The organism is Halobacterium yunchengense, assembly GCF_037031165.1.
Taxonomy (GTDB): Archaea; Halobacteriota; Halobacteria; order Halobacteriales; family Halobacteriaceae; genus Halobacterium; species Halobacterium yunchengense.
Map to the genome: position 1 here is coordinate 1 of NZ_JAYEZL010000005.1, position 83,132 is coordinate 83,132.

At 67.3% G+C, this 83,132-nt stretch carries 68 protein-coding genes and 2 pseudogenes; 37 read left to right on the plus strand and 33 right to left on the minus strand.

Annotated features, from left to right (window positions below; translation table 11 throughout):
- Positions 1-176: 176 nt before the first annotated feature.
- From cheF1 to U5911_RS13850, 4 genes are all read right to left on the minus strand, one after another.
- A complete protein-coding gene (cheF1, locus tag U5911_RS13835) occupies positions 177-1,046 on the minus strand; it encodes a chemotaxis protein CheF1 (RefSeq protein ID WP_336037641.1) in 870 nt (289 codons plus the stop codon).
- A 174-nt stretch (positions 1,047-1,220) separates the two neighbouring features.
- Positions 1,221-2,441, minus strand: coding sequence for a HEAT repeat domain-containing protein (locus U5911_RS13840; RefSeq protein WP_336037643.1), 1,221 nt, complete (start codon positions 2,439-2,441; stop codon positions 1,221-1,223).
- A gap of 75 nt (positions 2,442-2,516) precedes the next feature.
- Positions 2,517-3,158, minus strand: coding sequence for an archaellin/type IV pilin N-terminal domain-containing protein (locus U5911_RS13845; RefSeq protein ID WP_336037645.1), 642 nt, complete (start codon positions 3,156-3,158; stop codon positions 2,517-2,519).
- 2 nt (positions 3,159-3,160) lie between these two features.
- On the minus strand, positions 3,161-3,742 hold the full coding sequence (locus U5911_RS13850) for an archaellin/type IV pilin N-terminal domain-containing protein (RefSeq protein WP_336037647.1): 582 nt from the start codon (positions 3,740-3,742) through the stop codon (positions 3,161-3,163).
- 151 nt (positions 3,743-3,893) lie between these two features.
- Between U5911_RS13850 and U5911_RS13855 the strand changes: the two genes are divergently transcribed.
- From U5911_RS13855 to U5911_RS13900, 10 genes are all read left to right on the plus strand, one after another.
- Complete coding sequence (locus tag U5911_RS13855) at positions 3,894-4,124, plus strand: DUF7385 family protein (protein ID WP_336037648.1); 231 nt, start codon at positions 3,894-3,896, stop codon at positions 4,122-4,124.
- Positions 4,125-4,262: 138 nt separating this feature from the next.
- On the plus strand, positions 4,263-6,161 hold the full coding sequence (locus tag U5911_RS13860) for a methyl-accepting chemotaxis protein (RefSeq protein ID WP_336037649.1): 1,899 nt from the start codon (positions 4,263-4,265) through the stop codon (positions 6,159-6,161).
- The gene (locus U5911_RS13865) at positions 6,158-6,628 is read left to right on the plus strand and encodes a FlaD/FlaE family flagellar protein (protein WP_336037650.1); all 471 of its coding nucleotides are present in this window, start codon (positions 6,158-6,160) and stop codon (positions 6,626-6,628) included. The genes U5911_RS13860 and U5911_RS13865 overlap by 4 nt, the downstream gene beginning before the upstream one ends.
- A gap of 194 nt (positions 6,629-6,822) precedes the next feature.
- Positions 6,823-8,175 (plus strand): FlaD/FlaE family flagellar protein, encoded by a 1,353-nt coding sequence (locus tag U5911_RS13870; RefSeq protein ID WP_336037651.1) that lies wholly within the window; start codon positions 6,823-6,825, stop codon positions 8,173-8,175.
- Positions 8,159-8,596, plus strand: a complete 438-nt coding sequence (arlF, locus tag U5911_RS13875; RefSeq protein WP_336037652.1) for an archaellum stator protein ArlF — start codon at positions 8,159-8,161, stop codon at positions 8,594-8,596. Before U5911_RS13870 ends, arlF begins: the two co-directional genes overlap by 17 nt.
- Positions 8,597-9,049 carry an archaellum stator protein ArlG gene (gene arlG, locus U5911_RS13880; protein ID WP_336037653.1) on the plus strand — a complete coding sequence of 151 codons (453 nt, stop codon included), beginning with the start codon at positions 8,597-8,599 and terminating at the stop codon, positions 9,047-9,049.
- A complete protein-coding gene (gene arlH / locus U5911_RS13885) occupies positions 9,046-9,810 on the plus strand; it encodes an archaellum protein ArlH (protein WP_336037654.1) in 765 nt (254 codons plus the stop codon). Before arlG ends, arlH begins: the two co-directional genes overlap by 4 nt.
- Before the next feature lie 12 nt (positions 9,811-9,822).
- On the plus strand, positions 9,823-11,712 hold the full coding sequence (locus U5911_RS13890) for a type II/IV secretion system ATPase subunit (RefSeq protein ID WP_336037655.1): 1,890 nt from the start codon (positions 9,823-9,825) through the stop codon (positions 11,710-11,712).
- Between the two features lies 1 nt (position 11,713).
- Positions 11,714-13,465: an archaellar assembly protein FlaJ gene (gene flaJ / locus U5911_RS13895; RefSeq protein ID WP_336037656.1), complete on the plus strand. Its 1,752-nt coding sequence runs from the start codon at positions 11,714-11,716 to the stop codon at positions 13,463-13,465.
- A gap of 77 nt (positions 13,466-13,542) precedes the next feature.
- On the plus strand, positions 13,543-14,481 hold the full coding sequence (locus tag U5911_RS13900) for a MinD/ParA family protein (RefSeq protein ID WP_336037657.1): 939 nt from the start codon (positions 13,543-13,545) through the stop codon (positions 14,479-14,481).
- A gap of 24 nt (positions 14,482-14,505) precedes the next feature.
- On the opposite strand, the gene U5911_RS13905 is transcribed toward U5911_RS13900, so the two are convergent.
- Both U5911_RS13905 and U5911_RS13910 read right to left on the minus strand, forming a co-directional pair.
- Positions 14,506-14,787, minus strand: a complete 282-nt coding sequence (locus tag U5911_RS13905; RefSeq protein WP_336037658.1) for a DUF7521 family protein — start codon at positions 14,785-14,787, stop codon at positions 14,506-14,508.
- Between the two features lie 103 nt (positions 14,788-14,890).
- Positions 14,891-15,232 (minus strand): ArsR/SmtB family transcription factor, encoded by a 342-nt coding sequence (locus U5911_RS13910; RefSeq protein ID WP_336037659.1) that lies wholly within the window; start codon positions 15,230-15,232, stop codon positions 14,891-14,893.
- 300 nt (positions 15,233-15,532) lie between these two features.
- Here U5911_RS13910 and U5911_RS13915 point away from each other — a divergent pair, with 300 nt between their 5' ends.
- Positions 15,533-15,928, plus strand: a complete 396-nt coding sequence (locus U5911_RS13915) for a chemotaxis protein CheW (protein WP_336037660.1) — start codon at positions 15,533-15,535, stop codon at positions 15,926-15,928.
- Between the two features lie 21 nt (positions 15,929-15,949).
- On the opposite strand, the gene U5911_RS13920 is transcribed toward U5911_RS13915, so the two are convergent.
- From U5911_RS13920 to U5911_RS13935, 4 genes are all read right to left on the minus strand, one after another.
- Positions 15,950-17,008 carry a phosphotransacetylase family protein gene (locus tag U5911_RS13920; RefSeq protein WP_336037661.1) on the minus strand — a complete coding sequence of 353 codons (1,059 nt, stop codon included), beginning with the start codon at positions 17,006-17,008 and terminating at the stop codon, positions 15,950-15,952.
- Positions 17,005-19,110, minus strand: coding sequence for an acetate--CoA ligase family protein (locus U5911_RS13925; RefSeq protein WP_336037662.1), 2,106 nt, complete (start codon positions 19,108-19,110; stop codon positions 17,005-17,007). Before U5911_RS13925 ends, U5911_RS13920 begins: the two co-directional genes overlap by 4 nt.
- Positions 19,111-19,306: 196 nt before the next feature.
- Positions 19,307-19,894, minus strand: a complete 588-nt coding sequence (locus U5911_RS13930; protein WP_336037663.1) for a DUF7978 family protein — start codon at positions 19,892-19,894, stop codon at positions 19,307-19,309.
- A gap of 47 nt (positions 19,895-19,941) precedes the next feature.
- On the minus strand, positions 19,942-20,244 hold the full coding sequence (locus tag U5911_RS13935) for a MazG-like family protein (protein ID WP_336037664.1): 303 nt from the start codon (positions 20,242-20,244) through the stop codon (positions 19,942-19,944).
- 104 nt (positions 20,245-20,348) lie between these two features.
- Between U5911_RS13935 and U5911_RS13940 the strand changes: the two genes are divergently transcribed.
- The 4 genes from U5911_RS13940 to U5911_RS13955 all read left to right on the plus strand — a co-directional run bounded on the left by U5911_RS13940 (position 20,349) and on the right by U5911_RS13955 (position 23,631).
- Positions 20,349-21,149, plus strand: coding sequence for a ZIP family metal transporter (locus U5911_RS13940; protein ID WP_336037665.1), 801 nt, complete (start codon positions 20,349-20,351; stop codon positions 21,147-21,149).
- Positions 21,150-21,181: 32 nt separating this feature from the next.
- A complete protein-coding gene (locus U5911_RS13945) occupies positions 21,182-22,501 on the plus strand; it encodes an MFS transporter (RefSeq protein WP_336037666.1) in 1,320 nt (439 codons plus the stop codon).
- 140 nt (positions 22,502-22,641) lie between these two features.
- Positions 22,642-22,782, plus strand: coding sequence for a hypothetical protein (locus U5911_RS13950; RefSeq protein ID WP_336037667.1), 141 nt, complete (start codon positions 22,642-22,644; stop codon positions 22,780-22,782).
- 174 nt (positions 22,783-22,956) lie between these two features.
- Positions 22,957-23,631: a helix-turn-helix domain-containing protein gene (locus U5911_RS13955; RefSeq protein WP_336037668.1), complete on the plus strand. Its 675-nt coding sequence runs from the start codon at positions 22,957-22,959 to the stop codon at positions 23,629-23,631.
- A 113-nt stretch (positions 23,632-23,744) separates the two neighbouring features.
- Here U5911_RS13955 and U5911_RS13960 read toward each other — a convergent pair whose 3' ends face one another.
- Positions 23,745-25,190: an aldehyde dehydrogenase family protein gene (locus tag U5911_RS13960; RefSeq protein ID WP_336037669.1), complete on the minus strand. Its 1,446-nt coding sequence runs from the start codon at positions 25,188-25,190 to the stop codon at positions 23,745-23,747.
- A 128-nt stretch (positions 25,191-25,318) separates the two neighbouring features.
- Here U5911_RS13960 and U5911_RS13965 point away from each other — a divergent pair, with 128 nt between their 5' ends.
- Positions 25,319-26,092 (plus strand): carbon-nitrogen hydrolase family protein, encoded by a 774-nt coding sequence (locus tag U5911_RS13965; protein WP_336037670.1) that lies wholly within the window; start codon positions 25,319-25,321, stop codon positions 26,090-26,092.
- Positions 26,093-26,116: 24 nt separating this feature from the next.
- On the opposite strand, the gene U5911_RS13970 is transcribed toward U5911_RS13965, so the two are convergent.
- Positions 26,117-26,986 (minus strand): transcription initiation factor IIB family protein, encoded by an 870-nt coding sequence (locus U5911_RS13970; protein WP_336037671.1) that lies wholly within the window; start codon positions 26,984-26,986, stop codon positions 26,117-26,119.
- A gap of 125 nt (positions 26,987-27,111) precedes the next feature.
- Positions 27,112-28,221, minus strand: a complete 1,110-nt coding sequence (locus U5911_RS13975; protein WP_336037672.1) for a hypothetical protein — start codon at positions 28,219-28,221, stop codon at positions 27,112-27,114.
- Positions 28,222-28,560: 339 nt separating this feature from the next.
- On the opposite strand from U5911_RS13975, the gene U5911_RS13980 reads away from it, so the two are divergent.
- Together U5911_RS13980 and U5911_RS16825 are read left to right on the plus strand one after the other, a co-directional pair.
- Entirely contained in the window at positions 28,561-29,508 is a 948-nt protein-coding gene (locus U5911_RS13980; RefSeq protein ID WP_336037673.1) for a DUF3179 domain-containing protein, read from the plus strand.
- Positions 29,509-29,565: 57 nt separating this feature from the next.
- A pseudogene (locus U5911_RS16825) lies at positions 29,566-29,772 on the plus strand (hypothetical protein); the annotation flags it as partial.
- A gap of 185 nt (positions 29,773-29,957) precedes the next feature.
- Here the strand turns inward: U5911_RS16825 and U5911_RS13990 are convergent.
- Positions 29,958-30,647, minus strand: coding sequence for a DUF7504 family protein (locus U5911_RS13990; RefSeq protein ID WP_336037675.1), 690 nt, complete (start codon positions 30,645-30,647; stop codon positions 29,958-29,960).
- 141 nt (positions 30,648-30,788) lie between these two features.
- Between U5911_RS13990 and U5911_RS13995 the strand changes: the two genes are divergently transcribed.
- Positions 30,789-31,883, plus strand: coding sequence for an NADH:flavin oxidoreductase/NADH oxidase (locus tag U5911_RS13995; RefSeq protein WP_336037676.1), 1,095 nt, complete (start codon positions 30,789-30,791; stop codon positions 31,881-31,883).
- Positions 31,884-31,952: 69 nt separating this feature from the next.
- Entirely contained in the window at positions 31,953-33,143 is a 1,191-nt protein-coding gene (locus U5911_RS14000; RefSeq protein ID WP_336037677.1) for a GNAT family N-acetyltransferase, read from the plus strand.
- A 198-nt stretch (positions 33,144-33,341) separates the two neighbouring features.
- On the opposite strand, the gene U5911_RS14005 is transcribed toward U5911_RS14000, so the two are convergent.
- The 3 genes from U5911_RS14005 to U5911_RS14015 are packed head-to-tail and all read right to left on the minus strand — an operon-like array spanning position 33,342 to position 36,260.
- Entirely contained in the window at positions 33,342-33,722 is a 381-nt protein-coding gene (locus U5911_RS14005) for a Zn-ribbon domain-containing OB-fold protein (RefSeq protein ID WP_336037678.1), read from the minus strand.
- Entirely contained in the window at positions 33,719-34,870 is a 1,152-nt protein-coding gene (locus U5911_RS14010; RefSeq protein ID WP_336037679.1) for a thiolase family protein, read from the minus strand. Before U5911_RS14010 ends, U5911_RS14005 begins: the two co-directional genes overlap by 4 nt.
- Before the next feature lie 58 nt (positions 34,871-34,928).
- On the minus strand, positions 34,929-36,260 hold the full coding sequence (locus tag U5911_RS14015; RefSeq protein ID WP_336037680.1) for a glycerate kinase type-2 family protein: 1,332 nt from the start codon (positions 36,258-36,260) through the stop codon (positions 34,929-34,931).
- Between the two features lie 121 nt (positions 36,261-36,381).
- Here U5911_RS14015 and U5911_RS14020 point away from each other — a divergent pair, with 121 nt between their 5' ends.
- The 7 genes from U5911_RS14020 to U5911_RS14050 all read left to right on the plus strand — a co-directional run bounded on the left by U5911_RS14020 (position 36,382) and on the right by U5911_RS14050 (position 46,090).
- The gene (locus U5911_RS14020) at positions 36,382-37,899 is read left to right on the plus strand and encodes a HEAT repeat domain-containing protein (protein ID WP_336037681.1); all 1,518 of its coding nucleotides are present in this window, start codon (positions 36,382-36,384) and stop codon (positions 37,897-37,899) included.
- Positions 37,896-38,606: a hypothetical protein gene (locus U5911_RS14025; protein ID WP_336037682.1), complete on the plus strand. Its 711-nt coding sequence runs from the start codon at positions 37,896-37,898 to the stop codon at positions 38,604-38,606. The genes U5911_RS14020 and U5911_RS14025 overlap by 4 nt, the downstream gene beginning before the upstream one ends.
- A gap of 112 nt (positions 38,607-38,718) precedes the next feature.
- The gene (locus U5911_RS14030) at positions 38,719-39,867 is read left to right on the plus strand and encodes an alpha-1 4-glucan-protein synthase (RefSeq protein WP_336037683.1); all 1,149 of its coding nucleotides are present in this window, start codon (positions 38,719-38,721) and stop codon (positions 39,865-39,867) included.
- A 160-nt stretch (positions 39,868-40,027) separates the two neighbouring features.
- Positions 40,028-41,206, plus strand: coding sequence for an extracellular solute-binding protein (locus tag U5911_RS14035; RefSeq protein ID WP_336037684.1), 1,179 nt, complete (start codon positions 40,028-40,030; stop codon positions 41,204-41,206).
- Positions 41,207-42,871 carry an ABC transporter permease gene (locus tag U5911_RS14040; RefSeq protein WP_336037685.1) on the plus strand — a complete coding sequence of 555 codons (1,665 nt, stop codon included), beginning with the start codon at positions 41,207-41,209 and terminating at the stop codon, positions 42,869-42,871.
- Positions 42,864-44,000 carry an ABC transporter ATP-binding protein gene (locus U5911_RS14045; protein ID WP_336037686.1) on the plus strand — a complete coding sequence of 379 codons (1,137 nt, stop codon included), beginning with the start codon at positions 42,864-42,866 and terminating at the stop codon, positions 43,998-44,000. The genes U5911_RS14040 and U5911_RS14045 overlap by 8 nt, the downstream gene beginning before the upstream one ends.
- Entirely contained in the window at positions 43,997-46,090 is a 2,094-nt protein-coding gene (locus U5911_RS14050) for a DUF7846 domain-containing protein (protein WP_336037687.1), read from the plus strand. Before U5911_RS14045 ends, U5911_RS14050 begins: the two co-directional genes overlap by 4 nt.
- Positions 46,091-46,236: 146 nt before the next feature.
- Here the strand turns inward: U5911_RS14050 and U5911_RS14055 are convergent, their stop codons facing one another.
- Positions 46,237-46,554: a hypothetical protein gene (locus U5911_RS14055; RefSeq protein ID WP_336037688.1), complete on the minus strand. Its 318-nt coding sequence runs from the start codon at positions 46,552-46,554 to the stop codon at positions 46,237-46,239.
- 343 nt (positions 46,555-46,897) lie between these two features.
- Complete coding sequence (locus U5911_RS14060) at positions 46,898-47,599, minus strand: dolichyl-phosphate hexose transferase (protein WP_336037689.1); 702 nt, start codon at positions 47,597-47,599, stop codon at positions 46,898-46,900.
- A 116-nt stretch (positions 47,600-47,715) separates the two neighbouring features.
- Here U5911_RS14060 and U5911_RS14065 point away from each other — a divergent pair, with 116 nt between their 5' ends.
- The 8 genes from U5911_RS14065 to U5911_RS14100 all read left to right on the plus strand — a co-directional run bounded on the left by U5911_RS14065 (position 47,716) and on the right by U5911_RS14100 (position 59,601).
- Entirely contained in the window at positions 47,716-48,327 is a 612-nt protein-coding gene (locus U5911_RS14065; protein ID WP_336037690.1) for a response regulator, read from the plus strand.
- On the plus strand, positions 48,311-50,656 hold the full coding sequence (locus U5911_RS14070) for a PAS domain S-box protein (RefSeq protein ID WP_336037691.1): 2,346 nt from the start codon (positions 48,311-48,313) through the stop codon (positions 50,654-50,656). Before U5911_RS14065 ends, U5911_RS14070 begins: the two co-directional genes overlap by 17 nt.
- Before the next feature lie 177 nt (positions 50,657-50,833).
- Positions 50,834-51,745: a DUF7983 family protein gene (locus U5911_RS14075; RefSeq protein WP_336037692.1), complete on the plus strand. Its 912-nt coding sequence runs from the start codon at positions 50,834-50,836 to the stop codon at positions 51,743-51,745.
- 134 nt (positions 51,746-51,879) lie between these two features.
- On the plus strand, positions 51,880-52,812 hold the full coding sequence (locus tag U5911_RS14080) for a DMT family transporter (RefSeq protein WP_336037693.1): 933 nt from the start codon (positions 51,880-51,882) through the stop codon (positions 52,810-52,812).
- Positions 52,813-53,074: 262 nt separating this feature from the next.
- Entirely contained in the window at positions 53,075-55,132 is a 2,058-nt protein-coding gene (locus tag U5911_RS14085; RefSeq protein WP_336037694.1) for a hydantoinase/oxoprolinase family protein, read from the plus strand.
- Complete coding sequence (locus tag U5911_RS14090; RefSeq protein WP_336037695.1) at positions 55,132-56,835, plus strand: hydantoinase B/oxoprolinase family protein; 1,704 nt, start codon at positions 55,132-55,134, stop codon at positions 56,833-56,835. Before U5911_RS14085 ends, U5911_RS14090 begins: the two co-directional genes overlap by 1 nt.
- A 1,327-nt stretch (positions 56,836-58,162) precedes the next feature.
- Positions 58,163-58,540: a DUF5805 domain-containing protein gene (locus tag U5911_RS14095; protein ID WP_336037696.1), complete on the plus strand. Its 378-nt coding sequence runs from the start codon at positions 58,163-58,165 to the stop codon at positions 58,538-58,540.
- Complete coding sequence (locus U5911_RS14100) at positions 58,537-59,601, plus strand: tyrosine-type recombinase/integrase (protein WP_336037697.1); 1,065 nt, start codon at positions 58,537-58,539, stop codon at positions 59,599-59,601. Before U5911_RS14095 ends, U5911_RS14100 begins: the two co-directional genes overlap by 4 nt.
- A gap of 249 nt (positions 59,602-59,850) precedes the next feature.
- On the opposite strand, the gene U5911_RS14105 is transcribed toward U5911_RS14100, so the two are convergent.
- The gene (locus U5911_RS14105; protein WP_336037698.1) at positions 59,851-61,998 is read right to left on the minus strand and encodes a hypothetical protein; all 2,148 of its coding nucleotides are present in this window, start codon (positions 61,996-61,998) and stop codon (positions 59,851-59,853) included.
- A gap of 329 nt (positions 61,999-62,327) precedes the next feature.
- Here U5911_RS14105 and U5911_RS14110 point away from each other — a divergent pair, with 329 nt between their 5' ends.
- Positions 62,328-62,930, plus strand: coding sequence for a hypothetical protein (locus U5911_RS14110; RefSeq protein ID WP_336037699.1), 603 nt, complete (start codon positions 62,328-62,330; stop codon positions 62,928-62,930).
- Between the two features lie 8 nt (positions 62,931-62,938).
- Here the strand turns inward: U5911_RS14110 and U5911_RS14115 are convergent, their stop codons facing one another.
- From U5911_RS14115 to U5911_RS14125, 3 genes are all read right to left on the minus strand, one after another.
- Positions 62,939-64,057, minus strand: a complete 1,119-nt coding sequence (locus tag U5911_RS14115) for a CRISPR-associated protein Cas4 (protein ID WP_336037700.1) — start codon at positions 64,055-64,057, stop codon at positions 62,939-62,941.
- Positions 64,058-64,151: 94 nt separating this feature from the next.
- Positions 64,152-65,156 carry a Cdc6/Cdc18 family protein gene (locus U5911_RS14120; protein WP_336037701.1) on the minus strand — a complete coding sequence of 335 codons (1,005 nt, stop codon included), beginning with the start codon at positions 65,154-65,156 and terminating at the stop codon, positions 64,152-64,154.
- Between the two features lie 120 nt (positions 65,157-65,276).
- Complete coding sequence (locus U5911_RS14125; protein ID WP_336037702.1) at positions 65,277-67,526, minus strand: DNA cytosine methyltransferase; 2,250 nt, start codon at positions 67,524-67,526, stop codon at positions 65,277-65,279.
- A gap of 171 nt (positions 67,527-67,697) precedes the next feature.
- Between U5911_RS14125 and U5911_RS14130 the strand changes: the two genes are divergently transcribed.
- The gene (locus U5911_RS14130) at positions 67,698-68,471 is read left to right on the plus strand and encodes a hypothetical protein (protein WP_336037703.1); all 774 of its coding nucleotides are present in this window, start codon (positions 67,698-67,700) and stop codon (positions 68,469-68,471) included.
- 17 nt (positions 68,472-68,488) lie between these two features.
- Here the strand turns inward: U5911_RS14130 and U5911_RS14135 are convergent, their stop codons facing one another.
- The 10 genes and pseudogenes from U5911_RS14135 to U5911_RS14180 all read right to left on the minus strand — a co-directional run.
- Positions 68,489-69,346, minus strand: a complete 858-nt coding sequence (locus U5911_RS14135; RefSeq protein WP_336037704.1) for a phospholipase D-like domain-containing protein — start codon at positions 69,344-69,346, stop codon at positions 68,489-68,491.
- A gap of 8 nt (positions 69,347-69,354) precedes the next feature.
- A complete protein-coding gene (locus U5911_RS14140; RefSeq protein WP_336037705.1) occupies positions 69,355-71,172 on the minus strand; it encodes a hypothetical protein in 1,818 nt (605 codons plus the stop codon).
- Positions 71,169-74,774, minus strand: coding sequence for a helicase-related protein (locus tag U5911_RS14145; protein ID WP_336037706.1), 3,606 nt, complete (start codon positions 74,772-74,774; stop codon positions 71,169-71,171). Before U5911_RS14145 ends, U5911_RS14140 begins: the two co-directional genes overlap by 4 nt.
- Positions 74,775-74,830: 56 nt before the next feature.
- The gene (locus U5911_RS14150; protein ID WP_336037707.1) at positions 74,831-78,814 is read right to left on the minus strand and encodes a hypothetical protein; all 3,984 of its coding nucleotides are present in this window, start codon (positions 78,812-78,814) and stop codon (positions 74,831-74,833) included.
- Between the two features lie 140 nt (positions 78,815-78,954).
- Positions 78,955-79,320 carry a hypothetical protein gene (locus tag U5911_RS14155; protein ID WP_336037708.1) on the minus strand — a complete coding sequence of 122 codons (366 nt, stop codon included), beginning with the start codon at positions 79,318-79,320 and terminating at the stop codon, positions 78,955-78,957.
- Positions 79,321-79,422: 102 nt separating this feature from the next.
- Entirely contained in the window at positions 79,423-80,133 is a 711-nt protein-coding gene (locus U5911_RS14160) for a hypothetical protein (RefSeq protein ID WP_336037709.1), read from the minus strand.
- 590 nt (positions 80,134-80,723) lie between these two features.
- Entirely contained in the window at positions 80,724-81,743 is a 1,020-nt protein-coding gene (locus U5911_RS14165) for an NAD(P)/FAD-dependent oxidoreductase (protein WP_336037710.1), read from the minus strand.
- On the minus strand, positions 81,744-82,103 hold the full coding sequence (trxA, locus tag U5911_RS14170) for a thioredoxin (RefSeq protein WP_336037711.1): 360 nt from the start codon (positions 82,101-82,103) through the stop codon (positions 81,744-81,746). It abuts the gene before it with no gap.
- A gap of 237 nt (positions 82,104-82,340) precedes the next feature.
- Positions 82,341-82,745, minus strand: a complete 405-nt coding sequence (locus U5911_RS14175; protein WP_336037712.1) for a helix-turn-helix domain-containing protein — start codon at positions 82,743-82,745, stop codon at positions 82,341-82,343.
- A gap of 103 nt (positions 82,746-82,848) precedes the next feature.
- Positions 82,849-83,132: pseudogene (locus tag U5911_RS14180) on the minus strand (sulfite exporter TauE/SafE family protein); the annotation flags it as partial.

Below are 83,132 nucleotides of genomic sequence, written 5' to 3' on the forward strand. Positions count from 1 at the left end.
TCGCACTTCCGGGTCGCTACTCCTCGCACTTCCGGGTCGCTACTCCTCGCACTTCCGGGTCGCTACTCCTCGCACTTCCGGGTCGCTACTCCTCGCACTTCCGGGTCGCTACTCCTCGCACTTCCGGGTCGCTACGCTTCCTGCTTCCGCGTCCCTACTCCTCGGTCCTCGCGCCCCTACTCTTCGTTGATGGCCTCGCTGGCGATGTTCCGGCCGCGGGTCTTCATCGTCACCTCGCGGCGCTTGCGCACCTCCTCGAGGACGTCCACCTCGATGAGGCGCTCGAAGATGGACTCGACCTCGTCGACGTCCATCCCCAGGAAGTCCGGGATCTCGAACGACGACACGCCCGAGTACAGCGCCATCAGCACGCGCTTTTCCGTCTCCGTGAGGTCGACGGACCCCTTGCTCTTGCGGGCCTCCTTGCTCAGCAGCGACTCCAGAATCGAGCAGGTGTGGGCGTCACTCGAGAAGTACGTCTGCACGCTCACGTCGTCGACGGTGTGCTCGACCTTCAGCACGGGGCGCTTCTCGCCTTGCACGTCCAGGGACGCCGCATCCGCTGACCCGACGTCGTCCAGTTCCACCGACACGAACGACCCGTTCTGCATCGCGACGCTCAACTGGTCGTCGTCGACCTTTATGCGCGCGCGCTCGAAGGACTCGTCGGTCACGACGCCGCCTTTCACCGCCGGGTGCTTCACGAGCAGTTCCGTCTGGTCGAGCAACGCCCCGTAGAGCTTCGTCTCGAAGCGCTCCGTGTTCTCCCCCATCGAGACCAGCACGACGCTCTCGTCTGCCAGCTGGATGCTCACGTAGTCGCTGACCTTCGCGACCGTCTGGTTCACGTCGTAGCGTCCGCTCAGACTCGAGACGTCCGACAGCGGGAGGTTTCGCTTCCCGTCGTTCCCGGCGAGGACGACCCGCTTGTTCGACAGCAGGATGCGGCCGTTCGTCCACTCCGCGTCCTTCAGCCGGCGGCCGTCCTTGACCGCCTGCAGGAACTTCCCCGCGCCGTCCGCGATCTTGTACTCGGACTCGCTCATTCCGCCCCCGCGAGCTCGCGAGCGCGCACCCCCACGCCGTTCGCGGGCCGACGCGACGACTCCGTGCTCATTGCTTGGCGTAGGTAGTCAGCTCCCGCTTATAACGTTTTGCGTCCGGTTCTCGAATTTGAAACCGGGGGACGGCACCGCTTTCGGCGGTCTGTCCACCGACGTTCAGGTACGACCGCCGAGCTTCGAGATCGCGGAGAACGCGCGCCGCCGCACCTCGGCGCTGTCCGTCTCGTCGACCAGCTTCTCGAGGCGCTGCTTCGACCGGTCGCCGCCCACCTTCCCGAGCGCGAACGCCGCCATCGCCACCGCGTCCTCGCCGTACTCGTCGGTCTCGACGACCTCCAGCAGCGCCGTCTCCACCATCCGCCCGCCGATCTCCGCGAGCCCGGTCGCCGCGAACTGGGAGATGAGGTCGTCGTCGCTCCCGAGCACGTCACAGAGCGCGTCCACGGCGTCCAGCTTCGTCGACCGCTCGCCCGCCACGCGCCCCAGCATCCACACCGCGTTCCGGCGCTGGTGGAGCTGGGAGCCCTCCTCGACGATCTCGACCAGCGACGCCACGATGCTCGGGTCGCTGCGCGCCGCCATCCGGTCGACGATGGTCTCCCTGAGCTCGTGGCTGCGGTCCGGCGGCACGTTCGAGAGGATCTCGATCAGCGAGAACACGGCCGCGCGCCGCACCAGGTCGCTCTCGTCGCCCAGCCGCTCGACGAGCGCGTCCACGGGCTTCGCGTTCTCGAACTGTCCGAGCGAGCTCACCGCCGTCCGCCGCATCGCCTCCGCGTCGTCGTCGACCACTGACAGCAGCCCGCGCAGCGCGGTCGCCCCGTTCAGCCGTCCCAGCGACTCCGCGGCCTCCCGGCGGACCTTCAGCGGCTGGCCCTCCAGGCACTCCACGAGCACGCCAGCGACGGCCGGGTCGCCGACCCGACCGAGCGCGCGCGCGATGCGCGCCCTGACCTCCGGGTGAGGTTCGGACTGCAGGTGTTCCGCCAGCGGCCGCGCGGACTCCTCGACGCCCAGCAGGCCGAGCACGTTCGCGGACGCCATCCGCAGCTCCGTCGTCTCCGAGTCGAGGTTCGCCACGAACGCCTCCGCCTGCGCCCACGACGCCCCCGACTCCTGCACCGGCGCCCCGAGCCCCTTCATCAGCGCGTCGACGGCCTCCTGCTGGGTCAGCGCGTCGATAGCGGCCGCCCGCACCGCCTCGGACTCGTCGCTCATCGCCTCCACGAGCGCGTCGATGCCCTCCGACTCCGGCTCGTCGAGGCCCCCCAGGATTTCGGCCGCGCGACGCCGCACCGTCTCCTTCTCGCTCTCCCGGAGCAGCTCCACCAGCTTCTCGACGTCCCCGGAGCGCTCCAGTCCGTACAGCGATGGCACACTACACCAGTAGGTACGCGCCTACAAAGTCGTGACGTTCAAAAAAGCGATGCAACAGGGGAGGGGGAGACGCCGCTACAGCTTGACGGCCTGCTTGCCCTCGAGGGACTCGGGGGCAGACAGCCAGTAGGGGGTCGTCGCACCGTACTGGGTCGTGATCTCCAGTTTGGCGCTCTCGCCCTCCGCGAGGCCCTGGAGGTCGTTGTCCCCATCCGGCGTGTAGTCGCCGTTACGGATCGCCGTCGTGTTGAAGACGAGCTTGATCCGCGTGTCCGAGCTCTCGAGGACCTCGGAGTCGTCGCCGTTGACGTTGATCGTCGCGAACTCGGACTCGTTCGTCCCGGCCACCTTATCCGGTCCGTTGACCAGCGTGGTCGCCGTGTCCGGGCCGATCCACTGGACGGTCGCCTCCGAGAGGTTGATGTTGTCCGCGCCGGCCGCACGCATCACCGTCACGTTCACGTAGTCGATCGTCCCGTTCTGCGTGGAGTCGTTCGCGTAGTTGACGTTCCCCGTCGCGGAGACGACAGAGATCCGGTTCGATACCTGCGCGGACGCTTCCTCGCCGGTGGCTTCGCTTTTGGTCTGGAGGAAGCCGGCCGTGTTGATGAGGACGCCCGCGGCGATGGCGGCGACCAGGACCATCGCGATGAACACGATGAGCGTCCCGATCCCCACCTGACCGCGCTCTTCCTCGTCGTTGATGAACTCGAACATCCTTACAGCTTCACCACGTTCTTGCCCTGCAGCGACTCGGGCACGGTCGCCCAGTACTCGGTCTGGGAGCCGAACTGGGTCGTGATCGTCAGCTGCGCCTGTTCACCTTCACCGAGGCCACTTGTACTGGACACCGCTGCGGAATCGATGACGATGTTGATGCGCGTGTCCTGGTTAGCCAGGACCTTCGACTCGTCGCCTTTCACCTTCTCCGTGGTGAAGTTTCCGCTGTCCTCGGTGTCAGCGTAAGTCAGCGTCTTGGCGGTGTCCGGGCCGATCCACTGGACGGTCGCCTCCGAGAGGTTGATGTTGTCCGCGCCGGCCGCACGCATCACCGTCACGTTCACGTAGTCGACGTTGTCGTTAGCCGTGACGTTCCCCGAAGCGGAGACGACTGTGACGCGATTCGATACCTGCGCGGACGCTTCCTCGCCGGTGGCTTCGCTTTTGGTCTGGAGGAAGCCGGCCGTGTTGATGAGGACGCCCGCGGCGATGGCGGCGACCAGGACCATCGCGATGAACACGATGAGCGTCCCGATCCCCACCTGACCGCGCTCTTCCTCGTCGTTGATGAACTCGAACATGGTTTCGTTGTCTGCCCCCACCCGGTTGGGTTGCTGGGGCTCACCCCGAACGAAACTGGAACTATACTAAAAGGTACGCCCCCGGTTATCAGACGTGAAAAACTCGTAGACGACTGCTAACAGCTAAAGTGCGGGCGTTCGCTCTGTCTGTATGGAGCGCCTGGACTTCGCGGATATCCGACACCGCGTGAAGCTGCGGCGGGACGCGGGCGACGAGCGACTGTTCGAGAACAGGGACGCGGTGGCGTGCCCGGTCTGCGGAGACCCGTTCGACGAAGCCCTCGCATCGACGAACCGTACCTGCCAGCTGTCCCCGGGCCCGGAGGTCGACGTCTGCCTGGTCCGCGAGGACGATAGATTGGTCGTCTTCACGCACGCGTGAGGCGCGCGCCGGCTGGCGGCCGCGATTTCCGCCGTGGGCTGGCGGACGACGCGGTGGGGTGGCGCACGACTGCGATTATCCGCGCTGGTAACGGTGGGGGAAACCTTTTATACCTCTCTCGTTCCTGTTCGGCCACGAATGCTGGGTACGCTTCGGAAACTGCTCGGGCGGGGGTCGGGGACGCCGGCGACGGACGGCGGCACCGACACCGGCCAGTTCTCCTTCGGCGGAGCGGACAGACACGCCGCTGCGGTCCGCGAGCGGTACGACGTGGACCCGACGCGGTTGTCCCCGGACCTCCCCGAGGACGCGCGCGACCACCTCGGCGGGCTGCTCGACGAGACCGGCCCGGAGACCGACGCCTACGTCCCGGCCTACGAGGCGGCGGGCGTCGACGCTTCCGAGTTCGTCGCGGCGCACGAGGCCGCCGCCGCTGGCGTCGTCGACGCGGTCTTCGACCGGCTCCGCGAGGAGGGCCTGGACGAGCAGTCCCTGGACCGCGCCGAGTCGGAGCTGCGCGCGGGCCTGGACGCTGTCGTGGCGGACGCCGCGGCCGGCGTGGCGGCCTACGACGGCGAGGCCGGCGACGAGCTGAACGTCGAGGACGACGAGCTGCTGGACGGCATCGGGATGCCGGTGTTCATGCTGGACGCCGACGGCGAGGTCGTCGCGTGGAACGAGGCGCTGTCGGAGCTCACTGGCTGCTCCCCGGCGGAGGCCGTCGGGTCGACGCACGCGAGCGAGGCGTTCTATCCCGACGGCCGGCGCGTGCAGACGCTCGCGGACAAGGTCACCGAGGCGCCGCGCCGCGCTGACGAGGCGTTCGACGTGGACCGGGCGGACGCGGACAGCGACATGTACGCGGACGCCAGCACGATGGTGGACGCCGCCGGCGAGGAGCGCGACATCCGGTTCAAGGCGTCGCCGATCTACGACGACGACGGCGAGCTGCTGGCGGTCGTCGAGACCGTCGAGGACCGCACCGAGGACGTCCGGCGGACGGCGGCCGTCGAGTCGCTCGTGGACGAGCTGTCGACGACCATCGACGCGCTGTCGAACGGCGACCTCGACGAGCGCGCGTCGTTCGACCACCAGGGCATCGTCGACGAGAGCCTCGTGGGCGTCGTCGACGACCTCAACGGGATGGCCGAGGAGTTCGAGCGGCTCGTCGGACAGGTCGAGGGCCAGACCGAGGAGCTGGCGACGTCGATCCAGCGCGCGACAGACGAGGCCAACCACATCGCCGAGACCGTCGAGGACCAGAACGAGATGCTCTCGACGGCGGCCAGCGAGATGCAGAACTTCTCCGCGAGCATGGAGGAGGTCGCGGCCAGCTCCGACCAGGTCGCGTCCGCCGCCGAGCAGGCCCAGACCGCCGCGGAGAACGGCCTGGACGCCAGCGAGGGCGCGAGCCACGCGACCGACGAGGTCATCGAGATCAGCGACGACCTCGTGGACAGCGTCTCCGAGCTGGAGTCGAAGATGGACGAGATCGAGGAGGTCGTCGACGTCATCGCGGAGGTCGCCGACCAGACGAACCTCCTGGCGTTGAACGCGAACATCGAGGCGGCGCGCGCGGGCGAGGCGGGCAGCGGCTTCGAGGTGGTCGCCGACGAGGTCAAACAGCTCGCGAACGAGACCCGCGAGCACACCGAGCGCATCGCCGGCTCCATCGAGGACGTCCAGCGGCAGGCCAACGAGACCGTCGTGGCCGTCGAGGAGTCCCACGAGCAGATCCACCGCGCGGGCGACGAGATCGACGACGCGCTGCGCGCGCTCGAGGAGATCGCGGACGCGGTCGACGAGGCGGCGACCGGCATCACGGAGGTCGCGCGCGCGAACGACGAGCAGGCCTCGACCGTCGAGGAGGTCATCGTCACCATCGAGGACGTCCAGCAGCAGGCCGAGCAGGCGTCGGAGGCGTCCGAGCGCATCGTGGCGGCGACCCGCGAGCAGTCCGAGGCGGTCGGCGAGCTGAGCGGGCGGGTCGAGCAACTGCGAGCCGACGACGAGCGAGTCACGGAGGAATCAGCATGACGTTGAACCCACGCGAGTACGACCCCGAGGAGCTTCGCAGCGCCGCCGCGCCGGGCGACGGCGAGAACGTCCGCGAACTGAAAGAGCGGTTGACGGAACGCGAGCAGACGGGCGAGGAGTCCATCCGGTCGAGCCAGCTGAAGCAGCTGCTGTTCATGCACTCGAGCGCGAGCGAGGCGGACCTGACGCGGCCGTACCTGGAGTCGATGCCCGGGAAGTACGCCGCCGAGATCACGCTGTTCGAGTGGCTGGAGTTCCTGCTGGAGCGCGGCGGCGTGAAGCGGTCCCTCGACGCGATCGACTACTACGAGGCCATCGGCTGGGTCGGCGCGGACGCGGCCGACGAGCTCCGCGACCACGTCCGCGGGTTCGCGGGGCCCGCCGACGAGGACGACCACGACGACTTCGAGATGACCGACCACGTGCTGAGCCTGGTGTTCATCGCGCGGCTGTCGTCGATGAGGTGACGCGACGCCCCGCAGTCAGGACAGCTCCCTGACAGCACGTCGAACCTCCCCGTATTTCGAGTGTTCTCGCGGCGAACCACCGTCAATGCGCCCGAGTGGCCGGTTACCGGCCGTTAACGTCGTCCTACCCGATTCATCGTTTTGAGAACTGGGGGAGAACATTAATTACGCGCGGAACTCCTGTATCACTCCGAATGAAGTTTATCCACCTCACCCCGGCTGCGTTCGTCGCGGTGCAGCTCGGGGCGCTGGCCGTGGGGATGGCCAGTTGGCTCGACGAGGACGAGGATGGAGGGGACTCCGGCGGCGGCGGGGAGTTCGCCATGGACGACGGCGACGACTTCGACGACGACTTCGACGACGACTTCGGTTCGTTCGAGGACATGGACGGCGGTGGCGGCGGACCCGCCGGCCAGGACGCGTCCGTCAACGAGCTGGAACACCGCATCGAGGAGCTCGAGACCGAGGTGTCGAACGTCGCGTCGAAGGCGAACACCGTCCGGAGCGAGAACGAACAGATCAGCGAGAGCGTCGAGGACGTCGAGGAGAACGTCCGGAAGCTCCTGGAGATCTACGAGATGGTCACCCGGGGCGTCAACCCGTTCGTCGACGACGTGAACACCGAGGCGATGGGCGGCGGCGGCGAGGACAGCTTCGGCCTGTTCGACGACGACGGCGACGGCGAGGTGGACGCGGACGACGCGGACCTCGACGCCGACATCGCGGACGCCGACGCCGAGGACTTCTTCGAGGAGGACGCCTTCGAGGACGACTTCGAGACCGAGGACGCCGACGGCTTCGAAGACAGCTTCGAGGACGACGAACTGGACGAGTTCGACGACGCCCTCGAGGACGACGAGACCAGCGAGTTCGGCGAGGACGCGGAGGCGGACGGCGACGGTGGCGGCGACGGGACGTCCTTCGAGGAGCTGAAGGCCGAGTACGAGTCCGGGGAGGCAGACTGGGCCGACGAGGACGACGCGGACGGGGGCGCCGACATCGCGGACGAGGACGAGGCCTCGGAGCTGGGGTTCGACGACTCGGACCTCGCCGGCGAGGACGCGGCGGACGAGGTGGCCGCCGCGGACGGCGACGACGGGGGCTTCGAGTTCGGTGCCGCGGACGGTGCGGCCGGCGACGGCGGAGCGGCGGACGACGCGCCCGCCGGCCCGTCGCTCGGCCTGGCGACCGAGGGGGACGGTCCGCACCTGGCGGAGCCGCCGAGCGGCTACCTCGCGGACGTCGTCGCACTGGAGTGGCTGGACTACCTCCTCTCGGAGTTCGGCCCGAAGAACACGGTGCGGACGCTGAACTACTACGAGCGCATCGACTGGATCGGCGAGCCGGTCCGCGACCAGCTGTTCGACTACCTCGAGGGGCTGACTGACTCGGACTACCTCTACCGCGAGGAGTTCGGCACGACCGAACTGACGATGGACGACCACCTGGAGAGCCTCGACTACATCGACGAACTGGCGAGCGAGAACATCGAGCGCGCCATCGTCGACCGATTCGACGACCTCCACAGGAATGGGATTCAGCGTTAGTGGCTCCGCGGCGATCCTGTTCATCGCCGCGTTCGTGAGCGTCGGCATCCTGTACTCTGCGGCGTACAACGGCTACGAGCGCGTGCAGGACGCCGACGAGGGACACGGCGAGCGCGTGCTCGAGCAGCGCAACACCGCGGTGAACGTCACGAACGTGACCTACGACGCCGACGGGGGCGACCAGTTGACAGTGAACGTCACGAACGAGGGCTCGACGACGCTGTCGGTCGAGGAGACGGACGTGCTCGTGGACGGCGACTACCTGTCCCGGGAGGAGTACGTCGACTGGAGCGTCGACGGGGCGACGGACACGGACCTCTGGCTGCCGGGCGAGACGTACAGCGTCACCGTGAACGCGACCGACCCCTCGCGCGTGCAGGTCGTCACGGGGTCGGGCGTGACGGCGACGGAGGTGGTCTGAGTGGCGAGCGTCTCCTCGTCGACGCTGATAATCTTCATCGCCTCCATCCTCGTTGCCGCCTCGGTGGCGGGCACGATGACGAACGGCGTCCAGCGGCTGAGCGACGCGCTCGGGGACCGCAGCGTCGACGTCAGCCAGGACATCCGGACGGACGTCGAGATCATCAGCGACCCCGGCAGCCCGTCGTCCATCTACAGCGAGTCCGAGGGGAACCTGACGGTGCTGGTGAAGAACACGGGGTCGGAGACGCTGACGGCCGCGCCCTCGGAGGTGGACGTGACGGTCGACGGCCAGTACGTGACGCCGTCGACGGTCACCGTGGTAGGTGGTGACAGCTGGCGGCCGGGTGCCGTCGCGCGGGTGAACGCGTCCGTGAGCCTCGGCGGCGGCGACCACCGCGTCGTGGTCGTCGTGAACGGCGACCGGGAGGTGTTGGAGTTCAGAACAGCATGAGCACGAGGAACCTCTACTCGCTCGGGATGGACAGCCACGACCGGCTGAACAACGAGCTCGGCGGCGGCATCCCCGGCGGCAGCATCGTCCTCGTGGAGGGCGACTACGGCGCGGGGAAGTCGGCGCTGAGCCAGCGGTTCACCTACGGCCTCTGCGAGGAGGGGCACTCGGTGACGCTGGTGTCCACCGAACTGACGGTGCGCGGGTTCATCGACCAGATGCACTCGCTGAGCTACGACGTTGAGGAGCACCTCCTGGACGAGGACCTGCTGTTCCTGGAGGCCGACGTGGACACCGGCGGGAGCACGCTCCGCGGGACGACCGACGACGACGAGAGCAACCGCATGCAGTTGCTGAAGCGCCTGATGGAGGCCGATAAGATGTGGGAGGCCGACGTCGTCATCGTCGACACGTTCGACGCCATCCTCCGCAACGACCCGAAGTTCGAGGCGCTGGTCCGGCAGAACGAGGAGCGCCAGGCCGCCCTGGAGATCATCTCCTTTTTCAGGGACCTGGTGTCGCGGGGAAAGGTCATCGTTTTGACCGTGGACCCCAGTACAGTCGACGAGGAGGCGATCGGTCCGTTCCGGTCCATCGCGGACGTCTACCTCGAACTGCAGATGGCGGAGGTCGGCAACGACGTCCGCCGGTCCATCGCCGTGCGGCGGTTCGCCGGGATGGGCGAGCAGGTCGGGGACACCATCGGGTACTCAGTGCGGTCCGGGACGGGCATCGTCATCGAGAGCCGCAGCGTCGCGTAACGAGGATTCCACATGGCAGACCACGGGAGTCGACAGATCGGTCACGAACTCCGCGAGACCGCCAGTCGGCACGCCCACCTGCGGGAGTACCTCCAGCGGTTCAAGCAGTTCACGGGCGAGTTCCCGGAGCTCATCGACGAGCCGACCGACGAGTGGGAGGCCGCGAAGCCGAACGTGCTCTACCCCGTGGGCGGCCCCATCTACTGCCACGTGTACGGCGACCTCGGCAAGGACACGAAGTACTACACCATCGAGCCGGAGCTGTCCGGGCCGGAGGCCGCGGTGTTCAGCCAGGTCCAGGAGCGCATCCTCGAGAAGTCCGTGACCAAGCCGGCGCCCGAGCAGGAGGCCGAGTACGACGACCGCATCGAGGAGCTGCTCGAGGAGACGGTGCGGATCAACGACGACGACGAGGGCGGCGTGTTCCAGCGCGTGCGGTCGCTCCCGAACGACCTCGGGTCGCTGGTGCGGAGCTTCGACTCGACGTCGGTGGCGGACCGCATGGTCAGCGACGACCGCGGCCAGCTGTCGATGGACTCCGGCGACCTCTCCGGCGACCAGATGAAAGCGGGCGCGCGGAAGGTCGCGTCGGCGCCGCAGAACGTCGCCCGGCAGTTCCGCGCGGCGGTGCCGATGGTGCGGGAGGCCCTCGAGGAGGCGTTCGGGTTCGGCCGCATCCCGGTGACGCAGGCGACCTACGAGAACATCCGCTACCAGCTGAACCGGGACATCGTCGGGTTCGGGCCGCTGGAGCCAGTGATGCGGGACCCTTACAACGAGGACATCCACGTCATCGGACCGAGTCACTGCTACGTCGACCACGGCACGTTCGGGATGCTGGAGACGACGGTGGACTTCGGGACCCAGGAGGAGTTCGACGGCTGGCTGCGGAACATGGGCGAACGCATCGGCGACCCGGTCTCGGACAGCGACCCCATCGTGGACTCGACGCTGCCGGACGGCTCGCGTATCAACATCATCTACAGCGACGACGTCTCCCTGAAGGGGCCGTCGCTGACCATCCGCCAGGGCGACGAGGTGCCGCTGTCGGTCGGGCAGATCACCGACTGGGGGACGCTGTCGCCGGAGCTGGCGGCGTACCTCTGGCTCTGCCTGGAGAACGAGCAGACGGTCTTCGTCGTGGGGGAGACGGCGTCCGGGAAGACGACGACGCTGAACGCGATTATGTCGTTCATCCCGCGGGACTCGAAGATCTACACCGCGGAGGACACCGCGGAGGTGCTGCCGCCCCACGACACCTGGCAGCAGCTGCTGACCCGCGAGGGCCAGGGCGAGAACTCCGCGGACGTGGACATGTTCGACCTGGTCGCGGCGGCGCTGCGCTCCCGGCCGGACTACATCATCGTCGGTGAGGTGCGCGGCGAGGAGGGCCGGATGGCGTTCCAGGCCGCCCAGACCGGCCACCCCGTGATGTTGACGTTCCACGCCAGCGACATCGTCTCGATGATCCAGCGGTTCACCGGCGAACCGATCAACGTCCCGGAGACGTTCATGGACAACGCCGACGTCGCGCTGTTCCAGAACCGCGTGAAGCAGGGCGACGACGTGTTGCGCCGCGTCACCTCGGTCCAGGAGATCGAGGGGTACTCCAAGGAGATGGGCGGGGTCGTGACCCGGCAGGCGTTCTACTGGGACCCCGTGGAGGACGAGATCGTCTTCCAGGGTCGGAACAACTCCTACGTGCTCGAAGAACAGATCGCGACCCTGCTGGGGTACGCCGACACCCGCGAGATCTACGACGAACTGGACTTCCGCGCGGACGTCGTCGAGCGCATCATCCAGGAGGACCTCGTCGGCTACCACGAGTTCAACGAGACCGTCGAGGCGTTCCAGCGGGACGGCGTCGAGGGGCTGCCGTTCACGATCACGCGCGGGTTCTAGCATGTCCGCCGAGGACGTCGACGCCGAGTCGGCCGACGCGACCGTCCGGTCGATAGACGACCTCGAACTGGGGGACCTCGTGGAGTCGGTGGTGGACGCCTACGGGCAACTGTCGATGCCGGCGTTCACGTACGTGCTGGTGGCCGTGGTGCCGTCGGTGGTGTTCTTCGGGCTGACGGTCGCGGTCGTCTTCCTCGCGGACCTGCCGCCGTTCCTCGCGGTGCCGGTCCCGATGCTGGGCGCCCTCGGCGTCGTCACCGCGGTCCTATACCCGAAGATCAAACTCGACCAGCGGAAGACGCGGATGGAGAACCGCTTCCACCTGTTCGTCACCCACATGACGGTGCTGTCGACGACGAACATCGACCGCGTGGAGGTGTTCCGGCGGATGGGCAACGAGGTGGAGTACGGGCCGCTCGCGGAGGAGTCCCGCCGGATCGTCCAGCTCATCGACTCCTGGAACCAGAGCCTCGACGACGCGTGCCGGATGCGCGCGGAGAAGGTCCCCAGCGACCTCGTCGCCGACTTCCTCGACCGGCTCGCGTACACCATCAACTCCGGGGAGAGCCTGGAGTCGTACCTGGTCTCCGAGCAGGACGCCATCGTCCAGAACTACGCGACCGTCTACGAGGGACAGCTGGACAACCTCCAGGTGATGAAGGACCTCTACCTGTCGATGGTGCTGTCCGTGACGTTCGCGCTCGTGTTCGCGACCGTCCTCCCCATCCTCTCCGGGACGGACCCGACGATGACGGTGTCCTCCGTCGTGGTGCTGTACACGTTCATCCAGATCGGGTTCCTGTACGCCATCTACACCATCGCGCCGACCGACCCCCTCTGGTACCTCCCGCCGGACCGCACGACGAGCACGGAGTGGCGGCTCCGCGCCGCGACCGTGGTCGGCGCGGGGCTGTCCCTGCTGCTCGTCGGCGTCGTGGTCGCGGTGCTGTTCGAGTGGACGAGCGTCGACCCGTCGTCGGTGCCGCTGCCGCTGTACGCGGCCGTGCCGACGACGCCGCTGCTGATCCCCGGGTTCGTCGCCCGCGTCGCCGAGGAGCGCGTGAAGGACCGCGACGACGCGTTCACGAGCTTCATCCGCGCGCTCGGCGCCAGCGAGACGGCCCGCCAGACGACGACGACGCGCGTCCTGGAGTCGCTGCGGAACAAGAACTTCGGCGCGCTCACGGACCTCGTCGACGACCTCTACAAGCGGCTGAACCTCCGCATCGACGCCGAGCGCGCGTGGCGGTACTTCACGGCGGACGCCCACTCCTACCTCGTCCAGAAGTTCAGCGAGATGTACCTCATCGGCCGCCAGATGGGCGGCGACCCGAAGCACCTCGGCGACCTCATCTCGCGGAACATGAGCGAGGTGCTCCAGCTCCGCCAGCGCCGCAACCAGGCGGTGTCGACGCTGCTTGGCGTGCTGTACGGCATCACGGCGGCGGCGACGTTCGCGTTCTTCATCGGGCTGGGCATCGTGAGCGTGCTGTCGGGGATGGGCCTGGACTTCTCGAACCCGGCGTTCGACGTCGGCCAGATCATCAACACGGACGTCTACGACATCGAACTCATCGAGTACCTGCTGGTGGTGACGATACTCGTGAACGCGTTGCTGTCCTCGCTGATGATCCGCGTGGTCGACGGCGGCCACAAGCTGAACGCGTACATCCACTTCGTCGTGCTGACGTGGATCTCGGCGGTCATCGCGTCGCTGACGATGCGGCTGGTGGAGACGCTGCTGGCGGTGTGAGCCGCCGGCGGGCGCCGGGACGCGGCCGCCGCGGAGGGGGCCACACTTATGTGTCGTAGCGCGCTACGTCCGGGACGATGAACGAGGCCGGAGGCGACGGGTACGTGTTCGCCGTCGCCAGCGGGAAGGGTGGCGTCGGGAAGTCGACGACCACGGCGAACCTCGGGGTGGCGCTGGCCGACGACGGCTTCGACGTCGCGCTGGTCGACGTCGACCTGGGGATGGCGAACCTCGCGGGCCTGCTGGGCGTCGACCCGGACGTGACGCTGCACGACGTGCTCGCGGGCGACGCGTCGCCGGCCGACGCCGCCCACGAGGCGGAGGGCCTCACGCTCGTCCCGGGGTCGACGGACCTCGAGCAGTTCGCGGAGGCGGACGCGAAGTCCCTGCACCGCGTGGCGTCGTACCTCCGCGAGCGCAACGACGTGGTGTTGCTGGACGCGGGCGCCGGCCTGAGCTACGACATCGCGATGGCGATGAGCGTCGCCGACGGCGTGCTCCTGGTGACGACCGCGGAGCTGGCGTCGCTGACGGACGCGACGAAGACCGGCCAGCTCGTCGGGAAGCTGGACAAGCCCGTGGTCGGCGCGGTGTTCACGCGCACGGGCGACGGCGGCTTCGACGACGTGGAGGGCATCGCGGCGGCGCTGGGGACGACGGACGCGGTGACGGTGAGCGTCCCCTACGACGACGCGGTGAAGCTCGCGGTCCGGAAGAGCCGGCCGGTCGCGGCGCTAGCACCGGAGAGCCCGGCGGCGCGCGCGTACGACCGGCTCGCCGCGAAGCTCGCCGACAGCGTCGGCCTCGAGCCGCCCGAGGCGGAGTCGACGGGCTTCGAGTGGGTGGACCCGGAGACCGGCGAGGAGGCGCGGGACCCCGGCCGCGACGCGGCGGACGGCCCAGTCTACGAGATTCCGCTGGCGGACCTCATCGAGGAGGCCGGCCTGGACAGCGACGACGACGCGGCCGACCGGCGCGTGAAGCTCCTCGACAGGGTGAAGTCGCGGTTCTCGTAGGGCGCGGGCGGACGGCGTCGGCGGTCACTCCGGGGTGACGATGCTGTACATGACGAAGATGTACCCGGCGGTCGTGAGGACGTAGTTCGCGGTGAGCAGCGTCCGGGTGTACCGGAAGTCGGTGACGAACGCGACGACGGTCGTGCCGATGGCGGCGGCGACGACGAGCCCGAACCCGACCGAGAGGTGCAGCATCGAGTGTCTGGCCGTGTCGCGGTACGCGCGGACCGCGAACGCGACCATGCTGAGGCCGGCGGCTGCCAGCGTCCCGCTGAAGACGAGGTAGATCGCTTCGATCGTGCGCATTGTCTCGCGTCGTTCGTCTGTTCGTCCCGCAGTTCCAGTATAAACCTGTCCCCGCGATTATTATCTCGGAGAATCGAGGCGCGTCGGGCGCCGGTGCGGCTGGTCAGCCCTCCGAGCGGAGGTCGCTCCAGACGTCGACGAGGGCGTTCTTGGCCTCGGTGCGCTCCTGGGTCTCGATCTCGGTCTCGTCGACGCCGAACTGGACGGTGAGCTCGTCGACCTGCCGGCGGTACACCTTGGTGCGGCGGCCCTCCTCGGAGAGCTCCTTGCCCTCGAGTTTGAGGAGGTCGTGGTCGCTGAGCTCCTCGATGCGGCGGTAGCTGGTGGCGATCGGGATGTCGAGTTCCTCGCTGAGTTCCTGCGCCGACTTCGGCGCGTGGGTTGCTTCGAGGATCTCGGCGTTGTACTTGTTGCCGAGCACCCGCAGCACTTCCACCGGGTCCATCGGGATGACGATAGATATGCAGCGAAAAAAGAGTGTCGGGGTCTGTGCGACCGTCGGGTAGTTGGCTCGCTGTCAGATGTCGGAGTGTTCCCGCGCCCTCCCCGGGGAACGCAGTACCGCGACGAGCGCCCTCCCGGCGGGGTCTGGGCCGCCACGAGGACGAAAATGGGTGGCGACGGCGCGGCGGAGCACGCCGGTGTGCCGAGTCGGTCACCGACCGTCGTACGTGACCCCTGTATGTCACTATCGGCGGGTTCTGCAGTCCAAACGCTTAATCCGGTCGGCGGCAGAGACGCCGGTATGACAGAGGAGACGGACGTCCTGGAGTTCTCGCTGGGCGACGACCGGTTCTGCATCGACATCGCGCACGTCGACGAGATCGTCGACGCCACCGGGGACGTCACCCAGATCCCGAACGCGGACGACCACGTCGTGGGCGTCGTCGACCTCCGCGGCGAGACCACGACCGTCGTGGACCCGCGCGTCCGCCTCGACGTCGGCGGCGACGCAGACGGCGACCGCATCGTGGTCCTCTCCGAGCACGACGCCACCGGCCTCCTCGTCGACGACGTCCACGAGGTCGAGGGCGCCGACCCGGACGCCGTCGACGAGTCGGCGGCCTCGGCGACGACCCGCGGCGTCGTCCGCCGCGACGACCGCTTCGTCGTCTGGGTCGACCCGGACGCGCTCGTCTGAGCGGCCCGCCGCCGGGCCAACCTAGTCCAGGAGCGCGTCGACGTCGGCGTGGTCGTGGAGCAGTTCCTGCATGCGGTCGACGGTGCGCTCGTCGCGCACGCGCCCGCTGCGGACGAGTCCCTCCGCGCGCTCGACGGTCGTCAGCGTGTCCGACTGCACCGCCAGCACGGGGACGCCCTGTTCGGTCGCCTTCCCGAGCACCGCGCCGGACGGCCGGTGGCCGCCAGTGAGCACGAGACACGCCACGCCGGGCGCGTCGAGCGCGGCGGCCTGGACGTCCGCGCGGTCGCCGCCCGTGATGACCGCCGCGGCCTTCGTGCGGCGGAAGTGGCTGAGCGCGGCCTCCCCGCTCATCGCGCCGACGAGGAACCGCTCGACGAGCGCGTCCTCGCCGGCGCCGTCGGTCAGCACGTTCGCGCCGAGCTCCGCGGCGAGGTCCCCGACGGTGACGCCGGCGAGCTCCGGGACGCGCGGCAGCACGCCGCGCACCGGGACGCCGCGGCCGTCGAGGAACGGCGCGACGTCCGTCTCCACGTCGTCGTAGGCGTCGTCGGCGACCACGTTGAACACGACGCCCGTACAGCGGTCGCCGAGGTCGTCGGCGGCGGCCAGCACGTCGTCGACGTCCCCGGGTTCCTCGTACCGCGAGACGACCAGCGACCGGGCGTCGAGCAGGTCCGCGACCTCGGGGTCGGTGAGGTCGACGATGCCGCCCGTGGCGAGGTCGTCGGCGCCCTCGACGACCATCAGGTCCTTGTCCTCGGCGAGCCCCTCGAAGGCCTCGCGGACGCGCTCGCGGAGCTCGTCGGGGTTCTCGCGGCCGCGGATGGCGCCCTCGACGAACGTCGGCGAGTAGACGACCGGTTCGAGGTCGTGCATCTCGGCGTCGAGGCCGAGGAGTTCCCGCGCGAGCATCGGGTCGGCGTCCAGCGTCTTCCCGACGTTGCTCTGGAGGCGGGTGCCCTTCGGTTTCATGTAGCCGACGTCCGCGCCCCGCTCGGCGGCGAGGCGCGCGAGCGCGAGCGTGACGGCGGTCTTGCCGGTGCCTGCTTCGGTGGATGTGACCAGTAGCGTGTTCATAGTTCCTCGGGGTCGATGGTGAGTCGCACGTCCAGCGCCTGCACGCCGTCCGGGGTCGCCAGCAGCGGGTTCACGTCCAGTTCGAGGATGGCCGGGAAGTCCGTGACGAGCTGGCTGAGCCGCTGGACGGCCGCCGTGACCGCCGACTCGTCGGCCGGCTCGCGGCCGCGCGCGCCGCGCAGCAGCGGCGCGGAGTCGAGGTCGTCGACCATCCCGGCCGCCTCGCGCTCGGAGACGGGCGCGACGCGGACGCTCGTGTCCTCGAGCACCTCGACGAAGATGCCGCCGAGTCCGAACAGCACGAGCGGCCCGAACTGTGGGTCGCGGTTCGCGCCGAGGATGGTCTCCGTGCCGGCGTCGGTGTCCACGAGCTCCTGGACCTGGACGCCGAGGATGGTCGCGTCGGGCTGGTAGTTCCGCGCGCGCGTCACGAGGTCCTCGTAGGCGTCCCGGACCTCGTCCGGGGGGACGCCGACCTTCACGCCGCCGATGTCGGACTTGTGGAGGATGTCCGGGCTGACGATCTTCATCACGACGTCGCCGTCGATGCGACCGGCGACCCGCTCCGCGTCGGTGGGGTCGTCGACGACCTCGCCCTCGGGCGTCGGGATGCCGTACGCCTCGAGGAGGTCCATGGCCTCGACGCCGAGCCGGCGGTCGTCGCGGTCCGCCGCGGCCGCCAGGATCTCGCGAGCGCGCTCGCGGTCGACGTCGAACTCCGTCGGCGCCTCGTACTCCCTGGCCTCGACGTCGGCCTGGACGGCGAGCGCGTCGAGGCTGTGGATGGCCCGGGCCGGGTCGAAGTAGTTCGGGATGCCGGCCTCGGAGAGCGCCCGCTCGGCCGCCGCGGTGCGCTCGCCGCCCATCAGGCACGCGACCACGGGCTTGCCGTGTTCGGCCTGCGCGGCCGCGACGACGTCCGCGAGCTCCGCGAAGTCGAGGACGGCGGTCGGCGCGGACACCACGACCGCGCAGCCGACGTTGTCGTCGGCGAGGACGGTGTCGACGGCGGTCTCGAAGCGCTCGAGGTCGGCGTCGCCGATGACGTCGACGGGGTTGTAGACGTTCGCCTCCTCGGGCATCGCCGCCTCGAGGGCGTCCAGGGTGTCGTCCGTGAACGACGCCATCGACAGCCGCGAGTCGCCGACGGCGTCGGTCGCCATCACGCCCGGGCCGCCGGCGTTCGTGACGACGGCGACGTCGTCGCTGGCCGGCAGCGGCAGGCCGTCGAGGGCGCGCGCGAAGTCGAACAGCTCCTGGACGTTCTCGGCGCGGACGACGCCCGCCTGCTCGAAGCCGGCCTCGTAGGCGGCCTCGCTGCCGGCGATGGTGCCGGTGTGACTGGAGGCGGCCTGCGCGCCGGCCTCGGTGCGGCCGGACTTCACGACGACGGCCGGCGTCTCCTGGGTGACCTCGCGGGCGGTGTCGACGAACGCGCGGCCGTCCTCGATGCCCTCGAGGTAGCCGAGGACGACGCTCGTCTCGGGGTCGTCGGCCCAGAACTCGAGGAAGTCCGTCTCGTCGAGGACGGCCTTGTTCCCGAGGCTGACGACGTCCTTGAAGCCGATGCCCTGGTCGTTCGCCCAGTCCAGGACGGCCGTGATGAACGCGCCCGACTGGCTCATGAACGAGAGGTTGCCGGGGAGCGCGTTCGACGGCCCGAACGTGGCGTTCAGTCCGGTGGGCGTGGAGAGCACGCCGAGGCTGTTCGGTCCGACGAGGTCGAGGTCGTACTCGTCGGCGACCGCGGCGAGTTCCCGCTCGCGCTCGGCGCCCTCGCCGCCGGTCTCGCTGAACCCGGCCGTGATGACCACGACGCTGCGGACGCCGGCCTCGCCGGCGTCGCGGACGGCGTCGACGGCGACCGACGGCGGCACGACGACGACCGCGAGATCGACGGGGTCGGGGACGGACCCGAGGTCGGGGTAGCAGTCGTACCCGAGCACGCTGTCTCGCTTCGGGTTGACCGCGACCACGTCGCCGTCGAACTCGGCGAGGTTCGCGACGATGGCGCGGCCGATGGCGCCCTCGCGTTCGGTCGCGCCGACGACGGCGACGCGGTCCGGCGCGAACAGTCCACCGGCGTCGTCTTGTGACGTCACAGTTCGAACGTCGGCCGTCTCCGACATAAATCCGGCCTCGACTTCCCGGCCGGGGGGAACGGCGCGCGCCGCCCACTCCGAAGTCAAAGGGAGCGAGTCCTGCTGTCTGCCCCGAGGCCCGGGGAACGAGTCCTGCTGTCTGCCCCGAGGCCCGGGGACGAGTCCTGCCGTCCGCCGCGGACTCGCGACGGCCGAGTCAGTTGTGGCGCTGGTAGGCGAGGATGCCGCCGACGGCGCCGAGGACGACCGGGTAGGCGAGGCCGGCGACGGCGACGAGCTGCGGGAAGCTCCCGGGGAACTGCAGGGACACCGCGAGCGCGGGGTCGCCGCTGGCGTCCGCGAACGCCTCGAGGACCGCGGTCAGCGCGGACTGCGCGGCGAGGACGCTGACGGCGTAGCCGACGACCACGCTGGACCCGCGAACGGCGGCGGCCCTCGCGTCGGGGAGGCGGCGGTCGGCCGCGAGTTCTCGGCCCCGCCACAGCAGGACGAAGGCCGGGACGACGTAGTAGGCCTCCCCGGGGAGGGACAGCGACGCGCCGCTGGAGAAGACGGTCTCGACGGAGACGGCGCCGTAGTGGGCGGCGTACGCCCACTCGAGCGCCCCGGCGAGCAGGAGCGGGAACTCCACGCTCCCCCCGGCTTTCGTCACCTCCAGGTAGAGCAGGCCGACCATCGCCGCGTAGGTACCCAGGAAGGCCGCGACGCCCTTCACGAAGCCGTTGATGGGGTCGAAGTACTCGCTCGGTTGGGTACTGCGAACGTCCGCGCGTGGCTGTGACATGGGCTACGATGGCAACCGCCTGCCATAAAGTCGGGGGTGGCGGCGAGCTACTCTCCCGACCCGGCGTCGCCGGTCGCCGCGATGCGGTCCTCGTACTTCGCGAGCGCGGCCTCGAGGGCGGCGTCCGCGTCGTAGTCGAGTTCGTCCGCGAGCGCGAGCAGGCAGAACAGGGCGTCGCCGAGCTCGTCGCGGTCGACGTCCGCGCCGCCGGCGGCCCCGTAGTCGGTGGTCTCGTTGACGTTCTTCGCGAGCTCGCCGACCTCGCTGGCGAGGTCGAGCACGCGGTTGGCCGGCGGCGCGTGGAGGTCGTGGGCGTCGAGGAACGCGGCGACGCGGGCTTGCTGGTCCATGTGCGTGCCTCGACTGCGCCCCCAATCAACCCCGTGGTTTAGGCTATCCAAAAATATTTTTCTCGAATCGTGAACTTCATTTGCCGGACGTCCGTAGTCGGCGCATGGACTTCGCCGCGGCGCTCGCGTTCGTGTTCCTCGCGGGGCTGGTCACCGACCTCGCCACCGGCCTCGGCGCGCTCCCGTTCTTCTTCGTCGACGACGTCAGCGACCGCTGGCGGGTCGCACTCTGGGGGCTCGCCTCGGGCATCATGCTCGCCGCCTCCGGCTTCGGCCTGTTCCGCGAGGGCCTCGCGTACGGCTCCGTCCTCGAGATCGGCGGCGGCGCCGCCGTCGGCGTCCTCCTGGTCCTCGCCGCGCGCCGCGTCGTCGACAACCACGAGTTCGCGCCCCGCGAGATCGCCGAAGCCGACTTCGAGAAGCTCGTGCTCATCGCGGGCGTGCTCACCGTCCACTCGTTCCCCGAGGGCGTCGCCGTCGGCGTCTCCTTCGCCGAGCTCGGCTTCGAGGGCGGTATCCCGATCCTCGGGTTCTCGGTCCCGCTGCTGGCGGTGTTCATGACCGTCGCCATCTCCATCCACAACGTCCCCGAGGGCCTGGCGGTCTCCATCCCGCTCCACGAGCACGGCGCGCGCCGCTGGAAGCTCGTCGGCGTCGCCGTCTTCACCAGCGTCCCCCAGCCCATCGGCGCCGTCCTCGCGTTCGCGTTCGTCCAGCTCGCGCGCCCCCTGCTCCCCATCGGCTTCGGGTTCGCCGGCGGCGCGATGGTCTACCTCGTCCTCTCGGAGTTCATCCCGGAGGCCCGCGAGGTCGGCGACCGCCTCCCGAACGGCGGCCGCCGCGAGCTCTGGACGGGACTGCTCGTCGGCGCGGTCGGCATGGTGCCGCTGCTGTTCGTCGCGTAAGCGATTTGGTCGCGCGCGACGACGCAGGGCCCGTGACCGACCACGGCGACCGCTGGCTGGCCGCCTGGAGTCTCGGCTACGCCACCGTCGGCGCCGCGTCCGTCCTCGTGCCGCTGTACGCCATCGAACTCGGCGCTGGCGCGCTCGTCGTCGCCGTCGTCGGCGCCACCGCCGCGTCCGCCGGCATCCCCGGCGCGCTCCTCTGGGGGCGGCTCGCCGCTCGCAGCGGCCGCTACCGGCCGTTCCTGCTCGCCAGCCTCGCGCTCTCCGCAGCGGCGTTCGCCGCGCTCCCGTTCGCCGACTCGCTGGCCGGCGTCGTCGCCGCGAACGCCGCGCTCCTGTTCGGCGTCTCCGCGGCCGCCCCGGTGCTCGCACTGCTCGTCGTCGCCGGCCACCCGGACAGCGAGTGGGAGCGCCGCGTCGGCGCGCTGAACGCCTGGCAGGGGTACGGCTGGCTCGGCGGCCTCCTCGCCGGCGCCGCGTGGACCGCCGTCGGCACCCGCTACACCTCCGAGCTCGCCGCCCACCGGTGGTTCTTCGCCGCCTCGGCCGCCTCCTGTGCGGTCGCGACGCTGCTCGCGTGGGCCTGGCTGCCCGGCCGCCCGGACGTCTCCTCCGCGCGGTTCGGTCGCGCCGGCGACGCCATCGAGGGACTGCAGCGCGGCGCCGGCCGCGGCCTCCGGCTGTCGCCGTTCTCCGGCCTGCGGTCGTTCTGGGCGCTCCGGCGGCTCGACCCGCGCGTGCTCGCGGCACGCCTGACGCCCCCGCTGGCCGGCTACCTCGCCGCCGCCGCGCTGTTCTTCGCGGGCTTCGCGGCGTTCTTCGGGCCGCTGCCCGCCTACCTGGCCGGCGACCAGGCGCTCGGCAGCGACCGCGTGTTCGCGCTGTTCGTCGTCTCGAGCGCCGCCTCGGCCGCCGCGTACGGCCCCGCCGGCCGCGTCGCCGCGGCGCGGACGCCGCAGTCCGCGCTGACCGCCGCGCTCGCCGTGCGCACCGCGACGTTCCCGGGCGTCGCGTTCGTCGCCGTCCTCGGCGCGCTCGCGTTCCCGGGGTTCGTCGCGGCGTTCGTCGTGCTCGGCCTGACGTGGGCGGTGGTCGCCGTCGCCGGCACCAGCATCGTCGCGCGCCTCGCGCCGCCGGCCATCAGGGGCGACGCGCTCGGCGCGTACGCGGCGCTCGGCGGCCTCGGCACTGCCGCCGGGAGCGTGCTCGGCGGCGCGCTCGCGTCCGCGCACGGCTACGTGGTCGCGTTCGTCGCCGCGAGCGCACTCGTGCTCGCGGGGCTGGCCGTCGCCGCGCTAGCGCCCCAGTCGACGCCCGTCCCGGGGGGCGCGGATGGCCACCGGTCGTGACCGCGCGCAGCGACCGCAGGAGAGCCCAGCGGCCCCGTGGCGGCCCGCCGGTGCGAGACCGCGAAGCGACCTCCCGTAAATACGCCTTATACTGATAATCCGTGCCCTCACCGGCCTCCGGGGACAACGTTCGACCGACGATGACGACCCACCACTCGGCGACCACGGACAGCACGCGCGTCGACCAGACAGAACTGACCCAGTACCTCCCCGCGATGCCGTCGGCGGCCCTGATCGAGTTCGGCCGCCGCGCCGCCAGCGCGCTGAACCAGTACGAGTGAGCGACCGGCCGCCGCGTGGTGCACTCGTGCGTACCAGTATAGGGGCCGGGCCTGTACGGGCGGCGGTCCGAGGCGAGCGTTCACGACGGCGAAGCACACTCTCTCGCGCGCCGAACCTTTGATACGCGGGCGCCGCGAACCCTCCCGCATCGCGCCGGGAACGGAGCGGGACCCATGAGCGACATCACAGCAACCCTCCGGGTCAGTTCGCCGGATCTCGCGTTGACCGCGACCGTCGCCCACGACGACGCCGCGACGGTCCGGCCGGTCTCCGGGAGGGGGACCGTCCCGAACCTCGGCACGCACCTGTTCACCGTCCAGACGGACGATTTCGACCGCTTCGAGGCGGGCCTGGACAGCGACGCGACGATCGACGCCTACGAGCGCGTCCTCGAGGACGACGGCGAGGCCGTCTACAGCTTCGAGTACGCGGCCGGGGCGACCGCGTTCTCGGCCGCGGTCTCGGACGCGAACGGCGTCTCCCTCGACTGGACCAACGAGGACGACGCGTCATGGACGGTGCGCGTCTGGCTCCCCGACAGGGCGGCACTGGCCTCCCTGTGGGAGTACGCGACCGAACGCGGCATCGAGTTCTCCCTCCAGCGAGTGCGCGACGACGCGAGCCCCGCCGAGACCGGCGTCGGGCTGACCGACGACCAGGAGGAGGCGATACTGCTCGCCCTCGAGATGGGGTACTTCGAGGAGCCGCGGGCGGCGACACTCAGGGAGGTCGCGGCCGAACTCGGCATCTCCCAGCCGGCCGCCGGCGGACTCCTCCGCCGGGGAATCAGGCGACTGATCGTCTCGACGGTCGCAGGCGACGGCGACGGCGTCGGCGACGAACGGTGAACCCTACGCGGCGGGCGAACAGCGGCCGCGACGAAGAGTGAAGCGGACGCTGAGGGCGAACAGCGGCCGCGACGAACGGAGAAGAGCACACCGGGGCCGCGCGGGCGCGCCGGTTACAGGACGATGGACTTCTGGCGGACGAACTCGCGGATGGTCTTGTCGATGCCCTCGCGGCCGATGCCGGAGTCCTCGTTGCCGCCGAACGGGATGTCGCCGAGGCCGTGGCTGGGCGCGCCGTTGACGCGGACCGCGCCCGCGTCGATGCGGTCGGCCGTGCGCAGCGCGCGGTCGTAGTCGGCCGTGAACACGCACGCGTCGAGCGCGAGGTCCGAGCCGTTCGCGATCTCGACCGCCTCGCGCTCGTCAGCGAACGTCGTCACGGCGCAGACGGGTCCGAACTGCTCCTCGTCGACGATGCGGGCCTCCCGGGGCACGTCGGCGAGCAGCGTCGGCTCGAAGACGTGGACGCCGTCGCCGTCCTCGTAGCGGTCGCCGCCCGTCACGACGCGCGCGCCGCGGTCGACGGCGTCGTCGACGAGCTCCTGCACCCAGTCGGCCTGCTCGGCGCTGATGAGCGGCCCGAGGTCCGTGTCCTCCTCGAAGAGGTCGCCGAGCACCCACTCGCTCATCCCCGCCTCGATGCGCTCGACGAGGTCGTCGTGGACGGACTCGTGGGCGAGCACGCGCGAGACGGCCGAGCAGCGCTGACCGGCGTACTTCAGCGACCCCTTCGCGGCAGCGGCGGCGGCCTCCTCGAGGTCGGCGTCCTCGAAGACGACGGCGGGCGCGTTCCCGCCGAGCTCCATGTGGAGGTTCACCATCCCGGACTGGGAGGCGACGTGTTTGCCGGCGCCCGAGGACCCGGTCATCGCGATGGCGTTCACGCGGTCGTCCCCCGAGAGCGTGTCGCCGATCTCGCTGGCCTGGCCCGGCACGAAGTTGAACGCGCCGTCCGGCAGACCGACGTCCGCGACGATCTCGGCGAGGATGGCGGCGCTCACGGGCGTCTTGCTCGCGGGCTTCAGCAGCACCGCGTTGCCGGCGGCGAGCGCGGGCGCGACCTGGAGCGCGGTGGTCGCCAGCGGGTAGTTGTACGGCGTGATGCACAGCACCGCGCCGACCGGCTCGGGCTTGACGATGGCCTGCCAGCCCTCGTGGCCGCTCGTTGTGCCCTGGCGGTACTCGCCTTTCAGGTGGCGGATCTCCCCGATCGCGCGCTCGAAGCGCTCGGCGGCGCTCTCGACCTCGCCGCGCGCGCTGGATATCGGTTTGCCGGCCTCGCGGACGACGACCTCGGCGAGTTCCTCCTCGCGCTCGCGCAGGCCGTCGGCGACGGCCTGGAGCCACTCGCAGCGCTGTGGAATCGTCGTCTCGCGGAGCGTCGGCTTCGCCGCCTCCGCGGCGGCGAGCGCGCGCTCGGCGTGTGCTTCGTCCGCCGCGGCCACGTCCGCGAACGTGCCGCCGTCGGCGAGGTCGGTGACGGAGAAGGTGTCCGGGCCCGACACCCACTCGCCGCCGACGTACAGCCGCTCGCGGCGACGCATGGCCTCTTGTCCCATGGCCTCCCCTTCGGACGCCTGCGGTATAGAGTTTACTCACAACTGGATAAAGTCTACCGCCCGGGCGCGGCGCCGCGGCGGCGACCGCTCGCGGGGGTTTTTTGACGGCGCGACTCGCACGTCGGCGCGTGCCAGCGCCGACCGTCGCCGCCTGCCAGACAACCGTCGCCGACCTCGACCCGCACGCGAACCTCGCCACCGTCGGCGAGCGCCTCGCCGCCCTCCCGGAGCGCGTCGACGTCGCGCTGTTCCCCGAGTACGCGCTCACCGGCTTCGTCGCCGACGACCGCGTCCGCGACGCCGCGCTCGCCCGGGACGGGCCCGAGCTCGACCGGCTCGCAGCGTCCGCCAGCGACTACGACACCGCCGTCCTCGCCGGCTACGTCGAGGCCGCGGACGGCGACTACTACAACACCGCCGTCTACGTCGCGCCGGACGGCGACCGCACCCACTACCGCAAGCGGAACCTCTGGGGCGGCGAAGCCGACGTCCTCACCGCCGGCGAGGACGCTGTGACCGTCGACGCGCCCGTCGGCGAGGCCGGCGTCGTCACGTGCTACGACCTGAACTTCGTCGACGTCAGCGCCGAGTTCGCCGAGCGGCGCGTCGACGCGCTGTTCGTCGTCGGCGCGTGGCCTGGCGCGTACAGCGAGAACTGGCGGCTCCTCCTGCGCGCTCGCGCCCTCGACGGCGTCCGGTGGGTCGTCGGCTGCGGCCGCACGGGCGACCGCGACCTCCCGGACAGCGAGCCGGTCACGTACGCCGGCCGGTCGGCGGTCGTCCGGCCGGACGGCACGGTCAGTCACGCGCTCGACCGCGACGAGCGCAGCCTCGTCGCCGACCTCGACCCCGAGATCCTGGAGGAGCAGCGCTCGTTCGTCCCCGTGTTCGCGGACGAGTGAGCCCGCTTCGGGCGCGACCCTCGCCTACAGCGCGTCGAGCTCGCTGGCGCGCTCGTGGACGGCCGACGACGCACACCCGGCGGGCGTCTTCAGCGCCTTCATCCCGATGGGCGTCCCCGCGCGCTTCCCCGCGACGCGGAGCGCGGCCGCCGCCCACGCGGCCGGCGCCTCGTCGACGTCGCGGCCGTCAGCGGCGACCGCGAGCAGCTCCTTCGCGCTCGAGGCCACGTACGACGACGCCGGCAGGTACTCGCAGTACCAGTCCACCGCCTCCTCGGCCGTCGCCGGCGGCGGGTTCCGCTCGCGCAGCACCTCGCGTTGCTCCTGGTACCGGTTCCGGATGGTGACGTGCGTGACGTCCGCGAGGTCCGTGAGCGTGTCCTGGCGGACGGGCAGGTCCGCCTCCACGGCCGCGTTGTAGATGGCCGCCGCCGCCCAGCCGCTCGGGGACTTCCCGCCGGCGATGCCGGCGTCCTCGCAGTACGCGACGACGTCGCGGGCGCGCTCGGCGACCGACTCGGGGAGGCCGAGCTCCTCGGCGTACCGGTCGACGTACTGCGTGGCGTCCGCGAACCCCGAGAGGTCGATGCCGAGCTCGTTCGTCACCGCCTTCGCGCGCCGCAGCAACTGCGTGCGGTCGACGCCGGTCGCCTCCACCACCTCGTCGACGGTCCGCGGGACGCGCTCGACCTTGCAGGCGACGTAGAGGCACGCCGCCGCGGCCGTCGAGACGTCGTGGCCGTGCGTCGGCCGCTGGTCCCGGTGTCGCCGGTACACCGCCGCGGCCGTCTCCGTCGTCGCTGCCGGGACGCCGAGCTCCCGGGCGGCGTCCTCGATCAGGTCGAGCGCCTCGACGACCGTGCGCGACTCGACGCTCGTCTCGTCCGTCGTCATCTACTCGTCCCCGAGTGTGGGATGCGGGGACAAATAACTCGGGGTTCGGTATCTCCGCACGCGTCCTCCCGTTCCGGTCCGGCGAGCCCCATTCCGTGCTGTCGGTCGCACTCCGACGAGCCCCACTACGCGCTGCCGGCCGTCGCGGCCGCGGTCCCGTCGCCGGTGCTCGCGACAGTCGTGGCCGTCGTGTCGGCGTCCACCGCGAGTTCGAGTGCGGTCTCCGCGCTGTCGGCCGCCGTCGATGCCGACTCGAGGGCGGCCGCCGCGTGCTCGCTGGCGGCCGCCTCGTCGCCCTCGTCGAGCGCCGCCCGCGCGGCGGCCAGCGAGGCCGCTGCGTCGGCGAGTTCGGCGTCCGCGGTCGCCAGCGCGGTCGCCGCCTCCGCGTCGGTCTCGCTCACCTCGTCGTCGGCGCGCTCGACGTCGTCGCGAGCGCCATCGACCGCCGCCTCGGCGCGGTCGACGGCGGCAGCCGCGTCGCCGTCCGCAGTGGCGTTCTCGTCCGCTTTCTCGCCGTCGGTACCACCGAGGGCGACGTCGACGCCGGCGACGGTGCGCGCCGTCGCTGCGACCTCCGGGCCGCTCGCGTTCGCCGCGTGCTGCCGCAGCGTCCGGATGCGGTCGACGCTCACGCCCGCCGCGTCGAGCGCGTCCGCCGGGAGCCCGCTGGACGCGTCCGCCGCGCTGTCCGCGAGCCGCTGGACGGAGCGTGCTTCGGCGTTCAGCGACGCCATCCGCGCGGCGAACGCGCCACCGCTCAGGGAGCCGTTCCGGTGCGCCTCGCGGAGGCTGTCGCGGCGCTCCCGGAGCTCCGCGAGCCGGTCCCGGAGGTCCGTCGTGGTCGCCGCGACCACCGCCGCCTTCGCGTCGCTCGAGGCCGCGTTCGCGACGCGGACGCCGAACGCGCGCCGCTGGACCTCGCCGTCCAGTTCAGCCCGCTGGACGCCCACGACGCCGCTCAACCGGGCGCCGGGCGGGACCGAGGAGTTGTTGGTCGCCTCCTCGGACCGGTCGCCTGTCGCCGCCGTCGAGTGGCCGTCGGTCGCTGCCGCCGAGTGGCCGTCCGTCGCGCCACCGGTCTGGCTCGCCGCACCGCTGGACTGGCTCGCCGCTCCGTCCTCTGCGAGCGACGCCGTTCCACCGACGTCCGCCCCGACGGAGGCGGCGGCCCCGAACGGGACCACGGCCGCCGCGAGGACGACGAGTGCCGCGACGCCGAGCGTGGTGTGCCTCATGACGGGCGTCGCTACCGGCCGCGGACGCATAAACGGTCCACGCTCTCACGGCCGATTAAGCACAGTTAACACGATTTCTAGGCGGATTACGGCGGTCTCGGCGGCTGTTCCCCGAACTGCAGCGCTCCGGCGCAGAGCGACGGGGCCTGGGCGGGCGACGCGCCGGCGCTCGCAGCGGCACGCGCCGGTAGCGACGCTCCGGGACGCGCGGTCGGGGCACCGACGCTCCGGGACGCGCGGTCGGGGCACCGACGCTCCGGGACGCGCGGTCGGGGCACCGACGCTCCGGGACGCTCGGCCGGCGCAACGACTTTCCCGGGGTTGGGCGTACGCGCGTCCGTGAACGTCACGAACGTCCTCCCGAAGGACGCCATCCCGAGCATCGACGACCCCGAGTTCGGGGTCGACTACCTCGGCGACGCGGACGACGACGCCGTCGTCCTCGGCGACGACCCGCCGAAGGCGTACCCGGTCCGGGTCCTGAACTTCCACGAGATCGTCAACGGCGTCGTCGACGGAACGCCGGTCGCGGTGACGTGGTGTCCGCTCTGCGGGAGCGCGGTGGCCTACGAGCGCCGCGTCGACGGCCGGACGCTCGAGTTCGGCGTCTCCGGGAAGCTCGCGGACGACGACCTCGTGATGTACGACCGCGAGACCGGCAGCGAGTGGAAGCAGTCCCTCGGCGCGTGCATCGCCGGCGAACTCGAGGGCGCCGAGCTCACCGTCCTCCCGGCGAGCGTGACGAGCGTCGGCGCGTTCCGCGACCGCCACCCGGACGGCGTCGTCCTCCAGCCCGCGGACGCGGAGAGCGAGGCCGCCAGCGACACCGACGACCCGGCGCCCGTCGACTACGGGGACGACCCCTACGAGTCGTACTTCGACCGCGAGGGCTTCGGGCTGGCGGCACACCGCGGCGTCGACGGCGGCCGCTCGTGGGACCGCGGCGACGACCTGGACGCGAAGACGGTCGTGCTGGGCCTCGAACGCGGCGGCGACGCGCTCGGTTTCCCCGTCTCGCGGGTCGCCGACGCCGGCGGGGTCGCGACCGCCGCCGTCGGCGGCGAGCCCGCCGTGGTGTTCGCCACGGCGGACGGCGTCCACGCGTTCGCGGACCCTGGCTACGAGTTCGCGCCGACCGAGGACGGCTTCGAGGCCGACGGCGCGACGTGGAACGGTGCGACCGGCGAGAGCGCCGACGGCCGCAGCCTCGAGCGCCTGCCCGCGCGCCGCCTGTTCGCGTTCGCGTGGCAGGACGACCACGGCGCGGACGCCTTCTGGTCGCCGTAACCCCGGTCGCCCCCTCGGCCACGTGGTTTTACCCAGCGCGACGCCGTACCCTCGAGTATGCCCGAGACGTACGTCGACACCGAGGTCGAGGTCGAAGTGGACTCAACCGAACTCGAGGTCGAGGCCGGCGACGAGGACGAGTTCGAGGCGGAACTGGAAGCGCCCGGGCTCACCATCGAGGTCGAGGCCGAGATCGCCGTGGCCGAGGGCGACGACGATGCGGACTCAGACGAGGACGAGGAGCGCTACGAGGCCGACGAGGACGACGAACGCCACGAACCCGACGAGAACGAGGAGAACCACGAGACCGGAGACGACGGGGAGCGCCACGAGACCGGAGCCGACGACGCGTCCGGGGGCGGCGAGTACGCGGACCCGGAAGCCGAGGGGATGGAGGCGGCACCGGACGCGGACGAGGTCGGCGACCTCGACGAGTCTGCCCTCGAGGACTAGAGCTCCAGCCAGCGCGTGGAAAGCGACTCGTCGGGGAGGTGCCAGCGCTGGCGCGGGTCGTCGTCGCCGGCGACCTCCACGACCGCGTCGAACTGCGAGAGCACGCCCTCGACGGCGATGCCGGGGACGTGCGTTCCGACGTGCACGTGCGCGATGCCGTCCGCGTCCGTCACTGCGGCGCGCAGCGACTTCGTGAACTCGAGGACGGACAGCAGGTCGTCGGCGGCGAGCAGTTCGCCGAGGGCGTCCACGCAGACGCGCAACTGTCCGGCGTCGTAGCCGTCGCGTGGCGCGAGCGCGTCGACCTCCGACTCGACCGTCGCCGCGAGGGTCTCGAGGTCGCCGCGGACGGTGGTCGTCGGCACGTCCGGGTCGCCGGTGCCGGCCGCGGCGACGGCGCCCCGCGCCGCGGTGCGGTAGCCGACGACGCGCCGGTCGCCGCTAGCGCGGTCGGTCGCCCGGACGCCGGGGTGGCCCTGGCCGGTGCCGTCCGTCGAGACGAACAGGCGGCGCCGGTCGACTGCTGGGTCGTCGCCGAGCAGTCGCCGACACCCGGCGTGGCTGGCGTCGTCGTCTGCCGACTCGAGGACGAGGAGCACGCAGCCGTCGCGCTCGAGGTCCGCGAGCGCGTCGGTGAACGTCTCGGGGTCGTCCACCCAGCCCCGCTCGTGGGAAACGTCTGACATTGCTACGTCGACCCACAGGCACCGAGGTGATAAATATTCTGGAAGAACGCCGCTTGATAAACTCCCGCCGCGAGTGCACAGAGCCGGCAAGCACCCCCTGGTCCGGGCGGCATAAGCCCCGGCGGCGGGTAGGCTCCGGGGATGACCACCGACGTGTTCTCGCCGCTCGAGGTGCGGTCGACGACCGCGCGGAACCGCATCGCCGTCTCCCCGATGTGCCAGTACTCCTGCGACGACCGGGACGGCCTCCCGACCGACTGGCACCGCGTCCACCTCGGGTCCCGCGCCGTCGGCGGCGCCGGCGTCGTGCTGACCGAGGCCACCGCGGTCGAACCGCGCGGCCGCATCACGCCAGAGGACCTCGGCATCTGGAGCGACGACCACCGCGACGCGCTCGCGCCCATCGCGGAGTTCGTGAAGGCCCAGGGCGCGACGCCTGGCATCCAGCTCGCGCACGCCGGCCGGAAGGCCTCCAAGACCCGCCCCTGGGAGGGCAGCGAGCCGCTCCAGCCCGACGAGGGCGGCTGGGAGACCGTCGCGCCGAGCGCCGTCCCCTACCCCTACGAGGGCGACCCGCCGGCCACGAGGCGCCTCGACCGGGACGGCGTCGCCGCGGTCGTCGAGTCGTTCCGCGAGGGCGCCCGGCGCGCCCGCGAGGCCGGCTTCGAGATCGCCGAGGTGCACGCCGCGCACGGCTACCTCCTCCACGAGTTCCTCTCCCCGGTCGCGAACCGCCGCGAGGACGAGTACGGCGGCAGCTTCGAGAACCGGACGCGGCTCGTCCGGGAGGTCACCGAGGCCGCCCGCGGGGAGATGGGCGACCGCGCGGTGTTCGTCCGCATCTCCGCGACCGACTGGCTCGACGACCGCGACGCCTGGACCGTCGACCAGTCGGTCCGCCTCGCGGACGCGCTCCACGACGCCGGCGCGGACCTCGTCGACGTCTCCTCCGGCGGCATCCACCCCGACCAGGACGTCGAGTGGGTCGGCCCGAACTACCAGCTCCGGTTCGCCGAACGCATCCGGGCCGAACGCGAGACGGACGTCGGCGTCGGCACCGTCGGCGGCATCACCACCGCCCAGCAGGCCGACGCAGTCGTGCGGAACGGCCGCGCGGACCTCGCGCTCGTCGGCCGCGAGTTCCTCCGCGACCCCTACTTCCCGCTGCACGCGGCGCGGGAACTCGGCCGCGAGGACGCCGTCGACGTCCCCGTCCAGTACGACCGCGCGTTCTGAGCGGCCGACCGCGGCACTCGTTCGCACTGCCCCGACAGCTTCAAGCGCGTCTCCGTGCGTCGTCTTCGTATGCCCGAGTTCCGTCCCGTCCCCGACGAGGACCTCGACGCCTTCCGCCGGATCGTCCGGTACGCGTTCCGGGCCGACCGCGGCCCACGGGACGACGCTGACGACGATGGCCTCCCGCCGGGCGCCGAGATAGGCGACCGGTACGGCCGCTACGACGGCGACGAACTGGTCGCCACCTGCAAGCACATCGACTTCCGGACGCGCCTGCGCGGCGACGTCCACGACCTCCACGGCCTCTCCGTGGTCGCGAGCCCGCCGGAACACCGCCGCCGGGGGCACGTCGGCGCGCTCCTCGCCGACAGCCTCGCGCAGTCCCGCGGCGAGGGCGTCCACCTCTCCGCGCTCTGGCCGTTCAAGCGGTCGTTCTACGCGAAGTACGGCTGGGCGACCGGCACGCGCGCGGTCCGCCACGAACTCGACGTCGAGGCGCTGTCGTTCGCGCCGCCCTACGACGGCGAGTTCGTCCGCCTCGACGAGGACGACTGGGAGCGCGTGGACGCCGTCCACGACGCCCACGGCGCCCGCTACGAGCTCACGATGGACCGCACCGAGGAGTGGTGGCGCAAGCGGGTGTTCGCCGGCTGGGACGACGACCCCTACGTCTACGGCTTCGAGCGCGGCGGCGACCTCGCCGCCTACCTCACGTACGACGTCCGCGACGACGACGAGCCGGCGCTGCGCGTGATGGACTGGGCGTGCGTCGACCACGACGCCCGGCTCGCCGTCCTCCGGTTCGTCGCCGACCACGACTCGCAGGTCGAGACGGCGAGCGTCTGGACCTCGCCCACCGAGGACCTCCTCGACCTCGCGCCGGACGGCGCCGACGGCGTCGACGCGACCCTCCGCCTCGGGCCGATGGTCCGCCTCGTCGACGTCGCCGACGCGCTCGAAGCGCTCTCGTACCCGGAAGAGGTGACGCTCGACGCCGTGTTCGACGTCTCCGACCCGCTCGCCGACTGGAACGACGACGCCTTCCGCGTCACCGTCTCCGGCGGCACCGCGTCAGTCGAGCGCGCCGACCGAGAGGCGGACGTCGCGCTCGGCGTCGGCGCGCTCTCCCAGCTGTCCGTCGGGTACCGGAGCGCCAGCGAACTCGAGGCCGTCGGCGACGTCGACGCCGACCCGGGCGTCGTCGACGCGCTCGACGACGCGTTCCCGGAACGACAGCCGTTCCTCCGCGAGGGGTTCTGACGCGGAGCCGAACGTTCAAGAGCGAGGCCGGGAGCAACCGCCGGCGTGACCTGACCGCCGACCGCGGGGGACGCAGGCGCACCGGACGACCGGGCCCACCGCGAGCGCCGCCCCGGAGCACAGCACACCCCCGCGGACCGCCGACCGCTGTCTGCACGCTCCTGCCATCCGGAGCCGCGCCGCGCCGCGAGCGCCCGCCTACACCGGCTCGAACCGGAAGCCGTCCCAGTCCTGGCTGTCGGGTTCGCGGATGCCGGCGCCCGGTTCGCGGAGCTGTTCGCAGTACACCGGCTCGACCTCGCTGCCGATCTCGACGCCGTCGGCCGTCGCGAGCTGGCCGAGCGCCCGCACGGCCTCCCCGCCGACGTCGAACTCCACGATGGCGAGGTGGTTCGGCTCGCGGACGCCCGGCGGCGTCGCCGTCGACGTCGTCCACGTCACGACCTCGCCGGTGCGGTCCGCGAGGTCGACGGTTCCGGTCTGTGCCTCCCCGCAGTCCGGACACCGCGTGTGTCCCGGGTAGGTGACGTGGCCGTTCGGACAGCGGTGCGCGTCGAAACTCGGAGTGTCGTCGGTCATGGCTGTTCGAGGATGGTGGTGGTGACGCAGTTCCCGAACCCGCCGACGTTGCACGCCAGCCCGACGCTGGCGTCGACCTGGCGGGCGCCCGCGTCGCCGAGCAACTGCTGGTAGATCTCGTAGACCTGTGCGACGCCGCTCGCGCCGAGCGGGTGGCCCTTCGACTTCAGTCCGCCCGAGGTGTTGATCGGGAGGTCGCCGTCGCGGTCGGTGACGCCGTCCTCGACGGCCTTCCAGCCCTCGCCCTTCTCGAAGAACCCGAGGTCCTCGCTCTGCAGGAACTCCAGGATGGTGAACATGTCGTGGAGTTCGGCGACGTCGACGTCCCCGGGGTCGCGGTCGGCCATCTCGTAGGCGTCACGCGAGGACTCGACGACGCCGCCCATCGTCGTCGGGTCCTCGCGCTCGTGGACGACGTGGGTGTCCGTCGCGCCGCCGACGCCGGACACCACGACGTAGTCGTCGGTGTACGAGTCGGCGACCGACTCCGGGCAGAACACGAGCGCCGCGCTGCCGTCCGTGATCGGGCAGAAGTCGTAGAGGCGCAGGGGGTCGGCGACGACCGGGGACTCGAGGACCGTCTCCAGGTCGACCTCCTTCCGGAACTGCGCGTGGGGGTTGTCGACGCCGTTCCGGTGGTTCTTCACCGCGACCCTCCCGAGGCTCTCCCGCGGCGCGTCGTACGCCTCGAGGTACTTGCGCGCGGTCAGCCCCGCGAAACTCGGGAGCGTGACGCCGTGCTTGTACTCCACGGGGTGGGTGAGGCTGGCGATGACGTCCGTCGCCTCGCCGGTCGTCCGGTGGGTCATCTTCTCGCCGCCGACGAGCAGGGTCAGGTCGCTGGCGCCGGAGGCGACCGACTGCCAGGCGGCGTACACGCCGGCGCCGCCGGACGCGCTGGTCTGGTCGACGCGCTGGGTGTACGCCGGCAGCGCGTCGAGGTCGTGAGCGAGCGCGTTCGGGACGCCGGTCTGTCCCTCGAACTCGCCGCTGGCCATGTTCGAGACGTAGAGGTGGTCGACGTCGCCGCCCGGGACGCCCGCGTCGTCGAGCGCGGCGTCGCCGGCCTCCGCCAGCAACTCCCGCACCCAGGCGTCGCGGTCGCCGAACTGCGTCATCGACGCACCGACGATTGCTACGCGGTCCATACGCCACGCTCGCACAGCGGGACCTTATCCCTTTCACCATCGGCAGCGGGCCGCGCCGTCAGTCCTCGACGACGAGGACGCGCAGGTCGTTGACGTTCGTCCCTGTGGGACCGGTCTCGACGAGCGCGTTCCGGCCGTCGAGGTAGCCGGTGGCGTCCCGGGCGGCGAGCGCGCGGCGCACCGCAGCGGGGTCGTTGGCGGTGTTCGCGTCGACGACGGCGCCCGCGTAGTCGGTCGGCCCGTCGACGCCGTCCGTGTCCACGCACGCGAACGCGGCGTCCCCTGGCAGTGAGGGCGCGGCGGCCAGCGCGCACGTCTGGTTCGGGCCGCCGACGCCGTCCGCGTCCCCCACCGACACGGTGAGCTCGCCGCCGGAGACGACGACGGCCGGCGGCTCGAGGGGGTTCCCGGTCTGGCGGATTTCGGCGGCGACCGCGGCGTGCGTCCGGCCGGCGGCCGCCGCGTCGCCCTCGACGCGGCCGGACAGCAGCGTCGCCTCGTAGCCGCGCTGTCGGGCGGTCTCGACGGCTGCCGCGAGCGCCGTGTGGCCGTCCGCGAGGACGTGTGCGGCGGCGCGCGCGAACGCCGGGTGGTCGGCGCCCGGGGTCTCCGGGCGGTCGCCGCGCGCGCCGGCTGCGAGGTGGTCGCGGACCGCGCCCGGGGCGTCCAAACCGTAGTCGCCGAGGACGGCGAGCGCGTCCGCGTACGTCGTCTCGTCCGGGACGGTCGGGCCGCTCGCGACTACGGAGAGGTCGTTGCCGACCACGTCGCTGACCGCGAGCGTGGCGATAGTCGCGGGCGCGAGCGCGGCGGCGAGCCGGCCGCCCTTCACGGCCGAACAGTGCTTCCGGACGGCGTTGACGGCCTGGATTGGGGCGCCCGAGTCGAGGAGCGCGTCGGTGACCCGGCGCAGGTCGTCCAGCGAGAGGTCGCCGGCGGGCGCCGGCAGCACGGCGCTGCCGCCGCCGGTGAGGACCACGAGCGCGAGCGTCTCCGACCCGCAGTCGCGCGCGGCGGCGAGCAGTCGCCGCGTCGCGTCGACGCCCCGCGCGGACGGAATCGGGTGGTCGCTCTCCAGGACCTCGACGCCCGGCACGGCGACCGGGTCGTCGGTCACGACGACGCCGCCGTCGAGGCGGTCGCCGAGCACTGCCGCGAGTTCGGCGGCGACGTGCGCCGCGGCGTTTCCGGCGCCGAACGCGACCACGCGGTCGTGGGACGCGAGGTCGTAGGCGGCGTCCACGACGTGCAGCGTGTCGCCGTCCCTGGCGACCGCGTCCGGCACGAACTCGGCGGGAGTCGCCGCCTCGACGCCCGCTTCGACGCAGGACAGCGCGGTCTCGCGAGCGGGCGTGTCGGCGAGCGCGTCGCGGGCTGCCACGTCGACCATGCCGACGCAGACGGGCGGCGGCGACAAAACCGCACGGGTCGGGACAGGCGGGGAGTCGCCGGGCCGTCTGGAAGCCAAACGTTCAATGCGGGGGCGTGCCAGGGTACGGCCGACACGCCCGATGCAACCCGACGGCCGCGACGTCGACGCCGAGGAGGTCGCCGCCCTCCGCCAGTCGGTCGACACGGAGGACGTCGACGGACTCGCCGAGCGCCTGGACAGCCCGGACCCCGACGTGCGCGCTGGCGCGGCGTGGCGGCTCGTGGAGGCCGCGGCGGAGCGCCCGACGAAGGTGCGGACGGTGCTGGGGGACGTCGTGGACGCCGTCGACGACCCGGACGTCTGGGTGCGCCGCGGGGCGACGTGGGCGCTCGCCGAGCTCGCCGACGCACAGCCGGACGCGCTCGCCGTGAGGTTCTCGGCGCTCGTCGACCTGACGCGCGCGGACGACCAGCTCGTCAGGCAGAACGGCGCGGTCGCGGTCGCCGGCGTGACGAAGGCCTACCCGGCGCGGGCGACGGCGGGGCTGTCCGCGATCGCGCCGCTCACCGACGACGAGGACCCGCTGTTGCGGCGGTACGCGAGGGAGGCCGTCGAGGAGGTGACGCGCGCCATCGCGGCGCGCGCGGACGACGCCGGCTACCCGATGGTCGTGCGCGCCCACCCCGCGTACGCGGACCTGTTCCCGGAGGGCGTCGCGGTGGTGACGGTGAACGAGGACGACGAGCGGTCGCTGCCGGTGCGGGTGTCGTTCGGCCGGGAGGCGCCGACGACCGTCAGCGAGGACCCGGACGTCGAGGGCAGCCTGGGGCCGCCCGAGTCGGTGCCGGACCCGCCGCGCGTGACTCTCGCGGAGGACGACCTGGCGCCGGACTTCACGCTCAGGGAGGGCGTGCTGACGACCGACTACCGGGCGACCGTCGACGAGGACGTCCTCGAGCACGGCCTGGCGACGGTGCGTCGGCTGCACGTCGAGGTGAGCGAGGTCGTGTCGGCGTTCGGTGACGCCGTCGAGCGCTGGCAGGCCGTCGACGGCCACGATCACGTCGCGTCCGTGCTCGGCTACGGGGCGCGGTGGCTGGCGACTCCCTACGACGACGGGGACACGCTGGCGCGGCGTCGGCCGCCGGCGACGCTCGCGGAGGCGGTCTGGGACGTGGGCGCGGTGACGAAGGCGGTTAGTCACGCGCACGCGCGGGGCGTGGTCCACGGCGGCATCTACCCGGGGGCGGTCCGGTACCTGGACACGGGCCCGGACGCGTGGGACGCGCCGGTGCTGGGGGACTGGGGGTTCGCGCACGCCGCCAGCGCCGTGCAGACCCCGCCGATTCCGGGCGGGTTCGCCGCGCCGGAACACCGGGACGCGGACGCGTACGGCCGGTTCGACCAGGCGACGGACGTGTACGGGATGGGCGCGCTCGCGTACTTCCTTCTGACCGGCGAGCCGCCGGGCGACGCCGACGGCCGGGTGCCGGCGTCGGAGCGGAATCCGGTGCTGCCGGCGGCCGTCGACGACGTCTTCGAGCGGGCGCTGGCGGCGCCGAAGGCCGAGCGGTTCGCGACGGTGCTCGACTTCCAGGCCGCCTTCGACGAGTTCGCCGGGACGCTCTCGTCGGACGCTGGGGGTGCGTCGGCGTGACGGCTGCGGACACGCTGTCGACGGTGGCGTTCACCGGGTACGGCATCGCCGTCGTCGCGGGGCTGGCGTTCACGTACTACGCGGTGCAGAACTACGCCCTCGACCGCATGGAGGGCTACGAGGACTTCTGGGGGTACCTGACGTACCTCGGGGTGGCGTTCGCGGCGTTCGGACTGGTCGGCGTCTGGGAGGTCGCTGTGGGAGGTGGGTCCGTGGTCCGGGCGTTCGCGGACCTGACGCTCCTGTTCGGCATCGCGTTCGGGGCGTTCGCGATGCGGGAGGTGTACTACAACAGCGCGCTCGCGCCGGACCCGGGCGAGGAGCGCGTCTCGCTCGACCGCCTCCGGGTCGTGGAGTTCTCGTTCGCCGCAGTCGTCGCCGTCGAGTGGGTGGTCGCCGCGTGGGTGGGGCAGTCGGCGGCGACGGTGACGCTGCGCGGCGCGGCGGCGCTGGCGTTCGCGGGCTACGGGGTGGCGTTCAGCGAGCGCCTGGAGTCCCTGGCCCGGGGGACCGCGCTGGACACGCTGCGCCGCCACCTGCTGCTGGTGCTGGTGTGTGCGACCGGCGTCGCCGTCGCGGACGTGCTCGCGCTGGTGGCGCCGGCGAGCATCGCCGAGAGCACGTTCCACGTGTTCCTCGTGCTGTTGGGCGGCCTGCTGGTGCCGCCGACGATCCGCCTCCAGCAGTCGGTGGCGGGCCGCCAGTAGGCCTCGCGGAGGGGCCTGGCGCGGGTGGGGTGCTGTCCGGACCCGAGTGCCTTAGGTCGGCCTAAACATCGACACATCTTTTAGGGCAGCCAAAAATAGTGGCGAGTAACGGATGACCCGAGACGTCTGCGTGGTCGTGCCCACGATCCGAGAGTACGAGTGCATGCGCGAGTACTTCCGGAACGCCCGCGACCACGGCTTCGACCTGGACCGCCTGTTCGTCGTCCTCGTCACCGAGGACTTCTGTGACACCGACGGGATGCGCGCGATGCTCGACGAGGAGGGCGTCGCCGGCGCCGTCTTCGACGAACGCGACCGCGAGGCGTGGTTCGACGAGCAGGGCCTCCCGGAGTACAGCCACCTGATCCCGGAGGCCAGCCACGCCCAGACGTCCTTCGGCCTGCTGTACCTGTGGGCGAACGACTTCGAGTACGGCGTGTTCATCGACGACGACACGCTCCCCCACGACGAGTGGGACTTCTTCGGCACGCACCTCGAGAACCTCGCCTACGAGGGCGAACTCGAGGCGGTGTCCAGCGACGAGCGGTGGGTGAACGTCCTCTACCAGTCGGAGACCGACCTCTACCCGCGCGGCTACCCGTACTCGGCGATGGACGAGACCGTCGAGACGGAGACGGCGGACGTCGACCGCGTCGTCGCCTCCCAGGGCCTCTGGACGAACGTCCCGGACCTCGACGCGGTCCGCATCCTGATGGACGGCGACCTCCAGGGGCAGGCCCAGACGCGGACCGGCTTCGAGGACTTCGACCGGGACTTCGTCGCGGCCGAGGGCGACTACCTCACCGTCTGCTCGATGAACCTCGCGTTCCGCCGGGAGGTCGTGCCCGCGTTCTACCAGTTCCCGATGGACGAGAACGCCTGGGACGTCGGCCGCTTCGACGACATCTGGAGCGGCGTCCTCCTGAAGCGCGCGGCCGACGTCGTCGGCGGCCAGATCTACAACGGCGCGCCGCTGTGCGAGCACAACAAGGCGCCGCGGTCGACGTTCGACGACCTCGCCAACGAGGTCGCGGGCCTCGAACTGAACGAGCACTTCTGGGAGGAGGTCGACGCCGCGACCCCGGCGGAACCGACCTACGCGGCGGTCGCGCGCGCGGTCGGCGAGCGGCTGCGGGACGGCGACTACGAGGAGTACAACAACGGCGCGTTCCTCGAGGAGTGCGGCGAGTACCTGCTCGACTGGGTGAACTGCTGTGCGGAACTGGCCGACGAGAAGGTCGCGGCGCCAGCCGACGACTGACGGCCCGGACGAGCTATCGACGGGTCCGGCCGACGACTGACGGCCCGGACGAGCTATCGACGGGTCCGGCCGACGACTGACGGTCGCGGCTACTTCTTCGGTTCGTCGGTCGCAGTGGAACCGGTAGTTATAAGAGTTTTAGGCCAACCTAATTTAGAGTATGAGAGAGCGACGGACCCAATCGCGTCGCCGATTTCTCGCGGCGGCAGGCGTAGCGTCCACGACCGCACTCGCAGGCTGCTCCGGCATCTCGGGGGTCCTCGGCGGCGGCGACGGCGAAGACGGCGAAGACGGCGAGGACGGCGAACGCCCCTCCCTCACCGACTTCCGGGGCTCCGGCGAGTACGTCGCCGACCGCCCCGCTCCCGGCGGCACCTCCGTCGAGGAGCTCCCCGACCTCGAGGGCGAACTCGCCGTCTACCTCGGCGGCGGCGAGGGCGGCCGGTACACCAACCTGATGGACCTCTTCAACCAGTACTACGACGACTTCGAGGTCACCTGGGACACGCAGCCGTCCTCCCAGCTCGCGAACACCATCGTCCAGGAACACGAGAGCGGCGCCACGCAGGCCGACGTCTTCTGGTCGGTCGACATCGGGTCGCTGGCGTACGTCAGTGAGAACGGCGCGGCCACCACGCTCTCCAGCGACACCGTCTCCCCCGCGTTCGAGCGGTACCACCCCGACGACACGTGGGTCGGCGTCGCCGGGCGCTCCCGCGCCATCCCCTACAACACCGACGAGTTCAGCGAGTCCGAGATGCCCGACAGCATCGACGCGTTCGCGACCGAGTCCCGGTTCGCGGGCAACGTCGGCTGGGCGCCCACGTACGGCGCGTTCCACGGGTTCGTCACCGCGATGCGGCACATCCGCGGCGACGACGCCACCCGCGAGTGGCTGAACGGCATGCTCGACCAGGACGTCAACCGCTACGACAACGAGTACCTCGTCGCCCAGGCGACCGCGAACGGCGAACTCGCCACCGGGTTCGCGAACCACTACTACACGATGCTCGTGCTCGCCGGCAGCGAGGACGCACCCATCGACCTCACGTTCACGAAGAACGACGCCGGCTCGCTCGTGAACGCCGCGGGCGCGTCCGTCCTCGAAGGCGCCAGCGAACCCGAACTCGGCGAGAACTTCCTCCGCCACCTGCTCTCCGCGGAGGCCCAGGAGTTCTTCGCGACCCGCGGGTTCGGCTACCCGATGATCGAGGGCGTCGAACCGGTCGGCCCGCTCCCGAAGCTGAGCGAGCTCGAACCGCCGGAGCTCGACTTCCAGAAGCTCTCGGACATCCAGCCGACCCTCGAGCTGCTGCGCGACGTCGGCATCCTCTCGTAGATGGCCGCGAGCGACCGCCTTGACCGCCTCCGAAACGACGCCACCGGCGACGCCGGCGAAGCCGCCGGCTTCTCGCTGGCCGTCACCGCGGGCGCGGTCGCCGCGGTCGTCTCCCTCCCCGTCGTCGTGTTGCTCGCCCGCGCCGCCGACTACGGCCTCGGCCACCTGCTCGGGCTCGTCACCCAGCCCAGCAGCGTCCAGGTCGCCGTCAACAGCATCGTCCTCACCGGAATCACCACCGTCGGCTGCGTCCTCGTCGGCGTTCCGCTCGCCGTGCTCACGGTCCAGACCGACCTCCCGTTCAGGCGGTTCTGGACCGTCGTCGGCGCGCTCCCGCTGGTCGTCCCCAGCTACATCGGCGCGTTCACGTTCATCGCCGCGTTCGGCCCGCGCGGCGAACTCGCCGACCTGCTCGCGCCCCTCGGCGTCGAACGCATCCCCGCCATCTACGGGCTCCACGGCGCCGCGCTCGTGCTCGTGCTGTTCACGTACCCCTACGTGTTCCTCACCACGCGGGCCGCGCTCATCTCCTTCGACGGGACGCTCGTGGAGGCCGCGCGCACGCTCAACCACTCCCGCTGGGAGTCGTTCAAGCGCGTCACCGTCCCCCAGATCCTGCCCGGCGTCACCGCCGGCACGCTGCTGGCGTCCCTGTACGCGCTCTCGGACTTCGGGACGCCGTCGCTGATGCGCTACGAGGTGTTCACCCAGCAGATCTACGTCGCCCAGCGCAGCCTCGGCGTCCCCGAGGGCTACCCGGCGATGCTGTCCCTCCAGTTGCTCGCCATCGTCGCCGTCGTGCTCGCGCTCGAGTCCCGGGTCGGCGGCTCCACGACCGCGTACATCTCCCGGGGCGCCCGCCAGCCCAACCGCATCGAACTCGGCGCCTGGAAGTGGCCGGCGCTGGCGTTCTGCTCGCTCGTCGCCGTGCTCTGCCTGGGCGTGCCGCTGGGCGTGCTCGGCTGGTGGCTGTACCGCGGCGGCGAGACCGTCTTCCAGTTCGACCCGACGGTCGCGTGGAACTCCCTGAAGGTCGCCGTCGCCGCCGCGCTCGCGGCGACGGTGCTGGCGCTGCCGGTCGCGGGCTACGGCGCGCGCTCGAGCTCGGCGCTGTCGACGGTCTTCGACCGCCTCACGTACGTCGGCTACGCGGTGCCCGGCGTCGTCATCGGGCTCGCGCTCATCTACCTCACGACCAGCGCGGACCTCCTGACGTGGTGGCTGCCGTTCGGCGAGGACGCGGTCACGGGCGTCGTCCAGTCCGTCTACAAGACGGTACCCCTGCTGGTGTTCGCGTACGTCGTCAGGTTCCTCCCGCAGGCGGTCGGCACCGTCCGGTCGTCGGTCCTCCAGGTCGACCCGAAGCTCACGGAGGCCGCGCGCACCCTCGGCCGGTCGTCGTCGGCGGCGTTCCGCGAGGTGACGCTGCCGCTGATCGCGCCGGGCGTCGCCGCTGGCGCCGCGCTCGTGTTCCTCACGACGATGAAGGAGCTTCCGGCGACGCTGCTCCTCAGTCCGATAGGCTTTGAAACCCTGGTCACGTACATCTGGCTCGTCAGAGGAGCCGGCTCGTACGGCGCGGCCGCGATCCCGGCGCTCGTGCTCGTGGGCGTGTCCGCGCTCTCGATGGTCGTCATCCTCGCCCAGGAACGATACAATGGCTGACAGCGAACTCTCGTCGGACGCGACGCCGGACCGCGAGTCGACCCCGGAGCCGGTCGGCGACGCGGCGGACGCCGTCCTCGAACTCGAGGACGTCACCAAGCAGTACGGCGCGGAGACCGCCGTCCGGGACGTCACGCTGGACGTCCGCGACGGCGAACTGCTGACGCTGCTCGGGCCCTCGGGCTGCGGGAAGACGACGACGCTGCGGCTGCTCGCCGGCCTCGAACGCCCCAGCGAGGGCTCGATCTCGCTGGCCGGCGACGTGGTCGCCGGGCCGTCGACGTACGTCGAGGCCGAGGACCGCGGCGTCGGCATCGTCTTCCAGGACTTCGCGCTGTTCCCCCACCTCTCGGTGCGGGAGAACGTCGCGTTCGGCCTCAAGGACGCCGACGGCGAGACGACCGAAGACCGGGTCGACGAGCTGCTCGACCTCGTGGACATGCCCGGGATGGGCGACCGGTCGCCCGACCAGCTGTCGGGCGGCCAGCAGCAACGCGTCGCGCTCGCGCGCAGCCTCGCGCCCGAACCGGACATCCTCCTGCTGGACGAGCCCTTCTCGAACCTCGACGTCCGCCTGCGCGTGGAGATGCGCGAGGAGGTCCGCCGCATCCTCAAGGCGGCGGGCGTCACCGCCGTCTCCGTCACGCACGACCAGGAGGAGGCGCTTTCCATCTCGGACCGCGTCGCCGTCATGAACGACGGCCGCCTCGAACAGGTCGGCGACCCGGAGGCCGTCTTCGAGCACCCCGAGTCGCGGTTCGTCGCGTCGTTCCTCGGGCAGGCCGGGTTCCTGTCGGCGCGCGTCGGCGACGGCACCATCGACACCGCCATCGGGAGCTACGACCGCACCCTCCTGAAGGGGCTCTCGGACGGCTACACGGGCGCGATGGTGGACGTGCTCGTGCGGCCGGACGACCTGCGCGCGGTGCCGGCCAACGAGGCGAACGCGGACGGCGCCATCGTCCGCCGCCAGTACACCGGCCCGTCGTTCATCTACCACGTGGAACTGGACAACGGCGACGTGGTGCGCTGCCTCCACAACCACGCCGAGGACATGGACGTCGGCGAGCACGTCACCGTCGACCTGGTCTCCGACCACTCGCTGGCCTGGTACCCGACGCAGGGATGACCGCGGGCGACGGGCACTCCGTCGAGGACGCGGCCGCCGCGGGACTCGCTCGCGTGCGCGCCGCGAGCCCCGTCCCCCTCGCGCCGCTCGTCCTCGCACTCGCGGCGGCCGTCGGCGCGTACTGGCTGTCGACGACGGTCTTCCCGTACCACTCCTCGAACCACGACGAGGCCGTCTACCTCCAGCAGGCCGCGATGCTGCTCGAGGGCCGGCTGTTCCTGCGGCCGCCCGTCGACGGCGCGTTCCAGCCGTGGTTCTTCGTGGAGTCCGAGCGCGGCCTCTACGCGAAGTACTCGCCGGTCACCGCAGGGGTGTACGCGCTCGGCGAACTCGCGGGCTCGTACCGGTACGCGCTCGCCGCCGTCGCCGCCGCGAACACCGGACTGCTGTACGGCGTCGCCCGCGAGGCGTTCGACCACCGGACGGGCGTCCTCGCGGCGGCCGCGCTGCTGACGGCGCCGCTGTTCGTCGTGCAGTCGGGCGTGTTCCTGCCGTACGCGCCGACGACGATGCTGAACCTCGCGTTCGCGCTCGCGTACTTCCGCGCGGAGCGCACCGGCAGCGTCCGCTGGGCGGCCGCCGCCGGCGCGGCCGTCGGACTGGCGTTCTTCTCGCGGCCGTACACCGCGGTCCTGTTCGCGACGCCGTTCGTCGCGCACGCCGTCTGGACGCTCCGCGAGCCCCTGCGCGCGTTCGCCCGCGAGCGCGCGGTCGCCGAGCGCGCCCGGCGACGCGTCGCGACAGCGGCCCTCGGCCTCGCCGGCGTCGCGGTGACGCTCGGCTACAACGCCGTCGTCACGGGCGACCCGTTCGTGTTCCCCTACCAGGCGTTCGCGCCCCGGGACGGCCTCGGGTTCGGGCACCGCGAGATCCTCGGCTACGAGCGCGACTACGACGTCGAGCTCGCGCTCCGCGCGAACGCGCGCGTCGTCCGCCAGTTCGTCACGCAGTGGGCGCCGTTCGGCGCCCTCGGCGTCCCGCTCGCGGCGGTCGGCGCCACCGCCCGGCGACGCGACTGGCGCTGGCAGCAGGCCGTGCTCGCGGGCGTCGCGGTCAGCGTCGTCGTCGGGAACGTCTACTTCTGGGGGAACCTGAACGTCCTCGGCGACCTCGAGGACCCCACGGACGGCCTGATATCGACGCTCGGCCCGTACTACCACTACGACCTGCTCGTGCCGACGAGCGCGTTCGCGGCGGCGGGCCTGGTCGCCGCCGTCGACCGCGTGCGGCGGGTCCTCGACGGCCGCGTGACGGGCCGCCGCGCGCGCGTCGTCGCCGTCGTCGGGCTGCTCGCCGCGAGCGCGCCGCTCGGCGGCGCCGCGGCCGCGGGCGCGGAGTACCCGGTCTCCGTGAACGACGCCGTCACCGACCAGTACGAGGCCGCCTACGAGCCCTTCGAGCCGCGGCCGCCCGCGGACAGCGTCGTGTTCCTCCCCGACCAGTACGGGGACTGGCTGAACCACCCGTTCCAGCACCTCCGCAACGACCCCGGGTTCGACGGCCGGGCGGTGTACGCCCTCGAGGACCACCAGCTCGAGGTGGTGGACGCGTACCCCGGCCGCGAGTACTACCGGTACGTGTACCGCGGCGTGTGGTCGCCGTTCGTCGGCGACCCCGTCGACCCCCACCTCCAGCGCGTGCACGCGGTCCGCGGCGAGGCCGTCACCGTGGACACCGAGATGGGGCTGCCGTCGTGGACGGAGCTGGTGACGCTGACCGTGACGGTCGGCGACGAGCGCGTGAACTACGTCGTCGACGACGCCGGCGGGCGGGAGCGCGCGGCCGTCGACGTGGTCGTCCGGGACGGCCGCGTCCGGCTTGCGGGCGACGTGACGCCGACCGGCGAGCCGTCGCTCGCGGTCGAGGACGGCGACAGCGTCACCGTGGACGCGCTCGTCGACGGCGGCTACGGCGCCGGGTTCCAGTACAGCGTGCGGTTCCCCGTCGACGAGACCGACGACGGCTACCGGACCGTGACGCCGTACCGCGGGCTCTGCACGGACCTCCAGACCTGCGACGGCGGTGCGGCGTACGTCCCGGGCGTCGGCCCCGAGGGGTCGTTCCTGAACGTCTCGGTGCGGGCCGCCTGACGCGAGCGAGGAGTCCGCGTCCAGGGGCGAGGAAGTCGCGTCCCGCGCATGCCGGACGCTCGGCGATCGAAGAGCGGGCAGCGAGAACGCGAAGCGCGACCGAACAGGTAGCCGCGCTCGACAGTCGATTGGATGAACGACCGCGGTCAGTGGTTCGCCTTGCGGCGGTTGAGGCGGAACCGGTCGGCGACCTCGGAGGCTGCGACGAGGACGATGCCGACGAGCGTGGCGACGGCGAACATCCAGCCGAACCAGTAGCCGACGGCCGCCAGCTGGGAGACGTCCTCGGAGGGCGTCGTCGTCCCGACGTAGTAGGTCAGTCCGATCCAGGCCGCGTACAGGACCGCGAACCTCACCGCCGTGGGCACCCAGCCGCTGACGTACCGGTCGTAGAACTGCGCGGCGCTCCGGACCGTCGACCCACCGGTCTCGCCGACGTCACGATTTCTCGTCGCTCTTACCATGCAAATACTACACCAGCAGTATGTATATACTCTCGGGTCAGCGGAGCCGATACCGACGTTGTACTTATCGTACGTTTTTCGGGAGCTGTCGGGGGCGGCCTGCGAACAGCCGGGGTCGGCGTGGAGCAGTTGGGGTCGGCGTGGAGCAGTTGGGGTCGGCGTGGAGCAGTTGGGGTCGGCGTGGAGCAGTTAGGGTGGACCGAGCAGTTGGGGTCGGCGTGGAGCAGCTGGGGTCGGCGTGGAGCAGTTAGGGTAGCGTGGACCAGTGCGGGCTGCACCGTCGGGGGAGACACCGCGTGAGGCGGCTCGACGGGACCGGCGAGCGCGGGACGGGGTTGGCGCGTCAGGCCAGCGGCAGTCGCTCCTCGGCGCAGACCTTCAGGATGGAGCCGAGGATCTCGGCGCCGCCCTCGAGCGGGTCGAGTTTGGTCTCGCCGAGGCGCTCGTCGTACTCGATGGGGACCTCGAGGACGTCGTAGCCCCGGCAGAGCGGCCGGAGCAGCAGTTCCGCGGACAGGCCGGTGTTCTGCGTGTAGTCGACGTCCTCGACGACCTCCCGGCGGTACGCGCGCATCCCCGTGGTGGTGTCGTGGACGCGCTCGCCGACGAGAACCGACGCGATGGCGGCGAAGGTGGCGTTCCCGAGGCGGTTGAACGCCGGCATCTCGTCGGCGCCCCAGTAGAGGCGGTCGCCGCTGACGACGTCGTAGCCGTCGTTGACGTACTCCAGGAAGTCCGGGATGCGGTCCATGGGGTAGGTGTCGTCGCAGTCGGTGGTGACGACGACGGGGGTCTCTGCGGCGTACAGCGCGGCGCGCACGGCGACGCCGTAGCCCAGGGGCTGCTGTTCGATGACGCGGGCGCCGTGCTCGCGGGCGATCTCGGGCGTGCGGTCGCTGGAACTGTCGACGCAGACGACGTCCGCGCGGCCGTCGGTGGCGGCGTCGATGTCCGAGAGGACCGTCTCGATGGCGGCTTCCTCGTTGTACGTTCCCATGACGACTGTGACGTCGTCGAGCGTGAACGGGCCGTCGCGTTCGCTCATCACCGAACGCTACCCGCGCGGACTATTTTAGGCTTGCCAAAATTATCGCCACCCACCAGCAAGTGATAAATAGGTACGCTTCAAAGGTCTGCCAGACCGCGGGCTCGCGGGAAACCATGACAGGAGACGGGACTGACGACGGTGCCGACGAGGCGACGGTCCTCGTCGTGGACGACGAGGAGGGGCTCGCCGACCTCTACGCCATCTGGCTCCGCGAGCAGTACGCCGTGCGCACCGCGTACGACGGCGACCAGGCCCTCCAGGCTCTCGACGCCTCCGTGGACGTCGTGCTCCTCGACCGCCAGATGCCGGGCGTCTCCGGCGACGACGTCCTCGAGACCGTCCGCGAGCGCGACGTCGACTGCCGGGTCGCGATGGTGACCGCCGTCGAACCGGAACTCGACATCGTCGACCTCGGCTTCGACGACTACCTCCGCAAGCCCGTCGACCGCGAGACGCTGCGCGCGACGGTCGACCGGCTGCTCCGACGGTCCACGTACGACGACGCCGTCCGCGAGTACTTCTCGGCCGCGCGCAAGCACGCGCTGCTCGTCGAGTCCGACGACCCGACCGTCGCCGACTCCAGCGAGTTCGAGACCCTCGAGGACCGCCTCGACGAACTCCGCGACCGCCTCGACGACGTCGTCGGCGGCTTCGACGACGACGACTACGAGGTGCTGTTCCGCCGGCTCTCGCCCGGCGAGGGCGACGATGACGCGGACCGGTGACCGGCGGACCGAGCTGCTGTCCTACGCGGAGACGGTAGCGAAGGCGACGGACGTCGAGACCGTCCGCGAGGAGCTCGCGGCCGCCGCCGCGTCGGCGCTCGACTGTCCGTCGGCGGCCGTCGCGACGGAGACCGACGGCGCGCTGTCGGTGCGCGCCGGGCGCGGCCACGCGCCGGCCCTGGACGAACTCGCCGCCGACGGCGGCGTCGCCGCGCGCGCGTCCCAGCGGGGCGAGTCCGTGCTCGTCGAAGACAGCCGCGAGGACGCTCGCGTCCCGGACTCGCCGGAGGGCGCGCCGCTCGCGGTGCTTTCCGTCCCCGTCGGCGACGCCGGCGTCCTCCTCGCCGCCGACGACCCTGGCGGCCTCGACGGCGACGACCTCGCCGTCGCCGAACTGCTGGCGTCACACGCCGCCCGCGCCGCCGAGCGCGTCCGCTCCGAGGGCGACCTCCGGGAGAGCGAGCGGCGCTTCCGGAAGCTCTTCGAGCAGGCCGACGACGCGCTCGTCCTCTACGACGTGGCGGCGGGCGGCACCGAGATCCGGTTCGCGAACGACGCCGCCGAGGCGCTGTTCGACGCGCCCGAGTCGGCGCTCCGCGGCGAGTCGCTGGCCGCGTTCTTCGACGTCGACGCCGAGCGCTTCGCGCCCGGGGACGACGACGCGTCCTTCGAGGCGCGACTCGCCGCCGACGACGACCGCGTCTTCGAGTTCCGCGTGAAGCCGTTCCTCCGCGACGGCGGCCCGGACGCGTTCGCCATCGTCAGCGACGTCACCGACCGCCACCACCGCGAGCACTCCCTGACCGCGCTCCACGACGCCACGCGCCGCATGCTCGTCGCCGAGGACGACGAGCGGATCGCCGCGGTCGCCGTCGAGGCGGCCGACGACCTGCTCGGCCTGCCGTTCGTCGGCGTGTTCTACGCGGACGACGACGACCGCGCGCTCCGGCCGGCGGCGGTCTCCGACCCCGTCGAGGGGGACGAACCACCCGTCCTGCGCGCCGGCGAGAGCCTCGCCTGGGGCGCCTACGAGACCGGCGAGGTCCAGTCGTACGGCGACGTCCGCGAGGAGTCGACCGTCCACAACCCGGAGACCCGGATCCGCGCCGAGATCATCCACCCGCTCGGGAGCCACGGCGTCCTCCTCGTGGGCGCGACGGAACCCCACTACTTCACGCGGACCGACCGCGACCTGCTGCGCGTGCTCGCGACGAACACGGAGGCGGCCCTGGACCGCGCCGGACACGTCCGGCAGCTCAGGCGCCGGGAGTCCGAGCTCCGCCGCGAGCGCAACCGGCTCGGCGCGCTCTTCGAGAACGTCCCGAGTCCGACCGCGAGCTTCGTCGTCGAGGACGGCGACCCCATCGTGCGGTCTGTCAACCCCGCGTTCGAGCGCGTGTTCGGGTACAGCGAGGACGAGCTCGCCGGCGAGAACATCGACGACTACATCGTGCCGCCGGACCGCGAGCGGGAGGCCGGCGTCTACAACCGGAAGCTCGTCGCCGGACAGAACGTCAACGTGGAGGTCCGTCGACTCACGGACGACGGCCCCCGGGACTTCCTGCTGGACGTCGTGCCGTTCCGGCTGGACGAGCCGAACGTCCACGGGTACGCGGTGTACACGGACATCACCGAGCGGAAGGAACGCGAGCGGGAACTCCGCCGCCAGAACGACCGCCTCGAGGAGTTCGCGAGCATCGTCAGCCACGACCTCCGCAACCCCCTGAACGTCGCGCGCGGCTACCTCGAGCTCGCCGAGCAGACGGGCGACGACGAGTACTTCCGGCGCATGGACGAGGCGCTCGACCGGATGCACGACATCATCGAGAGCGTGCTCTCGCTGGCGCGCCACGGCCGCAGCCTCGACGACGCCCGCGACATCGCGCTGGCGGACGCCGCGGAGCGCGCGTGGCGGACCGTCGACACCGGGGACGCGACGCTCGACGTCGCCGACGACGTCACCGTGACGGCCGACGAGTCCCGGTTCGGGTCGCTGCTCGAGAACCTCTTCCGGAATGCCGTAGAGCACGGCTCCCCGAGCCCTGACTCGCAGGCTCGTCGGGGCGCCACCGGGTACGGCGGCGCGGACGTCACCGTCACCGTCGGCGCGCTCGAGGACGGCGACGGGTTCTACGTCGCGGACGACGGCCCCGGCATCCCCGAGGGCGAGCGCGAGGCGGTCTTCGAGTACGGCGAGTCCCGCAACGAGGAGGGCACCGGGTTCGGGCTCGCCATCGTCCACAGCGTCGCGGAGGCCCACGGGTGGACCGCCGAACTGACCGACAGCGACGCCGGCGGCGCGCGCTTCGAGTTCCGCACCGGCGACTGACCGGGCGCCGCCACCGGCGTCCCGGTCGCTGACTCCAGTGTCCCGGCCGCGGACTCCAGTGTCCCGGTCGCTGCCTCCAGTGTCCCGGTCGCTGACTCCAGTGTCCCGGTCGCTGACTCCGGCGTCCGGCACCGCGCGGCTCCCAGGCTTATCCGGCCTGCCGTCGAATCTCCACGCATGGGCTTCGAACAGACGTGGCGCGACCTCCGCGAGCGCGTTCGCGACCGCGGCGGCGCCGTCTACCGGACGCCGCGGTCCGACCGGTCGTTCGCCGTGACGGACGTCGCCGCCGACCGGATCGACGTGACCTACGTGGAGAGCGGCGCCGCCCGGACGCTGTGGCGCGACCAGTTCGAACTGCTCGCCGACCGCCTCGACGACGGCGACGCCGTCGCGTTCGCGGACCTGCCGCCGGGCGTCGAGCCGTACGTCGCCGTGCTCAGCGCGAGCGACCGGTACGCGGTCGAGGACGGGGCGCTGCGCCGCGGCGACGCCACCGGCGAATCGCCGCTCGTCCGGGAGCGCGAGCACCCGGACGCGACCGCGCTCCGCGACGACGCGCGACTGCTCGCCGCTCTCCTGGACCGCCGCGACCTCGCGTCCCTCCCCGGGCTGGCGGACGGCGACGTCGTCGACCTCTACGTCGCGCTGTCGGACGTCCAGCGCGGCGCCGACGACGTCCGCCGCACCGTCGGCGACGAGCTCCTCGACCGCATCGGTCCGTCCGGGCGCCTGCAGGGCCGGTTCGGCACCGTCTCGCGCGCGGAACGCGAGCGCCGCCGCCTCCGCGACGAATCGACGGTCTTCGACGCGCTCGACGACCACGGCATCCCCCGCGAGTGGGTGACCGGCGTCGACACCGACAGACTCGACGTCGTGCTCGCGGTCACCGACCTCGACGCCGACGAGGTCTACGACGTCGACACCGCGACGTACGTCCAGAAGACCGGCGTCGCGGAGACCGAGAAGGCGGCCGCGCTCTCCGGGCTCCGCGACCGCCTCGCGGCCACAGACGGGGACGAACCCGACCTCCGCGACGAACTGGACGACCTCGAGGCCGCCATCGACGACCGCCTCGGGAGCGAGTAGGCGGCGAGTGGGCCCCAGGCGAGCGGCGAGTCGGAAGTGAGCTGGCGGCGAGTCGGAAGTGAGCTGGCGGCGAGTCGGCGGCGGGGTCGCCGGCTTCGACGCCCCTATCACCGTCGGGCGCACACCCCAGCGTGATGGGTCGCTACCGGACGGCGGGCAAGTACGTCCTCCTGTGTGCGGTCTGGGGGACCGCGTTCATGGTGACGGACGTCGGCCTCCAAGACCTGCCGCCGGTGCCGTTCGCCGCCGTCCGGTTCGACGTCGCCGCCGCCGTCCTCTTCGCCGTGGTCGCCGCGACCGGCGGGCTCGCCCGACCGCGCACGCGCGACGACTACGCCTACGTGCTCGCTGGCGGCGGGCTCATGATCGGCGCCCACCACGCGTTCCTGTTCGCCGGCCAGGAGTACGTGACGGGCGCCGTCGCGGCCGTCCTGCTCGGCCTCGTCCCCGTGGTGACGCCCGCGCTGACGCGGCTCGCGTCGACCGACGAATCGTTCACCGCGAACACCGCCGTCGGCGTCGCGCTCGGGTTCGCCGGCGTCGTCGTCATCGCGGACCCCGACCCCGCGAACCTCGCGGCGAGCGCGCTCGGCGTGGCGCTCGTGCTCGCGTCCGCGCTGACGTTCGCGGTCGCCGCCGTCGTCACGCACAGCCGGGAGCCCGCGCTGTCGTTCGCGCCCCTGCAGGCGTGGACGATGGCCGCGGGCGCGGTGTTCCTCCACCTCGCGGTGCTCGCGGTCCCCGGCCAGTCGTTCGCGGACGCGTCCTGGACGCCGGCCGCGCTCGGCGCCGTCGCCTACCTCTCCGTCGTCGCGGGCGTCTTCGGGTTCGTGTTGTACTTCCGGCTGCTCGACGGCCTCGGCCCGATCGAGATGAGCTTCATCGAGTACGTGATTCCGGTGTTCGCCGCGCTCGCCGGCTGGCTCGCCCTCGGCCAGACCGTGACCGCGGCGACGGTCGCCGGGTTCGCGTGCATCTTCGCCGGCTTCGTCGCGGCGAAGTGGCGCGCGCTCCGCGCGGAACTCCGGCGGTTCGCCGCGAGCGCGAGCGCCGGCGCCGCCGACTGACGGGCGGAGGGAGTCAATCGTCGGACGCGGTCGCTGTCACCCGCTCCCGGCGCGGTCGCGGCGTGAGGACGCCGCGGCGCGACCGGAGGTACCTCTAAAGGCCGTGGCGTCCACGTGGCAGTATGACCGACGGTCGCGGAGCACGCGGACGAACCGACGCGTCGACCGGAAGCGGAGACGGAACCGCCGGCGGCGGCCCAGCAAGCGTAGCCACCGCCGGCGACGACGTGACCACTGTCGCCAGCGGACGGTGGCGGCGCGCATGAGCGGCGCGGACCGCCCGCGCGCGGGCGTCGACGTCGGCGGCACGTTCACGGACGTGGTCGCCGTCGACGACGGCCGCGTCGACGTCACGAAGGTCCCCTCGACTCCCGACCACCCAGAGCGCGCGGTCCTCGACGGCCTCGAGGACGCGGCGGCGGACGGCGACTTCGCGCTCGCGGACCTCGGGTTCCTCGGGCACGGCACCACCGTCGCGACGAACGCGGTCCTCGAGGGCGAGTGGGCGGACACCGCCCTCGTCACCACCGAGGGGTTCCGGGACGCCCTCGAGATCGGGCGCCAGGACCGCCCGGACATCTACGACTTCCGGGCCGAGCAGCCCGACCCGATCGTCCCGCGCGACCGCCGCTTCGAGGTGCGCGAGCGCCTCGACGAGCGCGGGAGCGTCGTCGAACCGCTCGACGAGGCCGGCGTCGAGGCGGTCGCCGACGAGCTCGCGGACGCGGACGTCGACAGCGTCGCGGTGAGCCTGCTGTTCGCGTTCGAGGACGACGCCCACGAGCGCCGCGTCCGCGAGGTCCTCCGGGCGTCCGGCGTCGACGCCTCGCTGTCGCTGTCCAGCGTCGTCCTCCCCGAGATCCGCGAGTACGAGCGCACCCTCACCACCGTCCTGAACGCCGCGCTGAAGCCCGTGATGGACGACTACGTCGGGTCGCTCGCGGCCGACGTCCGCGACCGCGGCGTCGCCAGCGACCTCAAGCTGATGCAGTCGAACGGCGGCCTCGTCGAGGCCGACGCGGCGCGCGAACGCCCCGTGCACACCCTGCTGTCCGGCCCCGCGGCGGGCGTGCAGGGCGCGACGCACGTCGCCGCCGAGAGCGGCTTCGAGGACCTCGTGACGATGGACATGGGCGGGACGTCCTGTGACGTCTCGCTCGTGGAGGGCGGCGACCCCGTCGTCGCGACGGACGTCGAGGTCGGCGACTACGCCGTCGGCGTTCCGATGGTCGACGTCCACACCGTCGGCGCCGGCGGCGGGTCGGTCGCGTGGCTGGACGAGGGCGGCGCGCTCCGCGTCGGCCCGCAGTCCGCCGGCGCGGTCCCCGGCCCCGTCGCGTACGGCCGCGGCGGCGACCGCCCGACGACCACGGACGCGCACGTCCTGCTCGGCCGCCTCGACCCGAGCTCGTTTCTCACCGACGGCGCCGCCGACGAGGCCGCGGTCCGCGACCGGTTCGAGAGCGAGCTCGCCGGACCCCTGGACTGCTCGGTCCGGGAGGCCGCACAGGGCGTCCTGGACGTCGCGAACGCGAACATGGAGCGCGCGCTCCGCGTGGTCTCCGTCGAGCGCGGCCACGACCCCCGGGACTTCGCGCTCGTCGCGTTCGGGGGCGCCGGGCCGCTGCACGCCGCGACGCTCGCCGCCGAACTCGACGTCCCGCAGGTGGTCGTCCCGCGGACCGCGGGCGTGCTCTCCGCGCTCGGCCTGCTCGTCAGCGACGTCAAGTACGACTTCAGCGTCTCCCGCGTGCGCCGCTGGAGCGACGTCGACCCCGACGCGCTCGGGGACGCGCTCGCGGACCTCCGCCAGCGGGGCGAGGACCGCCTCGACGACGAGGGCGTCGCCCCCGGCCGCCGCGCGTTCGAGCGCCGCGTCGACCTCCGGTACGTCGGCCAGTCGTTCTCGGTGCCCGTCGCGGTCCCGGACGGCGACGTCGACGCCGACTCGATGGCGGCCGTCGAGCGGCGGTTCCACGACGCACACGAGCGACGCTACGGCCACGCGGACCCCGGCGAGGACGTGGAGCTCGTGACCGTCCGCCTGGACGCCCGGGGCGCGGTCGACCCGCCCGAACTGGGCGCGCCGACCGCGGAGGGGGACGCCGCCGACGCGGTCCGCGAGACGCGCGCGGTCGTCTTCGACGGCGACGCCCACGACGCCCGCGTCTACGACCGGAACGAACTCCCCGCCGGCGCCACGTTCGACGGGCCGGCCGTCGTCGAGGGCGACGCCAGCACCGTCGTCGTGCGGCCGGGCCAGACGGCGCGCGTCGACGACGCCGGCAGCGTCGTCGTGGACGCCGGAGGTGGTCGGTGATGGTCGACGCCGTCACGCTCGAGGTCATCCGGAACGGCTGTGCGGCCATCGCCGAGGAGATGAACGCGAACCTCGTCCGGACGGGCTACTCGCCGAACATCAAGGAGCGCCGGGACTGCTCGTGCGCGCTGTTCGGTCGGGACGGCGAGATGGTCAGCCAGGCGGAGAACATGCCCGTCCACCTCGGCGCGATGCCGTTCTCCGTCGCCGCCGCCGTCGACGCCTTCGAGGGCACGTTCGAACCCGGGGACGCCGTCCTCCTGAACGACCCGTTCAGGGGCGGCGCCCACCTCCCGGACCTCACGCTCGTCTCGCCGGTCTACGCCGACCCCGAGTCCGAGGACCCCGAACTCGTCGCGTACGCCGCGAACCGCGCACACCACGCAGACGTCGGGGGGTCGACGGCCGGCAGCGTCGCCGCCGACTCGACGGAGATCTACCAGGAGGGGCTGCGCATCCCCCCGGTGAAGCTCTACGAGGGCGGCGACGTCGTCGAGGACGTCCTGGCGGTGGTGCTGGCGAACGTGCGCACGCCCGAGGAGCGCCGCGGCGACCTGCGCGCCCAGCAGGCAGCCAACGAGACCGCCCGCGAGCGCGTCCACGACCTCGTCGACCGGTACGGCGCGAGCGACCTCGCCGACGCGTTCGACGACGTGAAAGACTACTCCGAGCGCCGGATGCGCGCGGAACTGGAGGCCTTCCCGGACGGCACCTACGAGTTCGCGGACGTCCTCGACGACGACGGCCGCGGCAACACCGACCTCACCGTCCGCGCGAGCGTCACCGTCGACGGCGACGGCGTCCGCGTCGACTTCGCGGGGACCGCCGCCCAGACCGAGGGCCCCGTCAACGCCGTGTTCGCAGTCACCGCGTCCGCGACGTACTACGCGCTGCGCTGTGTCACCGACCCGGACATCCCGCCGAACCACGGCTGCTATCGACCCATCGAGGTCGACGCGCCCGCGGGCACCGTCGTGAACCCCGAGCCGCCGGCCGCCGTTGTCGGCGGCAACCTCGAGACCAGCCAGCGCGTCACGGACGTCGTCCTCGGAGCGCTCGCCCAAGAGGTGCCCGAGCGCGTGACTGCGGCGGGCCAGGGCACGATGAACAACGTCACGTTCGGCGGCACCGACCCGCGGGACGACAGCCCGTACGCGTTCTACGAGACGCAGGCCGGCGGGTTCGGCGGCCGCAGCGGCCTCGACGGCATGGACGGCGTCCACGTCCACATGTCCAACACGATGAACACGCCCGTGGAGGTCCTGGAGACCGCGTATCCGCTGCGCGTCCGGCGCTACGCGTTCCGCCCGGACTCCGGGGGCGCCGGCGAGTTCCGCGGCGGCCTCGGCCTCCGCCGCGACGTCCAGGTGCGCGACCACGTCGCGCGGTTCAGCCTGCTCGCGGACCGCCACACTCACCGACCGTACGGCCTCGAGGGCGGCGAACCCGGCGAGTCCGGCACCGCCTACCGGTACGAGGACGGCGACTACGAGGCCGGCGACGGCGAGCGAATCCCCCAGAAGTCCGTCCACGAACTCCCGCCCGGGACGACCATCAGCGTCCGCACGCCGGGCGCGGGCGGCTACGGCGACCCCGCAGACCGCGACCCCGACGCCGTCCGACGCGACCTCGAGCGCGGGAAGATCACGGCCGAGCACGCGATGGCCGCTTACGGCGTCGACCCCGAGGACGTCATCGACTGACCGGGCGAAGTTCGCGGCCGCACCCGGTGAGCGTGGCTTCCTCGGGGGTGACGAACCCGGCCGCGACACCCCCCGACACCCCTCGAGTTCTGTATAGCAGAATGAAGTTTACGAGTTCGATCTGCGACGCCGACCGGCCGGCTCGCGGCCAGACCCAGGGTGCACTCGCCCCGAGAATCGGCGAATTCGGCCCCGGTGACTGCCCAGTCCGGCCCTGGGCAGGTGGCCGTCCCGGACGCGGAGCATCCGGGAACAGCGCGGTTCACGCGACGTGGCTGGCGCTCGAGCTCACCACTCGGACCGCGTTCGTGGCGCTGAAACGGAACCGCGGTCGTGGCGCTAGAGCAGAACCGCGGTCGAAGCGCTGGGGCGGAACCGCGGTCGGCGCCCGGAACCGACACGAGCCACCGGTGGCACGAAACGCGCTCGTTCGGGGACGTCGTGGCGTGGAGCCGACTGTACGACCGGGAGACACGCACCGACCGGCCGCGACACCGCGCACCGCCGGGAAAACTCCCGCCACTGTGCTGTCCGCGGTGCAGGCCGGCCTGGCGCCGCCCGCTCCCCACGGTGGGGAGACCGCGGCGAGCGCGTGGAGCTGTCCGCCCTCGAGGGCCGCTCTGACCGATACTCGATGGCCTCCGAGGAGACCGCCAGGCCTGGCCAGGGCCGTTACGTAGCACCGGAAACCGGCCTGCTGCCGCCTGAGCGACCCAAAGGCAGTCGGTCGACGAATTCCACGCTGACGCGGAGACTGCCGCTGAGGACGGTCCTGGGCACCGTGTGCCTCGGTACGCTCGGAAAGGGGCTTCGCGAAGTCGCACTCCCGTGCGTCCGGCCCTCGGCGACTCGCGAGCGTTTCCGAGGTCCGCGAGCGGTCGAAGCCGTAACGGTACGTCGGAGGCGAGGCTCACGCGGGCGGCGACCGCGTAGACACCGGCCGCTGCGAGACGGGCACCGGGAACCAGCGGCCGACGCCGGCGAGGTCGTCCCGCGAACGCCGGCTGCCCAGCACAGTGATCCCCGGCTGGTGTGCGAGATGGTCGTCGTGGCCGGCTTGCCAACAGCGTTCGACTGGAGAGAACGAACGGCAGGTGGACGTGGACTGCCCGAGTTCCAGCAGTGGTCGGCCGCGACGACCGACAGTTTATCCGCCCGTAGAGCACCACGTACTGAAATCACTAATCGAGGAGTGTGGGGCTACAGATTCGAAGTATCCTGTTCGACAGCACCAGAATGGAGTGGTGGACGGCTCCGCGAGTAACGATAAGGGTCTTTATCCGCTACGAGGGGAACATTGAAGGGAGCGGGGCGGAATCGGGTGGACATGGCCGACGACGACCGCGTCGTGGTGAAGACGTACGTGCCGCCCGAGCAGAAAGCCGAGTGGCGGGAGGCCGCCGCCGACCTCGAGATGTCCCAGAGCGAGTTCCTGCGGACGATGGTGCAGGCCGGCAGACGCGGGTTCCTGGACGACCCCGAGGAAGGCGGTTCTGCGGACGCTACCCCCGGGGGTGAAGGCCTCGAAGACAGGGTCCTCGACGCGCTCTCCGGGGACGAGTTCGTGTCGTGGGACGAACTGGTCGCGGAGCTGAGCGGGGACTTCGAGGACCGCCTGTACGAGACGGTGCAGTCGCTGCACGCGGAGGGACGGATCGACCACGACCCTCGCGAGGGCGGCTACGCGCTGCCCGGTGAGCGATGAGCGAGCGCGCCGCGGACGTCGACGGGGAACCCGCCGAGCGCGGCGGTCACGACGCCGAGGACCCGGTCGAGTACTTCCTCGAGGACATGGCCTACCACGGGAAGTCCGAGCGCACGCGGGAGGCCTACGGCCGCGTCCTCCGGCAGTTCGAGGCGTTCCTCGCGGAGTTCGACACCACGCCGGCGGGCGCTGACCGCAGGGACTGCCTCGCGTGGGTGCACGAGCTCCGCGGCGAGCACGCCGACAGCACCGTGGCGACGTACGCGTCCTACCTCAACCGCTTCTACGGGTACATGGTCCAGGTCGGCGAGTTCGACGGGAACCCGATGACGCTGGTCACCCAGGAGATGGACGAGTCCATCGACACGGACCCGACGCGCCGGGAGGTCTCCGTCGCGGACATGCGGGCGTTCGTCGACGGCATCGCACACCCCCTGGAGCGAGCGGTCGTGTTGACGCTGCTGAAGACCGGTCTGCGGGTCGGCGAGCTCTGCAACCTCGACCTCAGGGACGTTGCCCTCGACGCGCCCCGGGTCACCGACGTCTACGACCTCGGGACGCGCGCACAGCTCGACGGCCGCCCCGACACGCTGTTCGTCGACCCGACGCCGTCCCGCGGCGACGAGGTCAACGGCGAGGTGCGGACGGCGTCGAACAAGCGCAAGCGCGCGACGCTCGTGCCCGTCGACGGGGAGCTGAAGGCGGCGCTCGTGCGCTGGCTCGCGGTCCGACCGGACACGCCGTCGCCGGCGGCGCCGCTGTTCGCGAGCACGCGAGACGCGTGGGGACAGCGGCTGACGCCGGAGATGGTGCGGTCGGTGGTGCGCAAACACGCCGAGGACGCCGGCTGGTACCGCAGCGGCGCGGACGCCGCGGAGAACGTCACGCCCCACTACTTCCGGCACTTCTTCACGACGCACCTCCGGGACCGCACCGGGGACCGCGGCGTCGTGAAGTACCTCCGCGGCGACGTCGCCGACGACGTCATCGACACCTACACGCACAACTGGGGCGATCGGGTGCGCGAGGTGTACCTGGCGAACGTCTACTCGCTGACGTGACGCGACAAACCGAACTCGTAAACTGTATTCTGCTATATCGAACTCGAGGAGTGCTGAAGGCAGAAATTTCGTCGGACGAACCCGCAGAACTGGGCCGTGAGTGCCCATCTCTCCGGAGAAAAAGTCAGTTAGCTGGTGGAAAGAGGGGGGAATGACTCTGAGGTTATGTAAATTAGCGGAGGCGGTCAGTCAAAACCCGCGAAAATGTTAGTGATGCCTCTCAGGACCTGCGAACCCGGAACGGGTCTGCTACGTAAGAACACCCTCCAACGACTGCTTAGCGTACACCAGGAGCTTATTCCGCCGGATGAGCGGCCTGTCCGATCGCCCATCAGAAAACGACAACTCCGCTAAGAAATCGATGATCTTCCAGACATTGTAGAGGGTACATGCGAACATGAAATTGACAAACCGAAGCTGGTGATCCCGAGATTTAGTCTCTGCCCAGAACACACGAACGTACTTCCAGTGCTCCTCAAGATCCCACCGGTCATTGTACCGCTTCAGAAAACTCTCCACTGCCTCCACCTTTTCCTCCTCCTCAGTATCATCAAACTCCGGGAAGTCAGAGTGCGAGGTGGCGAATAACGCGAATAGTTGCTTGTCCTTGTCGCTATTCCGTTTCCTGCTGTTCTTCTCTTCCTCGGTCTTGACGTCCGTGACAAGATCGTCAAACGGCGACCGGACATCAGCCTCACGTTCCGAATGCAACTCCTCAGGCGGCTCATCAGACACCCAGTCCTGATCTACGTCAAGAACCTTGCTGGCGAAAGACCCCCACATCTCGCTCCTGATATCAGCATCAGACTGCAAATCCCCGTCCGGTACCTCCTGTTCTGTGTCGTCGTCTGAGGACGGTGAAGTGGATTCGATCTCTTCGATCTGTGACCTCCACAAGTCCGGGTTTTCAGCAGGGAGATAGACGCGTGTGTAGGTCAGGAAATCCTCAATCTCATCGTCGGTCATCCCGTCAAGTTCGTTTCCAAGCAACTCATCGAGAAGGTCATCATCCACGTCTACGGTTTTCTTTTCGACGTGAATCATTCTCCGTTGTTTGCGGAGACGGGTGCAGGTTGCTTTCTCGCTGTTGAACATTCTCTCGGGGTTGAGGAAGTCTACGCCGTGTTTCAAGCAAACGGCTTTGACTTCATCAGTATCGAATTCCCGATCCATGAGGAGAATATCAATGTCCACCATGTCGGTACTGTGTTTGAGGAGTTCGTCAACAATCTCCCATCGGGCCATGTCTCGGTGGACGGGTATGCCATCAAGGAGTGCGGGGTGAGAGGCATCGTTTGTGCGGATACCGGCGAACTGGTAGTAGTAGTTGATATCAGGGTCTCCGCCGTCGTCGGCGGCGTCGTTGTAGCCGAGAATCCATTCATCTGTGACATCGCATTTCTCCGGATTAGGGTCCCAGCCTTCGACGCTATCGAGTTTGCAAAGCGGCTTTGCGGATTTCGTGATGTCGATGGAAGCCATGGTTGGCCGGTTGAGTCGGCCGTTCTGCCGGGCGCGATTCAGAACGTGTTCCGTTGATTGTCGGTGACGACGGCGGATGTCCTCTATTGGGAGGTCACGGAGTTGATCACGGTGATATCGGCCGCAGGGAACGTTTTCACGGGTTGTTTCGGCTTTGTAGTCATTCAGCCCGCTTTCGGGATAGGTGTCTTCTTGCTTGGCGATGTACGCTTGGCCTTCCCAGAAGGTGCCAGCGTCAATACTGGCATTGTCTTCTCGGTCGAAACACCGGTTGTACGTCCGGTGAATGAACGGCCCGATTTCTTTCCAGACCTCCTCGGTTTTCTGGTCTGCATACTCTCTAACTGAGGGGTTGTCTGGGTCTGGATTGGAGAGTTCGTCGGCATCGTATGCGGGTTGGAAAGCACGAGCGGGTGCGGGGACGTTGTGTTCGCGGGCTGTTTTGATGAAGGTGTTTGCAATAATTTGGAGGGAGATCTTGGCTTCATCGTCGTCGTCAGCGAGGTGGTCATTCCAGGCCTTCCAGAGGGTGCTTCGAGTTGGGAAGCCGTCGTCGAAGTCGAGGTGGTTTTCGATTTCCGGTGTTTCGGTGAGGTAGTCGTAGAAGTCGCTTTCGTGGTCGAATCCGTTGGCGAGACGGATGAGGTGCAGTTTCACCATTCCCTCTGGAGATTTGGTGTTGCGGTGCCACCGGGCAGCTCCATAGTTGAAGCTGTTCGCTGAGAACGGGTAGTGAAGGATCGCTTCGTCCAGATCGTTGTGGTCGTCGTGGGTGAACCAAGTGTTGGCGAAGACAGCGGTGTCCCAGACGCGCGGCCAGGTTTCCCCTGGGTTGTCGGGGGTTTGTGGCCACGATGGATGTTGCTCCTCGATAGAGTGGAGCACATCGGTGATGGTGTCTGGGGTGGCTGTCATGGGTGGCTGGATTGCGGTCTTGGATACCTGGTGGTGGATGCGAGGGGTTATTCTCGCGCGTGTTATTTCCGAAAAGCCGCTGAGAGACGGTACATTGTGGTAATTGGCGGGTTTGACGATTAACGGAACCGCAGGATAGCGGAGCATTTCCAAGGCGGAGTTTACGCTTAGCGGAGACTCCGCTTTACGGAAACTTTGGGAAACTGATTATAACCCCGCTTCAGAAACCATCAGGAGAAGCCGGAAACTCCCGACTAGGGAAACTCCGGTTAACAGAGAGTCCCCAAAGCGGAGGGTCCGCCTTGGGGGAGTTTCCAAATCACCCCACTATGAGCGATCCCAACGAAGAACTCCCAGTGACCGACGTCTTTGACAACTGGCATGCAATCGGTCTCATCGCCCGTCTCGACAGAGACGACGGGAACATCAAGGCAGAAATCGAGGAGAAGGTCGATCTCAGCGGGAAACCGTTGAAAGAACTACTTGACGACGCGATTGACGCGGATTTAATCGAGGAGACCCAGATACGGCCGGGTGACCACCCCCGTTCTGACAGGTATCAATTGACGGAGCGAGGGAAGGCGGTTCAATCACTACTGCGGTTCAGAGGGCTCGACGACCTGCAGTATGCGTACATCACCGCGAAAGCGGAGTTACAGCGTGCGGCCGACGAGGCACAGGACATCATCGAAGCGGAAAATCTGCACAAGAGGTACCCGCAGCGAGACTACTGGGTTCGAACCGGTTCAGAACAACCCGAGATCGACACAGAGCAACTACTCACGGAAGTCCAGGAAGAGCACGAGGATCTGTTCACCGCAGACATCAGAGGCGAATGGGACGTGGACATCCTAACGGAGGGGACGGATTCCCGCGAACCCATCGAAACCTGGGGCAGCACTCCCGAGGAAGAAAACGACTCGGAAGAGTGAGATCGGTCTCACGACGGGGTCAGTTGATTATCGGGTTCCGGGCCGCTCAGCGTCACGAGAGCCCCTGCGTCAGCACACGCCGGACAGAATGGGAGTGCATCCGTATCCCCGTCCCACTCAACGTCACCCCAACCGTACGACGTCTCGCACTTTGAACAACTCCAATCGTAGGCCCCGTACTCGGCCGCGAGGTCCGGGAAGCAGTGGGCCAGTGTCGGCGTGAGACGCGCGTCACGATCCTCGTGGGCGTCCAAGTACTCTTGCAGGTTATCCCGGTCGTAACCATCGAACACAGGGAGCAGCCCGTCTGTACCGATGTCACTGAACGGTGTGTCGGCTTGGCCGCACCGATGTTTGAACGCGCAGTAGTTACACTCCCAGTCTCGCTCCGGTGACGCCGGCGGGAGCTCGCTTGCCTGTTCGTAGGCAGTCTGGTCAGCCATCCACGTCACGACATCGTCCCAGAAGGACGGGTCGAAGTCAACGCGGAACGCTTTGATATTCAGCGTTTCCCGTGACCCATACACGACCAGGCCGGTCGTCACCTCGTGGTCGTATTTGTCATTGAGTGCGTGCAGGTACGCGTGGAGTTGTGCGCGGTGATGGGGTTTCGGCGCGGAAAGATGGTCGAGTGACGTGGTGGTTTTGATTTCAGTGACAAGCAGCGGATCGGCGTCTGCCGTGACGATCGCTGGGTCGGTCGTCCCGCGCACACGGAGTGGTGTCCCGTCATGAACGGTTTCGGTGTCGATCCAGACTGAGTTCGTGACGTACGTGCTCGGTGTCGTGATGGACTGGAGGAAGGGGACGATGACTTGTTCCTCGAATTCGGTGCCGAACCAGAACAGGCCCTCTGGTACTGTGCCTTCACGTGGGGCGTTCTGCCGCGCGTAGCTGGCCTTCCGATGGCACTGCAGTAACTTACTCGGCGTGTGATGGTCCGGGTCTTTTGGTGGTGACGGGCCGTTGAAGTACTCCTTCCCTTCGAGAATGTTGGATTGGAATTGCTGCTCGTTATACCATTCGTTGAACGCGCGGTTCGTAATCCGGTCGTGAATCTCCCGAACAACAGTCGTGTCCGAGTCCGACTGTTGGGACGGCAATTCAGTTTCGGGTGGATCGCTCATCACTGTAGGTGACTCGGAGAAGCGTAATAGGGAGGTGCGTGTGATTTCCGAATCATCCATCGAATCAGGACTGGAACAGGTAGTATCACCGGTTTTAGGCTTGTGCTCGGTAGATTCGGGCTTTCGTGTTGCCTTCCGAAGTGATGAGATTGTAGTGCTCTAGTTTGGAGAGGTAATTGCGGACCATCCGCTTGGTCTTGGGGTCATCAGCGCGCTTGCAATAGGCGTCGTAGAGGTCCTGTGGTGGGATTTCCTTGTGTTCGGTGATGATGTCGTACAGGAGTTGCTGGTCGCTCGTGAGGCGATCGACGGTCCGCTGTTTGATTTCCGCTTTCGCTTCCGGAGTCTCATCCTCGATGATGTCGGCCGTAATCTTGTCAGCCGGGGAGGTTCGTGCTTTCCGGGCGGCCCGCCGAAGAATCCCGATAGCGACACGTGCATCACCGCCAGCGTTCGCCGCAATCAGTTCCAAGCGAGAAGTGTCGATGACGTCGTCAGTGAGTCCCCACCGGACACGGTCACTGAGAATCGCAACGAGCTCCGACTCGTGGTACGGCCGAAAGTGGATGCGCTCACAGTCAGTGAGACGGCTTCGGAGCCGGTCATCCGCGGAGACGAAGAGGTCGTCCTCATCGTTGGAGATCAGGATCATCGTGAAATGCGGGATACGGTACAGGTCGTACAGCAACGACTTGTCCTCCAACTGGTCCACTTCGTCCAGAATAACGACGTACGGTGTATCCCCGCTGTCTCGGAGGCGTTCGAGGAGGACGTCCTTCGGGGTGGATTGTCGGTGGATATCGACTGTGCGGTCGATGCCGTCAAGGAGTCTGTAGAGGGTTTTGAACCGGGAGTGGTCTTCCCAGCAGTTGACGTACTGGTAGTTGAGGTCCACAACTTCCTCGCGGAGGCGTTCGACGAGGAACTGCGCGATACACGTCTTCCCGACACCGGAGGGGCCGTGGAGGAGTGCTGGATCAGCTCGTTCGCCGTGCGTGATGGGGTTGAGGACGCTGGAGAGGTAGTTAATCTCGGCGTCCCGATGTTGCACCTCCCGCGGGATGAACTCGGGCTGGAGTACTCGTGCGTCGGTGATCATGGGTTTGCGTCGACGCAGACTGCCAGCATAATAATTGGAAGGGTGTAATTTCCGAATTTCCGAAATCACGAGCTGCGCTTCTCGATTCCGTTCATCGACCGTTGAATAACAGAACAGCAGCTAGTCATCGGTACTTGCCTGTTGTGGGGGATGACAGGAGAACACAGTTGCCGGTTCCGAATTGAGTTGTTGCTGAAGGACATCAGCAATGCGTTCCCCCATCAACGGTGGGACTGCATTCCCGATTTGGCGGAACCAGTGAGTGAAGGGACCCAAGAAGACGTAATCGTCAGGGAAGGACTGGAGACGTGCCGCTTCACGCGGTGTCACGCCTCGATTCCGCCGATTATCCGGCTCTCCGGTCACATTTGGCGCATACTCATAGTAATCTGGGAGGACGAAATTGTTCGCGTCCTTGGCTAGATGCGCGACAACTGTTGGTGCTGGCTCCGTCCACTCTAGCATCCGGTACTTATCCTTGAATCGAGGATTCTCTTCAGTCCCCACGTCATACTCAATCAACTCTGCATATTCACCGTCCTTCGCGTATTTCACGTCCCATCCGGTATCACCCGGCTCTAATGCCTCGTCGAACAGCGTCCGGTCTTTCTCCATCGGGTGCTCCCGGGCTTGGTGATTATAACACAACTCGGTCCCTGTATTCAGTCCGTGTTCTTCGACATACTCACTCCGTGTACCACGGACGCTCCCATGACTTACCCGCCCACCTTCCCCTCGACGGAGTTTCGGCAAGCCGGACAACGCCTGTTTCACCGTAACTTCGTCGGTCGGCCCAACCTCTGAAAGTTGCTCGAATAACGTCTCAATGACGGCATCGTCGTTCTCTCCCACGAGATCATCCCGTACTCCGAAAATGAAGATACGTTCCCGGTGCTGCGGAATCCCATACTCCGCACAGTCCAAGAGTTCGTAATCGCAGGTATAACCGTGCCCATCTGCACCAATGGAGTTGAGTGCGTTCACTACGAGATCGGCGACACGGACTCCGGTATCGCCAATCTCGTTCGCCATCCCCTCCACGTTCTCCATTACCAGCACTTTGGGGCGTAATCGCTCGACAGCAGTTACGTACTCTTCGTAGAGTTCGGTCCGATCATCCTCTAGGATATTATACTCGCTATCGTCCGCCAGTCTTGCCCGATACCCTGCCTGTGAAAGAGACTGACACGGTGGCCCGCCGGCGATGACATCGGGTTTTTGGTCAATCCGTTCGAGTAGCCCATTCTCAAGCTCTGTTCGAATATCCCCACACACGATCTTCTCGTGGGGAATCTCAGGATGATTGAGACGATAGGTGTCTACAGCATCTCTATCGTTATCAATAGCTAACTCAACGGTCCAGTCGTTACGCACAAACCCAAGTGACAGACCGCCTGCCCCAGCGAAGAGATCAACTACGACCGGTCCCGACTCCTCTTGGTTTTGCTTCCGGAGCCGGTGGGTAAGCAGGAACCTCCGGATTTCACAGCTGTCGCCACATGAGTCGGTTTCACCTTTGACAGCATGGCCTGCAACTGCCCGATGCAGCTGCGGTATCTGACGACGCGAAAGTTCTTCTTCAAGTCCTTCCCGTCGTTCAACGTCATCTCGTAGTTCATCTGGCGACAGAAGCCCCAGCGAGCACAGAAGCTGGTCAACGAATGGATCACTTGGCCAAACAGGCTTATCGAACGCGACAAGCATCAACCACCATGCATCCGGTTTTGAAATACCAGGGAGTTCAGCGAGCAAATCGGCGAAACTAGAATAGCGTAATCCACCGAGATCTCGCAGGCTTACACCATCAGTATGATCGTCCTCGGATACTGCGTCTACAAGGTCTTGGAGGCGTGTAATGCGGGTGTCGCTAATATTTGGCCGATTTGTTGCCTCAAGTAGAGCCGCCTCTAGTTCGGCCTCGTCGAGTGCAGCAATATCCTCCCACGACCCGATCTGGTCTCGTAGGTCAGCAATTATCCGCCGGTATTCACGGTCAAAATACCGCTTTGACGGCGGCTGACCGTCCGGCGCAATGGCAACCGCTGCAACGGTATCTAATGGGTCACTACTTCCGGTGAGTGCATCGTCACAGGTACAGGTTCCTGCTGACGTGCTTTCGGCCAGCGACTCATAGCGACAGGGGAATTGCTCGTTGGATTTTCGCTTCCGACACTGGGTTTCCGGGGTCGCTGTTGGACACCCAGCTGGATGGAGCCAGTTCTGCTGATACTGTTCTGCAGTAAGCACATCGATGAGAAAGTCCACATGGCGCAGGACGAACTCCTGGTGCAACGAGAACTCAGTATCTGAGGAATCCAGCAGACATGAGGGGGTTTCCGGCGTCTCTATATCCGCCCACGAGTCGGCCATTACCTGGACATTATCACTCAGCAATAAAAAGGCCAGGATTCCTGAGAGGGGGTGAACCGATAACTCGTAGAATAGCACCTGTTTTCGAGGTGTTCTGGCTATCGTAACTGGAACCGACCCACCAATTACACCGGTGCTTATGGGATACGCGACTAGATGAGGGTATAATCGATGGGAATAGACTTCCCCTACGGGAAAACCGAAATAACAGCCCAAGAGTACGAGGCCCTAGTTGACGCTGGGGAAATTGCCGACCACCTTGCAGAGAGAACAACAGGCGATCCTACACCCCGAGTTCACTCATTTATCGACACACTGCCGCACCTCCTCGATTGGCTTGATAGTTCTGGACGAGACTATCCATGGCGGCATACGACTGATCCGTGGCGTGTCTACGCCACAGAAATCCTTCTCCAGCGCACACGGGCGGATGCCGTTGCAGACATCTACGAGGACTTCTTCGAACGCTTCCCGTCTCCACAGGCGCTTGTCGAAGCAACCGACGAGACCATTTATACGCAAATCAGATCGCTCGGATTTGGAAACCAGCGAACGAGGAGCCTGAAGGAGGCAGCAAACCTCTGTGTGAACCAATATGATGGAGCCGTTCCAGCCGATCTTGATGCGTTACAACAGCCGTGGCGAGTCGGACCATATTCCGCACGAGCGTGTCTGCTATTTGCGTTTAATCAGCCCATCGCACTTGTTGACTCGAATATCGTTCGAATCATCGGGCGAGTCTTCGGGTACCAAATGCCGAGTCAACCACACAAGAAGGACTCCATCTATGAACTTGTAGACACACTCATCCCAGATACACCAGACCTGGCGCGTTCAATCACTTTCGCGTTGCTTGACCTTGGTGCGCTCATCTGTACTGAACCCTCCCCGAAATGCGATGAGTGCCCGTTACACTCGTGCTGCCTCTTCGTTGAATCTCAATAACGGTGACGAGAGTAGGTTCAGGGACGAGCTGATCCCTCTGAATACTCCTGCGTGTTCGCAGAACGGCGAACCGCCTCAAAGAAGTCCGTTAGCTCGTCAACAACCGGTCCCCGGACAATCAACCCAATCTCAATCGCCTCTTTAAGACTATAATTCGTAAGATTCGCACTTCCAACATATGCTATCTCGGCGTCTGCGATCAGGGTCTTGGCGTGCAGGCGACCGTGGGGTGAATCGTATTGATAGACCTGGAAATTAGATGTGTCTCCACTGCTTCGGACTGTTTCACGAATCCGTTCCACGTGGCCTGCGTTTTCCCCATTCTCAGTCACATCTCGGGTGAGGAGTGTAACGTCAACACCGCGGTCAGTTGCAAATGCAAGATGGTCAACGAAAACGTCCACACCAAACCGGGTGAAGAAGGGAGTGACAAGCAGCAACTCCCGCTCGGCGTTCCGAACCAATCGAATAAGACGCGCCATGAGCTCTGCTGATCTCTCATCAAACTCATCCGGTACAGCGATACTTAGTTCGACATCGTGTACTGCGTCATTTGCGAGTAACTCGGCTTCGGATGCCGTCAGGTGGTCATCAAATATGTTTAGAAATTGAATAAATTCGATTGTCGTATTGCGGTTCACCTTGACCCGGTTAGTCGTCTGAGATGTGAAACCAACGAGACCAAACTCAGATGCGAGATCATGAAGATGATTCGCGGCCTCTCGATGGATGTCAAACTCCTCTGCCGTCTGTGAAGGGTCAACAGTTCCTTCACCAGAGGCAGCAGTATGAAGCAGATGCGTACAGAATACTACTGGATCAATCTCGTGTGCTCGAACCGCCTGTACGAATTGGGCTGGTGTTGCAAGCGTCATTTTCTGTGTCAGGTACTTTTCCCGCCAAGTCCACCAGTCAATTTCCAGAATCCAGCTGGCACTCCAGATGCGATCCGATTCCCGTAGAGAGCGATTCGAGAGAGGTTCTTGTTGAAGTGCTGGCAGCCGATTTCTGACATGTGGAGACATGAGTGACACGCACCGCCCCGAATATCAGCGCACGTAGAGTCATACATGCAACTTTCCCCCTCTGTGAGTGTGCTAAGCAACCAATCATCGAGGTTCCGGTCAATCAAGGTGAAGAGCCCTCCTGCCGTGTAGTTCTGCGTGTTATTCGCGTAGATGGCAGTGGCGAGGCCTTCTGTGAACAGATATTCAGCGAATGAGGTCTCGTCAATCCCAGAATGAACAGCAGCACGCTGAATGAGCAGGTGGGAAATCGTATGCAGAAGGCAGTGGACGGCAAGTGTGATTTCGTTGTACTGGCTGCCGTCATTCACATCAGTTGAGTACGGTTCTATCGCCTCCATTTCCGCGTACAGCGTCGCCCGTGCATCCGAAAGCTCCATATTCAGCGTGTCCTCGATGGGGTATCCACTCTCGGCGAGCCAGTGACCAACTTGGCGAGGATCTAACTGGACGATCGCAGCCTCTGTCTTTGACCGGGTTGTGTAAATCGGTGTGCGCCATTCCCCATCTTCAACTTGTACTGGTGGGAACATCCGGGCAGCAGGGGTTGAACCACCGTCTTCCTCGTCATCATAGGTGCGGTGATAGCCGTATACTGCTTTGAGGAGCGGGAATTCGGAAGTAACACCGATATCAAGAATTCCCATCTGATCCATAAGTTGTGTCTCTCGGGGCGTAGAGGTTTCTCGTGCGCTTTCCTGTTCCATTATCTCCCGCAATTGGATGTATCGCCGCATGTTGTCAGACGGCTCAACATCCCCGACTTTCGCCTGTACCATCTCACGAACCAACTCAGGATCTTGATCCCCGCCAATTTGGCCAAGAGCTTGCTTGGTCTGTTCGATCACCTCGGGGTTGTCGGTATCAAGCTCGTCAAAGTCGATTTGTGACACCCCCTCTTTGTCCACCATCTCCTTTAGACTCGTCTCGGGATGATCGAACTCACCGAGATAGGCCCCGATGACAATTGGGTCGATTTCTTCCTCTGAGCGTATACTGCTCTGGTAGATGTTCCGGTCACCGAGGTCAACGCGAGTGACATCGTGAATATTCATCGCCTTTGACGACGAATGGACGGTTACGTCCATTCGCTCGCCACATTCACAGAACGTCTGGAAATCATCGCTGATGACTTTCCCGTTACAGGCACCACACCGCCACTTGAAATCTTGATACCGGTCTGCACGGTCATCCAGCATCACGTATGAGTAGCCGTGCTTGTCACAACCCGGAACGGAAATCGATCTAATATCTGAACAGGAGGAGCACACACCAACATGGTGAATCTGGTTGAGGGCTCCATCGCACCCCTTTCGTCGGCAACTCAGGCCGCTCTGTTCAAGCCCTCTGATACGCTCGTCACTATAATCGTGAACCTTCCCGCAGTCCATGCATTCGAAGACACGTGGGAAGATCTCCGCGTACACATCCGATGGATCAATAATCGCCCACCGATCGGGTGTCGGCGGTGATAAGGCTCCCTCAACACCGCCGCTCCAGTTGTCAAGACTGGCATGAACGTGATCGATCATCTCCTGTTCACTGGCGATCTCCATCTGCTCGCCAGACATCCTCGCTGCCTGTTCGATGAGATTGTGTTTCGGGTTCGAGAACGTCGCTCCGGGCGGGAAGTTGTACATCACCTGCATCTTCCCGCGACGCATATTGTCAGTCATCGCGTGTCCACCCCCACAGCCTCGAACGCATCTTCATGGCTGTAACTCGGTTTGATGTCTATCGGGTCATCCACGTCACGGAGACTCAACATCACCCGTCCAGCGAGACATCCCTCAATGTCCTCTGCAGTACCGCTCTGGATGTTGTTGAACGAGATCTGAACGAGTTCCTCAATCCGGTCCGCGAACGGGCACTGACCGGTCTCCCAGTCTTCCCCGTAAATCTCGACGAGGTCTTCAATAATCTGGTCTTGGTCGATCACACCGGCCTGTTCGGCCTTTCGCGCCATCCGCGGATGGGCTCTGTTTTTGAAATATCCGAGGTGCTCACTCAATTCGTCGAAGTACCGAATGTACAGGAGCGACATGAAGATCCCCGGGAAGGTTCGCTCCACACTGAATTTCGCCCACCGGTTAATCGCTACTGGTTCAACGAGTCGGTCGAGGTACTCGTGGTACTTGTGGAAGTAATGGTAGTGCGACCGGTCACGCTCCCCTAACGGGTCGAAGACGTCCAACACGATTCCCGGGTGCTTGCGGCCAACACGCGAGGATGCCTGAATATACTCGGACATCCGTGGTGGTGCATTAAAGAATACCATGTACCCGAGGGCGTCAATGTCCACACCGTGACTGATTGAGCTGGTCGCAGTGATCAGCCCCTCAATATCCTCGTGGGTTGTACCATCGTCTTCACCGACCTGCTCGAATCGGTTGAGCATGTCAGCCATCGCATCTGGGTCGGTGTTCCCCTGCATATCGAATTTCTGCACGGGGTCGTATCCATCGTCGGTTAGGTTGTCGTTCACCTGGGTTTCAGTGGACTTGTAGACACGACCGCCCTCGAATTTGGAGATGACGTAGGTTACCAGTGTGTAGTAGTGGTTCAGGATGTTTTCGAACGTTTCCGGATCGGACACCTCCTCGAAGTCGAACTCCTGAAGTGTTGTTTCGGGTTCGTCAAGCCAGTCTTGAATCCGGCGCTGGTGCATCTCCAAGAGCCGGATGATGCTGTTAATCTGGCTGCGGTTCCAGGGAACAACACCGACGTAGTGCCGTTGAACTTTGTCTTCGTCCGTCGTTGTGTAGGCGGATTCTCGATAGTCCGGTCCGGGTGCAGGGAACCGAATTGTTTCCTTCCCGCCGTACAGATGCTTGACCTGATTGTCCGATTCTTCGATCGTTGCTGTCGCTGCTATTTTCTTGGGTTCGTAGTAGTCGATTCCTTGCTTTTCAGCGGCCCATTCGAGGTGCTTCTCGAAGGCGGCGTAGTAGTGGCTCTCGAAGGTCCCGAGATCCTCGTTGACGAGGTGTAGCTCGTCCTGCAGACAGAGCGTTGGGACCGGGTCTTGAACATTAACGCGCTCTAAATCACCGTAGTCCGTCTCGAAGTCCTGTTTGTCTCGGCCGCAGAACCGCGACATCATGCACTCGTCGCCCTGGTGTGTATACCCGTGTTCTGGGCAGCGATGAGTGATATACCCGGCAAGCGTTCGGAAGCGGTAATTGTACCCGAGAGCTGCAAGTTTGTCTTGAGTTCCGACAACAATCGTTGGAACAGCACGATAGAGATCGATGTCCGTCACGTGAACGTGCAGCTTTTCCCGACGACAGGATGCTGACGAACAGTGATGTTCGACTCGATCAGTTGCTGTACTGAATACGAGGTCAACGTCACTGCCGCAGAGCGGGCATTTTTCGACCGCGCGGTAGTCTTCACGACTGACTTGTTCGAGGTCTTGGCCGTCTTCTTTGTTCCATCGCTTCTTGAACTCACGTAGCTTCTCGCGGTTCTCCTCTAACGTCTTCTCGTCCTGCGGATAACTGGGGTACCAACCGTTGAACTCGGATTTCAGCAAGTTCCCGAGGCTGTTCTCTGTGTTTCCGGTGAAGAATCCGGCGCTGAGCGGCTCCCTGCCATACTCTTCCTCTTTCCGGACCTCATCTGCGTGGACGAGGATTTCGACAACTCGCTGGAACTGTTGCAGCGACAGCAACCGGAGTGGGAAGCGCATCATCGCTGACAGACCGAACTCTTTCCCGCGTCGCCTGTCGAACAGCGCCGTGAAGGCAAGCAGGGCGAGGTAGGCCTCCGTTTTCCCACCACCCGTCGGGAAGTACAGGAGGTCTGCCTTGTCACGATCGTGGGCCTCCGGTTCGAAGTCCCGTTCTTCGTGGACAATGTCCGGGAGTAGAGACACGATGAAGACAACCTGGAATGGTCGCCAGCCAGGATATTCAAGTTCTGCATCCTCATCCCAGGGATCGCCTTTCCGGACCTTACGGAGGAACACGCGGTTCACCTGCTTGAAGAGTTCCCGCGCCATTTGATCCTCTTCAAGAAGCTTGACACCGCGGTCAAATCGTTCAATCTCCCGTTCAAACCGCTGTATGTCTGATTTGATCGTCTCTACTGTTGGGTTCGACTCAGGGTCTGTGGCAGCCGCTTTCGCTTCGTCAAGACGGTCCTGCCAGTCGTCTTTTTTGTACTGTTTCAGTTTCTGGCGAACTGCCCGCAGTACCGGGAGTGGGTCTGTGGCCAGTGTATCGAACCGTGGTGCTGCTTCACCGGAGTACTGCCGGTGACCGAAGTAGGCCTGCTTGTGAACAGGGATGGTTTCCGATTTGATGCCCGTTTTCCCCTCTGTCCAGACAGCAGTACAGTTCTGGCCCTGGCCAGGAACCGAGGAGTCATAGCGGAATCCTTCGGGGACGTCTTCGAAGCTCATCGGCTGGAACTCGGTTTCGTCTTTTCCTCGCAACTCCAGCTGTGTTTCATATGTTGCGAGGTCGAGGTCTCCGAAGTCTGGTTCCTCGTCGCTTTTGTTAGTCACGTCAACCCGGACAACAGCAGACCCTGGCGTATCTGCCGTGGCTGTCGTTTCATCAATCGCTTCAAGAAGACGAACAGTCACGTCGATTCTCGGGGTCGGGGCATACTCCGTGTCCCCGCCGACAGGTGCATCGGAGAGGTTTTCCAAGTAGTCGTCGTCAGACAGGTTATCGTTGTTGGACACGAAGTTCTTCACGGCTCCGAGATCACTGTCGAACAGGTCCGGTGCAGACTCGATATGCTTCTTGGTAGCCGCCCGGATCTTCCTGTTCAACTCTCGTTCCACTTTGTCCGATGCTTCACTGAGGACACCGGTGTGGTCTGCATTGGCATCGAACGAAACGGTTGTACTCACACCGAAGTCTGCGTCGTCGTCACCGGGCTCTCGAAGCACATACTTCCGGTACACCGTCGGCGCGTCTTCGCCTGCCTCAGCAGCCTCTGCCGGTGTCGGAATGACGCGATAGTACAGGGCGAAGGATAACTGGACGCTCAGGGTGATTGTGTCACCGTCATCAGTGGTCGTCACGCGACCAATTAGCCCCAGTGTTGATGGCGACTGCCGTGATTGGATTTCTTTATCGATTTTCGTATCCTCTTCCTCGGGCGTGAGCGCTCCGGAGAAAAAGTTCGTTCGCGGTGTCAATCCAGGTGGGGTACGTTCACCGTCGTCAATATGCGCCCCACGGATTCGGTCAACAGTATCCCCGACGAGTTCTGAAGCAAAGGTTTCGATGTCGTCACGGGATGCCCCATCGATGTCTGCCATTCGTTACTTCGGCATAAGGGGGTGCCAGGGATAAATATAAGCCCAGGTCCCCGACATTATCCACGGTCACATTTACTGCACCGAGTCACGATCTCCCGACTGACCCCCGGCTCATTGAACAGGTCTCCATTACAGGCACGGTCGGCAAGCCATTCCCAAAATACACTCCCGCGCTGACGGTGTGTAGCGCGGATCGTTTTGATACGAGTGAAGACTTGCTCCCAGTTTTCTGCCATCCGTTCCGATCCGTACTCGCTTGCGATTACTTCAACACCGTCAGCGTGCCGGGGACCGATGCGAAGCCCGCTCCGGAATACGAGGTCGGACGGTGAGTCAGCTGCTAAGACTCCGCGTGCCCAGTCCCGTACTGCGTCGGCATTCACGGATACGTCCTGTTCAATTTCGCTTGCGAACCCGCTGACGCCATCGCTCGGATCATCAGTTGGTGAATGTTTCTCAAGTCCGCGAAGAACAGCGTCGTACCACAGCTGAACAGCGTCTAGGAATGCAGCGTCGGTGTCACCTTCGGCTTCACCCTCCCAGTCTTCACGCAGGAAGTCCTCCCAGAGGTCTGCCTGAACGTCGTCGTTAATGAGCACGATTTCATCACCAGCACTGATCCGTGCAAGAGAGCGAAGGGAGTACTCCCCCGCTGAAACAAGGTGCTCCTCTGATCGAACTATTACAGGATGTGCATCCGAGAGCGTCACTGGAGAAGCATCTTCGAACTCAACACGGTAGCGAGAAACCGTGCCTGCCGACCCCCTTCCTCCTGAATCATCATCTTCACGTGATTGGGATGCAACAGAGAGGTACGTCTTGTAGAGGCTGTCAGTCAGCGTTCGTTCAGTGTCTTCCTCCACCTTGCTTCCATGAGTGGTTACGTCTAACTGCGGAAGATCAGTACCGGTTTGTGGCGGAAGATACGGCCGACGTTTCTGATCCACACCGTGCACACGTGAGACCAGAGTGCTGTCGTCATGTCCGAGTACAATAGTTTTCGGGACAGCCGGATGGTGGTAGTAGATCGAGGTTTGTGGTGGAAGTGCGTCGAACGTCACCAAAATATCAATCTGTCCGGGGTCAACGTCTCGCACAGTGTCTTCATCAAGTAACAATAAGTCATCACCGAGAACCCAATCGCTCGCCCGCTCCCGGAGGAAGATATCGAGCATCTCCTTGTACGTTTTCTTCGTACAGAGCACGCCGACGGATTTCTCCCGCGACGCTGCTTCATCGAGTACGTCCAATAACTTCTCACCCAAGGGGTTCCGCTCAGCAAGCCTGTCGAGGAGCGTATCAACAGTTGTAAGAGCCAAATCAAGTATCTCTGCGTCGATAACAGCCTCCTCGTGCAGTTCTTCAATTTCGTTGCGCCGACCATGGAGCCTTCGAGGAACCCACCGGTTACCTTGGTCGAGCTGATTCTGCACCCAATGGTCGTGGAGGTCAACCGGAACCGGAAGGCTACTGAGCGTATACCGAAGTCGTCGAACTGCACCTGCAGCGGTTGAATCCCCGATCTTTTCGCTGAACTCTTCTAGCCGGCCAAGTAACTCCCCTATCTCAGAATCACTCTCGACCGAATACACGTGGACTGAAGATGGTCCCTCGGTCAACGATTCTGCTGCAGATTTCCGCGAGGACATCTGGTTGCCGTTACTGGTCTCTTGGTCCGGCTGCAGTAACACGGGGTGTGGAAGGTCAGTTGGTGGGCCGACGTGTTGCCTCCTATCTGCACCGTATTGTTCTGCGAATACCCCGTGTACCTCAATATGAACAGGATGCTCAGAATGGGATTCCGTCAGTGACGACAACTCTTGGTCGTCAATCTGGGTAAGGTGCCGTAGTGAAGCGGAATCAGCAATCCCGCGCGTTTCACCCGTTGTTTGTTCGTTCACCTGTCTGCTTTCGGGTGTGTATGATTGCGGTGTTCCGTTAATGGGGGTACCTCTCCACGTCTGTATTTGGGCAGCGTCTCCGGCGTCGATCCCCGATACCCAGTTGTAGAGGACTACATCTGCAGGTGCATCAGTGAGGGACTCAATATCCCTGACTAAGGTGAGATACGGAGGATTCTCTTGGATAGTCGTTCCGGATGTCTCGACGTGAATTCCGTCTGTCACACGTGCGGTGGGGATGAGATCGAGGATTGGCGTGACAGTTGCGGCCGTATCCTCTGACTGCACAATCCCGTATTGCGAGAGAGCTTCCCGAACGTCCTTTTTCGTACCCCACCCGCCAGTCGCCGGTGTATGTACCGCAACCCGAATATCCGGGCATATGAGCTGGGCAATCGCCGTTCCCAGTATGGCTAACTCAACCCATTCTGAGTCATGGGACGGTGTGAGGAACTGAATCGATGGATCTACATCCTCAACATCCACCTCGCCGCCCAGTACATCTTGGAGTGTATCCGTGAGTTCATCGCCTGCCGACTCGCTTTGGGATGCCGCTAACGCGATTTCTGCGGTTTTGTTAATCACGGCGAGTTCGGCGGACCCCAGTTGAGGGGGGCTCCACGTAACCGGGCCGGTTCGCTTTACAAGCGAGTAGTCGTTCGAGAATTCTCCTATCCCGGAAACACCTCCAGGGGCGAGCGCTGGGTTAGACTGCTGGAATTGGCGGCGCAGAGATGCAACTACGTCCTTCGCGGTTGAGTCTATCCGGCTATCAGTTGACCCGTATAACTCGAATAGTTCCGGTGGCGAGGGATACACCTCAAGTGCTTGCAGAATCTTGCCAACATCCCTCACTTCACGAGCAGTGTCTACTCGTTCAAGATCGCGGACGAGAGGCTCGATTGCGGGAAGAATGTCGCCTGGACAGGCGTCCCCAGCAGACGCAATTGCTTCACAAATCCCGGTTCGGGTCCGGCTTGAACAGTCACGCGCCACCGAAACCAGTCGATCGATGGAGTCCACAATTAACTCAGGCCACGAACTTGCTGCAACACGGAGCACCGGCACCCACAATTTCGGTTCTTCTGAGAGGTCCTGCTGAATTGCCTTCTTCGGGTACACCTCTCGAATCCCGGCCAGATCATTGGACTGAATCGCTGAAAACACCGCGGCTAACAACTCGCCCGTATCTCGGCTTCTCCCACGTCCAGTTCGTACTTCCTCGACGAGCGGGGGGATGAACTCATTCCAGTGGTTTGGATAGATGCCGGCATCGAGTGCTGCCTGAATGAGTTCGCCAAGGTTTCGCTGTGAATTGGAATCGTCAACTTCGATGTATGTCCGGGAAAGACGTTCAATTATCCGGCCCGAATGAAATTCCGATAGAACAGACTTCTCTTCCAGCTCGTCGGTGAGGGCCTCCACCGTCTCTGTGTTTATGTGATCGCTTGACTTCGCCGCCAGCAGTCGAAGTGATCTCCACGGATGGTCTTGAAGAATTTCTGTAACCAGGTGGTGGGAGGTGGAGCCCGGATTTTCGATTGCTGTGTCGAGACTCCGGGTTGCGTATCCTTTGAAGTATCCGCCGACTGGATACGGTTTACCACCGACCTCAACTTTCCCGTCAAAGAGTTCGGTTACTCGCCTCAACAAACTGTAAGCATCCTTGGAGGGAGGAAGGCGTGACACGACACGATACGCCTCCATGCGAGTGTTATAGGAAAGTTCTTCTAGAGATTCAAATTCAATTGACTCGGTCAGCGTAAAGTCGTCTCTCGGGAAAATCGATGAGAGGTGTGCAAGAACCAGTTCGGTGTCTACTCGTTCGTTATCGAGTAAGTAGACCAGCTGGGGGTAATCAACCGGGGGTGAGGCCTCGTTGAGGATGATTTCGATACACTGGGCGGCGGTCAACGCATCGTACCCGGTCGATTGTGCTTGGTCAACGAGTACTGGGAGTTGGTCTGTTACTGATGCAGGTGATGGTGTTTCTTCGTTCTGTAACCAGTTAAGTAATGCACCGGGCTCTTCACCGGCGGGAGGAGTCTGTTCCGTTTCGTGATCGGTTTGGGCACGACTGCTGGATTGTTCTCCGTCGAAGTCGGAGATCGAACGCTGGGTCGTGTCCTTGTCCGTCACTGACTACCTTGGACTAGTTACCCTGCAAGCATAAACGATATGCATAGAATCACCCGTGGCGGGCGTGTCCTTCACGCGGCTATCGTATAGACAAGGAAGTGAGAGCAAATAGGTCCTGATATAGGAGGATAGATTTCGACTTAGACGTCCTGATTATGTGACTGCATGAGTTCCTTTGCTATCTCGGCCTGGGTGTGGTCATCTTGCTCATCTGCAGTCCGACTCTCGATTTTGTGGTCGAAAATGTAGCCCTCGTATTCTTCATCCCAAGTGTAGGCCTGCAGTCCTACGCTGGCATCTTGGGACACGTCGTAAATCACTTCGAATTCGGAGTCCCCCGATCGAGTTCCGCTTTCCCATGTCCGCCAGATACGGCACATGATGTTTCCGCCAGTGTTGACAACTGCTCCACCGTTCCACCCCTCTGGAACATCCACCGGTGACTCATCGAATGGCTCTCCGTACCCTAATTCACGGAGGAACTCTTCCCGGTTCGTCTGAGACATACCACCGGGTACTCAACCAGACATCATGAATGCTGGTATACTTCACCGAGAGAACCACAAATTCCGGGATAACACCCGACTAGAGGAGTTATCTGGCCGAAATCAAGGTGCCTCAAACTTGCCGAGACCGCTTGACTGATCGCCACCGTTCGAAACCCAGTGGACCGTCACAGTGTTACCCGACGAAATTGAACTGATGGTACCGATCTCTTGGCCATACTCAATAGATGAGGAGCTGGAATCTATCGTCGTAGACGTGGTGGTGTTCCCGGATTCTGTACCGACATTCCACGTTGCTTGGCTAACATCACCGGTAACCTTGAGCTTGCCAGTGTTCTCGGAGTCAATCGTATCTCCACCATCGTGTAGAATTTTGAGCTGCGGGCTACCACTCGTTGTGTAGTCGAATGCGATCTGGGTGTTCGGTGCGGGATGCCCAAACGAAACCTCTCCGGTAGCGAGCTCTCGTGGTTCACCTTCCTGCTTCAGATATAGACCGACACGATGTGATTGGTGGTAGTCTGCTTCGGCATCCGGAACGCGAATGATTTCTCCGCCAGTGTGTACATCGCTGCTAAGCGTTGTCTCTGTCGCCGTTTCACCGGCGACAGTCACGTAGACTGTCTGCCCTGCTTGGAGAACATCACCCTCTACGTGTGTGACGACGAGAGCACCGCCCTCAACTGCGAACTCAACTTCAACCTGCGGTGGCGATTCTGGAGTTGACTCTGAGTCACCATCTGTTCCGATGCACCCGGCAATTGCGGTTGTGAGTGTTCCACCGGCGACGGCGAGTAGTTTCCTGCGTTGCATATGCTACACCGCGGTAACCTACAGGTTCGGATAAACCCTAGCCGCGACATGCCACGACGCCAAACTCGCTATCAAGACCCTGTACGGGTACCCAGATGGGTTGAAACGATTTCTGGAAACTGATTACGCGAAACGGTTTCCGAATTGCAGTGGGCGTGCATCGTACGCTTCCAACTCATAAACTAATCAGTTGGTGAAGAGTTTGAACAACAACGGTCTGCGTTCCTATCCGACAAGCAAGGAACCGTGAACGTTTGCTGTCTTTCACAACTCAACTGTGTAGCCTGCAAAAGAATTGAAATACCGCTCAAACACCCGAAGTTGTTCTCCGGCGCGATCGGATGCAGTTGCTCGGATAATATTCGGAACTGGATAAGTATCCGCGAATCCAAGCTTTTCGGCACATTTTATCTTCTTCTTGATGTATACTGGGTTACGCATCGGGGTTCAAATCCAACGAACTCAGAGCCGAAGTTCGTCCTTCACCGAGGAGTGCGGGCCGCGCCGGCCGGTGACGAGTCCGGCTGCGGAGAACCGTCGAAAGGGCCGCATTCGGTTCGTTCGGCGGCTCGGCGACGGCAGAAAACGAGTTACGCCTCGAGGGGCGTCCGGTCGGCCGCTGCCAGGGACTCGACGTAGGATTCGGCGTCGAGGGCCGCCATGCTGCCCGTGCCGGCGGACGTGATCGCCTGCCGGTAGCGCGGGTCGGCGACGTCGCCGGCGGCGAACACGCCGTCGACGCTCGTCCGGGCGGTCGGACGACCGTCCGCGTCGGTCCGCGTGCGGACGTGGCCGTCTGCGTCCAGTTCGACGCCCGTCCCGTCGAGGAACGCGGTGTTCGGCGTGTGACCGACGGCGTAGAACACGCCGCCGACGTCGACGGTCTCGGTCTGCACGTCGACGCCGGCGTCGGCTTTCTCCCGGGGGTGGCCGTCGGGGTGGGAGACGAGCGTGGCGCCCGTGACGCCGTCGGCCTGTGAGCCGTGGACGGCGGCGAGTTCGGTGTTCCAGCGGAACTGGACGTCGTCGTGGTCGCGGGCGCGGTCGGCCATGATCTCGGACGCGCGGAGCTCGTCGCGCCGGTGGACGACCGTCACGGAGTCGGCGAACTTCGCGAGGAACAGCGCCTCCTCCATCGCGCTGTCGCCGCCGCCGACGACGAGGACGTCGTCGCCGCGGTGGAACGCGCCGTCGCAGGTCGCACACGTGGACACGCCGTAGCCCATGAGTTCGTCCTCGTTCTCGGCGCCGACCCAGCGGGCGCTGGCGCCGGTCGCGACGACGAGCGCGCGCGTCCGGAGCGTCTCGCCATACGACAGCACGAGCTCCTTGGGCTGGCCGTCCAGGGTCGCGGACTCGACGCTCTCGCGTCGGAACTCGGCGCCGAAGCGTTCGGCCTGTTCCCTGCCGCGCTGGACGAGGTCCATGCCGCCGACGCCCTCGGGGAACCCGAGGTAGTTCTCGACGTCGGTCGTCAGGGTGAGCTGGCCGCCGGGCTCGTCGCCCTCGAGCACGAGGGGATCGAGGTCCGCGCGCGCCGCGTAGACGGCCGCGGAGAGGCCGGCGACGCCGGACCCGGCGACGACGACGTCGCGTACGTCCCCGGTCATCTACTCGGTGTACTGCTCGACGAGCGACCGCAGCTGGTCCTCGCCCTGGAGGCCGACGACCTCCTCGACCTGGTCGCCGTCGGCGAACAGCACGAGCGTCGGGACGCCCCGGACGCCGTAGGCGGCGGCGAGCTGCTGGTTCTCGTCGACGTCGACCTTCGCGACTGCGGCGTCGGTCTCGGCGGCGAGCGTCTCGACGACGGGCTCGAGCATCTGGCACGGACCGCACCAGTCCGCGTAGAAGTCCGCGAGCACGACGTCGTTGGCGGCGACGAACTCGTCGAGTGCCGCCTGGCCGTCGACGGCCTGGGGCTCGGTCGGCGTCGTCGAATCGGCTCCGGAAGTGGTGTCTGCTGTCATCACCAGGTCGTACGCACCGGCGGTAATTAAGAGTTTTGGGAAGATTCTACAATACCATTCTGTCCGTCGAGCCGCCAGCCGACCGGACACAGCGAGCCGGACGTCGCCGACCCGGGCGCTGCGGAACGCGGGCGGGGCTGTACTGCGTGAAAATGGGGAGACGACACCAGAGAGCTGCGGGTCGCGCCGGGGCTGCAAGGGCCCAGAACAGCGGGTAGCGGGCGCGGCAGGCGGCCGTCAGCTCTCGATGGTCTGCGGGGCCGCGTCGGAGTCCTCGTACTTCGTCTCGAACTCCCGGATGAGCTGGCCCATCTTCGCGTACCAGTCGTTGAGCAGCCGCTGCATGTCGTCGGCGATGTTCGACGGGTCGGTCGGCCGGTAGACGTGGTAGTAGCCGCCCTGGTCGTAGTTCACCTGCTCCTTCTGGATGAAGCCGGCCTTGAGCAGCCGCTGGACGGCGCGGTAGGCCGTCGAGCGCTCGCGGTCGACCGCCTCGGCGATCTCGTCGACGGTCAGGGGATCGTCGGTGGCGACCAGCGTCCGGAAGACCTCCTTGTCGAGGTGTTTGAGGCCGTGGAAGCACTCCAGCAGCCCCTCGCACTCCATGTCCTGCTGGAGTTGTTCGGCCATCGAGTCGGGCATCGTTATCGTCCGTCAGTAGACGCCACGCGGTTAAAAGACTTGTGCACGGAACGCACAATCGCACGCACGAGTCGACAGTGGCCGGACGACGGGTCGTCCGGAGTCAGTCCGCGGCGCTCGGCGACGCCGCCTCCTCGTCGGAACGGAGTTCCCGGATCGAGCTGACGACGACTGCACCGGCGACCAGGGTCGCCGCGCCGAGGATGATCACGAGCGAGACCGTCTGCAGCACGGGGACGTCCATGACGTTCCCGACCTTCCGGACGGCGACGGCGATGGCGCCGAGCAGCAGCATCACGCCGAAGTAGACCTTGATCTCGTCCTCGTCGACGAGGCTGGTCGCGGCCGCGCCGAGGCGCGCGCCGAGGGCGCTCCCTGCGAGCAGCG

What these genes read in the sequence shown, in the direction of transcription:
- cheF1 (WP_336037641.1), bottom strand. Translation starts at nt 1,046, where the DNA reads ATGAGCGAGTCCGAGTACAAGATCGCGGACGGCGCGGGGAAGTTCCTG.
- U5911_RS13845 (WP_336037645.1), bottom strand. Translation starts at nt 3,158, where the DNA reads ATGTTCGAGTTCATCAACGACGAGGAAGAGCGCGGTCAGGTGGGGATC.
- U5911_RS13850 (WP_336037647.1), bottom strand. Translation starts at nt 3,742, where the DNA reads ATGTTCGAGTTCATCAACGACGAGGAAGAGCGCGGTCAGGTGGGGATC.
- U5911_RS13855 (WP_336037648.1), top strand. Translation starts at nt 3,894, where the DNA reads ATGGAGCGCCTGGACTTCGCGGATATCCGACACCGCGTGAAGCTGCGG.
- U5911_RS13860 (WP_336037649.1), top strand. Translation starts at nt 4,263, where the DNA reads ATGCTGGGTACGCTTCGGAAACTGCTCGGGCGGGGGTCGGGGACGCCG.
- U5911_RS13865 (WP_336037650.1), top strand. Translation starts at nt 6,158, where the DNA reads ATGACGTTGAACCCACGCGAGTACGACCCCGAGGAGCTTCGCAGCGCC.
- U5911_RS13870 (WP_336037651.1), top strand. Translation starts at nt 6,823, where the DNA reads ATGAAGTTTATCCACCTCACCCCGGCTGCGTTCGTCGCGGTGCAGCTC.
- arlF (WP_336037652.1), top strand. Translation starts at nt 8,159, where the DNA reads ATGGGATTCAGCGTTAGTGGCTCCGCGGCGATCCTGTTCATCGCCGCG.
- arlH (WP_336037654.1), top strand. Translation starts at nt 9,046, where the DNA reads ATGAGCACGAGGAACCTCTACTCGCTCGGGATGGACAGCCACGACCGG.
- U5911_RS13890 (WP_336037655.1), top strand. Translation starts at nt 9,823, where the DNA reads ATGGCAGACCACGGGAGTCGACAGATCGGTCACGAACTCCGCGAGACC.
- flaJ (WP_336037656.1), top strand. Translation starts at nt 11,714, where the DNA reads ATGTCCGCCGAGGACGTCGACGCCGAGTCGGCCGACGCGACCGTCCGG.
- U5911_RS13900 (WP_336037657.1), top strand. Translation starts at nt 13,543, where the DNA reads ATGAACGAGGCCGGAGGCGACGGGTACGTGTTCGCCGTCGCCAGCGGG.
- U5911_RS13905 (WP_336037658.1), bottom strand. Translation starts at nt 14,787, where the DNA reads ATGCGCACGATCGAAGCGATCTACCTCGTCTTCAGCGGGACGCTGGCA.
- U5911_RS13910 (WP_336037659.1), bottom strand. Translation starts at nt 15,232, where the DNA reads ATGGACCCGGTGGAAGTGCTGCGGGTGCTCGGCAACAAGTACAACGCC.
- U5911_RS13915 (WP_336037660.1), top strand. Translation starts at nt 15,533, where the DNA reads ATGACAGAGGAGACGGACGTCCTGGAGTTCTCGCTGGGCGACGACCGG.
- U5911_RS13920 (WP_336037661.1), bottom strand. Translation starts at nt 17,008, where the DNA reads ATGAACACGCTACTGGTCACATCCACCGAAGCAGGCACCGGCAAGACC.
- U5911_RS13930 (WP_336037663.1), bottom strand. Translation starts at nt 19,894, where the DNA reads ATGTCACAGCCACGCGCGGACGTTCGCAGTACCCAACCGAGCGAGTAC.
- U5911_RS13935 (WP_336037664.1), bottom strand. Translation starts at nt 20,244, where the DNA reads ATGGACCAGCAAGCCCGCGTCGCCGCGTTCCTCGACGCCCACGACCTC.
- U5911_RS13940 (WP_336037665.1), top strand. Translation starts at nt 20,349, where the DNA reads ATGGACTTCGCCGCGGCGCTCGCGTTCGTGTTCCTCGCGGGGCTGGTC.
- U5911_RS13950 (WP_336037667.1), top strand. Translation starts at nt 22,642, where the DNA reads ATGACGACCCACCACTCGGCGACCACGGACAGCACGCGCGTCGACCAG.
- U5911_RS13955 (WP_336037668.1), top strand. Translation starts at nt 22,957, where the DNA reads ATGAGCGACATCACAGCAACCCTCCGGGTCAGTTCGCCGGATCTCGCG.
- U5911_RS13960 (WP_336037669.1), bottom strand. Translation starts at nt 25,190, where the DNA reads ATGGGACAAGAGGCCATGCGTCGCCGCGAGCGGCTGTACGTCGGCGGC.
- U5911_RS13970 (WP_336037671.1), bottom strand. Translation starts at nt 26,986, where the DNA reads ATGACGACGGACGAGACGAGCGTCGAGTCGCGCACGGTCGTCGAGGCG.
- U5911_RS13975 (WP_336037672.1), bottom strand. Translation starts at nt 28,221, where the DNA reads ATGAGGCACACCACGCTCGGCGTCGCGGCACTCGTCGTCCTCGCGGCG.
- U5911_RS13990 (WP_336037675.1), bottom strand. Translation starts at nt 30,647, where the DNA reads ATGTCAGACGTTTCCCACGAGCGGGGCTGGGTGGACGACCCCGAGACG.
- U5911_RS13995 (WP_336037676.1), top strand. Translation starts at nt 30,789, where the DNA reads ATGACCACCGACGTGTTCTCGCCGCTCGAGGTGCGGTCGACGACCGCG.
- U5911_RS14000 (WP_336037677.1), top strand. Translation starts at nt 31,953, where the DNA reads ATGCCCGAGTTCCGTCCCGTCCCCGACGAGGACCTCGACGCCTTCCGC.
- U5911_RS14005 (WP_336037678.1), bottom strand. Translation starts at nt 33,722, where the DNA reads ATGACCGACGACACTCCGAGTTTCGACGCGCACCGCTGTCCGAACGGC.
- U5911_RS14010 (WP_336037679.1), bottom strand. Translation starts at nt 34,870, where the DNA reads ATGGACCGCGTAGCAATCGTCGGTGCGTCGATGACGCAGTTCGGCGAC.
- U5911_RS14015 (WP_336037680.1), bottom strand. Translation starts at nt 36,260, where the DNA reads ATGGTCGACGTGGCAGCCCGCGACGCGCTCGCCGACACGCCCGCTCGC.
- U5911_RS14020 (WP_336037681.1), top strand. Translation starts at nt 36,382, where the DNA reads ATGCAACCCGACGGCCGCGACGTCGACGCCGAGGAGGTCGCCGCCCTC.
- U5911_RS14030 (WP_336037683.1), top strand. Translation starts at nt 38,719, where the DNA reads ATGACCCGAGACGTCTGCGTGGTCGTGCCCACGATCCGAGAGTACGAG.
- U5911_RS14035 (WP_336037684.1), top strand. Translation starts at nt 40,028, where the DNA reads ATGAGAGAGCGACGGACCCAATCGCGTCGCCGATTTCTCGCGGCGGCA.
- U5911_RS14040 (WP_336037685.1), top strand. Translation starts at nt 41,207, where the DNA reads ATGGCCGCGAGCGACCGCCTTGACCGCCTCCGAAACGACGCCACCGGC.
- U5911_RS14045 (WP_336037686.1), top strand. Translation starts at nt 42,864, where the DNA reads ATGGCTGACAGCGAACTCTCGTCGGACGCGACGCCGGACCGCGAGTCG.
- U5911_RS14050 (WP_336037687.1), top strand. Translation starts at nt 43,997, where the DNA reads ATGACCGCGGGCGACGGGCACTCCGTCGAGGACGCGGCCGCCGCGGGA.
- U5911_RS14055 (WP_336037688.1), bottom strand. Translation starts at nt 46,554, where the DNA reads ATGGTAAGAGCGACGAGAAATCGTGACGTCGGCGAGACCGGTGGGTCG.
- U5911_RS14060 (WP_336037689.1), bottom strand. Translation starts at nt 47,599, where the DNA reads ATGAGCGAACGCGACGGCCCGTTCACGCTCGACGACGTCACAGTCGTC.
- U5911_RS14065 (WP_336037690.1), top strand. Translation starts at nt 47,716, where the DNA reads ATGACAGGAGACGGGACTGACGACGGTGCCGACGAGGCGACGGTCCTC.
- U5911_RS14070 (WP_336037691.1), top strand. Translation starts at nt 48,311, where the DNA reads ATGACGCGGACCGGTGACCGGCGGACCGAGCTGCTGTCCTACGCGGAG.
- U5911_RS14075 (WP_336037692.1), top strand. Translation starts at nt 50,834, where the DNA reads ATGGGCTTCGAACAGACGTGGCGCGACCTCCGCGAGCGCGTTCGCGAC.
- U5911_RS14080 (WP_336037693.1), top strand. Translation starts at nt 51,880, where the DNA reads ATGGGTCGCTACCGGACGGCGGGCAAGTACGTCCTCCTGTGTGCGGTC.
- U5911_RS14085 (WP_336037694.1), top strand. Translation starts at nt 53,075, where the DNA reads ATGAGCGGCGCGGACCGCCCGCGCGCGGGCGTCGACGTCGGCGGCACG.
- U5911_RS14090 (WP_336037695.1), top strand. Translation starts at nt 55,132, where the DNA reads ATGGTCGACGCCGTCACGCTCGAGGTCATCCGGAACGGCTGTGCGGCC.
- U5911_RS14095 (WP_336037696.1), top strand. Translation starts at nt 58,163, where the DNA reads ATGGCCGACGACGACCGCGTCGTGGTGAAGACGTACGTGCCGCCCGAG.
- U5911_RS14100 (WP_336037697.1), top strand. Translation starts at nt 58,537, where the DNA reads ATGAGCGAGCGCGCCGCGGACGTCGACGGGGAACCCGCCGAGCGCGGC.
- U5911_RS14105 (WP_336037698.1), bottom strand. Translation starts at nt 61,998, where the DNA reads ATGACAGCCACCCCAGACACCATCACCGATGTGCTCCACTCTATCGAG.
- U5911_RS14110 (WP_336037699.1), top strand. Translation starts at nt 62,328, where the DNA reads ATGAGCGATCCCAACGAAGAACTCCCAGTGACCGACGTCTTTGACAAC.
- U5911_RS14115 (WP_336037700.1), bottom strand. Translation starts at nt 64,057, where the DNA reads ATGAGCGATCCACCCGAAACTGAATTGCCGTCCCAACAGTCGGACTCG.
- U5911_RS14120 (WP_336037701.1), bottom strand. Translation starts at nt 65,156, where the DNA reads ATGATCACCGACGCACGAGTACTCCAGCCCGAGTTCATCCCGCGGGAG.
- U5911_RS14125 (WP_336037702.1), bottom strand. Translation starts at nt 67,526, where the DNA reads ATGGCCGACTCGTGGGCGGATATAGAGACGCCGGAAACCCCCTCATGT.
- U5911_RS14130 (WP_336037703.1), top strand. Translation starts at nt 67,698, where the DNA reads ATGGGAATAGACTTCCCCTACGGGAAAACCGAAATAACAGCCCAAGAG.
- U5911_RS14135 (WP_336037704.1), bottom strand. Translation starts at nt 69,346, where the DNA reads ATGACGCTTGCAACACCAGCCCAATTCGTACAGGCGGTTCGAGCACAC.
- U5911_RS14140 (WP_336037705.1), bottom strand. Translation starts at nt 71,172, where the DNA reads ATGACTGACAATATGCGTCGCGGGAAGATGCAGGTGATGTACAACTTC.
- U5911_RS14145 (WP_336037706.1), bottom strand. Translation starts at nt 74,774, where the DNA reads ATGGCAGACATCGATGGGGCATCCCGTGACGACATCGAAACCTTTGCT.
- U5911_RS14155 (WP_336037708.1), bottom strand. Translation starts at nt 79,320, where the DNA reads ATGTCTCAGACGAACCGGGAAGAGTTCCTCCGTGAATTAGGGTACGGA.
- U5911_RS14160 (WP_336037709.1), bottom strand. Translation starts at nt 80,133, where the DNA reads ATGCAACGCAGGAAACTACTCGCCGTCGCCGGTGGAACACTCACAACC.
- U5911_RS14165 (WP_336037710.1), bottom strand. Translation starts at nt 81,743, where the DNA reads ATGACCGGGGACGTACGCGACGTCGTCGTCGCCGGGTCCGGCGTCGCC.
- trxA (WP_336037711.1), bottom strand. Translation starts at nt 82,103, where the DNA reads ATGACAGCAGACACCACTTCCGGAGCCGATTCGACGACGCCGACCGAG.
- U5911_RS14175 (WP_336037712.1), bottom strand. Translation starts at nt 82,745, where the DNA reads ATGCCCGACTCGATGGCCGAACAACTCCAGCAGGACATGGAGTGCGAG.